Annotated in this window: 99 protein-coding genes, 1 tRNA gene, 3 rRNA genes and 1 pseudogene (2 of these 104 only partly in view); 46 read left to right on the top strand and 58 right to left on the bottom strand. The window is 69.4% G+C overall.

What is annotated here, in order from left to right:
- Positions 1 to 265, bottom strand: the beginning of a protein-coding gene (locus OG707_RS30430) for a diaminobutyrate--2-oxoglutarate transaminase family protein (RefSeq protein WP_329123926.1). Its footprint begins 1094 nt before the window's first position; the window shows 265 of its 1359 coding nt (coding positions 1-265); its start codon is at positions 263 to 265; the stop codon falls past the left edge of the window.
- A 251-nt stretch (positions 266 to 516) separates the two neighbouring features.
- Between OG707_RS30430 and OG707_RS30425 the strand changes: the two genes are divergently transcribed.
- Entirely contained in the window at positions 517 to 1689 is a 1173-nt protein-coding gene (locus tag OG707_RS30425; RefSeq protein WP_329123924.1) for a trypsin-like serine peptidase, read from the top strand.
- A gap of 79 nt (positions 1690 to 1768) precedes the next feature.
- On the opposite strand, the gene hflX is transcribed toward OG707_RS30425, so the two are convergent.
- From hflX to miaA, 6 genes are all read right to left on the bottom strand, one after another.
- Positions 1769 to 3283 carry a GTPase HflX gene (gene hflX / locus OG707_RS30420; protein WP_329123922.1) on the bottom strand — a complete coding sequence of 505 codons (1515 nt, stop codon included), beginning with the start codon at positions 3281 to 3283 and terminating at the stop codon, positions 1769 to 1771.
- Between the two features lie 126 nt (positions 3284 to 3409).
- Positions 3410 to 4876, bottom strand: a complete 1467-nt coding sequence (locus OG707_RS30415) for a M1 family metallopeptidase (RefSeq protein ID WP_443071421.1) — start codon at positions 4874 to 4876, stop codon at positions 3410 to 3412.
- 68 nt (positions 4877 to 4944) lie between these two features.
- On the bottom strand, positions 4945 to 7053 hold the full coding sequence (locus tag OG707_RS30410; protein WP_329123920.1) for a RelA/SpoT family protein: 2109 nt from the start codon (positions 7051 to 7053) through the stop codon (positions 4945 to 4947).
- A gap of 147 nt (positions 7054 to 7200) precedes the next feature.
- Positions 7201 to 8091: a diaminopimelate epimerase gene (gene dapF, locus OG707_RS30405; protein WP_329123918.1), complete on the bottom strand. Its 891-nt coding sequence runs from the start codon at positions 8089 to 8091 to the stop codon at positions 7201 to 7203.
- Between the two features lie 55 nt (positions 8092 to 8146).
- On the bottom strand, positions 8147 to 8614 hold the full coding sequence (locus OG707_RS30400) for a hypothetical protein (protein WP_329128059.1): 468 nt from the start codon (positions 8612 to 8614) through the stop codon (positions 8147 to 8149).
- 106 nt (positions 8615 to 8720) lie between these two features.
- The gene (gene miaA / locus OG707_RS30395; RefSeq protein WP_329123916.1) at positions 8721 to 9659 is read right to left on the bottom strand and encodes a tRNA (adenosine(37)-N6)-dimethylallyltransferase MiaA; all 939 of its coding nucleotides are present in this window, start codon (positions 9657 to 9659) and stop codon (positions 8721 to 8723) included.
- A gap of 182 nt (positions 9660 to 9841) precedes the next feature.
- Between miaA and OG707_RS30390 the strand changes: the two genes are divergently transcribed.
- Entirely contained in the window at positions 9842 to 10072 is a 231-nt protein-coding gene (locus tag OG707_RS30390) for a gliding motility protein (RefSeq protein ID WP_329123913.1), read from the top strand.
- Positions 10073 to 10101: 29 nt separating this feature from the next.
- On the top strand, positions 10102 to 10344 hold the full coding sequence (locus tag OG707_RS30385; protein WP_329123911.1) for an antitoxin: 243 nt from the start codon (positions 10102 to 10104) through the stop codon (positions 10342 to 10344).
- Positions 10345 to 10416: 72 nt separating this feature from the next.
- Here OG707_RS30385 and OG707_RS30380 read toward each other — a convergent pair whose 3' ends face one another.
- Together OG707_RS30380 and miaB are read right to left on the bottom strand one after the other, a co-directional pair.
- Entirely contained in the window at positions 10417 to 11127 is a 711-nt protein-coding gene (locus OG707_RS30380) for a class III extradiol dioxygenase subunit B-like domain-containing protein (RefSeq protein ID WP_329123909.1), read from the bottom strand.
- 31 nt (positions 11128 to 11158) lie between these two features.
- The gene (gene miaB / locus OG707_RS30375) at positions 11159 to 12646 is read right to left on the bottom strand and encodes a tRNA (N6-isopentenyl adenosine(37)-C2)-methylthiotransferase MiaB (protein ID WP_329123906.1); all 1488 of its coding nucleotides are present in this window, start codon (positions 12644 to 12646) and stop codon (positions 11159 to 11161) included.
- A 79-nt stretch (positions 12647 to 12725) separates the two neighbouring features.
- Between miaB and OG707_RS30370 the strand changes: the two genes are divergently transcribed.
- Entirely contained in the window at positions 12726 to 13721 is a 996-nt protein-coding gene (locus OG707_RS30370) for a TAXI family TRAP transporter solute-binding subunit (RefSeq protein ID WP_329123903.1), read from the top strand.
- On the opposite strand, the gene OG707_RS30365 is transcribed toward OG707_RS30370, so the two are convergent.
- Entirely contained in the window at positions 13718 to 15106 is a 1389-nt protein-coding gene (locus OG707_RS30365; protein ID WP_329123901.1) for a sensor histidine kinase, read from the bottom strand. The two genes, OG707_RS30370 and OG707_RS30365, sit on opposite strands and share 4 nt — an antisense overlap.
- Positions 15107 to 15112: 6 nt before the next feature.
- Positions 15113 to 15823, bottom strand: coding sequence for a response regulator transcription factor (locus OG707_RS30360; protein ID WP_329123900.1), 711 nt, complete (start codon positions 15821 to 15823; stop codon positions 15113 to 15115).
- 267 nt (positions 15824 to 16090) lie between these two features.
- Between OG707_RS30360 and OG707_RS30355 the strand changes: the two genes are divergently transcribed.
- From OG707_RS30355 to OG707_RS30320, 8 genes are all read left to right on the top strand, one after another.
- Positions 16091 to 16867, top strand: a complete 777-nt coding sequence (locus OG707_RS30355; RefSeq protein WP_329123897.1) for an amino acid ABC transporter ATP-binding protein — start codon at positions 16091 to 16093, stop codon at positions 16865 to 16867.
- A 40-nt stretch (positions 16868 to 16907) separates the two neighbouring features.
- On the top strand, positions 16908 to 17825 hold the full coding sequence (locus OG707_RS30350) for a glutamate ABC transporter substrate-binding protein (RefSeq protein WP_329123895.1): 918 nt from the start codon (positions 16908 to 16910) through the stop codon (positions 17823 to 17825).
- A 98-nt stretch (positions 17826 to 17923) separates the two neighbouring features.
- Positions 17924 to 18571 (top strand): amino acid ABC transporter permease, encoded by a 648-nt coding sequence (locus OG707_RS30345; protein WP_329123893.1) that lies wholly within the window; start codon positions 17924 to 17926, stop codon positions 18569 to 18571.
- A complete protein-coding gene (locus tag OG707_RS30340) occupies positions 18568 to 19425 on the top strand; it encodes an amino acid ABC transporter permease (RefSeq protein WP_329123891.1) in 858 nt (285 codons plus the stop codon). The genes OG707_RS30345 and OG707_RS30340 overlap by 4 nt, the downstream gene beginning before the upstream one ends.
- 155 nt (positions 19426 to 19580) lie before the next feature.
- Positions 19581 to 21173, top strand: coding sequence for an FAD-dependent monooxygenase (locus OG707_RS30335; protein ID WP_329123889.1), 1593 nt, complete (start codon positions 19581 to 19583; stop codon positions 21171 to 21173).
- Positions 21174 to 21205: 32 nt separating this feature from the next.
- Positions 21206 to 21292 carry a putative leader peptide gene (locus OG707_RS30330; RefSeq protein WP_329128057.1) on the top strand — a complete coding sequence of 29 codons (87 nt, stop codon included), beginning with the start codon at positions 21206 to 21208 and terminating at the stop codon, positions 21290 to 21292.
- Between the two features lie 88 nt (positions 21293 to 21380).
- Entirely contained in the window at positions 21381 to 21920 is a 540-nt protein-coding gene (locus OG707_RS30325) for a cysteine dioxygenase (RefSeq protein WP_329123887.1), read from the top strand.
- Positions 21920 to 22306 (top strand): rhodanese-like domain-containing protein, encoded by a 387-nt coding sequence (locus OG707_RS30320; RefSeq protein ID WP_329123885.1) that lies wholly within the window; start codon positions 21920 to 21922, stop codon positions 22304 to 22306. Before OG707_RS30325 ends, OG707_RS30320 begins: the two co-directional genes overlap by 1 nt.
- Positions 22307 to 22349: 43 nt before the next feature.
- On the opposite strand, the gene OG707_RS30315 is transcribed toward OG707_RS30320, so the two are convergent.
- The 6 genes from OG707_RS30315 to OG707_RS30290 all read right to left on the bottom strand — a co-directional run bounded on the left by OG707_RS30315 (position 22350) and on the right by OG707_RS30290 (position 28969).
- Complete coding sequence (locus OG707_RS30315; protein ID WP_329123883.1) at positions 22350 to 24893, bottom strand: ABC transporter permease; 2544 nt, start codon at positions 24891 to 24893, stop codon at positions 22350 to 22352.
- Positions 24890 to 25450 carry a winged helix-turn-helix domain-containing protein gene (locus OG707_RS30310; RefSeq protein ID WP_329123881.1) on the bottom strand — a complete coding sequence of 187 codons (561 nt, stop codon included), beginning with the start codon at positions 25448 to 25450 and terminating at the stop codon, positions 24890 to 24892. Before OG707_RS30310 ends, OG707_RS30315 begins: the two co-directional genes overlap by 4 nt.
- Positions 25451 to 25548: 98 nt before the next feature.
- Positions 25549 to 26157: a recombination regulator RecX gene (gene recX, locus OG707_RS30305; protein ID WP_329123879.1), complete on the bottom strand. Its 609-nt coding sequence runs from the start codon at positions 26155 to 26157 to the stop codon at positions 25549 to 25551.
- Between the two features lie 3 nt (positions 26158 to 26160).
- Positions 26161 to 27294, bottom strand: a complete 1134-nt coding sequence (gene recA / locus OG707_RS30300) for a recombinase RecA (RefSeq protein WP_329123877.1) — start codon at positions 27292 to 27294, stop codon at positions 26161 to 26163.
- A 187-nt stretch (positions 27295 to 27481) separates the two neighbouring features.
- Positions 27482 to 28705 carry an AI-2E family transporter gene (locus OG707_RS30295; RefSeq protein WP_329123876.1) on the bottom strand — a complete coding sequence of 408 codons (1224 nt, stop codon included), beginning with the start codon at positions 28703 to 28705 and terminating at the stop codon, positions 27482 to 27484.
- A 69-nt stretch (positions 28706 to 28774) separates the two neighbouring features.
- Positions 28775 to 28969 (bottom strand): DUF3046 domain-containing protein, encoded by a 195-nt coding sequence (locus OG707_RS30290; protein ID WP_329123874.1) that lies wholly within the window; start codon positions 28967 to 28969, stop codon positions 28775 to 28777.
- 80 nt (positions 28970 to 29049) lie between these two features.
- On the opposite strand from OG707_RS30290, the gene OG707_RS30285 reads away from it, so the two are divergent.
- Positions 29050 to 29988 (top strand): hypothetical protein, encoded by a 939-nt coding sequence (locus OG707_RS30285; protein WP_329123872.1) that lies wholly within the window; start codon positions 29050 to 29052, stop codon positions 29986 to 29988.
- Between the two features lie 18 nt (positions 29989 to 30006).
- Here the strand turns inward: OG707_RS30285 and OG707_RS30280 are convergent, their stop codons facing one another.
- Positions 30007 to 31194, bottom strand: coding sequence for a PucR family transcriptional regulator (locus OG707_RS30280; protein WP_329123870.1), 1188 nt, complete (start codon positions 31192 to 31194; stop codon positions 30007 to 30009).
- A 162-nt stretch (positions 31195 to 31356) separates the two neighbouring features.
- Here OG707_RS30280 and OG707_RS30275 point away from each other — a divergent pair, with 162 nt between their 5' ends.
- Positions 31357 to 32751, top strand: coding sequence for an alkyl sulfatase dimerization domain-containing protein (locus tag OG707_RS30275; RefSeq protein WP_329123868.1), 1395 nt, complete (start codon positions 31357 to 31359; stop codon positions 32749 to 32751).
- Between the two features lie 453 nt (positions 32752 to 33204).
- A complete protein-coding gene (locus OG707_RS30270; protein ID WP_329123866.1) occupies positions 33205 to 34062 on the top strand; it encodes an MFS transporter in 858 nt (285 codons plus the stop codon).
- A 24-nt stretch (positions 34063 to 34086) separates the two neighbouring features.
- Here the strand turns inward: OG707_RS30270 and OG707_RS30265 are convergent, their stop codons facing one another.
- The 3 genes from OG707_RS30265 to OG707_RS30255 are packed head-to-tail and all read right to left on the bottom strand — an operon-like array spanning position 34087 to position 35997.
- Positions 34087 to 34392: an AzlD domain-containing protein gene (locus OG707_RS30265; protein WP_329123864.1), complete on the bottom strand. Its 306-nt coding sequence runs from the start codon at positions 34390 to 34392 to the stop codon at positions 34087 to 34089.
- On the bottom strand, positions 34389 to 35135 hold the full coding sequence (locus OG707_RS30260; protein ID WP_329123862.1) for an AzlC family ABC transporter permease: 747 nt from the start codon (positions 35133 to 35135) through the stop codon (positions 34389 to 34391). Before OG707_RS30260 ends, OG707_RS30265 begins: the two co-directional genes overlap by 4 nt.
- A 10-nt stretch (positions 35136 to 35145) precedes the next feature.
- Positions 35146 to 35997: a helix-turn-helix domain-containing protein gene (locus tag OG707_RS30255; protein ID WP_329123860.1), complete on the bottom strand. Its 852-nt coding sequence runs from the start codon at positions 35995 to 35997 to the stop codon at positions 35146 to 35148.
- A 55-nt stretch (positions 35998 to 36052) separates the two neighbouring features.
- On the opposite strand from OG707_RS30255, the gene OG707_RS30250 reads away from it, so the two are divergent.
- The 3 genes from OG707_RS30250 to OG707_RS30240 are packed head-to-tail and all read left to right on the top strand — an operon-like array spanning position 36053 to position 42248.
- Positions 36053 to 40672 (top strand): ATP-dependent helicase, encoded by a 4620-nt coding sequence (locus tag OG707_RS30250; protein ID WP_329123858.1) that lies wholly within the window; start codon positions 36053 to 36055, stop codon positions 40670 to 40672.
- Between the two features lie 26 nt (positions 40673 to 40698).
- On the top strand, positions 40699 to 41442 hold the full coding sequence (locus OG707_RS30245; protein ID WP_329123856.1) for an Fpg/Nei family DNA glycosylase: 744 nt from the start codon (positions 40699 to 40701) through the stop codon (positions 41440 to 41442).
- A 32-nt stretch (positions 41443 to 41474) separates the two neighbouring features.
- Positions 41475 to 42248 (top strand): SDR family NAD(P)-dependent oxidoreductase, encoded by a 774-nt coding sequence (locus OG707_RS30240; RefSeq protein ID WP_329123854.1) that lies wholly within the window; start codon positions 41475 to 41477, stop codon positions 42246 to 42248.
- Here OG707_RS30240 and OG707_RS30235 read toward each other — a convergent pair.
- The 10 genes from OG707_RS30235 to OG707_RS30190 all read right to left on the bottom strand — a co-directional run bounded on the left by OG707_RS30235 (position 42196) and on the right by OG707_RS30190 (position 56640).
- The gene (locus OG707_RS30235) at positions 42196 to 42429 is read right to left on the bottom strand and encodes a hypothetical protein (RefSeq protein WP_329123852.1); all 234 of its coding nucleotides are present in this window, start codon (positions 42427 to 42429) and stop codon (positions 42196 to 42198) included. The two genes, OG707_RS30240 and OG707_RS30235, sit on opposite strands and share 53 nt — an antisense overlap.
- 96 nt (positions 42430 to 42525) lie before the next feature.
- Positions 42526 to 42996 (bottom strand): Dps family protein, encoded by a 471-nt coding sequence (locus tag OG707_RS30230; protein WP_329123850.1) that lies wholly within the window; start codon positions 42994 to 42996, stop codon positions 42526 to 42528.
- 124 nt (positions 42997 to 43120) lie between these two features.
- Positions 43121 to 43510: a helix-turn-helix domain-containing protein gene (locus OG707_RS30225; protein WP_329123849.1), complete on the bottom strand. Its 390-nt coding sequence runs from the start codon at positions 43508 to 43510 to the stop codon at positions 43121 to 43123.
- Between the two features lie 109 nt (positions 43511 to 43619).
- A complete protein-coding gene (locus tag OG707_RS30220) occupies positions 43620 to 44135 on the bottom strand; it encodes a CinA family protein (RefSeq protein ID WP_329123846.1) in 516 nt (171 codons plus the stop codon).
- On the bottom strand, positions 44132 to 44812 hold the full coding sequence (gene pgsA, locus OG707_RS30215; RefSeq protein ID WP_329123843.1) for a CDP-diacylglycerol--glycerol-3-phosphate 3-phosphatidyltransferase: 681 nt from the start codon (positions 44810 to 44812) through the stop codon (positions 44132 to 44134). The genes OG707_RS30220 and pgsA overlap by 4 nt, the downstream gene beginning before the upstream one ends.
- Positions 44809 to 46272 (bottom strand): 30S ribosomal protein S12 methylthiotransferase RimO, encoded by a 1464-nt coding sequence (gene rimO / locus OG707_RS30210; RefSeq protein WP_329123842.1) that lies wholly within the window; start codon positions 46270 to 46272, stop codon positions 44809 to 44811. Before rimO ends, pgsA begins: the two co-directional genes overlap by 4 nt.
- Positions 46273 to 46366: 94 nt before the next feature.
- Complete coding sequence (locus OG707_RS30205) at positions 46367 to 47173, bottom strand: helix-turn-helix domain-containing protein (RefSeq protein WP_329123840.1); 807 nt, start codon at positions 47171 to 47173, stop codon at positions 46367 to 46369.
- A gap of 189 nt (positions 47174 to 47362) precedes the next feature.
- On the bottom strand, positions 47363 to 50092 hold the full coding sequence (locus tag OG707_RS30200) for a DNA translocase FtsK (protein ID WP_329123838.1): 2730 nt from the start codon (positions 50090 to 50092) through the stop codon (positions 47363 to 47365).
- 103 nt (positions 50093 to 50195) lie between these two features.
- Positions 50196 to 50879, bottom strand: a complete 684-nt coding sequence (locus tag OG707_RS30195) for a response regulator (protein WP_329123836.1) — start codon at positions 50877 to 50879, stop codon at positions 50196 to 50198.
- Positions 50880 to 51162: 283 nt separating this feature from the next.
- On the bottom strand, positions 51163 to 56640 hold the full coding sequence (locus OG707_RS30190; protein ID WP_329123834.1) for a HAMP domain-containing protein: 5478 nt from the start codon (positions 56638 to 56640) through the stop codon (positions 51163 to 51165).
- Positions 56641 to 56916: 276 nt separating this feature from the next.
- Here OG707_RS30190 and OG707_RS30185 point away from each other — a divergent pair, with 276 nt between their 5' ends.
- On the top strand, positions 56917 to 59577 hold the full coding sequence (locus tag OG707_RS30185) for a SpoIIE family protein phosphatase (protein WP_329123832.1): 2661 nt from the start codon (positions 56917 to 56919) through the stop codon (positions 59575 to 59577).
- 58 nt (positions 59578 to 59635) lie between these two features.
- Here the strand turns inward: OG707_RS30185 and OG707_RS30180 are convergent.
- Positions 59636 to 59708: transfer RNA gene (locus OG707_RS30180), tRNA-Thr, on the bottom strand.
- An 89-nt stretch (positions 59709 to 59797) separates the two neighbouring features.
- On the opposite strand from OG707_RS30180, the gene OG707_RS30175 reads away from it, so the two are divergent.
- Positions 59798 to 60355 carry a DinB family protein gene (locus OG707_RS30175; RefSeq protein ID WP_329123830.1) on the top strand — a complete coding sequence of 186 codons (558 nt, stop codon included), beginning with the start codon at positions 59798 to 59800 and terminating at the stop codon, positions 60353 to 60355.
- Here OG707_RS30175 and OG707_RS30170 read toward each other — a convergent pair.
- From OG707_RS30170 to thyX, 7 genes are all read right to left on the bottom strand, one after another.
- On the bottom strand, positions 60352 to 60993 hold the full coding sequence (locus OG707_RS30170; RefSeq protein WP_443071420.1) for a DegT/DnrJ/EryC1/StrS family aminotransferase: 642 nt from the start codon (positions 60991 to 60993) through the stop codon (positions 60352 to 60354). The genes OG707_RS30175 and OG707_RS30170 overlap by 4 nt on opposite strands.
- Positions 60994 to 61091: 98 nt before the next feature.
- Positions 61092 to 61208: ribosomal RNA gene (gene rrf / locus OG707_RS30165) — 5S ribosomal RNA — on the bottom strand.
- Positions 61209 to 61285: 77 nt separating this feature from the next.
- A 23S ribosomal RNA gene (locus tag OG707_RS30160) occupies positions 61286 to 64411 on the bottom strand.
- Between the two features lie 304 nt (positions 64412 to 64715).
- Positions 64716 to 66241 (bottom strand): 16S ribosomal RNA (locus tag OG707_RS30155).
- The 16S, 23S and 5S rRNA genes sit together here, the layout of an rRNA operon.
- A gap of 515 nt (positions 66242 to 66756) precedes the next feature.
- Positions 66757 to 68442, bottom strand: a complete 1686-nt coding sequence (locus OG707_RS30150; RefSeq protein WP_329123828.1) for a ribonuclease J — start codon at positions 68440 to 68442, stop codon at positions 66757 to 66759.
- A gap of 119 nt (positions 68443 to 68561) precedes the next feature.
- A complete protein-coding gene (gene dapA / locus OG707_RS30145; RefSeq protein ID WP_329123826.1) occupies positions 68562 to 69461 on the bottom strand; it encodes a 4-hydroxy-tetrahydrodipicolinate synthase in 900 nt (299 codons plus the stop codon).
- A gap of 205 nt (positions 69462 to 69666) precedes the next feature.
- On the bottom strand, positions 69667 to 70407 hold the full coding sequence (thyX, locus tag OG707_RS30140) for an FAD-dependent thymidylate synthase (protein ID WP_329123824.1): 741 nt from the start codon (positions 70405 to 70407) through the stop codon (positions 69667 to 69669).
- A gap of 199 nt (positions 70408 to 70606) precedes the next feature.
- Here thyX and OG707_RS30135 point away from each other — a divergent pair, with 199 nt between their 5' ends.
- Together OG707_RS30135 and OG707_RS30130 are read left to right on the top strand one after the other, a co-directional pair.
- Positions 70607 to 70846 (top strand): hypothetical protein, encoded by a 240-nt coding sequence (locus OG707_RS30135; RefSeq protein ID WP_329123823.1) that lies wholly within the window; start codon positions 70607 to 70609, stop codon positions 70844 to 70846.
- 107 nt (positions 70847 to 70953) lie between these two features.
- The gene (locus OG707_RS30130; protein WP_329123821.1) at positions 70954 to 71514 is read left to right on the top strand and encodes a hypothetical protein; all 561 of its coding nucleotides are present in this window, start codon (positions 70954 to 70956) and stop codon (positions 71512 to 71514) included.
- Here OG707_RS30130 and OG707_RS30125 read toward each other — a convergent pair.
- The 6 genes from OG707_RS30125 to eccD all read right to left on the bottom strand — a co-directional run bounded on the left by OG707_RS30125 (position 71504) and on the right by eccD (position 78557).
- A complete protein-coding gene (locus tag OG707_RS30125; protein ID WP_329123819.1) occupies positions 71504 to 71959 on the bottom strand; it encodes a hypothetical protein in 456 nt (151 codons plus the stop codon). The two genes, OG707_RS30130 and OG707_RS30125, sit on opposite strands and share 11 nt — an antisense overlap.
- An 11-nt stretch (positions 71960 to 71970) precedes the next feature.
- Entirely contained in the window at positions 71971 to 72726 is a 756-nt protein-coding gene (gene dapB, locus OG707_RS30120) for a 4-hydroxy-tetrahydrodipicolinate reductase (protein ID WP_329123817.1), read from the bottom strand.
- Between the two features lie 23 nt (positions 72727 to 72749).
- A complete protein-coding gene (locus OG707_RS30115; RefSeq protein WP_329123815.1) occupies positions 72750 to 74129 on the bottom strand; it encodes a M16 family metallopeptidase in 1380 nt (459 codons plus the stop codon).
- Positions 74126 to 76345, bottom strand: coding sequence for a polyribonucleotide nucleotidyltransferase (locus OG707_RS30110; RefSeq protein WP_329128053.1), 2220 nt, complete (start codon positions 76343 to 76345; stop codon positions 74126 to 74128). The genes OG707_RS30115 and OG707_RS30110 overlap by 4 nt, the downstream gene beginning before the upstream one ends.
- A gap of 262 nt (positions 76346 to 76607) precedes the next feature.
- A complete protein-coding gene (gene rpsO / locus OG707_RS30105; RefSeq protein WP_329123813.1) occupies positions 76608 to 76898 on the bottom strand; it encodes a 30S ribosomal protein S15 in 291 nt (96 codons plus the stop codon).
- Between the two features lie 198 nt (positions 76899 to 77096).
- Positions 77097 to 78557 (bottom strand): type VII secretion integral membrane protein EccD, encoded by a 1461-nt coding sequence (eccD, locus tag OG707_RS30100; protein ID WP_329123811.1) that lies wholly within the window; start codon positions 78555 to 78557, stop codon positions 77097 to 77099.
- 281 nt (positions 78558 to 78838) lie between these two features.
- Between eccD and eccCa the strand changes: the two genes are divergently transcribed.
- From eccCa to OG707_RS30085, 3 genes are all read left to right on the top strand, one after another.
- Positions 78839 to 82783 carry a type VII secretion protein EccCa gene (eccCa, locus tag OG707_RS30095; protein WP_329128051.1) on the top strand — a complete coding sequence of 1315 codons (3945 nt, stop codon included), beginning with the start codon at positions 78839 to 78841 and terminating at the stop codon, positions 82781 to 82783.
- A gap of 156 nt (positions 82784 to 82939) precedes the next feature.
- Positions 82940 to 83326, top strand: coding sequence for a hypothetical protein (locus OG707_RS30090; protein WP_329123809.1), 387 nt, complete (start codon positions 82940 to 82942; stop codon positions 83324 to 83326).
- Positions 83327 to 83367: 41 nt separating this feature from the next.
- On the top strand, positions 83368 to 87312 hold the full coding sequence (locus OG707_RS30085) for a toxin glutamine deamidase domain-containing protein (RefSeq protein WP_329123807.1): 3945 nt from the start codon (positions 83368 to 83370) through the stop codon (positions 87310 to 87312).
- A 162-nt stretch (positions 87313 to 87474) separates the two neighbouring features.
- On the opposite strand, the gene OG707_RS30080 is transcribed toward OG707_RS30085, so the two are convergent.
- A complete protein-coding gene (locus OG707_RS30080) occupies positions 87475 to 87957 on the bottom strand; it encodes a hypothetical protein (protein WP_329123805.1) in 483 nt (160 codons plus the stop codon).
- On the opposite strand from OG707_RS30080, the gene OG707_RS30075 reads away from it, so the two are divergent.
- Positions 87937 to 89499, top strand: coding sequence for an SUKH-4 family immunity protein (locus tag OG707_RS30075; RefSeq protein WP_329123803.1), 1563 nt, complete (start codon positions 87937 to 87939; stop codon positions 89497 to 89499). The two genes, OG707_RS30080 and OG707_RS30075, sit on opposite strands and share 21 nt — an antisense overlap.
- A gap of 11 nt (positions 89500 to 89510) precedes the next feature.
- On the opposite strand, the pseudogene OG707_RS30070 reads toward OG707_RS30075, so the two are convergent.
- Positions 89511 to 89870, bottom strand: a pseudogene (locus tag OG707_RS30070) (ABATE domain-containing protein); the annotation flags it as partial.
- Positions 89871 to 89923: 53 nt separating this feature from the next.
- On the opposite strand from OG707_RS30070, the gene OG707_RS30065 reads away from it, so the two are divergent.
- From OG707_RS30065 to OG707_RS30045, 5 genes are all read left to right on the top strand, one after another.
- Positions 89924 to 91096 (top strand): epoxide hydrolase family protein, encoded by a 1173-nt coding sequence (locus OG707_RS30065; protein WP_329123801.1) that lies wholly within the window; start codon positions 89924 to 89926, stop codon positions 91094 to 91096.
- An 82-nt stretch (positions 91097 to 91178) separates the two neighbouring features.
- On the top strand, positions 91179 to 91613 hold the full coding sequence (locus OG707_RS30060; RefSeq protein ID WP_329123799.1) for a GNAT family N-acetyltransferase: 435 nt from the start codon (positions 91179 to 91181) through the stop codon (positions 91611 to 91613).
- 107 nt (positions 91614 to 91720) lie between these two features.
- The gene (locus OG707_RS30055) at positions 91721 to 92314 is read left to right on the top strand and encodes a TetR/AcrR family transcriptional regulator (protein ID WP_329123797.1); all 594 of its coding nucleotides are present in this window, start codon (positions 91721 to 91723) and stop codon (positions 92312 to 92314) included.
- Between the two features lie 9 nt (positions 92315 to 92323).
- Positions 92324 to 92995 carry an enoyl-CoA hydratase-related protein gene (locus OG707_RS30050; RefSeq protein WP_329123795.1) on the top strand — a complete coding sequence of 224 codons (672 nt, stop codon included), beginning with the start codon at positions 92324 to 92326 and terminating at the stop codon, positions 92993 to 92995.
- A 35-nt stretch (positions 92996 to 93030) separates the two neighbouring features.
- Positions 93031 to 93477, top strand: a complete 447-nt coding sequence (locus OG707_RS30045; RefSeq protein ID WP_329123793.1) for a PaaI family thioesterase — start codon at positions 93031 to 93033, stop codon at positions 93475 to 93477.
- A gap of 11 nt (positions 93478 to 93488) precedes the next feature.
- Here OG707_RS30045 and OG707_RS30040 read toward each other — a convergent pair whose 3' ends face one another.
- A complete protein-coding gene (locus OG707_RS30040) occupies positions 93489 to 94055 on the bottom strand; it encodes a GNAT family N-acetyltransferase (RefSeq protein WP_329123791.1) in 567 nt (188 codons plus the stop codon).
- A gap of 99 nt (positions 94056 to 94154) precedes the next feature.
- Here OG707_RS30040 and OG707_RS30035 point away from each other — a divergent pair, with 99 nt between their 5' ends.
- Entirely contained in the window at positions 94155 to 94505 is a 351-nt protein-coding gene (locus OG707_RS30035; RefSeq protein WP_329123789.1) for a VOC family protein, read from the top strand.
- Between the two features lie 12 nt (positions 94506 to 94517).
- On the opposite strand, the gene OG707_RS30030 is transcribed toward OG707_RS30035, so the two are convergent.
- A complete protein-coding gene (locus tag OG707_RS30030) occupies positions 94518 to 95480 on the bottom strand; it encodes an endonuclease/exonuclease/phosphatase family protein (protein WP_443071504.1) in 963 nt (320 codons plus the stop codon).
- A 31-nt stretch (positions 95481 to 95511) separates the two neighbouring features.
- Positions 95512 to 96405, bottom strand: coding sequence for an RNA polymerase sigma-70 factor (locus tag OG707_RS30025; RefSeq protein WP_329123785.1), 894 nt, complete (start codon positions 96403 to 96405; stop codon positions 95512 to 95514).
- A gap of 182 nt (positions 96406 to 96587) precedes the next feature.
- On the opposite strand from OG707_RS30025, the gene OG707_RS30020 reads away from it, so the two are divergent.
- Together OG707_RS30020 and OG707_RS30015 are read left to right on the top strand one after the other, a co-directional pair.
- Positions 96588 to 97070: a carboxymuconolactone decarboxylase family protein gene (locus OG707_RS30020; RefSeq protein WP_329123783.1), complete on the top strand. Its 483-nt coding sequence runs from the start codon at positions 96588 to 96590 to the stop codon at positions 97068 to 97070.
- 39 nt (positions 97071 to 97109) lie between these two features.
- On the top strand, positions 97110 to 99209 hold the full coding sequence (locus OG707_RS30015) for an NUDIX domain-containing protein (protein WP_329123781.1): 2100 nt from the start codon (positions 97110 to 97112) through the stop codon (positions 99207 to 99209).
- Here the strand turns inward: OG707_RS30015 and OG707_RS30010 are convergent.
- On the bottom strand, positions 99107 to 99592 hold the full coding sequence (locus OG707_RS30010) for a hypothetical protein (RefSeq protein ID WP_329123779.1): 486 nt from the start codon (positions 99590 to 99592) through the stop codon (positions 99107 to 99109). The two genes, OG707_RS30015 and OG707_RS30010, sit on opposite strands and share 103 nt — an antisense overlap.
- Positions 99593 to 99687: 95 nt before the next feature.
- On the opposite strand from OG707_RS30010, the gene OG707_RS30005 reads away from it, so the two are divergent.
- A complete protein-coding gene (locus OG707_RS30005; protein WP_329123777.1) occupies positions 99688 to 100044 on the top strand; it encodes a MerR family transcriptional regulator in 357 nt (118 codons plus the stop codon).
- A gap of 188 nt (positions 100045 to 100232) precedes the next feature.
- On the opposite strand, the gene OG707_RS30000 is transcribed toward OG707_RS30005, so the two are convergent.
- The gene (locus OG707_RS30000) at positions 100233 to 101009 is read right to left on the bottom strand and encodes a hypothetical protein (RefSeq protein ID WP_329123775.1); all 777 of its coding nucleotides are present in this window, start codon (positions 101007 to 101009) and stop codon (positions 100233 to 100235) included.
- A 141-nt stretch (positions 101010 to 101150) separates the two neighbouring features.
- Here OG707_RS30000 and OG707_RS29995 point away from each other — a divergent pair, with 141 nt between their 5' ends.
- Positions 101151 to 102209, top strand: coding sequence for a chitinase (locus OG707_RS29995; protein ID WP_329123773.1), 1059 nt, complete (start codon positions 101151 to 101153; stop codon positions 102207 to 102209).
- Here the strand turns inward: OG707_RS29995 and OG707_RS29990 are convergent.
- Positions 102159 to 103265, bottom strand: coding sequence for a protein kinase family protein (locus tag OG707_RS29990; RefSeq protein WP_329123771.1), 1107 nt, complete (start codon positions 103263 to 103265; stop codon positions 102159 to 102161). The genes OG707_RS29995 and OG707_RS29990 overlap by 51 nt on opposite strands.
- Between OG707_RS29990 and OG707_RS29985 the strand changes: the two genes are divergently transcribed.
- The 4 genes from OG707_RS29985 to OG707_RS29970 all read left to right on the top strand — a co-directional run bounded on the left by OG707_RS29985 (position 103264) and on the right by OG707_RS29970 (position 106748).
- The gene (locus tag OG707_RS29985) at positions 103264 to 103896 is read left to right on the top strand and encodes a hypothetical protein (RefSeq protein ID WP_329123769.1); all 633 of its coding nucleotides are present in this window, start codon (positions 103264 to 103266) and stop codon (positions 103894 to 103896) included. The genes OG707_RS29990 and OG707_RS29985 overlap by 2 nt on opposite strands.
- A gap of 66 nt (positions 103897 to 103962) precedes the next feature.
- Positions 103963 to 104571, top strand: coding sequence for an ArsR/SmtB family transcription factor (locus OG707_RS29980; protein WP_329123768.1), 609 nt, complete (start codon positions 103963 to 103965; stop codon positions 104569 to 104571).
- Positions 104568 to 105851, top strand: coding sequence for an MFS transporter (locus OG707_RS29975; RefSeq protein WP_329123767.1), 1284 nt, complete (start codon positions 104568 to 104570; stop codon positions 105849 to 105851). The genes OG707_RS29980 and OG707_RS29975 overlap by 4 nt, the downstream gene beginning before the upstream one ends.
- 66 nt (positions 105852 to 105917) lie before the next feature.
- Positions 105918 to 106748 (top strand): SAM-dependent methyltransferase, encoded by an 831-nt coding sequence (locus OG707_RS29970; RefSeq protein WP_329123766.1) that lies wholly within the window; start codon positions 105918 to 105920, stop codon positions 106746 to 106748.
- Between the two features lie 26 nt (positions 106749 to 106774).
- Here OG707_RS29970 and OG707_RS29965 read toward each other — a convergent pair whose 3' ends face one another.
- Positions 106775 to 107530 (bottom strand): hypothetical protein, encoded by a 756-nt coding sequence (locus tag OG707_RS29965; protein ID WP_329123765.1) that lies wholly within the window; start codon positions 107528 to 107530, stop codon positions 106775 to 106777.
- A 168-nt stretch (positions 107531 to 107698) separates the two neighbouring features.
- On the opposite strand from OG707_RS29965, the gene OG707_RS29960 reads away from it, so the two are divergent.
- Positions 107699 to 109576 (top strand): ATP-binding protein, encoded by a 1878-nt coding sequence (locus OG707_RS29960; RefSeq protein ID WP_329123763.1) that lies wholly within the window; start codon positions 107699 to 107701, stop codon positions 109574 to 109576.
- A gap of 39 nt (positions 109577 to 109615) precedes the next feature.
- A complete protein-coding gene (locus OG707_RS29955; protein ID WP_329123761.1) occupies positions 109616 to 110935 on the top strand; it encodes an SUKH-4 family immunity protein in 1320 nt (439 codons plus the stop codon).
- A gap of 76 nt (positions 110936 to 111011) precedes the next feature.
- Here OG707_RS29955 and OG707_RS29950 read toward each other — a convergent pair whose 3' ends face one another.
- The 3 genes from OG707_RS29950 to OG707_RS29940 are packed head-to-tail and all read right to left on the bottom strand — an operon-like array spanning position 111012 to position 112704.
- Positions 111012 to 111380: a hypothetical protein gene (locus tag OG707_RS29950; protein ID WP_329123759.1), complete on the bottom strand. Its 369-nt coding sequence runs from the start codon at positions 111378 to 111380 to the stop codon at positions 111012 to 111014.
- A 22-nt stretch (positions 111381 to 111402) separates the two neighbouring features.
- Entirely contained in the window at positions 111403 to 112371 is a 969-nt protein-coding gene (locus OG707_RS29945) for a WXG100-like domain-containing protein (RefSeq protein WP_329123757.1), read from the bottom strand.
- A gap of 6 nt (positions 112372 to 112377) precedes the next feature.
- Complete coding sequence (locus tag OG707_RS29940) at positions 112378 to 112704, bottom strand: WXG100 family type VII secretion target (RefSeq protein WP_329123755.1); 327 nt, start codon at positions 112702 to 112704, stop codon at positions 112378 to 112380.
- 143 nt (positions 112705 to 112847) lie between these two features.
- Between OG707_RS29940 and OG707_RS29935 the strand changes: the two genes are divergently transcribed.
- Entirely contained in the window at positions 112848 to 113483 is a 636-nt protein-coding gene (locus OG707_RS29935; protein ID WP_329123753.1) for a hypothetical protein, read from the top strand.
- Between the two features lie 18 nt (positions 113484 to 113501).
- Here OG707_RS29935 and OG707_RS29930 read toward each other — a convergent pair whose 3' ends face one another.
- Positions 113502 to 113888 (bottom strand): hypothetical protein, encoded by a 387-nt coding sequence (locus tag OG707_RS29930; protein WP_329123751.1) that lies wholly within the window; start codon positions 113886 to 113888, stop codon positions 113502 to 113504.
- 48 nt (positions 113889 to 113936) lie between these two features.
- Between OG707_RS29930 and OG707_RS29925 the strand changes: the two genes are divergently transcribed.
- The 3 genes from OG707_RS29925 to OG707_RS29915 form a co-directional block, all read left to right on the top strand.
- The gene (locus OG707_RS29925) at positions 113937 to 114572 is read left to right on the top strand and encodes a hypothetical protein (RefSeq protein ID WP_329123749.1); all 636 of its coding nucleotides are present in this window, start codon (positions 113937 to 113939) and stop codon (positions 114570 to 114572) included.
- Positions 114573 to 114710: 138 nt separating this feature from the next.
- Positions 114711 to 115022, top strand: a complete 312-nt coding sequence (locus OG707_RS29920) for a hypothetical protein (protein ID WP_329123747.1) — start codon at positions 114711 to 114713, stop codon at positions 115020 to 115022.
- Positions 115023 to 115065: 43 nt separating this feature from the next.
- Positions 115066 to 115343 carry the start of a DUF1707 domain-containing protein gene (locus OG707_RS29915; protein WP_329123745.1) on the top strand. The gene runs 376 nt beyond the window's last position, so 278 of the gene's 654 nt are visible here — the first part of the coding sequence; it begins with the start codon at positions 115066 to 115068; its stop codon lies beyond the right edge, outside the window.

Below are 115343 nucleotides of genomic sequence, written 5' to 3'. Positions count from 1 at the left end.
CCAGGTCCAGGACGTGCAACGGGGCGCCCGAGTCGATGACCTTCTTGACCGCTTCGAGGACCGCGGGATGGTTGTGACCCAGCGCGAGGGTCCCGGCCCCGGAGAGGCAGTCGAGATACCGCCGTCCGTCCGCACCTTCGATCGTCAGCCCGCGTGCCCGTACGGGCACGATGGGCAGCGACCTCGCATAGGTGCGAGCCGCCGACTCGCGCAGCGACTGGCGCCGCAGGATTCCCTCGTGCGCGATCCCCTCGGTCACGGCCACGGCTTTCGGTCCTCCCGCTGTAACGGTCCTGTCGTACACCCGTCGCACTCCGGTGCTGAACGCAGCCCGGAACCCCCCGTACGTACCAACGACGCACGTGCCGTGGGATCACGGGTACGTCGGAAGATCCTTGCGGCCACGGAACCACGACCCTGCTGCACGCCGTCCCCAGCAGCACGGCATAGTGGAGCCCGCAATTCGGCACCGTGGTGCCGCAGTTCAGACATTCGAAGTCCCAGGGGGAACACAACATGCGACCGATACGCCCAGCCTTGGCAGCAGTCGGGCTGACTGCCGTACTGGCTCTTGCCGCGACCGCGTGCGGCCCGGGCGACGACAACGCCGGTGACAAGCCCAGCGGTTCGACGGCCTCCTCCTCGTCCGACGGCATCCAGATCCCGGACGACATCAAGGACCGGCTGAAGGAGCACGGCTTCGACCTGGACAAGTGGAAGGACGGCGAGTGGAAGAACTGGGACAAGGACAAGTGGCTCCGCGAGGCCCAGGACTTCATCAACCCGATCATTGACGGTCTGTGGGACCCGGACCGGATGAAGGGCGCCGACAAGCAGCCGCAGCAGCCCGTCCCCAATGACATCTCGGGCGACAAGGGCATCACCGACCCGGTCCCGGCCCCCGTGACCGCGCAGGAGCTCAACTCCCCGTACCACAAGAGCCTTCCGGCGCTCGGCAAGGTCATCTTCGACACCCCCGAGGGCCAGGCGGTCTGCTCGGGCACCGTCGTGAAGGACCCGGCCCATCCCGGCAAGTCCAACCTGGTGTGGACTGCCGGTCACTGCGTCCACGCCGGCGCCAAGGGCGGCTGGTACCGCAACATCATCTTCGTGCCGTCGTACAACGACGGCGGCAAGTCGGCCGCGGAGCTGCCGAAGCCGACCCGGGAGCAGCTCGCTCCCTACGGCGTCTTCTGGGCGGACGGGGCGCAGACCTCCGACCAGTGGATCGCGGGCGGCGGCCCGAGCGGAGGCGCGGGCGCTCCGTACGACTTCGCCGTGCTGCACGTGGCCCCCGAGAAGGGATCCACCAAGTCCCTTGAGGAGACGACCGGTTCGGCTGTCTCTGTGGACTTCAACGCTCCTGCCGTACCCAAGATCGCCAGCATGTCGGCGAACGGCTATCCGGCGGCCAAGCCCTTCGACGGCCAGAAGCTGTTCCGGTGCGCCGACAAGCCGGGCCGTCTCTCCCTCGCGCAGAACGACCCGACGATGTACCGCCTCGGCTGCACGATGACCGGCGGTTCCTCCGGCGGTGGCTGGCTCACCACGGGCCAGGACGGTCAGCCCGCGCTGGTCTCGAACACCTCGATCGGCCCGGTGGAGTCCGGCTGGCTGGCCGGTCCGCGCCTCGGCAAGGAGGCCAAGCAGGTCTACGAGGCGCAGAGCAAGAAGTTCGCCAACAAGTAGAACGCGCTCCATACGGCCGAAGGCCCGCACCCCTCGAGAGGAGTGCGGGCCTTCGGCCTGTGCGCGAGCGGCGGAAGTGTCAGCCCTTCGCCGGCACGTACTGCGCCAGGTCGGACGCCAGTTCCTCGTGCACCCGCGCCTTGAGCAGAGTGCCCTCCGGGGTGTGCTCCTCGGAGATCACCTCACCCTCGGTGTGGGCGCGGGCCACCAGTCCACCGTGCGTGTACGGCACGAGTGCCTCGATCTCCACCTGCGGGCGGGGCAGTTCGGCGTCGATGATCGCGAGCAGTTCCGCGATCCCCGCGCCCGTACGGGCCGAGACCGCGATGGCGTGACGCTCGGTGCGCAGCAGCCGCTGCAGTACGAGCGGATCGGCCGCGTCCGCCTTGTTGATCACCACGACCTCGGGCACGTCGGTCGCGCCGACGTCCCTGATCACCTCGCGCACCGCCGCGAGCTGCTCCTCCGGCACCGGGTGCGAGCCGTCCACCACGTGCAGGATCAGATCGGAGTCACCGACCTCCTCCATGGTGGAGCGGAACGCCTCGACGAGGTGGTGCGGCAGATGCCGTACGAACCCGACGGTGTCGGCCAGGGTGTAGACCCGGCCGGTCGGCGTCTCGGCCCGGCGCACGGTCGGGTCGAGGGTGGCGAACAGTGAGTTCTCCACCAGCACGCCCGCGCCCGTGAGGCGGTTGAGCAGCGAGGACTTTCCGGCGTTGGTGTATCCGGCGATCGCCACCGAAGGCACCTTGTTGCGCTTGCGCTCCTGGCGCTTGATGTCACGGCCGGTCTTCATCTCCGCGATCTCCCGGCGCATCTTCGCCATCTTCTCGCGGATACGGCGCCGGTCCGTCTCGATCTTGGTCTCACCGGGACCACGGGTGGCCATGCCGCCGCCACCGCTGGACCCGCCGCCGCCCATCTGGCGCGACAGCGACTGACCCCAGCCCCGGAGCCTGGGCAGCATGTACTGCATCTGCGCCAGCGAGACCTGTGCCTTGCCCTCTCGGGACTTGGCGTGCTGGGCGAAGATGTCGAGGATCAGCGCGGTCCTGTCGACCACCTTGACCTTGACGACGTCCTCGAGATGGATCAGCTGGCCGGGGCTGAGTTCACCGTCGCACACGACGGTGTCCGCCCCGGATTCGAGCACGATGTCCCGCAGCTCCTGGGCCTTGCCCGAGCCGATGTACGTGGCCGGGTCGGGCTTGTCGCGGCGCTGCACGACACCGTCGAGCACCTGAGCACCCGCCGTCTCGGCGAGCGCGGCGAGCTCCGCGAGGGAGTTCTCCGCGTCCTGCGCGGTTCCGGAGGTCCAGACGCCGACCAGCACGACCCGCTCGAGGCGCAGCTGGCGGTACTCGACCTCGGTGACGTCCTCGAGTTCGGTGGAGAGGCCCGCGACACGGCGCAGTGCGGCACGCTCGGAGCGGTCGTACTGATCGCCGTCACGCTCTCCGTCGATCTCGTGGCTCCAGGCGACGTCCTCTTCCATCAGGGCATCGGCCCGGAGGCTCTCGTTGAAGCTCTGCGCGTGCTCGCCGCTCTCGGCGTCCCGCGCGTCCTGGGAAGGGGAAGAAGAGGAGGTCATTGGATCCTTACGTCGAAAGAAAATACTTGGGTGTCCGTCACAACGCGTGACGGCCTGGGAAGATTCCCGGCCGCGTCGCCGACCTGTCGATAGTGGCATGGCGCGACCGGGACCGTCACCCGGGTTTTACCCCGCCCGGGAGACCTTCACCGGGTCGCTCCGCCAGTCCGGGTGGCCGGGCATCGGCGGCGTCTTCTCCGCGTACAGCCAGGCCCGGAAGAACCCGGAGAGATCGCGCCCGGAGATCCGCGACGCCAGCGCCGCGAAGTCCGCGGTGGTCGCGGACTTGTCCCGGTAGTCGCGCACCCACGCCCGCTCCAGCTGCTCGAAGGCGCCGGTGCCGATCTCCTGGCGCAGCGCGTAGAGCACCAGCGCGCTGCCGTCGTACACGACCGGCCGGAAGATGCCGATCTGCTGCCCCGGCGCCGCACGGCGCGGCTCCGCCGGCGGCCCGCCCGCGGCCCGCCAGCCGTCCGAGTCCGTGTAGGCGTCGTGCATGCGCCGCTCCATCGGCTGCTTGGCCTGCTCCTGCGCATAGAGCGCTTCATACCAGGTCGCATGGCCTTCGTTGAGCCACAGGTCGGACCAGGCGCGCGGCGAGACACTGTCGCCGAACCAGTGGTGGGACAGCTCGTGGACCATGATCGACTCGACGTACCACTCCGGGTACTCGGCCCGGGCGAACATCGAGCGCTCGAAGAGCGACAGCGTCTGCGTCTCCAGCTCGAAGCCGGTGTTCATGTCGGCGATCAGGACCCCGTAGTTCTCGAAGGGGTACGGACCGACCTTCGACTCCATCCACGCGAGCTGGCCGGGGGTCTTCTTCAGCCACCGCTCCATCTTCGTGCGGTCGGCGGCGGGGACCACGTCGCGGACCGGCAGCCCGTGCGGTCCCGTGCGGCGCAGTACGGCGGAGTGCCCGATGGACACCTGGGCCAGCTCGGTCGCCATGGGGTGCACGGTCCGGAACGTGGACGTGACGTTGCCGCCGTGTCGGCTCCGCGCCTCCTCCAGCCCGTTCGCGACCACGGTGAGACCCTTCGGCGCGGTCACGCGGAAGGTGAAGTACGCCTTGTCGGAGGGGTGGTCGTTGCAGGGGAAGACCCGGTGCGCGGCGTCCGCTTGGTTGGCCATGACCAGCCCGTCGCCGGTGCGCACCCAGCCGCCGACCTGTGCGCCGCGCGGGTCGCTGGTGTGGTGGACGGTGATGCGCAGCCTGCCGCCGGCGGGTACGGCCGCTGCCGGGGTGACGACCAGATCCTCACCGGTCGTCTCGTGGGCGGCGCGGGCGCCGTTCACCTCGACGGAGGAGACCGTGCCGTGCGTGAAGTCGAGGTTGACGCGCTCCAGCGCTTCGGTGGCGCGGGCGTCGATGACGGTGACGGCGGACAGCGGCTCGTTGTTGGAGCCGCCGTAGGTGAGTCCGATGTCGTACGAGAGGACGTCGTAGCCGGGGTTGCCGAGGCTGGGGTAGAGCGGATCGCCGATGCCGAGGGGCGTGGGCGCGGGCAGGGCGGCGGCGACGAGCGCGGCCGACGCGGCGGCCAGCAGACCGGCGCGCAGCCGCCGGGAGGGCCGGGAGATGTGCAGCATGCGTTACGGCTATCAGCGCGCGCGGCCCGCGCCGTGGCGGCGCGCGCCGCGCCACTCGAACGAGGTTCTCAGGCGGTGGCCGGATGCTGGGCGCGGCTGACGTCGTACACCCCGGGAACGTCGCGCATGGTGCGCATCAGCGCGGGAAGCCCTGCCGAGTCCGGGAGTTGGAGCGTGTACGTGTGGCGTACCCGCTGCTCGCTCGGCGGTTCCACGGTGGCCGAGACGACCGCGGCGCCCGCGCCGGCGATGGCCTCGGTGAGGTCGGCCAGCAGGTGGGGGCGGCCGAAGGCCTCGGCGACCAGCGTGACCCGCACCTCGCCGGTGGTCCGCCAGCTCACCGCGACGGGCTCCCGGCCCACCGCGCGCATCCGGTCCACGGCCGCACATCGCGCGCGGTGCACCGTGACGGCGCCGCCGCGCACCGCGAAGCCGGTGACCGCGTCGGGCGGCACGGGGGTGCAGCAGCCCGCCAGCCGTACGGTCGCGTTCGGCAGGTCGACGACGGCGTGGGCGCCCGCCGGACGTACCGCGTCACCGGCCGCCGCTTCCGCGACGGGCGGGCGCGGGGCCGCGGCGGGCACCGCGGCCCCTTCCGGGTGTGCGGTCAGCCAGCCGGTGATGGCGATCCGCGCGCCGGGCGTACGGGCATGGTCGAGCCAGTCGGGCGAGGGCCCCGAAGCGGCGTCCTGGGCGAGGAGGAGCTGCACGGTGTCGCCGTCGATGAGCACCGTGCTGAGGGTCGCGAGCCGCCCGTTGACCCGCGCCCCGATACAGGCGTGCGCCGCCTCGCCGTACTGCGCGTACGCCGCGTCCACACAGCTCGACCCGGCCGGCAGCCCCAGCATGGAGCCGTCGGAGCGGAAGACGGTGATCTCCCGGTCCTGTGCCAGGTCGGCGCGGAGCGTGGTCCAGAAGGTGTCGGGGTCCGGTGCCGACTCCTGCCAGTCGAGGAGCCGCGAGAGCCAGCCGGGCCGCGTGGGGTCGGCGCGCTCGCCGTCCTCGGCGGGTTCCGCGGAGGCGGCGGAGGCGGCGGGATCCAGAGGTGCGTACGGATTGCCGAGCGCGACGACTCCCGCCTCGGCGACCTTGTGCATCTGGTGCGTACGGATGAGGACTTCGGCGACCGAGCCGTCGGGGCTGGCGACCGCTGTGTGCAGCGACTGGTACAGGTTGAACTTGGGCGTGGCGATGAAGTCCTTGAACTCCGAGACCACCGGGGTGAAACAGGTGTGGAGTTCGCCGAGCACCGCGTAGCAGTCGGCGTCCTCGCCGACCAGCACCAGGAGCCGTCCGAAGTCGGTGGGGCGCAGCTCGCCGCGTTTGATCCGCACCCGGTGCACGGAGACGAAGTGGCGTGGCCTGATGAGGACTTCGGCGTTGATACCGGCGTCTCTCAGGACCGTTGTGACCTCTTCGGAGATGACGGCGAGGGGGTCGGCGGTCGCGGCGTCCGCGGCGATGAGGGCGCGGGTGTGCTCGTACTCCTCGGGGTGGAGGATCGCGAAGACCAGATCCTCCAGCTCGGTCTTGAGCGCCTGTACGCCGAGCCGTTCGGCGAGCGGGATCAGTACGTCACGGGTGACCTTGGCGATCCGGGCCTGCTTCTCGGGGCGCATGACGCCGAGAGTGCGCATGTTGTGCAGCCGGTCGGCGAGCTTGATCGACATGACGCGGACGTCGTTGCCGGTGGCGACGAGCATCTTGCGGAAGGTCTCCGGCTCGGCGGCGGCGCCGTAGTCGACCTTCTCCAGCTTGGTGACGCCGTCGACGAGGAAGCAGACCTCCTCGCCGAACTGCTCCCGCACCTGATCGAGCGTCACCTCGGTGTCCTCGACAGTGTCGTGGAGGAGGGATGCGGTCAAGGTCGTGGTCTCGGCGCCCAGTTCGGCCAGGATCAGCGTCACGGCCAGCGGATGGGTGATGTAGGGCTCGCCGCTCTTGCGCATCTGTCCGCGGTGCGAGGACTCGGCCAGTACGTACGCCCGGCGCAGGACGGCCAGATCGGCGTCGGGATGATGGGCGCGGTGGGCCTCGGCGACATGGCCGATGGCGTCCGGCAGCCGGTCCCTCGAGACCGGACCGAGCAGCGCGGCCCGGCCGAGCCTGCGGAGGTCGATCCTGGGGCGGCCTCGGCGGCGGCTGGGGGCACCAGGATTGGTGGCCTCTGCACTCATGGGGCACCTCCGGCAGTCTCGGCCATCGACCGGCGACTGTCAGGCTGCGGATACGCCTGAGGGCCGGTGCTTGATGCTACCGAGCCCACCACGGGCTGCAGTCCCACTCTCGCTCACCGTGAAACTGATCACCCATTCGAGCGAAACTCAGTCGAGAGCCGTTTCCCACCAGTCGGCATCGATCGTCCCTTCGGCCACGATCACGGCCGGACCGGTCATCTCGATTTCGCCGTCCGGCCGCTCGGTGATCGTGAGCCGGCCGCCGAGCACATCCACGGCGTACGTCACCGGGGCACCGGTGACCGACGGGTCGGCCCCGTCCCTGCGGGCCGCGGCCACCGCGACCGCGCAGGCGCCCGTGCCGCAGGACCGGGTCTCCCCCGCCCCGCGCTCGTACACCCGCATCGCCACGTGGCGCTCGCCCCGGTCGACGACGAACTCGACATTGGCCCCCGCCGGATAGACGGTGGCCGGGCTGAAGGGGGGCGGGGAGTAAAGGTCTCCGGCGTGCTCGAGGTCCTCGACGAAGGCCACCGCGTGCGGGTTGCCCATGTTCACGTTGCGCGCGGGCCAGCTGCGGCCGCCGACGGTGACGGTCGCCCCGTCCTCGGGGAGCACCGCGCGCCCCATGGAGACGGTGATGTCGCCGTCGGCACCCTTGGCCAGGTGCACCTGCTTCACGCCGCCGCGGGTGGCGACCGCGATGTCGCCGTCCTCCACGAGTCCGGCACGCTGCAGATAGCGGGCGAAGACCCGCACGCCGTTGCCGCACATCTCGACGGTGGAGCCGTCCCCGTTGCGGTAGTCCATGAACCACTCGGCCTCGCCGGCCATCGCGCGCGCCTCGGGGTGCGCGGCCGACCGTACGACATGGAGCAGCCCGTCCCCGCCGATTCCGGCCCGTCGGTCGCAGAGCGCGGCGACGGCGGACGCGGGCAGGTCGACGGTGTTGTCCGGGTCGGGGACGATCACGAAGTCGTTCTCGGTCCCGTGGCCCTTGAGGTAGGCGAGCTGCGCAGTGGTGGTCACGCGCTCCATCGTACGAGAGGCTTCTGACAATGCCGACGGCACCGGCGACGGCACGGGCGGATCCTCAGCGGAGCCGGGCGACCCGCCACACGGCCAGCGCGACCAGGGCGCACGCGGTGACGGCGTACAGGGCGATCACCCGCCAGTCGGGGCGCTCCCCCGATCCCCTGGCGGGCAGCCCCGGCAGGGTGTATCCCACACGCCGGGCGGCCATCAGGCCCCAGCCGGCGGCGCAGCAGCTGATCAGCAGTCCGAGCATGGCCACGACCGGGCCGCCGTCGCCGAATTCGAAGGCGAGCGGGAAGGCGAACATCAGCGAGCCGACGGCGGCGAGCATCACGATCGGCGCCAGCTGCCAGATCCGCAGGCGCCGCTGCGGGCGCAGCTCGACCTCGACCTCGGGGGCCACTCCGGCCATCTCCAGAGGGTCGGGTCCGTCGGGGCTCAGCCGTACCGCGTCCTCCGGTACTCCTGCTGTGCTCCGGTCGCCCTGATCCGTATCGCGCTCTCTGTCGCGAGGGCCGGCCTCCATCGCCACGCGCCCTCCCAACTCGGACTTCACTGTCGATCGCAGCTCGATGATGGCACGCTCCCGGGCCCCGGATTGACGGGCGGAGCGTCCCGATGCCATCACGTGATCAGGCTGTAACCGCTCGTTCGACCAACGCCAGCGCCCGGTGCGGGAGTTCCGCACGGTCCTCGGCCGCACCGCTCAGCCAGTGCACACGGGGGTCGCGGCGGAACCAGGAGTCCTGGCGGCGCGCGAAGCGCTTGGTGGCGCGTACGGTCTCGGCGCGCGCCTCCTCCTCGGTGCACTCCCCCGCGAGGGCGGCGAGCACCTGCTGGTACCCGAGTGCACGTGCTGCCGTACGCCCCTCGCGCAGCCCCACGGCCTCCAGTGCCTTCACCTCGTCGACCAGGCCCTCGTCCCACATCCGGTCGACGCGCAGCGCGATGCGCTCGTCCAGCTCGGGGCGGGCGACGTCGACGCCGATCTGCACGGTGTCGTACACCGAATCGTGACCGGGGAGGTTGGCGGTGAAGGGCTTTCCGGTGATCTCGATGACCTCGAGTGCCCGGACGATACGGCGGCCGTTGCTGGGCAGGATCGCCCGCCCGGCCTCCGGGTCGGCCGCGGCCAGCCGTGCGTGCAGCGCGCCGGGTCCGCGCAGCGTCAGCTCCTCCTCGAGCCGTGCGCGTACGTCCGGGTCGGTGCCCGGGAACTCCAGGGCGTCGATGGCCCCGCGGACGTACAGCCCCGAGCCGCCCACCAGGACCGGCGTACGGCCCTCGGCGAGCAGCCGGTCGATCTCCGCGCGGGCGAGACGCTGGTACTCCGCGACACTGGCCGCCTCGGTCACGTCCCAGATGTCGAGGAGCCGGTGCGGGACGCCGCCACGCTCGGGAAGCGTCAGCTTGGCGGTGCCGATGTCCATCCCCCGGTAGAGCTGCATGGAGTCGGCGTTGACGACCTCGCCCCCGAAATGACGGGCGAGCGCGACGCCCAGATCGGACTTTCCGGCCGCGGTGGGACCGACGACGGCGATGACCCGCGGTGCGGGAGCTGCAGTTCTCACCTCCCCAGTCTCGCAAACCTCCGGACCTGTCCCCGAACGAGTTACGTGACGGCCCGCGCCCGGCTTCGTTTCCCGTTGCGAGGTTCCGCCCGCCGGTTTGCGGACCGGTTCACCCGGGCGACGCAATGAGGCGCTCCGGGCGACGCGGGAATTCGCTCGCACGAGTACGGTATGGAGTAGATATGGGTGTTTTTGCACGGTTCAGCCGGAAGTCCAAGGCCGCAGCCGAGGAGTCAACCGCAGATACGACGGTCGCCACACTGACGGCCGAGCCGGAGGCGGAGGGCGAGGCGGAAGCAGCGGAGGAGGCCGGCGCCACCGAGGCCGCCGCTGTCGAGGGAGTTGAAATTCCCCAGCAGCAGTCCGCCGAGGCGGCCGCCGACAACAAAGCCGGTGAGGGCGCCCGCAAGTAAAGTCCCGTCGAGAGGGAAGAGGTGTCCCTATGGGATTTCTGGACAGCCTGAAGGCCAAGCTCGCACCCGCCAAGGACAAGGTCGGAGACCTCGCCCAGCAGCACGGGGACAAGATCGAACAAGGCCTGGACAAGGCCGCCCAGACGGTCGACTCCAAGACCAAGGGCAAATACAGCGACAAGATCGAGACGGGCACGGACAAGGCGAAGGACGCGCTGGGCCGTCTCTCGAACAAGGACGACGGCTCGGGCACCACGCCCCCTGCCGCCTGAACCACACCGCCGGAAGGCCGCGGAGCGCTGTACTCCGCGGCCTTCCGCCGTGTCCGGGTCCGTCGAGCGGCGCTAGGACCAGGCGGCCACGAAGTACCCGACGCCGTACGGCGCGTCCTCGTACAGCAGCTCCCCGCCCAGCCGTGCGCCCTCGGCGGCCCCCGCGAGGACCTGCCAGGGGGCGCGGCCCGCGACCTTGAGTTCGTACGCCAGTGCCGCGTCCAGCGCCGTGAGCGCCGCGGTGTCGGCCGCGCCCAGCGCCCGGGCCGCTTCCGCGTCGAACGCGGTGGCCCGCTCGTCCAGGTAGCCGGGCGCCTTCAGCGTGCGACAGGCGCTGCCGTCACCCATCACCAGGAGGGCGACGCGCTCCGCGCCGGCGGCCAGACCCCGTCCCGCCTCCAGGCAGCGGTCGGTGGCGAGCGGTTCGCCGACGCCCAGCGCTTCCACGGGGGCGTCGGTCCAGCCGGTGCGCTCCAGGAGCCAGGCCGCCACGGCCAGCGACGGCGGAAGCTCCCGCTCCGGGGCGGCGTCGCCGGCCCCGAGCCGTACGCGAAGATCCACTCCGAACCCGGCGAAGGACCCGACCGCCCCCTGCGGATGCGTCCCGCGCCCCTCGGCCCCGGCGGGCCCGACGACCACCAGCCGGTCGGGCCGGGAGACGGCCAGCACCCCGAGGGCGTCGAGACAGGCGTCCCGCGCCCCGTCGAGTTCGGCCGCGGCACCGGCGGCGACCTCGGGCACGAGCAGCGGCGGACAGGGACAGACGGCGGCGGCTACGAGCATGATCGGCAGCCTACTGCGCGGGGCCCCGGAGTCAGTCGACGGAGCAGCCCCCGGTGGCCGCCGGCAGCGGCTCGGGAACGCCGATCTTCGGCAGACCGAGCATGACGCCGGGAGCCTGCTGGGCCGGGGCGGCGGTGCGCTTCTCCCAGGCGTCACCGGCGCGCGTGCGCCGTACGGCGAGAGGCGCGCCCTCCGCGAGGAGGTGGTGCGGCGCCGCGTAGGTGATCTCCACCGTCACCACGTCGCCGGGACGTACGTCCTGCTCCGGCTTGGTGAAGTGGACGAGACGGTTGTCGGGCGCGCGCCCCGAAAGCCGGTGCGTGGCACCGTCCTTGCGGCCCTCGCCCTCGGCGACCATGACGTCCAGAGTGCGGCCGAACTGCTTCTTGTTCTCGTCCCAGGAGATCTCCTCCTGGAGGGCGGAGAGACGCATGTAGCGCTCCTGCACGACCTCCTTGGGGATCTGCCCGTCCATGGTGGCGGCGGGCGTCCCGGGGCGCTTGGAGTACTGGAAGGTGAAGGCGTTGGCGAAACGCGCCTCGCGGACCGCGTGCATCGTCTGCTCGAAGTCCTCCTCGGTCTCGCCGGGGAAGCCCACGATGATGTCGGTGGAGATGGCGGCGTGCGGGATCGCGGCGCGCACCTTCTCGATGATCCCCAGGAAGCGGTCCTGGCGGTACGAGCGGCGCATCGCCTTCAGGATCGTGTCCGATCCGGACTGCATGGGCATGTGAAGCTGCGGCATCACGTTCGGCGTCTCGGCCATCGCCGCGATCACGTCGTCGGTGAAGTCGCGCGGGTGCGGCGAGGTGAAGCGGACGCGCTCCAGGCCCTCGATCGTCCCGCAGGCGCGCAGCAGCTTGGAGAAGGCCTCGCGGTCGCCGATGTCGGAGCCGTACGCGTTGACGTTCTGGCCGAGCAGCGTGATCTCGCTGACGCCCTCGGCGACCAGCGCCTCGATCTCGGCGAGGATGTCGCCGGGGCGGCGGTCCTTCTCCTTGCCGCGCAGGGCGGGCACGATGCAGAACGTGCAGGTGTTGTTGCAGCCGACGGAGATGGAGACCCAGGCCGCGTACGCGCTCTCGCGCCGCGTGGGCAGCGTCGAGGGGAACGCCTCCAGGGACTCGGCGATCTCGACCTGCGCCTCCTCCTGGATGCGGGCGCGCTCCAGCAGCACCGGCAGCTTGCCGATGTTGTGCGTACCGAAGACGACGTCGACCCAGGGCGCGCGGTCCACGATCGTGTCGCGGTCCTTCTGCGCGAGGCAGCCGCCGACGGCGATCTGCATACCGGGCCGCTTGGTCTTCATCGGCGCGAGCCGGCCGAGATTGCCGTACAGCTTGTTGTCGGCGTTCTCACGCACCGCGCAGGTGTTGAAGACGACGACATCGGCATCCCCGTCGGCGTCCTTGGGCGCGCGGACGTAACCCGCGCCCTCAAGGAGGCCCGAGAGCCGCTCGGAGTCGTGGACGTTCATCTGGCACCCGTAGGTGCGCACCTCGTAGGTCTTCGCACTCATCTCGTACACCAGGGTACGGGGCGCCCGCCGCTCCGTACCCCCTGGTCCTTTCGGCGGGCAACCTGGCAGGATCGCGCGCATGTTCCAGGCACTCACCCGCATCGGCAGGCGCCGCGCCCTGCAGGGCTCCGCGGCCGCCCTGGTGGTCCTCGGGCTGCTGATGTGGTGGCTGCTGCCCTTCGGCACGGACTCGCCGGGCGGGCGGCTCAGCTTCAGCACCGGTGTACCGACCGGGGTCTACCAGACGTACGGCACCATGCTGAAGGAAGTGCTGGCCGAGGATCTGCCGCACGTCTCGGTCAGCCTGCAGACCAGTGAGGGTTCGGGGCAGAACATCTCGCGGGTGGCCACCGGCAAGGCGGACTTCGCTCTCGCGACCGCCGACTCCGTCGACGACTACATCCGCAACGACCGGCCCGGCTCGGACCGGCTGCGCGGCTGCGCGCGGCTGTACGACGACTACATACAGCTCGTCGTCGCGGACACCTCGAAGGTGCACCGCGCGCACGACCTGCGGAAACTGTCGGTGGCCGTGGGGCAGGAGGGCTCGGGCGTGCGGCTCATCGCCGAGCGGATCCTGCGGGCCGCGGGGCTCGATCCGCACAAGGACATCACCCCGGTGGCTGCCGGGATCGACACGGCTCCACGCCTGCTGGAGGAGGGGAAGATCGACGCCTTCTTCTGGTCGGGCGGTCTGCCCACCACCGCGGTGCGGCTGCTCACCGAACGGTTCCCGGTACGGATCGTTCCGCTCGACGACCTGGTGACGGCGCTGCACCGGAGCGGGGAGTCCACCCGCTACTACCGCTCGGCCGTGATGCCCGCCGATGCCTATCCGGCGGCGCGCAACGGCGGCTCCGTGCCGACGCTGGCCGTGGCGAACATCCTGATCACGGCCGACCGCACCGACGTGCGGCTGACCGAGGACTTCACGCGGACGGTGATCCGCAGCCGCGACAGCATCGGCCGGCAGGTGCACGCCGCGCAGCTGGTGGACGTACGGACGGCGATCTACACCGACCCGCTGCCGCTGCACGAGGGCGCGCGGCGCTACTACCGGTCGGTCAAGCCCTAGGGCGCGCTGCGCGGCACCGTCACGGTCACGCGCAGCCCCTGCGGGGTGTTCTTCCCGTACGAGAGGGAGCCGCCGCCCGCGGTGAGCAGGGCCCGCGAGATCGACAGGCCGAGGCCCGAACCCTTGATGTTCTGATGGCGGTTGGAGCGCCAGAAGCGGTCGCCGACCCGGGCCAGTTCGTCCTCGGTCAGTCCGGGCCCCCCGTCGGAGACGGTGATGGTGGAAACGGTGCCGTCGGCCGCGACCGTGACCTTGACCTCCTCGCCGCCGGGGGTGAACTTCAGGGCGTTGTCGATGATGGCGTCCAGGGCGCTGGAGAGCGCCACGGGGTCCGCCCAGGCGGTGACGGCCACCGCACCGTCCTCGGTGAGCCGCACCCCCTTGTCGTCCGCGAGCGGGCGCCAGGCGGCGACGCGTTCGGTCGTCAGCGCACCGATGTCGGTGAGCCGGATCTCCGCACCGGCGTGCTCGGCCAGCGCCAGACCCAGGAGGTCGTCGAGGACCTGGGCGAGGCGCTTGCCCTCGGTGCGCACCGAGGCGATCTCCTCGTTGCCCTCGGGGAGTTCGAGCGCGAGGAGTTCGATCCGGAGCAGCAACGCCGCCAGGGGGTTGCGGAGTTGGTGCGAGGCGTCGGCGACGAAGGCGCGCTGCTGCTCCAGCACGGCTTCGACGTTGTCCGCCATCTCGTTGAACGAACGGGCCAGGCGCCGGAGTTCCGGCGGACCGCCACCGGGTGCGACGCGCGAGTTCATCCTCCCGGTCGCGATGCCGTGGGTGGCCGCGTCCAGGATCCGTACGGGAAGGAGCACCCAGCCCGTCAGCCGGAAAGCGGCGCCGACGGCCACGAGCATCGCGGCCACCAGTCCCCCGCCGATCAGCAGCCAGCCGTGCAGGATCTTCGAACGCATCTCGCCCGTGGGCGAGTCGGTCATCACGACCGCGATCACATCACCGTTCCTGACGACCGGAGAGGCGACCACCAGGCGCCCGCGCTGCCAGGGCCACACCTGGGAGGGGTCGTGGCTGCGGCGGCTTGCCAGGGCCTCCTGGAAGGCCTGACGCCCCTCGCCCTCACCTGGAACTCCCCAGCCCAGCGGTGCGTTGGCCAGGGCAACACCGTCACGGTCGAAGACCCCGGCCCGGATCCCGTACACCTGCTGGTAGCGGACGAGTTCGTCCTGGAGCCTGGCCTGCCGTTCCTTCTCGACGGCCGGTATCTCCGTGACGAACTGCGCCTCTGCGGCGATGCGCGCCGTGTCGTCGATCCGGTCGACGACGACTTTCTGCTGCTGGGCCGCGGCCACACTGACGGCCAGCGGGAAGCCGAGCGCGAGCAGCACGCCCGCCATGAGGACGATGAGCAGCGGGAGGAGACGGGTGCGCACCGGGAGTTACGTACCTTGGGGTGTGCCGGGAGCGGCCGGAGCGACGAGCCGGTAGCCGACGCCGCGCACGGTCTCGATCAGCGTGGGCATCCGCAGCTTGGAGCGGAGGGACGCCACATGCACCTCGAGGGTGCGCCCGGTCCCCTCCCAGCTGGTGCGCCACACCTCGCTGATGATCTGCTCCCTGCGGAAGACGACCCCGGGCCGCTGGGCGAGGAGCGCGAGCAGGTCGAACTCCTTGCGGGTGAGCTGCACTTCACTCCCCTCGACACTGACCCTGCGCGTGGGCAGCTCGATCTGTACGGGCCCGAGCCACAGTTCGCTGCTGCCGGGACCGGGACCGCCGGCCGGCGCCGGACGGCGGATGACCGCGTGGATACGGGCGATCAGCTCGCCGGTGTCGTACGGCTTCACCACGTAGTCGTCGGCGCCCAGATTGAGCCCGTGGATGCGGGAACGGACGTCGGCCCGCGCGGTCACCATGATCACCGGGGTCGAGCTGCGCTTGCGGATCTTGCCGCAGACCTCGTAGCCGTCCTGGTCGGGAAGGCCCAGGTCGAGCAGGATGACGCCGAAGGGCTCGTGCGCGGCCGGCAGCAGGGCCTGCAGCGCCTCCTCGCCGTTGCGCGCGTGCACCACCTTGAAGCCGTGGCGGGCGAGGATCGCGGAGAGGGCCGCGGCGACGTGGTCGTCGTCCTCGACAAGCAGCAGTCTCATGGTCCCCCTTCCGTCGCACTCCGGTCGCACTCCATACGTACGCAATCCGTACTCACGCATCCACGCCGATGGACGCCCGGACAGTCAAGAGGCTTCCCCCTGAGCGGGGTATCCGTTATGCAGCCGGTACTCCCCTGCCTGCGTTCTTCACCCGGAGTGCCCGCAAGTAACCGGATCGTGATGCTCAATTTCCGCTCAGATGTAATGACGCTGGTGGCAGGCTGTCACTAAGGTCCTCGCAACCGACGAGGACGGAGCAACAAGCCGATGAGCGGAGTGTCAGTGGCCAAGGACGCCCAGCCGGTGGCGGACGACCTGGTCGTACTGAGCAACGTCAACAAGCACTTCGGCGCGCTGCATGTGCTCCAGGACATCGACCTGACCATCGCCCGTGGCGAGGTCGTGGTCGTGATCGGGCCCTCCGGGTCCGGCAAGTCCACACTGTGCCGCACCATCAACCGCCTGGAGACGGTCGACTCCGGCGCCATCTCGATCGACGGAAAGCCGCTGCCCCAGGAGGGCAGGGAGCTGGCCCGGCTGCGCGCCGATGTCGGCATGGTCTTCCAGTCGTTCAACCTCTTCGCGCACAAGACGGTCCTGCAGAACGTCATGCTGGGCCAGGTCAAGGTGCGCAAGACCGAGAAGAAGGCTGCCGAGACCAAGGCCCGCGCCCTGCTCGACCGGGTGGGCGTCGGCTCGCAGGCGGACAAGTACCCGGCGCAGCTCTCCGGCGGTCAGCAGCAACGCGTGGCAATCGCGCGGGCGTTGGCGATGGACCCCAAGGTCATGCTCTTCGACGAGCCCACTTCGGCGCTCGACCCCGAGATGATCAACGAGGTCCTGGAGGTCATGCAGCAGCTGGCACGTGACGGTATGACGATGGTCGTCGTCACCCACGAAATGGGTTTCGCGCGATCCGCCGCCAACAGGGTCGTCTTCATGGCCGACGGGAAGATCGTCGAAGAAGCCGTGCCCGACCAGTTCTTCAGCAACCCGCGCAGTGACCGGGCCAAGGACTTCCTGTCGAAGATCCTGCACCACTGACGCCCGACACCAACGCCCGCCAAACAGAGGGATGTTCACCATGAAGTTCCGCAAGTCCGCCGCGTTCGCGGCGATCTCCGTGCTCGCGCTGACCACTGCCGCGTGCGGCGGCAAGTCCGGTTCCGCCGGTGACAAGCAGTCGGCCCAGCCGGGCTCCTCCGGCGCCCCGTCCGCGCCGGCGTACACCGTCGCGAAGGGTGTCACCCTCGACTCCGCGACGCTCAAGGCCGCCCAGAAGCGCGGCAAGATCGTCATCGGTGCCAAGGCCGACCAGCCGTACCTCGGCTTCGAGGACCAGGCGACCAAGGAGCGCAGCGGTTTCGACATCGAGATCGCCACGATGCTCGCCGCCGACCTGGGCTTCTCGAAGGACCAGATCGAATGGAAGACCGTCGACTCCGGTGTGCGTGAGACCGCCATCTCCGGTGGCCAGGTGGACATCTACGCCGGTACGTACACGATCAACGACAAGCGCAAGAAGCTCGTCGGCTTCGCGGGCCCGTACTACAAGGCCGGTGCCGACCTGCTGATCCGCAAGGACGACTCGGGCATCACCAAGGACACCCTCAAGGGCAAGACCGTCTGCTCGATCGTCGGCTCCACGCCGCTCGAGGAGATCAAGAAGGCGAAGTACCAGGCCAAGACCGTCTCGCTCGCCAAGTACTCGGACTGTGTTCAGCAGCTGCTGACCAAGCAGGTCGACGCGGTCACCACCGACGACGCGATCCTCAAGGGTTACGCGGCCAAGAACCCGACCAAGCTGAAGGTCGTCGGCCAGCCGTTCACCGAGGAGCCGTACGGCATCGGCATGAACAAGGACGACAAGGTCCTGCGCGACTTCATCGACGACCAGCTCACCAAGCACGAGCAGGACGGCACGTACAAGAAGATCTACGACGCGACCCTGGGTCTGTCGGGTTCGCCGTACGTCGCGCCGCCCGCCCCCGTGAAGTACTGATCCCGGTCCTTCACCGCACACGCTGAAGCGCCCCGTACACCGCTACGGGGCGCTCGGCCCCCTGTCTTCCAGCAGCTGCCCGCCGACGCGGAGACCTCATGAACGTACTGCTCGACAATTTTTCCGATTTCCGCGCCGGCTTCATAGGAACCCTGTCGATCACCGCCTTCAGCACGGCGATAGCCCTGGTACTCGGCGTGATCATCGCCGGCTTCCGGGTCTCCCCCGTGCCTCCCCTGCGGTTCTTCGGCACGGCCTGGGTGACGCTCCTGCGCAACACCCCGCTCACGCTTCTCTTCCTGGTCGCCACCTTCGTGGTCCCCCTGGTGTTCTTCCCGGGCATGAGCTCCTTCGTGCTCGCCTCGCTCGCGCTCGGCTTCTACACCTCCTCGTTCGTCTGCGAGGCCATCAGGTCCGGCATCAACACGGTGCCCCTCGGCCAGGCGGAGGCCGCCCGTTCGCTCGGGATGTCGTTCTCGCAGACCCTGCGCCTGATCGTGCTGCCGCAGGCCACCCGGACCGTCATCCCGCCGCTGAGCAGCATCATCATCGCGCTCACCAAGAACTCGGCGATCGCGGGCGCGTTCAACGTCGTCGAACTCTTCGGCTGGCAGAAGTCGTTGAGCGATCAGGGCTACGCCATCGTCCCGATCTTCATCTGGGTCGCCCTCGGCTATCTGATCATCACCTTTGCCATCAGCGGACTCTTCCGTCTTCTTGAGCGCCGCATGGAGGTCGCCCGATGAGTGCCAGCGTTCTGTACGACGCTCCCGGCCCCAAGGCCGTCCTGCGCAACCGGATCTACACCGTCGTCGGCACCGTCGCGGTGCTCGCGCTGATCGTCTTCGCCATTCTGCGCCTGAAGGACAAGGGCCAGCTCGAAGGCGCGATGTGGGACATCTTCAACTACTCCGGCATCCGCCAGAACATCGCGGACGCGATCGTCGCCACGCTCAAGGCCTTCGGCCTCGCCGCGATCGGCTCCCTGGTGCTCGGCGTGGTCCTGGTCGTCGGCCGGCTCTCCGACCACCGGCCCGTCCGCTGGGTGGCCACCACCTTCATCGAACTGTTCCGCTCCATCCCGCTGCTGATCACCATCTATGCGATCTGGGTGGGCTTCCTCCCCAACGACTCGATGTGGGCGCTGGCGATCGGACTCTCGGTCTACAACGGCTGCGTGCAGGCCGAGGTGCTGCGCGCCGGCATCAACTCCGTACCGACGGGGCAGCGCGAGGCCGCGTACGCCCTGGGCCTGAACAAGACGCAGGTCATGACGAGCGTCCTGATGCCGCAGGCGGTCCGCGCGATGCTGCCGACGATCATCAGTCAGCTGGTGGTCACGCTCAAGGACACCTCGCTCGGCTACATCATCCTGTACCCGGAACTGCTGCAGACGGCGCGGCTCATCGCGAGCAACACCCAGGTCAACGGCGACTATCCGTACGTCCCGACGATCATCGTGATCGGCACCATCTATGTGGCGATGTGTCTGATGCTCGCCGGGCTCGCCACCTGGATCGAGAAGCGCGGGCGGCGTGCCAAGACCGGTATCGACGTGGCTCCCGCCGCTCCCCTGGCGCCCACGGACGTCAGCGCCTGACCCGCTCCTGACGGTACGTAGGGCAGCGGCGCGCGCGCCGCTGCCCGGTGTCACTTGACGGGGGCACCCGCAGTGGGTTGCATACGTTCTGTGATCGTGCACCGGGCTGTACCCGTCTGTCCCCGCTTCTCCGCACCAGCCGGAGGAGCCGCGCCGTGGACCCGGTGATCGTGGTCGGCGCGGGCCCGGTCGGGCTCTCGCTGGCACTGGCCCTGGCCGCACAGGGCGTCCCCTCCGTCGTACTGGACGAAGGTACGGGCACCGACGAGGCCCGCCCCGCCCGAACAGCCGTACTACGGCCCGACACTGCGGAGTTCGCGGAACGGCTGGGCTGTACGACAGCCCGTGACGAGGGCGCGCACTGGCTCGCCTGGCGGTCCATGCGGCGCGGTCAGCAACTGCGCCACTTCTCCTTCGACGAGGCCCTGCCTTCGCCCCTGCATGTCCCGCAGCATGCGCTGACCCGGGGTCTGCGAGCGGCGGCCGTCGCGCACGACCGGGTCCAACTGGTCACAGAGAGCCACCTGGACACCATCGAGCAGGACGCCGACGGCGTCACCGCGCACACCCGCGGTCCGGGCGCCACCTGGTGGCGCGGGAGCCATCTGGTGGGCTGCGACGGCGCCCGCTCCACCGTCCGCAAGCTGCTCGACATCCGCTTTCCCGGCCGTACGGCAGTGGAGCGGCACGCCGTCGCCGCGCTCCGAGCCGAACTGCCCTGGCCCGGCGAGGCCTTGCTCCACCGGATGCCCCCGTGGCGCAGCGGCGGCGACGAAGTGACGGCCCGTCCGCTGCCCGACGGTGTCTGGCGACTCGACTGGCTGCTGCCCGCCCGTGCCGAACTGGTCACCCCCGAGGCCATGGTGGCGCGGATCCGGGACACCCTGGCCGGCTGGTGCGGCGAGACACCCCCGTACGAACTGATCGACACCGGCGTCCACACCCTCCACCACCGTCTCGCGCGCCGCTGGCGCGTGGGCCGCGCCTTCCTGGCGGGCGATGCCGCACATCTGCTCGGCGCGCTCGGCACACAGGGTCTGGACGAGGGACTGCGGGACGCGGAGAACCTGGCCTGGAAGATCGCGGAGGCCTGGCACCACGGAAGCTCCGAGCTGCTTCTGGACAGCTATCAGGCGGAGCGGCGCACGGCCGTGGCCGCGAAACTGCGCGCCGCCGACCAGTCGCTGCCGATACTGCGCGGCGGCAAGGGACTGCGGAATCTTGTGCCGGGTGCGGCCCGGGGCCATGACGCCCTGCTCGCGGACGGGCACTTGGGGCGCGGAGCACTGGGGGCGCCTCCGGTGTACGCGCACTCCCCCCTCGCACCTCCGTACACCGATACGCAGACGACGGTCGCCACGGCCACCGGCGCGACGGTCGAGGACATCCGGGTCACGACACCGGACGGCTCGACCGCCGGGCTGCGCGACCGGCTCGGCCGGGGGCAGCTGCTGGTGGTGCTGATCGCCCCGGGGACCGGGGTGTGGGACCGGCGCCACTGGCTCACCGCCGGGGTGATGCCGCGGCTGGCCGCAGCGGTGGCGGCGCTCCCGGTAAGGGGCGAGCTCCTGGTCGCCGAGGCTTACCCCGGGGCCTCGGCCCACACGGTGCTGCTGATCCGGCCCGACGGACATCTGGTGGCGGCCTTCGCCGGGGTGCGGCCGGCCGAGCTGTACGAGGCGGCGGACGCGGCACGTGGGGGCGAGCCCGTCTCCGTACGTACCGAAAGCACCGTGGACGTCAATTGACCGACGCAGGTGCGCATGGTGTACTCCGGAATGTGACCGACACCCATGCGCACCTGTGGCGGAGGGTCCATATGGACCTCGTCCGCTATGCGGGCTGCGTGTGTCGCCCGTCCTGCTGATTCGCCTTCTCCCCTGTGCCGAGCCGCGCCGTGCTGTAGTGCACCGCAGTGGCCGCACACCCCCGCGAACCTCATCGGACGGTCACCCGTGTCTGCTCTGCCTGCTTCCGCACCCGTTTCTGCCCCCGCGCACACCGGTGCGCCCACCTCCGCCGAGCTGCTGGACTTCGTACGCCGTACGGCAGCCGACCCCGCGCTCGTCGCCTCACTCCCGCTCGATCCCGAGGGCCGTACCTGGATCCGTCTCGACGGTCCCGGCGGCAGTGAGGCCTGGCTGATCGGCTGGCCGCCGGGGACCGGCACCGGCTGGCACGACCACGGCGGTTCGTACGGCGCATTCGCCACGGCGGCCGGCCGGCTGACGGAGGACTCGCTCGCCGCGCGGCTGCCCACCGAGGGGTGGAAGACGCTGGAGCTGGCCGACGGGGTCGACCGCTCACGGCAGTTGTCCGCCGTACAGGGGCGGGCCTTCGGTCCGCACCATGTGCACGAGGTGCTCAACGAGTCCGCCGACACCCACGCTGTCTCGGTGCACGCGTACTTTCCGCCGCTGCCGCTGATCCGCCGCTACAGCCGCACCGGCCCGGTGCTCCGGCTGGAGCAGGTCGAGCTTCCCGGGGAGTGGTGATGAGCGAGCGTGTCTCGATCGACGAACTGCTGGAGCGGGTACGGGAGGACCTGGACCGGGTCGGACCGCAGGAGGCATTCGCGGCGGCGGCCGACGGGGCGCTGCTGGTGGACATCCGGTACGCCGCGCTCCGTGAGCGGGACGGGCTGATCCCGGGAGCGCTGGTGGTGGAGCGCAATGAGCTGGAGTGGCGGCTCGATCCTCAGGGCAGTCACCGGGCGGCCGAGGCGAAGGACCACGGCCTGCGGGTGGTCGTGATCTGCAACGAGGGGTACGCGTCATCGCTCGCGGCGGTGTCCCTGCGGCAGTTGGGGCTGGACCGGGCGACGGATCTGATCGGCGGGTTCCAGGCCTGGCGCGCGGCAGGGCTCCCGGTCGAGGTGTGACCGGGAGCCCTGGTGGCGCTGGACGGTGGCTGCCGCCTGCTGCCTACTGCTTGGCGGTGGCCACCTCCACGGGGCGGGGTCTGAGCGCGGCCCGGCCGGGGAGCGCGGTGGCGACCAGGGCGAGCAGGGCGGCGGCACCCACGACGCCCACGTAGACGATCGGGAGGACCACGGGGGCCGCGCTGCCCGTCATCCCGACGCTGAAGGCGGTCAGGACGGCGAGCGAGATGCCGGAGCCGAGGACCGCGGCGACGAGGAGGACCGCCAGGGCTTCCAGGCGGAGCATCCTCAGGACCTGGCGGCGGGTGGAGCCGACCAGCCGGAGCAGGGCGAATTCCCGGATGCGCTCGGAGACCGACATGGCGAGGGTGTTGACGACGGCGATGGCGGTGAAGGCGAGGACCAGCCCCATGGCCAGGTAGTTGACCTCGGCGTTGGTGCGCTGCTGGTCGGCGCGGACCTTGTCGGCACTCGATCGGGTGATGACGCTGACGCCGGGGAACTCCTTGACGGCGGCGGCGAGTTCTCGCTGTGTGGCCGCTCCGGAATCGGCGGCGACGAGGACGGCGGCGGAGAGGGGGTTGTCGACGTGGTGGGCGAGAAGGTCGTGGGGCAGGGTCAGGTCGCCGAAGCCCAGGCCCCGTGCATAGACGGCTGAGACGGTGAGCGTGGCGGGGGTGCCGTCGCCGAGCGTGAGCTTCAGCGGGCTGCCGGGCTTCAGATGGAGCTGGTCGGCGGCCAGTTCGCTGACGGCGACGGAGTTCTTGCCGAAGCGGTCCAGGGAGCCGCTGGTGACACCGGGGTTCCAGGTGCGGGTCAGCCCGGCGGGGGTGACGCCCTGCGCGGCGTACTTGGTGAGGCCGACGCGGACGGTGGTTCTGACGATCTCCGTGACCGCGGAGACACCTGGAGTCGCACGGACCTTCGCCGCGGCCTGAGCCGGGACGCCGGGGCCCTGCGACGCCAGCAGCCAGGGGGCGCTGATGCCTTCCCGGGCCTGGGTGCGGGCGGCGTTGCCCAGGGTCGGCTGGACGAAGAGCACGGTGCAGGTCATACCGATGAGGAGGGCCAGGGGGGTCACGGCGGCAGCCATCCGCGCCGAGTTGCCCCGGACGTTGGCGACAGCGAGCCTGCCGCCGGAGCCGGTCAGCCGCAGCGGGCCGGCCAGGAGGGCGGCCGCACCCTTGACGATCAGCGGGCCCAGAAGGGAGACGGAGGAGGCGAGGACCACAACGGAGAGGAAGGTCACGGGGGTTGAGGCGGGTTCGGTGCGCAGCATGCTCAGTACGGCCACGAGGACGATGCCGCCGGCGAGCAGCAGAAGCCCCGCGACGATACGGCCCCAGCCGGGGCGGGCCGGCTCGACGGAGGATTCGGCCATCGCCTCGGCCGGGCGGATCCGGGAGATCCGGCGGCCGGAGATCCGGGCCGCGGCCCAGGCGCCGAACAGGGTCGCGGCGACCGCGGCGAACACCGGGAAGACGCCGACGGTCCGCTCCAGGGTCACGGGGACGGCCCCCATGTCGACGAACCTGCCGTACAGCCAGGCGCCGAGCGGGAGTCCGGCGAGCGAACCGGCGACTCCGGCGAGAGAGCCGACCAGCAGGGCCTCGCGGCCGAGGAGGCTGCGGATCTGCTTCGGGGTGGCGGCAACGGCGCGCAGCAGGGCCAGTTCGCGGTGACGCTGCTGGATGGAGAGGGCGAAGGTGGAGACGACGACAAGGATCGCGACGAGCAGGGAGGTGCCACCGATGGCGCCTCCCATGGAGACAAGCTTGATACGGGCTCCGGCGGCGTCGAGGAATTCGACGGGGCCGCGATCGGAGCCGACGGATACCTGGGCTGTGGTGCCGTCGAGGGCATCGGTGAGGCGCTGCTTCAACTCACCTGCATCGACGCCCTGTTCGGGGACCACACCGATGGCGGTGACCTGCCCCGGCCGGCCGGAGAGCCGCTCGGCCTCGCCGGTGGAGAAGAACAGCGAGGTCTGGTGGCGGAGGTCTCCGCCCTGCGCGGCGGCGATCCCGGTGATCGTGTAGGTCCGGGGCGCCTGGGTGGACTGGACGGTGAGGCGTGAGCCGGGTTTCAGATGGGCCCGGGCGGCGAACCCCCGGTCGACGACGAGGTCGTTGGCGGCCGAGGGCGCCCCACCCTCGGCGAGGGTGAAGGGGGTCAGCGCCGCCGAGGCCCAGGCGTGTCCGTACGAGGGAGCGTCGCCGGCCCCCGTCAACGGAAGGGCGGAGAAGGTGAGTTCGGGGACGACGGTCCGGACGCCCGGTACGCCGCGGACCTGCTCGACCGTCTTCTCGGGCAGCCAGGCCCGTTCGGCCACCGGTTTGGCCTTGTGCTTGATCTTGGTCTTGCCGTTGCCCTTGTGCTTGACGGTGGTCTGGTGCACGTTCTGGTCGGCCGAGACGACGACCGGCGCGGCGGCATAGCGCTCGGTGGCGATCGTCCCGCGCAGTCCGGTCTCCAGGAGGGTTCCGCAGGCGGTGATCAGGGCGGCGGCGCACATCAGCGCGACGAACGCACCGAGGAAGCCGCCTTTGCGGTCGCGGACGGTCTGCAGGGCGTAGCGCAGCATCATGATGCGTCCTCAGGGGCAGGGAAGGCCATCAGTCGGGTGTGCACGGTGCGGGCGCCGGACGGTGTCGCGTCCTCGGGGCGCTTGTAGCGGTTGAGGAGCGCGATGTACTCCTCGAAGAACTCCCGGAGTTCGGTGGGTGTGAGCCGGATCTCCGAGCGCGAGTAGGCGAAGTCGTCGCTGTCGCTGTCGCGCTGCAGTCGTTCGAAGAGTTCGAGGTCGGCCGCGTAGGCGTGGTGGTTCAGCTCGTCCATGACGAGCCGCATCTCGGGTGTCTGCCGGCTGCGCGGCGGGAACCGCCGGTCTCCGGGGACCGTCCGCCACCAGCGTTCGCGGCGCGTGCCCTCGCCCTCGGTCTCCTCGACGAAGCCGTACCGGGCGAGTTCGCGCAGGTGGTAGCTGGTGGCGCCGGTGTTCAGCTCCAGGGCGCGGGCGAGGATGGCGGAGGTCGCCGGACCGCCCAGGGTGAGGTGCTGAAGAATCTGTTGCCTGCGCGGGTGCGCCAGCGCTTTGAGCGCGGCGAGATCCGCAATCTCCGTACCGCCGGATTCCCTTGTCATGCGGTACACAATTCCGTGTGCACACGTGTCTGTGCACTGGAGCGGCCCGGCATCATCGCCCGGGGGTCAGCCCCACCCCCGCCGCTCCCCGCCCACCGTCAGAACGCCTCGTACTCCAGGCCTTCGGTGTCTTCGCCTTCCTCCTCCAGGGCACGCCGGACCACCCGCAGGGCCATGCCCTCGGGGTATCCCTTGCGGGCCAGCATCCCGGCCAGGCGGCGCAGCCGCTTGTCGCGCTCCAGTCCCCGGGTGGAGCGGAGCTTGCGGTCGACGAGCTCGCGGGCGCGCTCCTCCTCCTGCTCGGAGTCGAGCTGCCCGACGGCATCGTCGATCACGGCGGAGTCGACGCCCTTCGTCCGCAGCTCCCGTGCGAGCGCCCGCCGGGCCAGGCCCCTGCCGTGATGGCGGGACTCGACCCAGGCATCCGCGAAAGCCGCGTCATTGATCAGGCCGACTTCTTCGAAGCGGGAGAGGACCTCGTCCGAGATCTCGTCCGGGATCTCCCGCTTCTTCAGAGCGTCAGCCAGTTGCTTGCGCGTGCGCGGGGTCCCGGTGAGCAGGCGCAGGCAGATCGCCCGCGCCCGCTCCGCCGGGTCCTGAGACTTCTCCGGCCGCTCCTGCGACCGGTCGCGTCGCCGCTCCGGTCGCCGGGTCCCCTCGCCGTCCTCGGAGTCCGTGGCCCCCGCCCATTCGGTTCTCCGGGTCATGGACTAGCTCTTGGCCGCGGCAGCCTTGGCCGTCTTGGCCTTGGTTGCCGGAGCGGGCACCGACTTCGCCGCGTCGTCCGCGGGTGCGGCAGCTGCCGCGTCCGCGCCCGGCTCGGCCGCCGGGGCGTCCGCACGGACACCGATACCCAGCTTCTCCAGGATCTTCTTCTCGATCTCGTTGGCGAGGTCGGGGTTGTCCTTGAGGAAGTTGCGGGCGTTCTCCTTGCCCTGGCCGAGCTGGTCGCCCTCGTACGTGTACCAGGCGCCGGCCTTGCGGACGAAGCCGTGATCCACGCCCATGTCGATCAGGCCGCCCTCGCGGCTGATGCCCTGGCCGTAGAGGATGTCGAACTCGGCCTGCTTGAAGGGCGGCGCGACCTTGTTCTTGACGACCTTGACGCGGGTGCGGTTGCCGACCGCGTCGGTGCCGTCCTTCAGCGTCTCGATGCGCCGGATGTCGAGACGCACCGATGCGTAGAACTTCAGCGCCCGGCCACCGGTGGTGGTCTCCGGGGAGCCGAACATCACGCCGATCTTCTCGCGGAGCTGGTTGATGAAGATCGCGGTGGTCTTGGACTGGTTCAGCGCACCGGTGATCTTGCGGAGGGCCTGGCTCATCAGTCGCGCCTGCAGACCGACGTGCGAGTCGCCCATCTCGCCCTCGATCTCCGCACGCGGCACGAGCGCCGCAACGGAGTCGATGACGATCAGGTCGAGGGCACCGGAGCGGACCAGCATGTCCACGATCTCCAGAGCCTGCTCACCGCTGTCGGGCTGCGAGAGGATCAGGTTGTCGATGTCGACGCCGAGCTTCTTCGCGTACTCGGGGTCGAGTGCGTGCTCCGCGTCGATGAAGGCCACCGAGCCGCCGAGCTTCTGCGCGTTGGCGACGGCGTGCAGCGTCAGGGTCGTCTTGCCGGAGGACTCCGGGCCGTACACCTCCACCACGCGGCCGCGCGGAAGGCCGCCGACGCCGAGCGCGACGTCGAGTGCGGTCGACCCGGTCGGGATGACCTCGATGGGCTCGTTGGTCCGCTCGCCCATGCGCATTACTGCGCCCTTGCCGAATTGCCGTTCAATCTGCGCGAGCGCGGCGTCGAGCGCCTTGTCGCGGTCCGTACCTGCCATGGGTTCCACCCGATTTGCTTGAGTCGATCGCTTCACGTCAGAGACGCTAACCCCTGCCACTGACAATGGGCCTCGACGTCCCTCCAGCCTGTGGATAAGTCGGCCGGAACCCCTGCAAACACAGGGCCGCCAATCCATAAGAATGGATGTTCGATTTTGGTGTCAAGCGCACCACGCGCACCGCGGCGCAGTCCGTTCAGTCCCGGTCCTGGCGCAGCGCACGCCGTATCCGGGCCAGGACCGTGGCCCCGCTGCGCGGCCTGCGCCTGCCGTGCACGCGCGGGTCGTCCGTCACCTCGTACCGCTTCACGTACGCCCCGAGGAAGGCCTGCAGCGTCGCGATCGCGGGGATCGCGATCAGCGCGCCGACCGCCCCCAGCAGCGCGGTGCCCGCGATGACCGAGCCGAACGCCACCGCGGGATGGATGTCGACGGTCTTGGAGGTGAGCTTCGGCTGCAGCACGTAATTCTCGAACTGCTGGTAGATCACGACGAACACGAGCACCCACACCGCGTACCAGGGGTCGACGGTGAAGGCGATCAGCATCGGCAGGGCGCCCGCCAGATACGTGCCGATGGTGGGGATGAACTGGGAGACCAGGCCCACCCAGACCGCGAGGGCGGGAGCGTACGGAATGCCCAGCGCGGCCAGCAGGATGTAGTGCGCCACGCCCGAGATGAGCGCCATCAGGCCGCGCGAGTAGAGATAGCCGCCGGTCTTGTCGACCGCGATCTCCCAGGCGCGCAGCACCTCGGTCTGCTTGGCCGGCGGGAGTACGGAGCACAGGGCGCGCCGCAGCCGGGGGCCGTCGGCCGCGAAGTAGAAGGCGAACAGGAAGATCGTCAGGAGCCTGAAGAGGCCGCCGAGCACGGTCGTCGAGACGTCCAGGACGCCGCTCGCGCTGTTCTGCACGTACTTCTGCAGCCAGTCGGAGTGCAGCAGGCTGTCCTGGACCGCGACCCGCGACAGATCGGTGTGGAAGGTCTGGTTGATCCAGTTGATCACCGAGTCGAGGTACTTGGGGAACTCCTCGACCATGTCCACGATCTGGCCCGCGAGCATCGCTCCGAGCAGGAAGACGAAGCCCGCCGCGGCGATCAGCAGCCCGAAGAAGATCAGGAACGTGGCGAGCCCTCTGCGCATCCCGCGCGACGCCATCCGCCCCACGGCCGGCTCCACCGCCAGCGCCACGAAGAACGCGATCAGGATGTTGATCAGCAGCCCGATCAGCTGGTGGAAGGCCCAACTGCCCAGCTGGAAACAGGCGATGAGGGCGAGCGCCAGCACCATCGCCCGCGGCAGCCAGCGCGGCATTCGTGCGGGACCGGCCTCGCCGCGGTCGGCGGCGGGCGGCGGCGGGACCGGCGGCTCGGTGTCCGCGGCGGTCGGGTCCTGGGCTCTCTCGTCTGTCGGTGCCACAGGATCAGTCTCGCCTACGCGCAGGGCCACCCGTTCCACCCGCGTCCGCCCGCTCCCCGCCGATGCCCGTCAGCGCAGTTCGGCGGGGATGCCCACCGCGGTGCAGACACCCCGCCAGACGTCCTTGGTCTCCCAGCCGGCGGCGAGCGCCTCGTGCACCGTACGGCCGCCGAGCTCGGCCATCACATGGTCGCGGGCGAAGGATTCGGCGTACCCCTCACCGAAGTGCTCCGCCATCCGCTCCCAGAAAATCGTCAACCGCATGACTCCAGTATCCCGCCCCTGAGAGTGCAGCCTGAGCCGTCCCCCCTTGCCGAGAGCGCTTTCCGCCCTACGGTCGGAGCATGGCTGGATCCGGAGCATCACCTCTCGCACGTGCCGAGCACTTCATCTGGCTGACGGCCAGGGTGCTCGAGCAGCGTCGGTTCGCGTACCACTTCCTCGCCGGCGGCAAGGGAGACAGCACCAAGAGCGCCGAGGAGGCGGTCGAGGCCGCCCTCACCGCGTACCGCAACGACGACGGCGGTTACGGTCACGCGCTCGAACCCGATCTGCGCGGCCCGGTCAGCCAGCCGCTGCACACCGCGCACGCGCTGCGCGTCCTGGACTCCGTGGGCCGCTGCGGCGGCCGGCGGGTGGAGACGGTGTGCCGCTATCTGACCGAGGTCTCCAACCGGGACGGCGCGCTGCCCGCGCTCCACCCCTCCCTGCGCGGCTACCCGGCGGCCCCCTTCCTGCCGATCGTCGACGATCCGCCGAGCGATCTGCTGGCGACCGGTCCCGTGGTCGGGCTGCTGCACCGCAACGAGGTCTGGCACGCCTGGCTCTTCCGGGCGACCGACTTCTGCTGGGCGGCCGTGGACGCTCTGGAGAAGTCCCATCCGTACGAGATCCAGGCCGCCGTCGCCTTCCTGGACGGCGTCCCCGACCGGGCGAGGGCCCAGGCGGCCGCGGACCGGCTGGGGCGGCTGGTGCGCGAGCAGCGGCTCGCCGTCACGGACCCGCTGCGGCGCGCGGACTTCCCCGTGGCGCCCGGATACGCGCCGGGCGAGCACCACTTCCCGTACGACTTCGCGCGCACACCCCAGTCGCTGGCGCGCGCCTGGTTCACCGACGAGGAGATGGCCCGCTCGCTGGACCACCTCGCGGGCGAGCAGCAGGAGGACGGCGGCTGGCCCATCAACTGGCGTGCCTGGGCGCCGGGTACGGCCCTGGAGTGGCGGCCGATCGTGACGATCCAGGCGCTGCTGACGCTCCGGGCCCACGGACGCGCGCTCGTCTGACGCGGCGGCGCCCGCCCCTCACTCCTCGCGCAGCAGCAGTGCCGCGATCACCAGCGCGGTGCCGCGCGGCGAGGCCAGGTCGATGCCGGTCTGCTCGGCGATCTTCGCGAGCCGGTTGTCGACCGTATTGGGGTGCAGTCCGAGGCGCTGGGCGGTGGCGCGCCGGTCCTGCTGCTCGGCGAGGTGCGTACGGAGGGTGTCGATGAGCTCGGGCCGGTCGGCGACCGGGTCGAGCAGGGCGGCGATGCGGTGGCTGCTCTCGCTGGGGCGCGAGAGGTGGAACTCCAGCAGGACGTCGTCGATGCGGTGCAGCCCCGGCGGCAGCCCGCAGGCGCGCGCGACGCGCAGGATCTCCCCCGCGGTGCGGGCCGCGTCCGGTATCGCCCCGGGGTCGTCGGCAGGCACGGCGGCGATACGGACCTCCAGGCCGCACGCCCGGCTGACCGCCCTGGCCAGGTCCGCCGGAGGCTCGCAGCCCTTGGGTACGACGGCCCTCCCCGACTCCGCGTCCAGGAGGGCGAGCACCTCCGTACCGAAGGCGTGGTCGAGGACCGTCTGGACCCGGCGCAGCCTGCGGCGCACCGCCACGGGCCCCTCGGCCGCGGCGGGGCCGATATCCAGCGAGATCGCCAGCACCAGGGCCGGTCCCTCGAGCCGGAGCTGCTCCAGGAGGGCATGACCGGGCGCCAGCATGCCGTCGAGCAGCCCACGGACCAGGGAGCGGCGCTGGGCGCGCTGTTCGGCCTCGAGCGCCGACCGCTCGTCGAGGTAGGTCTCGGCGACGGCGCCGACGATCGTGTGGTGTGAACGCAGGAGCAGGTCGACGAGTTCCAGCAGTGCCGCTTCGTCGCCCGGTCCCGCGGCTTCGCGCAGGGCCTCCCACAGCACGTACATCCCCAGTGCGTGGGTGCGCAGCAGCAGATGGAGCGGCATGCCCTCCTCGGCGCGCTGGGCGGCGCGTTCGCGGAAGAGGCGGTGGCTGCCGGGGCTGGGGTGCGGTTCGGCGACGCGGCGCAGGAAGAGCCGTACGCCGTGACGCGCGGTGGCGGCGATCTCCAGGTCTTTGACGTCGTCGGGGAGTTCGGCGTACCCGGGGAGCTCCTCGAAGGACTCCCGGGCCATGCGCCGCGCCAGCTCGTTGACCCGGGGCTCGCAGCGCAGGGCGAGGGCACGGGCCGCGGTGGACAGTTCGGGGGGCTGATCCATGGCCTCTCCTTCACCGTCCGCACCCAGGGGTTGTGACGCGTCACATTACGCACGCGGGACGCGTGTGACGAGAGCGGGTGTCCCAGGTCACTCTCCCGTCCGAGACTCGTGGGGGCAGTGACCTGCCGTGACCTGCCGCACAGCACCGAAGGAGCCGCTGGTATGACCGAGCACACCCCGCAGAACTACCTCGGATACATCGACCGCGTGTGGCGCGGCGAGGAGAATCTGCTGGCCCATCACACAGGCGCGTACACGAGTGACGAACTCGTCCCCGTCCGCGACCGGGTCGGCTTCTTCCCCGCCTTCGCCAATGTCGCGGTCTTCGACACCGGGGACGGACTGGTGCTGGTGGACTCGGGCGACTTCCGTACGGCCGGGCAACTGCACACCGCGGTACGGGCCTTCAGCGACCAGCCGGTTCACTCGATCGTTTACACGCACGGCCATGTCGACCACATCTTCGGCGTCTGGCCCTTCGACCGGCAGGCCCAGGAGACGGGCGGCACACGGCCCGAGGTGATCGCGCACCAGGCGGTCACGGCGCGCTTCGACCGCTACATCCAGACCGCGGGCTACAACACGTGGATCAACCGCAGGCAGTTCGGCGTCCCGTCCATCAAGTGGCCGACGGCCTACCGCTACCCCGACACCACCTATTCGGAGCGTCTGACCGTCGAGCGCGGCGACCTCACCTTCGAGTTGGTCCACGCGCGCGGGGAGACGGACGACCACACCTATGTGTGGATCCCCGAGCTCAAGACGCTCTGCACGGGCGACCTCTTCATCTGGAACTCCCCCAACGCCGGCAACCCGCAGAAGGTTCAGCGCTACCCGGAGGACTGGGCCCGCGCGCTGCGTGCGATGCAGGAGCTGGGCGCGGAGCTGCTGCTGCCGGGACACGGGGTGCCGATCGTCGGCGCGAGCCGGGTCCACCAGGCGCTTGACGACACGGCACGCCTCCTGGAGTCGCTCTGCGAGCAGACGCGCGCGCTGATGAACGCGGGCCACCGCCTCGATGCCGTACTGCACGGGGTGAAAGTCCCGCAGGAGCTGCTCGACAAGCCCTATCTGCACCCCGCCTACGACGAGCCGGAGTTCGTCGTACGCAATCTGTGGCGGCTCTGGGGCGGCTGGTACGACCAGAACCCCGCCCACCTGAAGCCGGCCCCCGACGCGGCGCTCGCCGCCGAGTTCGCGACCGCCGCGGGCGGCGCGCTCGTCCTGGCGCGGCGGGCGGCGGCCCTGCTGGCGGAGGGCGAGCTGCGGCTGGCCTCGCACCTGGCCGAGACAGCGGCGCTGGCTTCGCCGGCCGATGTCGAGGTGGCCCGGATACGCGCCGAGGTCTATGCCCGGCGGGCACGGACGGAGACGTCCACGATGGCGCGCGGGATCTTCAACTGGGCCGCCGCCGAATCGGCCGCCGTGGCCGAAGGCACGGACGTCGAGACCGAGTTGACGCGCACCGAGGCGGGCCGCAAGCGGGCCGCCGGAGCGATCAGCGTGGGCGTCGTCGACGACGACACGTGCGACTGCGGCGGCGAGGTGCAGGCGTGATGGCCGCGGTGACGGCGCACGCGCCGGAGCAAGCCCGGTGCGGCAGCTGTACCGCACCGGGCCGGAGGCACCATCTGGCCCCTGCTCGCCTTCATGCTGGTCACCGTCTCGGCCGTGAGCGTACTGAGCAAGTACGCCCAGTCGTGTCCACACCGATTCGCGCTTCCGGCTACCCCCGACGACGGGACGGCCACGGATCGCATCCACCCGAACTACGGGTGCGGGACCGGTGACAAGGCCCCACGCCGGGCGCACCCGGCGACTCCAGACCGCTCGAACGCCAACTACAACCGTGTCCCCGGATCGCTCCGGTTCGTGCCTTCAACGGGCTCGCGACCTTGCTGCCGAGCCTAGTCCGGCACAATCGCGCTCGGCGCGCTTCCGGCAATAAATACAGCCCGTTCCGTCGAACGAGTGACCTATCGGACGGAGATTCAATTCCCTGCCCGTTGGATGCCAGTGGGCCACCGCGCCCCTGCACAACTCGACGACCAACGGCTCTGCTGGCGCTGGGCGTTCGGGATCGTGGGCTTCGTGGGACTGGTCTGGTCGGGTTTCTGGATCGTACGGTCGAAGGAGGGGCCGCTCGCGCCGCCCCTCCTCAAGAAGGCCTCGCCCGCCGCGGATCCGGCTGCCGTCCCGTACCGGAGGATCCTGCTGTCGGGCACGTGGCTGACCGCCGCCTTCGGGGCCTTCGCCGCCTACTGGATGCTGTCGGCGGGCCTGACCTGGGCGCCGGACTATCTGCAGAAGGTGACCGGGCTGACCCTCAAGCAGTCGGGCGCGGTCGTCACGGGCGTGGCCGTCGGCAACGGTGCCGTCCTGCTCACCCACGGTCTGCTCGCCCGGCGTGCCGCTCAGCGCCCCAGCGGGCGGACGAGGTTCGCCGCAGGGGCGGGAGGCGGCCTGGTGATGTGTGTGGCGGCCGTGTCGATCGCCGCGTTCGCGCAGGTCGACGCGGTCGGCGTGAAGATCGCGCTGATGGTCGGCCCGATGGCGCTGACCAATGTGATCCTCACGATCTCGCAGACGGCCTGTGCCCGGATCACCCCGCCCTCGCAGCGGGGCGTGGCACTCGGCGCGCTGGCCTTCGTCTACGCGCTCGCCGGCATCCTCTCGCCGATGGTCACAGGCCGTCTGGTGGACGGGGCGGCGACCACGGCGGCCGGCTACCACACGGCGTATCTGCTGATGGCGGGCCTGGTCGCGGTGGCCGGAGTGCTCGCCGTGTTCCTGCTGCGGCCGGAGCGGGACGCGGGACGCCTCGGTGTGGCGGAGACGGGCGCGCCTGCCCTCTCCCCCGCGCACTGAGGAGCGTGTGTACGGGTGCGGGGTTCAGCCCAGCGCCCGTACACCTGCCGTGACCACCACGGCGGCCGCGACGACCACCAGGAAGGGGGCGCGCAGCACCAGAGCGAGCGCCGCCGCCGCGAGCCCCGCGCCCCGCGCGTCCAGTACAAGGTGCTGGCCGTCGCCGAAGGTCTGCTGAGCGGTGAGTGCGGCCAGCAGAGCGACAGGAAGCAGCGCGGACAACTGCTTGACCAGCGGCTTCTCCAGTACGCCCGCAGGGACGAGCAGCCCGAGCAGCTTGACGAGATAGCAGCCGACGGCGGTCGCGACGATGGCGATCCAGATGTTCAACGGTCCTCCTCCTTGGCAGGGTTGGTCATCGTGCGTCCCTTGAGGAAGAGCACGGCGGGCGCGGCGAGTGCGGCGACCAGGACGGGCACTCCGGCGGGCAGCACCGGCAGGAGGCCGAGGCCCAGGAGGACGGCGAGTGCGGCGGCGGTCCGTTCGGTCGTCGTACGGAGCATGGGGGCGAGCAGCGCCAGGAAGACGGCGGGACCGGCCGCGTCCAGACCCCACGCATTGGTGTCGCCGATGGCCTGCGCGCCGAGTGCACCTATCAGGGTGGTCAGGTTCCACAGCACGTAGAGGGTCAGTCCGGTGGCGGTGAAACCGATCCGGGCGGCGCGCCGGGTCGGCTGGGCGAGCGTGACGGCCGCGGTCTCGTCGATCACCCAGTGCGCGGCGAAGGGGCGCACCACGCGCGGCAGGGCCAGGAGCTGGGAGAGCCGGAGCCCGTAGAAGGTGTTCCGTACGCCCAGGAAGAAGGCGCCCGCGGCCGCGGTGAACGGGCTGCCGCCCGCCGCGAGCGCGCCGACCAGTGCGAACTGGGATGCCCCGGTGAAGACCAGGAGGCTCAGCACGCAGGTCTGCAGGAGGCTGAGCCCGGATCCTGCCGAGGTCACCCCGAAGGCGAATCCGGAGAGCCCCACGGCGACGCCGACGCCGAGGGCGTCCCTGATGACGGCCGAGTCGGGTTTGGCGCCGGCCTCGGCCCCGGTGTCTATGTGTTCGGGTGTTGCTTGTTCTGTTGCCACACCAGGGACGTTACGAGGGGAGGTCCCCGGCCGTCTTGTACGTTCTTGCGCGCTCGCGCTGATAGGCCCCGGGCGGGACCCCGACCATGCGCGTGAAGTGCCGGTTGAGGTGCGGCTGGTCGCTGAAACCGACGGCGGCGGCCGCATCCGCGGGGGGCGTGCCGGCGTCCAGGAGATGACGGGCACGGCGGACGCGCGCATTGGTGAGCCAGGTGTGCGGCGGCATCCCGTACTGCTGCTTGAAGGCGCGCAGCAGCGCGAACGGGCTGGTGGAGAGCGAGGTGGCGAGCTGCTCCAGGGACGGCGGATCGGTCATCCGCTCCTCCAGTACGGCGCGTGCCCGGGCTGCGTCGCGGGCGCCCGCCGAGCGGGGCGCGAGGGTGGGCAGGGTCTGTCCGTGGAGGCGCAGCAGCCTGGCGACCATGATCCGCAGCACACTGTCGGCGGCCAGGGCGTTGCCCTCCTCGGCGGCCCGGTGCACTTCGCGCAGCAGTCTGGCGGCCTGGAAGTCCACCACGTCGGTCTCGGCGAATCCAGGAGTGCCGCGGACGGATGTCGTCTCGGCGGCGATGTCGGCGATCACCTGGGCCGAGGGGTAGAGCGTCGCGTACTTCCAGCCCTCGGGGACTCCGGCGCGGGCGGTGTGCGGAACCTCCGGGTTGATCATGACGACGGTGCCGGGACCTGCGTGCACGGTCCCACCGGGCAGGCCGACGTCCTCGACTCCGTAGCTGATCGTGCCGAAGACATACCCCTCGTGGCTGTGCCGGGGGAAGGTGTGCCCGATGTAGCGGGCACGGAGCAGATCGACTCCCGGCAGCTGCTCGTAACTCCAGTACCGCGCCTGTTCCCCCTCGCCCATGCATCGATTCTCGCAGGTCCGGGCGGTTGTCAGTGGTAGGGTGCACGATGGGGGCATGGCGAGGACAGCGCTCGATTCCTTCTCCCCCGCGACCAGGTCCTGGTTCACGGGGGCCTTCACCGCGCCCACCGCCGCCCAGGACGGAGCCTGGCGGGCGATCGGCGAGGGTTCCGACGTGCTGGTCGTGGCCCCGACCGGCTCCGGCAAGACGCTGGCCGCCTTCCTCGCCGCGCTCGACTCCCTGGCCTCCTCGCCGCCGCCCGCGGACACGAAGAAGCGCTGCCGGGTGCTGTACGTGTCGCCGCTGAAGGCCCTGGCCGTCGACGTCGAGCGGAATCTGCGCAGCCCGCTCACGGGCATCCGCCAGGAGTCCGTACGGCTCGGTCTGCCGGAGCCCGACATCCGCGTCGGCATCCGCTCCGGGGACACCCCTGCCTCCGAGCGGCGTGCGATGGCGACCAGGCCGCCGGACATCCTGATCACGACGCCCGAGTCGCTGTTCCTGATGCTGACCTCGTCGGCGCGCGATGCGCTGACCGGCATCGAGACGGTGATCCTGGACGAGGTGCACGCCGTCGCGGGCACCAAGCGCGGCGCGCACCTCGCCGTGTCGCTGGAGCGTCTGGACGAGCTGCTGCCGCGGCCAGCCCGCCGAATCGGCCTCTCGGCGACGGTCCGTCCCGTGGACGAGATCGCGCGTTATCTCTCGCCGCAGCGCAAAGCCGAGATCGTACAGCCGCCCTCGGGCAAGGAGTTCGACCTCTCGGTGGTCGTCCCGGTCGAGGACATGGGCGAGTTGGGCGGCTCGCCCGCCTCCGAGGCTTCGGGCAGCGGCGACAAGCCCTCGATCTGGCCGCAGGTGGAGGAGCGGATCGCGGACCTCGTCCAGGCTCACCGCTCGACGATCGTCTTCGCCAACTCCCGCCGCCTGGCGGAGCGTCTCTGCAACCGCCTCAACGAGATCGCGTACGAGCGCGCCACCGGCGAGGAGCTGCCCGAAGCGCACTCGCCGGCGGAGGTGATGGCCGAATCGGGCGCCGCCAAGGGAGCCCCACCGCTCCTCGCCCGCGCCCACCACGGCTCGGTCTCCAAGGAACAGCGTGCCCTGGTCGAGGAGGACCTCAAGGCGGGCCGGCTGCCCGCGGTGGTGGCCACCTCCAGCCTGGAACTGGGCATCGACATGGGCGCGGTGGACCTGGTGATCCAGGTGGAGTCACCGCCGTCCGTTGCCTCCGGCCTGCAGCGCGTGGGCCGTGCGGGACACCAGGTGGGCGCGGTCTCCACGGGCGTCGTCTTCCCCAAGTACCGCGGCGATCTCGTCCAGGCAGCCGTGGTCACCGAGCGGATGCGCACGGGCTCCATCGAGTCGCTGCGCGTCCCCGCCAACCCCCTGGACGTCCTGGCCCAGCAGCTCGTCGCCATGGTCGCCCTCGACAGCTGGCAGGCCGACGACCTCCTCGCAGTGGTCCGGCGTGCCGCACCCTTCGCCTCACTGCCGGAATCGGCCTTCACCGCGGTCCTGGACATGCTCGCCGGGCGCTACCCCTCGGACGCCTTCGCGGAGTTGCGGCCGCGCGTCGTCTGGGACCGCATCGCCGGTACGGTCACGGGCCGGCCCGGGGCGCAGCGCCTCGCCGTCACTTCCGGCGGCACCATCCCCGACCGCGGGCTCTTCGGCGTCTTCCTGGCGGGAGCCGACCCGAAGAAGGGCGGCGGCCGGGTCGGTGAGCTCGACGAGGAGATGGTCTACGAATCACGGGTGGGCGACGTCTTCACCCTCGGTACGACCTCCTGGCGCATCCAGGACATCACCCGCGACCGCGTTCTCGTCACCCCCGCCCCCGGAGTGCCGGGCCGGCTCCCCTTCTGGAAGGGCGACCAGCTGGGCCGCCCGCTCGAACTGGGCCGCGCGGTGGGCGCGTTCCTCCGCGAGGTCGGACGCCTGACCCCCGAGGACGCCAGGCTGCGCCTCCTGGCGGCCGGCCTGGACGCCTGGGCCGCCGACAACGTCCTGTCGTACCTCGACGAACAGCGCCGCGCCTGCGGTCACATCCCGGACGACCGCACGATCGTGGTCGAACGCTTCCGCGACGAACTGGGCGACTGGCGGGTCGTCGTCCACTCCCCCTTCGGCGCCCAGGTGCACGCCCCCTGGGCGCTGGCCCTCGGCGCCAAACTGTCCGAGCGGTACGGCATGGACGCCCAGGTGATGCATGCCGACGACGGCATCGTGCTGCGGCTGCCCGACGCCGACCTGATGGACTTCGGCCCGGACAGCGACCCTGCCGCCCAGGGCACCGAGTACGACTCCGAGCAGGCCCCCCTTGGAGCGGCCGACGTCGCCTTCGACAAGGGCGAGGTCAACCAGATCGTCACCGACCAGGTCGGCGGCTCCGCCCTCTTCGCCTCCCGCTTCCGCGAATGCGCGGCCCGCGCCCTGCTGCTGCCGCGCCGCAGCCCCGGCAAGCGCACCCCCCTGTGGCAGCAGCGCCAGCGGGCCTCCCAGCTCCTCCAGGTGGCAAGCGAGTTCGGCTCGTTCCCCATCGTCCTGGAAGCGGTCCGCGAATGTCTCCAGGACGTCTTCGACGTCCCCGGTCTCACCGAGCTGATGGGCGACATCGAGTCCCGCCGGGTCCGGCTGGTCGAGGTCACCACCACCGAGCCGTCCCCGTTCGCCCGCTCGCTCCTCTTCGGTTACGTCGCGCAGTTCCTGTACGAGGGCGACTCGCCCCTCGCCGAGCGCCGCGCCGCCGCACTCTCCCTCGACTCCCGCCTGCTGGCCGAGCTCCTGGGCCAGGCGGAGCTCCGCGAGCTCCTGGACCCGGAGGTCCTCACCGAGCTGGAGCGCGAACTCCAGTGGCTGACCGAGGACCGCCGCATCAAGGACGCCGAGGGCGTCGCCGACCTCCTGCGTCTCCTGGGACCGCTCACCGAGGCCGAGTTGACGGAGCGGGGGGCCGATCCGCAGTGGCCCCGCGACCTGGTGTCCGCCCGCCGCGCCATTGCGGTCCGCATCGCCGGAGCCGACCACTGGGCCTCCGTCGAGGACGCCGGCCGCCTCCGCGACGCACTGGGCACGGCGCTCCCCGTGGGCGTCCCCGAGGCCTTCACCGAACCGGTCAAGGACCCCTTGGGCGACCTTCTCTCCCGGTACGCCCGTACGCACGGACCCTTCACCTCCTCCCAGGCCGCCGCCCGCTTCGGGCTGGGCAGCGCCGTCACGGACGGGGCGCTCCAGCGCCTCGCCGCCGCGGGCCGGGTGGTGCAGGGCGAGTTCCACCCGTCGGGCATCGGCCAGGAGTGGTGCGACGCCACCGTCCTGCGCCGGCTGCGCCGCCGCTCCCTCGCGGCCCTGCGGCACGAGCTCGAACCGGTCCCGCCCGCCGCCCTCGCCACCTTCCTCCCCCAGTGGCAGCACCTGGGCAGCAACAGTCTGCGCGGCATCGACGGCCTGGCCCGCGCCATCGAGCAGTTGCAGGGCGCCCCCGTCCCCGCATCGGCCCTCGAAAAGCTGATCCTCCCGTCCCGCGTCAGCGGCTACACCCCAGCACTCCTCGACGAGCTGACCACCACCGGCGAGGTCGTCTGGGCCGGAGCGGGCGCCCTCGCGGGCAAGGACGGCTGGATCTCCCTCTACCTCGCAGACGCCGCCCCCCTGCTCCTCCCGCCGCCCCACCCCCTGGAGCTGAGCGCGCTCCACGAGTCGGTCCTCAAGACCCTCGCCCCCGGGTACGGACTGTTCTTCCGCCAGATCGCCGACGAGATCCGCGCCACCACCCACCCCGACTGCACCGACCCCCAACTGGCCGACGCCATCTGGGAACTGGCCTGGTCGGGGCGGCTCACCAACGACACCCTGGCCCCGCTCCGCTCCCTCCTGGGCTCCGGCCGCACCGCCGGGTCCACGGCCCACCGCGCCAAGCGCACGATCCCCCGCGGCCGCTACGGAACGCTGACCGCGGCCGCCCGCCCCGCATCCCGTACGGGCCCGCCCACGGTCTCCGGCCGCTGGTCCCTGCTCCCCGTCCATGAACCGGACCCGACCCACCGCGCACACGCCCTGGCCCGCACGCTCCTGGACCGGCACGGGGTCGTCACCCGGGGAGCGGTGGCGGCCGAGGGCGTCGAGGGCGGCTTCTCCGCGGTCTACCGCATCCTCTCCGCCTTCGAGGACAGCGGTCAGGCCCGCCGGGGTTACGTCGTCGAGGGCCTGGGCGCGGCCCAGTTCGCCATGGACGGCGCGGTGGACCGCCTCCGCGCCGCAGCCACGGCCCGCGACCGTACGGAATCGGGATCCGACCCCCGCGCCCTGGTCCTGGCGGCGGCCGACCCCGCCAACGCCTACGGAGCAGCCCTCCCCTGGCCGGAGTCCCCGGCCGACGCCGGCCACAAGCCGGGCCGCAAGGCCGGATCCCTGGTGGTCCTCGTCGACGGCGAGCTCACCCTCTACATGGAGCGCGGCGGCAAATCTCTCCTGGCCTGGCCCACGGACCCCGAGGACCCCGCCCTCCTCGCAGCGGCCCGGGCCCTGGCCGCAGCGGCGACCGCCGGATCCCTCGGCACGATCACGGTGGAGCGCACCAACGGCACCCCCGCCCTCACCTCCCCCCTGGGCCGCACTCTGGAGTCGGCCGGCTTCATCGCCACCCCCCGCGGCCTCCGCCTCCGCGCCTGAAGCCCCGCACCGGCACACTGGATCCCATGCCCGAAGGAGACACCGTCTGGCAGACAGCCCGGCGCCTGCACACGGCCCTCGCCGGCCACACCCTCGTCCGCTCCGACCTGCGCGTCCCCCGGTTCGCCACCGCCGACCTCACCGGGCGCACCGTGCTGGACGTCACCCCGCGCGGCAAGCACCTCCTCACCCGCGTGGAGGGCGGCCTCACCCTCCACAGCCATCTCCGTATGGACGGCTCCTGGAAGGTCTACGCACCCGGCGAGCGCTGGCGAGGCGGCCCCGACCACCAGATCCGCGCCGTCCTCGCCACCACCGAACGCACGGCGGTCGGCTACCGCCTCCCCGTCCTGGAGCTCCTGCGCACCGAGGACGAGGACCAGGCCGTCGGCCACCTCGGCCCCGACCTCCTGGGCCCCGACTGGGACGCGGAGAAGGCCCTCGCCAACCTCCTCGCCGACCCCGCCCGCCCCGTCGGCGAAGCCCTCCTGGACCAGCGCAACCTCGCCGGCGTCGGCAACATCTTCAAGTCCGAGACCTGCTTCCTCGTCCACGCCTCCCCCTGGCTCCCCATCGGTGAACTCCCGTCCCCCGAGCGCCTGGTGGCCGCCGCCAAGAAGCTGCTCGACACCAACCGCGACCGCCCCGTCCGCAAGGTCTACCTCTACGGCCGCGCCGGCCGCCCCTGCCCCCGTTGCCGCACCGCGATCCTCCAGGCACCCCAGAACGACCGCCCCACCTACTGGTGCCCGTCCTGCCAACACAGTTGACGGCCCGTCAGATTCGGTCGTACGGTCCCGCCATGCCCATCAAGGCGTACGACCTCACCGGCCGCACCGCGTTCATCACCGGCGCCGCGAGCGGCATAGGCCGCGCCGGCGCCGTCCTCCTCGCGGAAGCAGGCGCCACCGTCCACTGCGCGGACCGCGACGAGAAGGGCCTGCACGAAACAGCGGACCTGATCGCCGAGGCCGGCGGCACAACGGCCCGCACCCACACCCTCGACGTCACGGACCGCTCCCAGCTCGCCGACGCCATCCGATCCACCGGCACCCGCCTCGACATCCTGGCGGCCGTCGCCGGAATCATGCACAGCAGCACCGTCCTGGAGACCAGGGACGAGGACCTGGACCGCGTCTGGTCGGTCAACTTCAAGGGCGTCCTGTACGCCTGCCAGGAAGCGGCCCGAAAAATGATCGCCGACGCGACGCCCCACGGCTCCATCGTCACCATGGCCTCGGGGGCGATGGACTCCGCCACACCCGGCCTGCTCTGCTACAGCACCGCCAAGGCCGCCGTGGTGCAGCTCACCAAGACACTCGCCGTCGAGCTCGGCCCGCACGCCATCCGCGTCAACGCGGTCGCCCCCGGCTGGATCCGCACCCCCATGACCGACCGCCACGACGAGGCCCACCAGCAGAAGATCGAGTCCGCGATGGTCCGCAGGTCACCGCTCGGACGCGTAGGAGAAGCCGACGACGTGGCCCACGCGGTCCTGCACCTGGCCTCGGACGCCTCCGCCTTCACGACGGGTCAGATCCTCCGCCCGAACGGCGGCGTAGCCATGCCCTGGTAGTGACCCCACCGCTCCCGCCCGGCAGCACCGTCACATGCACGGGCAACAGGCTCAGCCCCCACCCGCCGACCGCCACCGCGCCCTCGACAAGACCGGTGTCACCCGGCACCAGCACCAGACGCAGCACGGCCCACGACCACAGGGCGCCCACCACGAGCGCCGGAACCCACCGCAGTACCATGACTGCCTCCTCCGGCCGACGCTAGACGGACACGATCACCCGGCGGGAGGGCGCACCGGGTGCAAACCCGGCGCGTATGCACACCACCCCGCGCCCCTAGGCGCTCTCGGCCTGGAACATCCAGGCGTGCTTCTCAAGATCCGCGGTCAGCCCGATGATCACGTCCTGGCTGATCGGATCCGCGTCCCCGGTCGCCTCGATCCGCTCCCGCATCCGCTCCACCACGGCAGCCAGCGCGTCCACCAGCACCTTCACCGCGGCGACGTCCTTCACCCACCCCGAAGGCACCTCGCCGATCGCACTCGACCGCGCCACCGTGGCAGCACGCCCGTCCGGCGTCACACCGAGCGCCGACGCCCGCTCCGCCACCGTGTCCGAGTGCAGCCGCGCTGTGTCCACGACCTCGTCGAGCTGCAGGTGTACGGACCTGAACCGCGGCCCGACCACGTTCCAGTGCACCTGCTTGGCCACCAGCGACAGGTCCACCAGGTCCACCAGCGCCCCTTGCAGCGCCTCCCCGACCACCTTCAGGTCGGCCTCGGACAGCGGGCTCTTCACGACAGACATGCTCGACCTCCGATGCGTATGCGTCTCTACGGCTCTGTGCCGGCGCGCCTACCCCGTCCACCTTGTACGCAAAAGCCCCGGCCGGCCACTGGGGCCGACCGGGGCTGACAAGACTGCCGAAAACTCAAGCGGCGACGACGTCCACCGCTTCCGCAGGCGCCTTGATCGTCACCCGCTCCGTCGACACCGGCACACCGGTCATCGACGTCACAGAGATCGAATTGAGCATCGGGCGCACTGGCGCATGCACCGGCGCAGTGGCCGCTGCAGACTCGGCCAGCTCCGCCAGGGAAAGCTCGTCGCTCACTTCACGCATGAGCTCGGACATCCGTACGTCAAGCGCGTCGCAGATCGCGGAGAGCAGCTCGGAAGATGCCTCCTTCTGCCCCCGCTCCACCTCGGAAAGATAGCCGAGAGAGACTCGGGCGGACGAGGAGACTTCGCGCAGAGTACGGCCTTGGCGCTGGCGCTGCCGACGCAGCACGTCACCCAGCAGGCGACGGAGCAGAATCATCGGTGGCTCCCTCCTCGGACCGCGTAGCCGCATCCTTCACGCCCCACCGTACCGCCTCGCGCTGCGGCCGTGCGGGGAGCGATGTCGTGTTCACTCAGGGCTGCAAACATCAATTCCCCCCGTTCTGTTCCGTATCCTGTGCCCGCGCATTCCCGGCGAGTTCGCCGGAGAGCAGCCGGAGCGCGCTTCGCACACTCTCTCTACGGATTTCCGCCCGGTCCCCGTTCAACCGCAATGAGGCCACATTCTCCGCCCCGTCCGGCCCGGAAACGGCGACGAACACCGTTCCGACCGGCTGCCCGTCCTGCGGATCGGGCCCGGCGACACCCGTGGTCGCCACCCCCCAGTCCGCCCCGAGCACCCGGCGCACACCGCCCGCCATCTGCACCGCGACACCGGAGTCCACGGCTCCGCGCGCCGCCAGGAGCTCCCCGTCGACGCCCAGCACATCCCGCTTCAGCTCGGTCGCGTACGCCGTCACGGACCCGCGGAAGACCCGGGAGGCCCCGGGTACGGACGTGAGCTCCGCGGCCACCAGACCGCCGGTCAGCGACTCGGCGACCGCAAGGGTCTCCCCGCGGCCGGCGAGCAGCTCCAGCACCTGTGCCGCGGAACCGGGCGTCACCGCGAGGACTCCACCGGCGTTCCAGCCCCGGCCCGCTCGGCCTCCAGGCCCGCCCGCCGCAGCACCACTGCCTGCCGTACGTAATCCAGCCCGGTCACCACCGTCAGCACCACGGCCACCGCCATCACCCAGAACCGCAGCGTCGCCAGTGGCCCGGTCAGCGCCAGGACGTACATCCCCACCGCGGTCCCCTGCGCGAGGGTCTTCAGCTTGCCGCCCCGGCTGGCCGCGATCACCCCGTGCCTGATCACCCAGAACCGCATGAGCGTGATCCCGAGTTCCCGCGCGAGAATCACCGCGGTCACCCACCACGGCAGATCCCCGAGCAGGGAAAGCCCGATCAGCCCGGCGGCCATGATCGCCTTGTCCGCAATCGGATCGGCGATCTTTCCGAAATCGGTCACAAGGTTGTACGTACGCGCCAGATGCCCGTCAAAAATATCCGTGATCATGGCAACGGCGAAAGCGGCCCAGGCCCAGGCCCGCCAGGCCGGGTCGTATCCGTCCCCGTGGAACAGCAGAACCACGAAGACCGGCACGAGCACCAGCCGCACCATGGTCAGAATGTTGGCGATGTTCCAGAGGCTGGCCTGATTGACGGCCGCAGCGCCCAGCTTGCCCCCGGGCACCGGCTTCGCACCGGTACCGCCCGTGGCGGATGCCGGGACTCCGGTCATCTGCCCGCCTCCTCAACAAGACACTCGGCCACCAGGTCGACGCCTTCGGTACCGACCACCTTTGCCTCGACCATACGACCGGGGACCAGCCCCTCGCTCGTGGTGAACACGACCTGGCCGTCGGTCTCGGGCGCCTGGTGCTCCGCCCGGCCCACCGCACCGTCCTCCTCGTCCACCGACTCGACGAGCACGGAGAGCGTCTCACCGATGCGCTCCTCGGCCCGCTGGGCGGTGAGCTCCTCGGCGAGCCGGGAGATGTGCTCGAGCCGCTCGGCGATGACGTCGGCGTCCAGCTTGTTCTCGTAGCCGACCGCCTCGGTGCCCTCCTCGTCGGAGTACCCGAAGACGCCGATGGCGTCCAGTCGCGCACCGGTCAGGAAGCGCTCCAGCTCCTTCAGGTCGGCCTCGGTCTCACCGGGGAAGCCCACGATGAAGTTCGACCGCACACCGGCGTTCGGAGCCTTCCCGCGGATCGTGTCGAGCAGCTCCAGGAACCGGTCGGTGTCGCCGAAGCGCCGCATCGCACGCAGCACACCGGGCGCCGAGTGCTGGAACGACAGGTCGAAATAGGGCGCGATCTTGGGCGTGGACGTCAGGACGTCGATCAGCCCGGGCCGCATCTCGGCAGGCTGCAGATAGCTGACGCGTACGCGCTCGATCCCCTCGACCTCGGCCAGCTCGGGCAGCAGCGTCTCGAGGAGCCGGATGTCGCCGAGGTCCTTGCCGTACGAGGTGTTGTTCTCGGAGACGAGCATGACCTCCTTCACACCCTGCCCGGCGAGCCAGCGCGTCTCGCCCAGCACGTCGGAGGGGCGCCGCGAGATGAAGGACCCGCGGAAGGAGGGAATGGCGCAGAAGGAGCACCGGCGGTCGCAGCCGGAAGCCAGCTTCACCGAGGCGACGGGGCTGGAGCCGAGTCTGCGGCGCAGCGGCGCCCGCGGCCCGGATTCGGGGGCCACGCCCTCCGGAAGGTCCTCGGGGGGTACGTCCTGGGCGTGGCCGGGCAGCGCCACGTCGGGCGCCTCCTGCCGCTCCGCGGGGCTGATCGGCAGCAGCTTGCGCCGGTCGCGCGGGGTGTGGGAGGCGTGGATGCCGCCGTTGAGAATGGTCTGGAGGCGGTCCGAGATGTCGGTGTAGTCGTCGAATCCCAGGATCGCGTCCGCCTCGGGCAGAGCCTCGGCAAGATCCTTGCCGTATCGCTCGGCCATGCAGCCCACGGCCACGACGGCCTGGGTCCTGCCATGGTCCTTGAGGTCATTGGCTTCGAGGAGCGCGTCGACGGAGTCCTTCTTGGCGGCCTCGACGAATCCGCAGGTGTTGACGACTGCGACATCCGCATCGGCGGCGTCCTCGACGAGGTCCCAGCCGTCCGCTGCCAAGCGGCCTGCCAGCTCCTCCGAGTCCACCTCGTTACGGGCGCAGCCAAGAGTGACAAGGGCGACAGTGCGGCGTTCGGACATGGGCTCAAGACTACTTTGTCCTGGCCCACGCCCCGCCCGCCAGGGTTCTGTGCTTCCCGGGGGCGCGCCCCCGGACCCCCGGCACGCGACCCGGTCAGCCGGTCACCGGGTCACCCTTCGTGTACGAGAGCCGCTCCACCTGGCCCGGCTCGAATTCGTTCTGGACCTCCTTGCCGTTGACGTACAGCTGGATCGCCCCTGCATTTCCCAGGATCAGATCGATCTGCTTGTCGTCGGTGAAGGTCTTGGACTCGCCCTTCTGCAGGTTTCCCGCGAAGAGCGTCTTGCCGTTGTGCGACTTCGCCGAGATCCAGCTCATGTCGTCGACGGCGGACAGCTTCACCGTCACCTTGTCCTTGGGCACCGCCGCGATGGCGCTGTCCGAGGGGTTGGGCTTGGGGTCGGCGGGCTTTCCGGTGGACTTCTTGGGGGCCGGCGCCTTGGTGGTCGTGGGCCCTTCGGCGACCTGGGTCTTGGTCTTGTCGCCGCTGCTGTCGCCGCTGAACATCGTGAAGCCGACAAAGCCGACGACGGCGACGATCGCGGCGACCATGGCGGCGGTCCAGTTGGGCCGCCGCGGTTCCGGACGGATCCGTTCCGCCTCGAAGAGCGGAGCGGCAGGGGTAGGGGCAGGACGGCCGCCGTGCTCGGCGTCGAACTGCTCGACCAGTGGAGCGGGATCGAGACCGACGGCGCGCGCGAGGGTACGGATGTGACCGCGCGCGTAGACGTCGCCGCCGCAGCGGGAGAAATCGTCCTGCTCGATCGCGTGCACGATGGGAATGCGCACCCGCGTGGAGGAACTGACCTCGTCGACGGTCAGACCCGCGGCGATCCGGGCCTGCTGGAGGGAGCGACCGATCGAAGGCCGGTCGTCTTCGGGGGAGTTGCCGATGGACACGGGGGCGCCTTTCGAGCGTGTAGCCACCTGCTGGATGTTCAGTTTAGGGGGGCGTTCGGAGGACGGGGCAACCGGGAGAGCGGAGTTTGTACGCCATCAGGACGCGCATGGTGCCTGATGACGGGACATTTTCCGATCCCCCTCTCCAACTTGACGTTCCGCCAGAGGAAACGGTTGCCTTCCGATCTCCTACGTCTCAGACTCCCCGCGGATGATGGCCAGCACTCCCTCGAGTTCGTCGGGCTTGACCAGAACGTCGCGCGCCTTCGACCCCTCGCTCGGTCCGACGATGGCCCGCGACTCCATCAGGTCCATCAGCCGGCCCGCCTTGGCGAACCCCACCCGCAGCTTGCGCTGCAGCATCGACGTCGACCCGAACTGCGTCGAGACCACCAGCTCGACCGCCTGGCACAGCAGGTCCAGATCGTCGCCGATCTCCTCGTCGACCTCCTTCTTCTGCTTGGTGCCGACGACGACGTCCTCGCGGAAGACCGGCGCCATCTGCTCCTTGCAGTGCTGGACGACCGCGTGGATCTCGTCCTCGGTGACGAAGGCGCCCTGCATACGGGTCGGCTTGTTCGCCCCCATCGGCAGGAAGAGCCCGTCGCCCTTGCCGATCAGTTTCTCGGCGCCCGGCTGGTCGAGGATGACCCGGCTGTCGGCGAGCGAGGAGGTGGCGAACGCGAGCCGCGAGGGCACGTTCGCCTTGATCAGACCGGTGACGACGTCGACCGAAGGACGCTGGGTGGCGAGCACCAGGTGGATGCCGGCGGCCCGCGCGAGCTGGGTGATGCGCACGATGGAGTCCTCGACGTCCCGCGGCGCGACCATCATCAGGTCCGCGAGCTCGTCGACGATCACGAGCAGGTACGGGTAGGTCTTGAGCTCGCGCTCGCTGCCTTCCGGCGTCTTCAGCTTGCCGTCGCGGATGGCCTGGTTGAAGTCGTCGATGTGCCGGTACCCGAACGCCGCGAGGTCGTCGTAGCGCAGGTCCATCTCCCGTACGACCCACTGGAGGGCCTCGGCGGCGCGCTTCGGGTTGGTGATGATCGGCGTGATGAGGTGCGGAATGCCCTCGTACGCGGTCAGCTCGACCCGCTTGGGGTCGACGAGGACCATCCGGACGTCCTCGGGGGTGGCTCTTATCATCACCGACGTGATCAGGCAGTTGATGCACGACGACTTGCCGGAGCCCGTGGCGCCGGCGACCAGGATGTGCGGCATCTTCGCCATGTTCGCCATGACGTAACCGCCCTCGACGTCCTTGCCGAGCGCGACCAGCATCGGATGGTCGTCCTCGGCGGCGTCCGCCAGCCTCAGCACATCGCCGACGTTGACCATCTCGCGGTCCGTGTTCGGGATCTCGATGCCGACCGCGGACTTGCCGGGGATCGGCGAGATGATCCGGACGTCCGGGCTGGCTACGGCGTACGCGATGTTCTTGGTGAGGGCGGTGATGCGCTCGACCTTCACCGCGGGCCCGAGCTCCACCTCGTAGCGCGTGACCGTCGGACCGCGGGTGAATCCCGTGACGGCCGCGTCGACCTTGAACTCCATGAAGACGTTGCTCAGCGAGGCGACGACCGCGTCGTTGGCCGCGCTGCGCGTCTTGCCGGGACCGCCGCGCTCCAGCAGATCGAGCGAGGGCAGCGAGTAGGTGATGTCGCCCCGCAGCTGGAGCTGCTCGGCACGCGGCGGCAGCGGCTCGGAGCGCTCGGGGGCCTTCTTCGTCAGGTCGGGTACGAGCGTGCCGGGCTGACGCCGCCCGGGCTGACGCTCGCGCGCCGGCGGCACCGAGGGCTCGGGGGGTGCGGACGGCGAGGAGACTTCCCGGTCCGTGGAGACGCCCTGCGTCAGGTCGGCGACGATCGGCGAAGGCGGCAGCCCGTTCAGCACGGCGCCGTCGAGCGCGGCGGCGGCCGCCGCGGCCACGTCCACCGCGTCCATGGCACGCCCCTGCACAGGCTGCACGGAGGGCCGCCGCGGCCTGCGCCGCTGGGAGAGCGCCGCCTCCTCGGCCTGGTCCGCGTCGTAGACCTCGGGCGACTCGCTGCGCCGCGCGGAGGACCGCCGGGTCCGGGCGGGCAGCGCCTCGCGCCATTCGTTGTCGTACGCCTCGTCGTCCTGCGTGGGCAGCTGCTCCTCGGCGGGCTCCACGATCCCGAGCTTCGAGCCGAGAAGCCGCAGCCGCTGCGGGATGGCATTGACCGGAGTCGCGGTGACCACCAGCAGACCGAAGACGGTGAGCAGGAGCAGCAGGGGTACGGCGAGTACGTCGCCCATCATGAAGACCAGCGGCTTGGAGGCCGCCCAGCCGATCAGCCCGCCCGCGTCCTGCATCGCGGCGGTGCCGTCGTTGCGGCCGGGCGATCCGCAGGCGATGTGGACCTGGCCGAGCACACCGACGACCAGGGCGGAGAGACCGATGACGATCCGGCCGTTGGCCTCGGGCTTCTCGGGATAGAGGATCAGCCGTACGCCGATGGCGCCCAGCAGTATCGGCACCAGCAGATCGAGCCGACCGAATGCTCCGGTGATCAGCATCTCGACGAGGTCCCCGACGGGGCCGCGGAGATTCGACCAGGTACCGGCCGCCACGACCAGGGCGAGGCCGAGCAGCAGCAGCGCGAGCCCGTCCTTGCGGTGAGCGGGGTCGAGTCCCTTCGCACCACGCCCTATGCCGCGGAACATCGCTCCGACGCTGTGCGCGATACCGAGCCAGACCGCGCGTACGAGCCGGTACACACCACCGGTGGGTGACGGCGCCGCCTTCGGTGCGGGTCTGGCCGCTGCCGCCTTCTTGGCGGGGGGCTTCCTCGCCGGCGCAGCTTTCTTCGCGGGCGCGGTTTTCTTCGCAGCGGCCTTCTTGGCGGGCGCCACCTTCTTCGCGGATCCCTTGCCGGACGTACGTGAGGCCATGGTGGTGAGGTTACCGGTGTCTACGGCAGCGGACACGTGTGCCTACCGCTTCACCCGTCCGTGTCGCCCCTGCGGGGCACGCTTCTTGACGCGGGGTCAGCTGTCAGTTCTGCGAGGGAAGCGTGGGTGCGGAGCCGCCCGTACCGGGCTCCAGGGCGTCGAGCGCCCTCCGCAGACCGGTGAGTTTGCGCTCGAGATGGGCGGCGGTGGCGACAGCGCCGGCATCCGCCGACTCGTCGTCGAGCTGCTTGGACAGCGCCTCCGCCTGCTCCTCAACTGCCGCGAGCCGCGCCGAGAGTTCGGCCAGCAGCCCCGCGGGCTCCTTGACGTCACCGACGCCCGCCTGCGTGCTGCCCTCCAGCTGGAGGCGGAGCAGGGCCGCCTGCTCGCGCAGTTGGCAGTTCTTCATGTAGAGCTCGACGAAGACCGAGACCTTGGCGCGCAGCACCCACGGGTCGAAGGGCTTGGAGATGTAGTCCACCGCCCCCGCCGCGTATCCGCGGAAGGTGTGGTGCGGGCCGTGGTTGATGGCCGTGAGGAAGATGATCGGGATGTCCCGGGTCCGCTCGCGCCGCTTGATGTGCGCGGCGGTCTCGAAACCGTCCATGCCCGGCATCTGGACGTCCAGCAGAATGACTGCGAAATCGTCCGTCAGCAGCGCCTTGAGCGCTTCCTCCCCTGACGATGCCCGCACCAGTGTCTGATCGAGCGCGGAGAGGATGGCCTCCAGCGCCAGCAGATTCTCCGGCCGGTCATCGACCAGGAGGATCTTGGCCTTCTGCACCATGGCCCGTCCTCCTCGCCCCGGATTTGCACCGGGCGCCGCCCCAGGGGACGGCTCCATTGCGCCGCCCGTCCTTGTGCCGGTCATGGTAGCCGCACCCCGCCTGTCGCCACACCCTGTCACCGCGATGTCACTGTGCACGTAGCAGAAACGCAGTGGGAGACCAGAAGGTTCCCCGAATACCGCGGTCTCACACCACGTCGGCCACAGTCAGTCAGCAACTCCCGGCGCCGTACGGTCCCGGGGCGTGCCCCCGGGACCCTCTGCCGTCGCGCCGCTCACCGCATCACTCGCCGTTCATCCACTGCTCCATCACCGCGAGCAGATGATCGGGGTCGACCGGCTTGGTGACATAGTCGGAGGCTCCCGACTCGATCGCCTTCTCCCGGTCGCCCTTCATCGCCTTGGCGGTCAGCGCGATGATCGGCAGCCCCGCGAACTGCGGCATCCTGCGGATCGCCGACGTCGTCGCGTAGCCGTCCATCTCGGGCATCATGATGTCCATCAGAACGACCGTCACATCATCGTGCTGTTCCAGGACTTCGATCCCCTCGCGCCCGTTCTCCGCGTACAGGACGGACAGCCCGTGCTGCTCCAGCACGCTCGTCAGCGCGAAGACATTGCGGATGTCGTCGTCGACGATCAGTACCTTCTCGCTGTCGAACTGGAAGACACGGCGCGGCTGCTCCGCCTCCTGCTGACCGCCCGCCGGCCACTGCTCGCGCTCCAGCGACGAAGAAGCGCCGCCCGGCTGGCCCGGCAGCGCGGGCCGCTGCTCGGCCCCGCCGAGAGACTTGCGACGCCGCCTGAACAGCCCTGCGGGACCGCCCTGGACATCGGTCGGGGACATCCCGGAGTAACCGCCGGAGCGCTCCGGGCTCTGACCGTTGTCGGTGTTCCCCGGCATCCGCTCCAGACCGCCGGGGGCGAGCTGCGGGTAGCCCTGGGGCGGCAGTTCGGCCGGGTGCAGCGGCAGGTAGAGCGTGAAGGTGGAGCCGCGGCCCGGTTCGCTCGCCGCATGGATCTCGCCGCCGAGGAGGCGGGCGATCTCCCGGCTGATCGAGAGACCGAGGCCCGTTCCGCCGTACTTGCGGCTGGTCGTGCCGTCGGCCTGCTTGAACGCCTCGAAGATCACCCGCATCTTGCTGGCGGCGATCCCGATACCGGTGTCGGTGACCGAGAAGGCGATCAGATCGGCGTCCGCGTCGCGCAGCGAACCCGCCTCCAGCAACTGCTCGCGGATCTCGTGCGGCACGTTGGCGTTGGCCGGCCTGATGACCAGCTCGACCGCCCCGGTGTCGGTGAACTTCACCGCGTTGGAGAGGAGGTTGCGCAGCACCTGCAGCAGCCGCTGTTCGTCGGTGTGCAGAGTGGCCGGGAGCTCCGGAGAGACCCGTACGGAGAAATCGAGCCCCTTCTCCGCGGTGAGCGGCCGGAAGGTCGCCTCCACGTAGTCCACCAGCTGTACGAGCGCGATGCGCGTCGGGCTGACGTCCATCTTGCCCGCCTCGACCTTGGAGAGGTCGAGGATGTCGTTGATCAGCTGCAGCAGGTCGGAACCGGCTCCATGGATCGTCTCGGCGAACTCAACCTGCTTCGGGGAGAGGTTCCCCTCGGCGTTGTCGGCGAGCAACTTGGCCAGAATCAGCAGGGAGTTGAGCGGCGTGCGCAGCTCGTGCGACATGTTCGCCAGGAACTCGGACTTGTAGCGCATCGAGACCGCGAGCTGCTCGGCGCGCTCCTCGAGGACCTGCCGGGCCTCTTCGATCTCGGTGTTCTTGACCTCGATGTCGCGGTTCTGCCGCGCCAGCAGCTCGGCCTTCTCCTCCAGTTCGGCGTTGGAGGCCTGCAGCGCCTTCTGCCGGTTCTCCAACTCGGCGGACCGCTCGCGCAGTTGCTCGGTCAGCTCCTGCGACTGCTTCAGCAGCACCTCGGTCTTGGTGTTGACGCTGATCGTGTTGACGCTCGTCGCGATCATCTCGGCGATCTGGTTGAGGAAGTCCTTCTGGATGTGGGTGAAGGGCTGGAACGAAGCCAGCTCGATCACCCCGAGGACCTGTCCCTCGAAGAGCACCGGAAGCACGATCACATGCGCCGGGGGCGCCTCGCCCAGACCCGAGGAGATCTTCAGATAGCCCGGCGGCACGTTCTCCACCAGGATCGTGCGCTTCTCCTCGGCGGCCGTGCCGATCAGCGTCTCACCGGGCCGGAAGGTGGTCGGCATGGAGCCCGCCGAGTACCCGTAACTCCCGCGCATCCGCAGCTCGTACGCGTTCTCGGCCTCGGCGCCCACCTCGGCCGTGGTCCCCGTGGCCATCGCCAGGAAGAACGCGCCGTGCTGCGCGGAGACGACCGGGGTGAGCTCGCTCATGATCAGCGAGGCCACGTCCTCCAGATCGCGGCGGCCCTGCATCAGACCGGAGATCCGGGCCAGGTTGCCCTTGAGCCAGTCCTGCTCCTTGTTCGCGACGGTGGTGTCGCGCAGGTTGGCGATCATCGTGTTGATGTTGTCCTGGAGGGCCTGGATCTCGCCCGCCGCGTCCACGTCGATCTTCAGATTGAGATCACCGCGGGTCACCGCGGTGGCGACCGCGGCGATGGCGCGTACCTGACGGGTCAGGTTCCCGGCCATCTCGTTCACGGACTCGGTGAGGTCGCGCCAGGTGCCGTCCACGTCACGGACGCGCGCCTGACCGCCCAACTGCCCTTCCGTACCCACCTCACGGGCGACCCGGGTCACCTGCTCGGCGAACGACGACAGCTGGTCGACCATCGTGTTGATCGTCGTCTTCAGCTCCAGGATCTCGCCCTGGGCGTCGATGTCGATCTTCTTGGTCAGGTCGCCCTTGGCGATGGCCGTGGTGACCGTGGCGATCTGCCGCACCTGTCCGGTCAGGTTGGACGCCATCGAGTTCACCGACTCGGTGAGGTCCTTCCACGTACCGGCGACTCCGGGGACGCGCGCCTGACCGCCCAGAGAACCGAAGGTGCCCACCTCACGGGCGACCCGGGTCACCTCGTCGGCGAACGAGGACAGCGTCGTCACCATCGTGTTGACGGTGTCGGCGAGCTGAGCGACCTCGCCGCGCGCCTCGACCGTCACCTTCTTGGTCAGATCGCCGTTGGCGACCGCGGTCGCCACCTGCGAGATGTTGCGCACCTGGCTGGTCAGGTTGTTGGCCATCAGGTTGACGTTGTCGGAGAGGTCCTCCCAGATACCGGTGACCCCGCGCACCCGCGCCTGGCCGCCCAGGATGCCTTCGGTACCCACCTCGCGGGCGACCCTCAGCACCTGCTCGGCGAAGCTGGAGAGCTGGTCCACCATCGTGTTGACGGTGGTGACGAGCTCGAGGATCTCGCCCTTGGCATCAACCGTGATCTTCTTCGACAGGTCGCCCTTGGCGACCGCCGTCGTGACCTCGGCGATGTTGCGCACCTGCGACGTCAGGTTGTTGGCCATGAAGTTGACGGACTGGGTGAGGTCCTTCCACGTACCGGACACACCCTGCACCTCGGCCTGGCCGCCCAGGATGCCCTCGGTGCCCACCTCGCGGGCCACCCGCGTCACCTGCTCGGCGAAGCTGGAGAGCTGATCGACCATCGTGTTCAGAGTGTTCTTCAGCTCGAGGATCTCGCCCCGCGCGTCGACGTCGATCTTCTGCGACAGGTCACCGCGCGCCACCGCCGTCGCGACCTGCGCGATGTTGCGCACCTGGGCGGTGAGGTTCCCGGCCATGCCGTTCACCGAGTCGGTCAGGTCGCGCCACACACCGGCCACACCGGGCACCTGCGCCTGGCCGCCCAGGCGTCCGTCCGTACCCACCTCGCGGGCGACCCTGGTCACCTGCTCGGCGAAGGCGGAGAGCTGGTCGACCATCGTGTTGATGGTGTTCTTCAGCTCGAGGATCTCGCCCCGCGCGTCGACGTCGATCTTCTGCGACAGGTCTCCCTGCGCCACCGCCGTCGTCACCTGTGCGATCTGCCGCACCTGTGAAGTCAGGTTCCCCGCCATGAAGTTGACGGAGTCGGTCAGTTCCTTCCACGTACCCGAGACGCCGTCCACGCGCGCCTGGCCGCCGAGGCGCCCCTCCGTACCCACGTCGCGCGCCATCCGCGTCACCTGATCGGCGAACGAGGACAGCTGCGCCACCATCGTGTTGACGGTGTTCTTCAGCTCCAGCATCTCGCCGGCCACATCCACGGTGACCTTCTGCGAGAGGTCTCCGTTGGCGACCGCCGTCGTCACCTGCGCGATGTCCCGCACCTGTCCGGTGAGGTTGCGGAAGGCCGTGTTCACCGAGTCGGTGAGGTCCTTCCACGTCCCGGCGGCCCCCGGCACCTGCGCCTGCCCGCCCAGCCGGCCTTCTACGCCGACCTCCCGGGCCACCCTGGTCACCTCGGAACCGAACGACTGCAGCTGGTCCACCATCGTGTTGACGGTGTTCTTCAGCTCCAGCATCTCGCCGGCCACGTCCACGGTGACCTTCTGCGTCATGTCTCCGTTGGCGACCGCCGTGGTCACCTGCGCGATGTCCCGCACCTGGGTCGTGAGGTTGCGGAAGACGGTGTTGACGGAGTCCGTCAGGTCCTTCCACGTCCCCGCGGCGCCGGGCACCTGCGCCTGGCCGCCGAGCAGACCCTCCGCGCCGACCTCGCTCGCGACGCGGGTGACCTCGTCGGCGAACGTACGCAGCGTCTCGGTCATCTGGTTGATGGTCTCGGCGAGTTGGGCGACCTCGCCGCGCGCGCTCACCGTGACCTTCTGCGAGAGGTCACCGTTGGCGACCGCCGTGGTGACCTCCGCGATGCCCCGCACCTGGGAGGTGAGGTTGCCGGCCATCAGGTTCACCGAATCGGTGAGGTCCTTCCACACACCGGCCACACCGGGCACCGCCGCCTGGCCGCCCAGCTCGCCCTCCGTACCCACCTCGCGCGCGACTCGCGTCACCTCGGAGGAGAAGGACGACAGCTGGTCGACCATCGTGTTGACGGTGTTCTTCAGCTGGAGCATCTCGCCGGCCACGTGCACCGTGACCTTGCGCGACAGATCGCCCTTGGCCACCGCCGTCGTCACGAGAGCAATGTCACGCACCTGGGCGGTGAGCCGGTACGCCATCGTGTTGACCGAATCCGTGAGGTCCTTCCACGAACCGGACATACCGCGCACCTGGGCCTGACCGCCGAGCTTGCCCTCGGTACCGACCTCCAGGGCGACCCGCGTCACCTCGTCGGTGAACGCCGACAGCTGGTCCACCAGGTTGTTGACCGTACGGGCAACCTTCAGGAACTCCCCGCGCAGGGGCCGCTCCGCCCCGTCCTCGTTCTGCGAGCGCAGGTCCATCCGCTGCTCGAGGTCACCTTCCGCGACCGCGGAGAGCACCCTGCCGACTTCGGAGACCGGGCGTGCCAGATCGTCGACGAGGTCGTTGGAGGCATCGATGGCGGCGGCCCAGGAGCCCTCACAGGCCCCTGTCTCCAGCCGTTCGGTCAGTTTTCCCTCGCGCCCGACCATCCTCCGTACACGAGCGAGCTCACCCGTGAGGTGGAGATTGCGGTCCGCGACCTCGTTGAAGACCGCGGCGATCTCCGCCATCGGCCCTTCGCCCGAGACCGTCAGACGCTTGCGGAAGTTGCCGTCCCGCATCGAGGCCAGGGCCGTGAGCAGTCTGCCGAGGGCGGCCGAGTCCACTTCCGTGGTCCCATTGCGCCGATTTTTCGGGGACTGTCCGCTTTTTGCGCGCGTGTTCTCGGCACGCGTCGCCATGCCAGACTCCACCGTGTCCCTCCCGCAGGGGTTGACCGTACTGCCGGGCTGTCTAAGGAAGCTTGCCCAGTGTTTCACCATGGCTGAACCCGGCCATAACAGTTCGGCAGCTTCGCATACCGTCCCCGCCCTCAGTGGGCGGAAACCCAGTGACCGGCATCCGCTCGGACAGCGAAGGTAAGTAACCTGGCATCCGGCTGTCCAACCGCCCCGGTCCGCCCGGCGGGGGCGGAGGCACCAAGTACTACCACCGGGCACCGGAGGGGCGGGCCGACAATGGCAGAGCCGGGCGTCGAGACGCGTACGAGGAGTTCTGTGATCACCGCGCGGGCGGCTGCCAGTTTTGAACCGGTCGGACGGTCCGTGGCGACCGCCCGGGCCTTTGTCCGCGACACCCTCCAGGGGTGGGGATACTCCGACGTCATCGACGACGCCGTCGTCCTGACCAGCGAGCTCGTCACCAACGCGGTGGTGCACGCCGGCACCACGGCCGACGTCCTCTGTCTGCGTACGGAGACCGGAATCCGGGTCGAGGTCGGCGACCGCTACCCCGAACGCGAGGTCCCGCTCCAGGGCACGGCCGAGTCCTTCGGCAGCCCCGACCGCGAAGGCGGCCGCGGTCTGCTGCTCTGCGCGGCCCTCGCCTCGCGCTGGGGCGTCGAGTACACCCCCACGCACAAGCAGGTCTGGTTCCAACTCGACCTGCCGGAGCGCCCGGTGGGCGCCCGGTCCGCGGGCCCGGTCATTCCCGTCGAGCTCCTCCCGGTCGCCGACGCCCAGGTCCGCGTCGCGACGATCCAGATCGACCGCACGGGATCCATCTCGTCCTGGAACGAGGACGCCGAGATCCTCTTCGGTTACGCGGCCGAGCAGGTCACCGGCAAACCCCTCACCGACTTCGCGGCCTGGCCGCACACCCCGGGCACCGGCACCGGCATCGCCGACGCCCTCCAACTCTCCCGCTGGGAAGGCAGTTACGGCATCCGCGGCTCCGACGGCCGCGTCATCCCCGTCTACGCCTCGCATCTGCGCGTACGCGACCCCCAGGGCGAGCCCTCCACGGTCTGCCTCCTGGTCCGCGACGACGAACGCGCCATCCTCCAGACCCCGCTGCGCACCCCGCAGGACAGCACCGACAGCTACTCCGCGGGCAACCGCTCCACCGACCCGTTCGAAGTCTTCATCGGCTCCCCCGCCCCCGACGACCTGGACGGCCTCCTCCAGCGCACCGTCGAGCGGGCCCGCGACATGCTCGACGCGGACGCCGCGTTCCTCCTCCTCGCCACCGACGACGAGACGGAGCTGGAGGTACGGGCCACCACCGGCCTCCCCTCCGCCCGCCAGCGCTTCGCCCGCGTCCCCGTCGAAGCGGGCACGGGACGCTACGGGTCGGCCCGTATGCCGGCCGTCCACGAGGACCTGGCGGCGGTCCCCGGAGCCGTCCCGCTCCTCAGCGGTACGGGAATGCGCTCGGTCGTCACCGTCCCCCTCAAGGTCGAGGGCCGCCTCACCGGCTCCCTCGGAGTCTCCGCCGAAGCACCCGGCAGATACTCCAACGAGGAAGCCCTGCGCCTGCAGTTCGCCGCCGACCGCATCGCACTGGCCGTCGAGTCCGCCCGCCTCGGCGAGCTGGAACGCCTCCGCCGCGGCTCCCTCTCCTTCCTCGTCGAAGCTTCCGACCTCCTGGCCGGCACCCTCGACCGCGACCAGACCCTCGCGCTCATGGCGCAGATGACGGTCCCCACCCTGGCCACCTGGTGCGCGGTCTACACGATCGCCGACCAGGCCTCGGACCCGTACCTCAGCTACGTGCTCCACGAGGACGAGGAACGCATCGACGGCCTCAAGGCGCTCCTCTCCAAGATCGCCCCGCCCGAGCCGGTGCCCACCCCCGGCGCCCGCCTCTGGGCGGCCCCCGGCGAGGCAGCGCACCAAGCAGCCCTGCGCTCGTCGATGCGCAGCCTGGGCCTCGGCTCAACTCCCGCGCTGGGAGGGGGAATCGGCACCACCCTCGCCACAGCCGCAGCGGTCGGCGGCGAGACCGTGGTCCTCCCCCTGGTCGCCCGCAACCGCGTCATCGGCATGCTGACCCTCGGCAAGCCGTCCGACGACCACTTCCGCCAGGAGATCCTCGAACTGGCCGAAGACCTCTCCCGCCGAGCCGCCCTGGCACTCGACAACTCCCGCCTCTACTCGGAGCGCATGGCCATCAGCCGCTCCCTGCAGCGCAGCCTGCTCCCGCCGGGCCTGCCCGTCGTCCCCAACGTAGAAGTGGAAGTCATCTACCGCGCGGCCGGCGAGGGCAACGAGGTGGGCGGCGACTTCTACGACCTCTTCCCGATCCGCGACGGCGCCTACGGCTTCGCCATCGGCGACGTCTGCGGTACGGGCCCCGAGGCGGCGGCGGTGACCGGCCTGGCACGCCACGCCCTGCGCCTGCTCGCCCGCGAGGGCTTTGGCGGCCCCGCGGTCCTGGAGCGCCTCAACGCGGCGATCCTCGACGAGGGAGCCCGCAGCCGCTTCCTGACCCTGCTCTACGGGGAGTTGTGGCCCCAGGAGGACGGCAGCGCGGTCCTCAAGGTGGTCTGCGCGGGCCACCCGCTCCCCCTGCGCCTGCGCCAGGACGGCACGGTGGAACCGGCCGCGGAGCCCCAGCCCCTGCTGGGTGTCATGGAGGACCTCGAGCTGTACGAGCAGACGATCACCCTCGACCCGGGCGACGTCCTCCTCTGCGTGACGGACGGCATCACCGAGCGCCGCGAAGGCACCCGCATGCTGGGCGACGACGGCCTGGCCGAGGTCCTCACCACCTGCACCGGCCTCACCGCCGGTGCGGTCGCCGGCCGAGTCCTGCGAGCGGTGGAGCGCTTCGCGGCCGAACCGGCCTCGGACGACATGGCCATCCTGGTGATGCGCGTCCCCGAGCCCCAGAAGTAGCCGGTACCCGGGTACGCGAAAGGCCCCCGCCAACCGGCGGGGGCCTTCCCGTTTCCAGAGCCCCAATACGGAATCGAACCGTAGACCTTCTCCTTACCATGGAGACGCTCTACCGACTGAGCTATTGGGGCGCAGCAACAAGAGAAATCATACCCGATCTTCTGCCGTACTCCGCACCATCCAGAGCCGGATGTCAGACCGGCTGTCTATGCTGCCGATCATGAGCGAATCAACTCCCCAACCGCCCCCGCCCGGAACCACTTCTGAGGCGGAGTCCCTGAGTTCGGTGCTCGAGCGCAACCGACGGACCTTTGCCTGGAAGACGTCCGGGCTCGATGAGGCCGGGCTGCAGGCGACCACCTCCGCCAGTTCGATGACGCTCGGCGGTCTCGTCAAACACGTGGCCCTGGTCGAGGCGGACTGGCTGGCCGTGAAGCTGGCCGGCCGCGAGTACGGGGCCCCCTGGGATGCCGTGGACTTCGACGCCGACCCCGACTGGGAGTGGCGGACCGGGGCGCTGGACTCCCCGGAGGACATCTACGCGGTGTGGCACGCCGCGGTCGACCGATCGCGGGAGCTCGTGGCCCAGGTCATCAAGGAGCGCGGACTCGACGGACCGGCATCGTTCACCTGGCCGGACGGTCGCACCCCCAGCGTCCGCGCCATGCTCCTGGACATGATCGAGGAGTACGCACGGCACACAGGTCACGCCGACATCCTCCGCGAGGCCGTGGACGGCCGCGTGGGCGAAAACGCACCCAAGGACTTCACGCTCTAGAAGGCGGGCTGCAGGAGTCCACCGAGGGCGTTGCAGACGGCGGCGGTACGTCGCACGTCACCGTGGAGGGGCAGTGCCAGCGTCTCGTCGGAGGCCAACTCGGCCTGGGGCAGCCGCACATCGCGCCGGTACGCCGGCACCCGGTGAAGAGGCACGGGCACAGGCACCCAGCACGCCACCCCCCGAGCCTTCAGGACACGGGCGACAGCGTCCCGGTCGGGCCGCCCGTTGCCCGGCACCCGTACGACATAGCTCTCGCAGGTGTGCCCCTCCACCAGAGAGGGCGTCCGCATCCCCCGGAGCCGCTCACCCAGGTAGACAGCCTGCTCGCGCCCCTGCCCCGCCACGACCTGCTCGACCATCAACAGCCCACGCCTGCGGCCGAGTTCACGCATGCCGGCCGCGTCCGGCGGATGCCCGAAGCGATGCGTCAGCACAACTCCAGCTGTACGCGAGGTGACCGCGGCCTCGACGCTCCCCGCATCGAGGCAGTAGCTGTCGGGATCAATGTCCGCCAACACCACCACGGCCCCAACAGCCCTGACGGCCTCTGCGGCTTCAACATCGCCGTACGCCGACACAATGACTTCATCGCCGGCGCCGACGCCGGCGGCCTTCAGCAACCTCAAGGTGCTCATGACCACGGATACTGGCGACACAACGTGAACGACGAGTAACAGGGCATAAAAAAACGCTGGTCCCAGAACCGAAGTTCTGGGACCAGCGTTGAATAATTGTTCGGCGGCGTCCTACTCTCCCACAGGGTCCCCCCTGCAGTACCATCGGCGCTGAAAGGCTTAGCTTCCGGGTTCGGAATGTAACCGGGCGTTTCCCTAACGCTATGACCACCGAAACACTATGAAATTGAACCACCGGATATGGACACGGTTGTTCGTTATTTCAGAACTAACACAGTGGACGCGAGCAACTGAGGACAAGCCCTCGGCCTATTAGTACCAGTCAGCTCCACCCGTTACCGGGCTTCCACATCTGGCCTATCAACCCAGTCGTCTACTGGGAGCCTTAACCCCTCAAAGGGGGTGGGAATACTCATCTCGAAGCAGGCTTCCCGCTTAGATGCTTTCAGCGGTTATCCTTTCCGAACGTAGCCAACCAGCCATGCCCTTGGCAGGACAACTGGCACACCAGAGGTTCGTCCGTCCCGGTCCTCTCGTACTAGGGACAGCCCTTCTCAATATTCCTACGCGCACAGAGGATAGGGACCGAACTGTCTCACGACGTTCTAAACCCAGCTCGCGTACCGCTTTAATGGGCGAACAGCCCAACCCTTGGGACCGACTCCAGCCCCAGGATGCGACGAGCCGACATCGAGGTGCCAAACCATCCCGTCGATATGGACTCTTGGGGAAGATCAGCCTGTTATCCCCGGGGTACCTTTTATCCGTTGAGCGACAGCGCTTCCACAAGCCACTGCCGGATCACTAGTCCCGACTTTCGTCCCTGCTCGACCCGTCGGTCTCACAGTCAAGCTCCCTTGTGCACTTACACTCAACACCTGATTGCCAACCAGGCTGAGGGAACCTTTGGGCGCCTCCGTTACTCTTTAGGAGGCAACCGCCCCAGTTAAACTACCCATCAGACACTGTCCCTGATCCGGATCACGGACCGAGGTTAGACATCCAGCACGACCAGAGTGGTATTTCAACGGCGACTCCACCATGACTGGCGTCACAGCTTCAAAGTCTCCCACCTATCCTACACAAGCCGAACCGAACACCAATATCAAACTGTAGTAAAGGTCCCGGGGTCTTTCCGTCCTTCTGCGCGAAACGAGCATCTTTACTCGTAGTGCAATTTCACCGGGCCTATGGTTGAGACAGTCGAGAAGTCGTTACGCCATTCGTGCAGGTCGGAACTTACCCGACAAGGAATTTCGCTACCTTAGGATGGTTATAGTTACCACCGCCGTTTACTGGCGCTTAAGTTCTCAGCTTCGCAACCCCGAAAGGTCACTAACCGGTCCCCTTAACGTTCCAGCACCGGGCAGGCGTCAGTCCGTATACATCGCCTTACGGCTTCGCACGGACCTGTGTTTTTAGTAAACAGTCGCTTCTCGCTGGTCTCTGCGGCCACCCCCAGCTCACGGAGTAAATCCGATCACCAGTGATGGCCCCCCTTCTCCCGAAGTTACGGGGGCATTTTGCCGAGTTCCTTAACCATAGTTCACCCGAACGCCTCGGTATTCTCTACCTGACCACCTGAGTCGGTTTAGGGTACGGGCCGCCATGAAACTCGCTAGAGGCTTTTCTCGACAGCATAGGATCATCCACTTCACCACAATCGGCTCGGCATCAGGTCTCAGCCTCAATGTGTGACGGATTTGCCTATCACACGGCCTACACCCTTACCCCGGGACAACCACCGCCCGGGCTGGACTACCTTCCTGCGTCACCCCATCGCTTACCTAGTACAGATCTGGGTCACCGGCTCCACCACTTCCCTCAACTCCGAAGAGATCAGGACGGCTTCACGGGCTTAGCATCGTCTGATTCAGTATTGGGCGTTTCAAAGCGGGTACCGGAATATCAACCGGTTGTCCATCGACTACGCCTGTCGGCCTCGCCTTAGGTCCCGACTTACCCTGGGCAGATCAGCTTGACCCAGGAACCCTTAGTCAATCGGCGCACACGTTTCTCACGTGTGTATCGCTACTCATGCCTGCATTCTCACTCGTGAACCGTCCACCACTGCCTTCCGGCGCGGCTTCACCCGGCACACGACGCTCCCCTACCCATCCCAGCCCCCGTTGGGGGTATGTGCTGGAATGACACGACTTCGGCGGTACGCTTGAGCCCCGCTACATTGTCGGCGCGGAATCACTTGACCAGTGAGCTATTACGCACTCTTTCAAGGGTGGCTGCTTCTAAGCCAACCTCCTGGTTGTCTCTGCGACTCCACATCCTTTCCCACTTAGCGTACGCTTAGGGGCCTTAGTCGATGCTCTGGGCTGTTTCCCTCTCGACCATGGAGCTTATCCCCCACAGTCTCACTGCCGTGCTCTCACTTACCGGCATTCGGAGTTTGGCTAAGGTCAGTAACCCGGTAGGGCCCATCGCCTATCCAGTGCTCTACCTCCGGCAAGAAACACACGACGCTGCACCTAAATGCATTTCGGGGAGAACCAGCTATCACGGAGTTTGATTGGCCTTTCACCCCTAACCACAGGTCATCCCCCAGGTTTTCAACCCTGGTGGGTTCGGTCCTCCACGACCTCTTACAGCCGCTTCAACCTGCCCATGGCTAGATCACTCCGCTTCGGGTCTAGAGCGTGCAACTCAATCGCCCTATTCGGACTCGCTTTCGCTACGGCTTCCCCACACGGGTTAACCTCGCTACACACCGCTAACTCGCAGGCTCATTCTTCAAAAGGCACGCAGTCACGAGAGTGCATGCAAGCATGCACTCCGACGCTCCCACGGCTTGTAGGCACACGGTTTCAGGTACTATTTCACTCCGCTCCCGCGGTACTTTTCACCATTCCCTCACGGTACTATCCGCTATCGGTCACCAGGGAATATTTAGGCTTAGCGGGTGGTCCCGCCAGATTCACACGGGATTTCTCGGGCCCCGTGCTACTTGGGTGTCTCTCAAACGAGCCGCATGAATTTCAGCTACGGGGGTCTTACCCTCTACGCCGGACCTTTCGCATGTCCTTCGCCTATCCATACGGTTTCTGACTCGTCTCACAGCCGGCAGACTGTGAAAGAGAGATCCCACAACCCCGCATGCGCAACCCCTGCCGGGTATCACACGCATACGGTTTGGCCTCATCCGGTTTCGCTCGCCACTACTCCCGGAATCACGGTTGTTTTCTCTTCCTGAGGGTACTGAGATGTTTCACTTCCCCTCGTTCCCTCCACATACCCTATGTGTTCAGGTATGGGTGACAGCCCATGACGACTGCCGGGTTTCCCCATTCGGAAACCCCCGGATCAAAGCCTGGTTGACGGCTCCCCGGGGACTATCGTGGCCTCCCACGTCCTTCATCGGTTCCTGGTGCCAAGGCATCCACCGTGCGCCCTTAAAAACTTGGCCACAGATGCTCGCGTCCACTGTGCAGTTCTCAAACAACGACCAACCACCCGTCACACACCACTCACGCGGTGCTGTACCGGGGCCGGCAACCGAAGACACAAGGCTTTACAGCCCGTACCTTCAGATACCCAACAGCGTGCCCGACCCGATCCCTCTTCGCTCAACGTTCCACGCCGAAGCAGTACTTGTTGTGCTGAAGAGACCGTGCCGAGTAGTCAACGTTCCACCCATGAGCAACCAGCATCAGACGTTCGCTGATGAACTGGCCCCTGACCAACCGGAGTTGGTAAGAAGTGCTCCTTAGAAAGGAGGTGATCCAGCCGCACCTTCCGGTACGGCTACCTTGTTACGACTTCGTCCCAATCGCCAGTCCCACCTTCGACAGCTCCCTCCCACAAGGGGTTGGGCCACCGGCTTCGGGTGTTACCGACTTTCGTGACGTGACGGGCGGTGTGTACAAGGCCCGGGAACGTATTCACCGCAGCAATGCTGATCTGCGATTACTAGCAACTCCGACTTCATGGGGTCGAGTTGCAGACCCCAATCCGAACTGAGACCGGCTTTTTGAGATTCGCTCCGCCTCGCGGCATCGCAGCTCATTGTACCGGCCATTGTAGCACGTGTGCAGCCCAAGACATAAGGGGCATGATGACTTGACGTCGTCCCCACCTTCCTCCGAGTTGACCCCGGCAGTCTCCTGTGAGTCCCCATCACCCCGAAGGGCATGCTGGCAACACAGAACAAGGGTTGCGCTCGTTGCGGGACTTAACCCAACATCTCACGACACGAGCTGACGACAGCCATGCACCACCTGTCACCCGACCACAAGGGGGGCCGTATCTCTACGGCTTTCCGGGCGATGTCAAGCCTTGGTAAGGTTCTTCGCGTTGCGTCGAATTAAGCCACATGCTCCGCTGCTTGTGCGGGCCCCCGTCAATTCCTTTGAGTTTTAGCCTTGCGGCCGTACTCCCCAGGCGGGGAACTTAATGCGTTAGCTGCGGCACCGACGACGTGGAATGTCGCCAACACCTAGTTCCCAACGTTTACGGCGTGGACTACCAGGGTATCTAATCCTGTTCGCTCCCCACGCTTTCGCTCCTCAGCGTCAGTAATGGCCCAGAGATCCGCCTTCGCCACCGGTGTTCCTCCTGATATCTGCGCATTTCACCGCTACACCAGGAATTCCGATCTCCCCTACCACACTCTAGCCTGCCCGTATCGACTGCAGACCCGGGGTTAAGCCCCGGGCTTTCACAACCGACGTGACAAGCCGCCTACGAGCTCTTTACGCCCAATAATTCCGGACAACGCTCGCACCCTACGTATTACCGCGGCTGCTGGCACGTAGTTAGCCGGTGCTTCTTCTGCAGGTACCGTCACTTTCGCTTCTTCCCTGCTGAAAGAGGTTTACAACCCGAAGGCCGTCATCCCTCACGCGGCGTCGCTGCATCAGGCTTTCGCCCATTGTGCAATATTCCCCACTGCTGCCTCCCGTAGGAGTCTGGGCCGTGTCTCAGTCCCAGTGTGGCCGGTCGCCCTCTCAGGCCGGCTACCCGTCGTCGCCTTGGTAGGCCATCACCCCACCAACAAGCTGATAGGCCGCGGGCTCATCCTTCACCGCCGGAGCTTTTAACCAGGTCCCATGCGGAACCCGGTGTTATCCGGTATTAGACCCCGTTTCCAGGGCTTGTCCCAGAGTGAAGGGCAGATTGCCCACGTGTTACTCACCCGTTCGCCACTAATCCACCCCGAAAGGCTTCATCGTTCGACTTGCATGTGTTAAGCACGCCGCCAGCGTTCGTCCTGAGCCAGGATCAAACTCTCCGTGAATGTTTTCCCGTAATCGGGATCACACATCGGAAGAGCGGAACGGTCATGTCGGAATAGGACCGACCGTTCACTGCGTCCTCGCTGTGTTGCCTTGCCCTCAATCAAGGGACAAGGTCTTTTTCAAAGGAACCACCAACCCACCGAAGTGGGCCGGGGTATCAACATATCTGGCGTTGACTTTTGGCACGCTGTTGAGTTCTCAAGGAACGGACGCTTCCTTTGTACTCACCCTTGCGGGCTTTCCTCCGGGCGCTTCCCTTCGGTCTTGCGTTTCCGACTCTATCAGACTGTGTTCCGTCCGATTTCCTCGGTGCCTTTCAGGTTTCCCTTTCGGGTTTCCTTTCCGGCGGATCCGACTTTATCAGAGAATCTGAGTCGGAATTTCCGCTCCGACTCGGGCGATCCAGGCACGCAAGTGCTCCGGGTTCCCGTTCAGGCGGAGACGTAAACGTACTGGAGCGGGGCGCCCCGACGCAAATCGAGGTGCCCCGCTCCGGCTGTACGTGGTACGTGCGTCAGACCTCGACGACGACCGGGAGGATCATCGGGCGGCGGCGGTAGGTGTCGGAGACCCACTTGCCAACCGAGCGGCGGACCAACTGCTGGAGCTGGTGGGGCTCCACTACGCCGTCCTGCGCCGACTTGTTGATGGCCTCTTCGATCTTCGGGACGACGGCGCTGAACGTCGCGTCGTCGATGCCCGAGCCCCTGGCCTGGATGTGCGGGCCGCCGACGATCTTGCCGGTGGAGCTGTCGACCACGATGAAGACCGAGATGATGCCTTCGTCACCGAGGATGCGGCGGTCCTTGAGGGAGGTCTCCGTGACGTCGCCGACCGAGAGGCCGTCGACGTAGACGTAACCCGCCTGGACCTTGCCCACGATCCTGGCCTTGCCGTCGACGAGGTCGACGACCACGCCGTCCTCCGCGATGACGATGTGGTCCTTCGGGACACCCGTCGCCGCACCGAGTTCGGCGTTGGCCCTGAGGTGGCGCCATTCGCCGTGGACCGGCATCAGGTTCTTCGGCCTGCAGATGTTGTAGAAGTACAGCAGCTCGCCGGCCGAGGCGTGACCCGAGACGTGGACCTTGGCGTTGCCCTTGTGGACGACGTTCGCGCCCCAGCGGGTCAGACCGTTGATGACGCGGTAGACCGCGTTCTCGTTGCCCGGGATGAGCGACGAGGCCAGGATCACCGTGTCGCCCTGGACGATGCGGATCTGGTGGTCGCGGTTGGCCATCCGGGAGAGCGCGGCCATCGGCTCGCCCTGGGATCCCGTACAGACGAGGACGACCTCGTGGTCGGGCAGGTCGTCGAGCGTCTTGACGTCGACGACCAGGCCCGCGGGGACCTTGAGGTAGCCCAGGTCACGGGCGATGCCCATGTTGCGGACCATGGAGCGGCCCACGAAGGCGACCCTGCGGCCGTACTCGTGTGCGGCGTCCAGGATCTGCTGGATGCGGTGCACGTGGCTGGCGAAGCTCGCCACGATGATCCGCTTGTTGGCGTTGGCGAAGACCGTGCGCAGGACGTTGGAGATGTCCCGCTCGGGCGGTACGAAGCCGGGGACCTCTGCGTTCGTCGAGTCCGCGAGGAGGAGGTCGATGCCCTCCTCGCTCAGGCGCGCGAAGGCGTGCAGGTCGGTGAGGCGGCCGTCCAGCGGAAGCTGGTCCATCTTGAAGTCGCCGGTGGCCACGGCCATGCCCGCGGGGGTGCGGATGGCGACCGCGAGGGCGTCCGGGATGGAGTGGTTGACCGCGATGAACTCGCAGTCGAAGACGCCGATGCGCTCGCGCTGTCCCTCGGTGACTTCGAGGGTGTACGGGCGGATGCGGTGCTCCTGGAGCTTCGCCTCGATCAGCGCGAGGGTCAGCTTGGAGCCGATCAGCGGGATGTCCGGCTTCAGACGGAGCAGATACGGGACACCGCCGATGTGGTCCTCGTGGCCGTGCGTGAGCACGATCCCCTCGATGTCGTCGAGGCGGTCCCTGATCGTCGTGAAGTCAGGAAGGATCAGGTCGATTCCGGGCTGTTCTTCCTCCGGGAAGAGCACACCGCAGTCGACGATCAGCAGGCGGCCTCCGTACTCGAAGACCGTCATGTTGCGGCCGATCTCGCCGAGCCCGCCGAGCGGGGTCACGCGAAGGCCGTTCTTGGGAAGCTTCGGCGGGGCGCCGAGTTCGGGATGCGGATGACTCAAAAGACTCTCCTCACCACGCACGCCACGTACCCCTTGGCACGTGGCGCGGCGTGACATTCGTGCACTTGCTGTTGGTTGTCTGTGTGGTCCTGCTTATTCAGTTGTGAAGTCTGTGGTTGCTAGAGGTCTACCCCACCGGCGGCCAGATCGATCTTGAGCTGGGCCGTTTCGTCGGCGGTCAGCTCGACGAGGGGGAGACGCAGCGGGCCTGCGGGCAGGCCCTGCAGCGCGAGGGCCGCCTTCGTCGTGATGACGCCCTGGGTGCGGAACATGCCGGTGAAGACCGGAAGCAGGTGCTGGTGGATCTCCGTGGCCTTCTGGAACTCGCCCGCGAGGTGGGCGTCCAGGAGGGCACGGAGGTCCGGGGTGACGACATGGCCGACGACGGAGACGAAGCCGCACGCCCCGACCGAGAGGAGGGGGAGGTTGAGCATGTCGTCGCCCGAGTACCAGGCCAGGCCCGAGCGGGCGATGGCCCAGCTGGCACGGCCGAGGTCGCCCTTGGCGTCCTTGTTGGCGACGATCCTGGGGTGCTCGGCGAGCCGGACGATCGTCTCGGTGTTGATCGGGACGCCGCTGCGGCCGGGGATGTCGTAGAGCATCACCGGGAGTTCGGTCGAATCCGCGATCGCCGTGAAGTGGCGCAGGAGGCCTTCCTGCGGCGGCTTGTTGTAGTACGGGGTGACCGCGAGGAGGCCGTGTGCGCCTGCCTGTTCGGCGGCGCGCGCGAGCTCCAGGCTGTGGCGGGTGTCATTGGTGCCGACGCCTGCGATGACGTGGGCCCGGTCTCCGACTGCTTCCCGTACGGCCCGTACGAGGTCGTTTTTCTCCGCGTCGCTGGTGGTCGGGGACTCGCCGGTGGTGCCGTTGACGACCAGGCCGTCGTTGCCGGCATCCACCAGATGGGTTGCGAGTCGCTGCGCACCGTCGAGGTCGAGCGCGCCGTCCGCCGTGAAGGGCGTGACCATCGCGGTGAGGACCCGCCCGAAGGGGGTCTGCGGAGTGGAGATCGGAGCCATGGGTAACACGCTACTCGCTGCTCACCGCGGGATGCCCCCTCGGGGGCTGGAGAGGAAGGAGCCCGGCACTGCCTGCTCGGGGGTTCAAGCAGTGCCGGGTCCGTTTGATCAGCCTAGATGAACTTCTCGAAACGGTGCAATACGGACACTTCGCGTGATCGATGCGTACATCTGTGCCCTACAGGCCTCTTAAGGCTCTTGAGCTTTACGGAGCGACGCGGCCGTTGGTGTTGAAGGCCGCGTGGGTGAGGGGCATGAGCCTCGCCCAGTGCTCCTCCATCTTCTCGCCGACCATCTCGATCTCCCGCTGGGGGAAGGACGGGGTCTTCGCCAGCTCGTGCTGGGTGCGCAGGCCGAGGAAGTGCATCATCGAGCGCGCGTTGCACGTGGCGTACATCGAGGAGAAGAGACCGACGGGAAGGACCGCGCGGGCCACCTCGCGGGCGACGCCCGCGGCCAGCATGTCCTGGTAGGCGATGTACGCCTGGAGGTAGGAGTCCTCCATCGCGCGGCCGACCAGCTCCTGCTGTGCCTGGGTGCCCTCGACGAACTCGTACTTGCCGGGGCGGCCCTGCTGGACCAGTTTGCGGGACTCCGAGGGGACGTAGAAGACCGGCTCGAGCTCCCGGTAGCGGCCCGATTCCTCGTTGTACGACCAGCCGACGCGGTGCCGCATGAACTCGCGGAAGACGAAGATCGGGGCGCTGATGAAGAAGGTCATCGAGTTGTGCTCGAAGGGGCTGCCGTGGCGGTCCCGCATCAGGTAGTTGATGAGCCCCTTGGACCGCTCCGGGTCCTTCTGCAGCTCCTCCAGGGACTGCTCGCCCGCCGTGGAGACACGGGCCGCCCAGAGCACGTCCTGGTCGCTGGCGGTGTGCTTCACCAGCTCGACGGTGACATCACTGCGGAAGCTGGGCTTGGGGACTGAAGTGGGGGTGTCGCTCACCGGCGGGGTCCTTCCAGTTACGTCGCTCGGGCGGCGCCCACTCTACGGCTCACCACTGACAACCACGGACGGACGGTCCGTCAGGAGAAAAGTTCTACCAATTCGTCGAAATCGGGCACCAAACGGTGGTGTTGAACGTCTGTAACTGTGGAACCAGATGTGGAACCAGTCACCTTCGATCTCCAAGGAGAAGCACCCCATGTTCCGCCGGCGTGAAGCCGTCCCGTTCGCATTCGTCGCCGAGGCCGACCGCTTCCGCAGTAACGTCACCCCTCCCCCACGAGAACGCCCCAGCGTGTCCCAGCTGGCAGGCCGCACGCTCGTCGGACTGACCGTCGTCGCCGGGCTCGTCGGCTCGCTGCTCTTCGGGCTTCCGGCTCTGGCCGCCGATCAGTCACCGGCCCATACCCAGCAGTCCGAGGCATCGGACGGGCGCTGAATACGGGCGCTGACTCTTCCGGACCCCCTGGGGTGGTCGAAGGATCATCCCGTCGGTAGCCTCACCGGGCACAGCCAATCGAGCGTGCTTGTGAGTGAGGATCAGTCGTGCCCCTGCCTTTCCTGACGGCCGACCGTGCGTTTGACGCAGCCGCCGAGGACGTCGCGCTGCCGTTCGACGACCACGACCAGTGGCGGCGCCCCTACCGGCCAGGACCGTGGCGGGTGGCGGCAGCAGCGATGCTGCTGCTGCTCGCCTCGTTCATCCTGCTGGCGGCGACGATCATCGCCGCCGCCGGTGAACTCCCCGGTGCGGCCGTCTGCGCGGGCTTCGGCTTCGTCGTGATCGCCTGCTCGCTGCGGCTGCTGCGCGTGGGCACCTGGGTGAGCAGGCACGGAGTGCGGCGCGTGGGCTTCTTCTCCACGACCACCGTGCCGTGGGGCAAGACCCGGGCCCTGCGCACCGTGCAGCAGCCCGTGAAGTGGCTCGGCATGCCGCGGACCGTGCAGGGGCAGGCGCTTGTGCTCGTACGGCAGGGCGGCGACACCCTGCCGCCGCTGCTCACCGATCACAGCGCGGACTTCCTGGCGCGCGCCGAGGCCTTCGAGCGTGCCACGGACACGGTCGAGGCCTGGAGCGACGAGTACGGGGCGCTCGCTACGCGTTGACGGGCGGCTTCCCCGCGTGCAGCGCTATGGCCCGCTGCATCGCCTTGCGGGCCCGCGGGGTGTCCCTGGCGTCCTGGTACGCGACCGCAAGCCGGAACCAGCAGCGCCAGTCGTCCGGGGCGTCCTCGGTCTCCTCCTTGCGCCGCTGGAAGACGGCGTCGGCGGAGTTGCGGTCGATGCGGCCGCTGGGGGTACGGACCAACTCGTCGGCGGGCAGCCCGCCTTCGGCGTCGAGCTGGGCGGCGAGGCGGTTGGCGCGCTGGACGAACTGGGTGTTCTTCCAGAGGAACCAGATGCCGATCAGCGGCAGGATCAGCACGGCCACGCCGAACGTGACCGTGAGCAGCGTGCCGTGCTCGATCAGCATGATGCCGCGGGTGCCGACCAGGACGAAGTAGAAGACCAGGACGGCGGCCGTGATGAGGTACGTGAGCTTTGCGCGCATGATCGTTCTTTTCAGGCCAGGTCGAGGAAGTTTTCCAGGCCGAAGGTGAGGCCCGGAGTGGTCACCACCCGGCGGGCGCCGAGCAGGATGCCCGGCATGAAACTGGCGTGGTGGAGCGAGTCGTGGCGGATGGTGAGCGTCTCGCCCTCGCCGCCGAGCAGGACTTCCTGGTGGGCCAGGAGTCCGCGCAGCCGGATGGAGTGGACGGGGATCCCGTCGACGTCGGCGCCGCGGGCGCCGTCCAGGGCTGTGGTCGTGGCGTCGGGCTGAGGGTCGCAGCCCGCCTTGTCGCGGGCTTCCGCGATCAGCTGAGCGGTACGGCGGGCGGTGCCCGAGGGGGCGTCCGCCTTGTTCGGGTGGTGCAGTTCGACCACTTCCACGGACTCGAAGAAGCGGGCCGCCTGCTGGGCGAACTGCATGGTGAGCATGGCGCCGATGGAGAAGTTCGGGGCGATGAGCACGCCCGTCTCCGGGGAGGCTTCGAGCCAGGAGTGCAGCTGCGCGAGGCGTTCGTCGGTCCAGCCGGTGGTGCCGACCACGCCGTGGATTCCGTTGCGTACACAGAACTCCAGGTTGCCCATCACCGCGTCGGGGTGCGTCAGGTCGACGGCGACCTGGGCTCCGGCGGCGGTGAGGGTCTCCAGGGTGTCGTCCCGGCCGAGGGCCGCGACCAGTTCCATGTCCGGAGCTTCCTCCACGGCCAGTACCGCCGCTGAGCCGATACGGCCCTTGGCGCCGAGAACGGCCACGCGCAGCTTGCTACTCATTGCTTGATGTTCCTTAAGGGGATCTAGGAGACCGCGTCGTGGAGGCGGTCGGCCTGCTTGTCCTTCAGGGGGCCTATCACCGACAGGGAGGGGCGCCGGCCCAGGACGTCGCGCGCGACGTCGCGCACCTCGTCCGGGGTGACCGCCGCGATGGACGCGAGCATGTCGTCGACCGACATCTGCTCGCCCCAGCACAGTTCGCTCTTGCCGATACGGTTCATCAGCGCGCCCGTGTCCTCCAGGCCCAGGACCGTGGAACCGGAGAGCTGGCCGATCGCGCGGCCGATCTCCTCGTCCGTGAGCCCGTTGGACGCGACCTGGTCCAGCTCGTCGCGGCAGATCTTCAGGACGTCGTGGACCTGGCTGGGGCGGCAGCCCGCGTAGACGCCGAAGAGGCCGCAGTCGGCGAAGCCCGAGGTGTACGAGTACACGCTGTAGGCGAGGCCGCGCTTCTCCCGTACCTCCTGGAAGAGGCGGGACGACATACCGCCGCCGAGTGCCGTGGAGAGCACGCCGAGTGCCCAGCGGCGCTCGTCGGTGCGGGCCAGGCCCGGCATGCCGAGGACGACGTGCGCCTGTTCCGTCTTGCGGTTCAGGAGCTCGACGCGGCCTGCCGTACGGAGCGTGCGGCTGCCGGCGCGCGGGGGCGTCGGGACCGCGTCCGTGCGGGACAGGGCGCCGGCCTTCTCGAAGGCCTTGCGGACCTGGCGTACGACCGTGGCGTGGTCGACGTTGCCCGCGGCGGCGACGACCAGGTGCGTGGGGTCGTAGTGCTTCTTGTAGAAGCGGGAGATCCGGCTCGCGTCGAGGGCGTTGACCGTGTCGACCGTGCCGAGGACCGGACGGCCGAGGGGGGTGTCGCCGAGCATGGTGTGCGCGAACAGGTCGTGCACGCAGTCGCCCGGGTCGTCCTCGGTCATCGCGATCTCTTCGAGGATGACGCCGCGCTCGGCGTCGACGTCCTCGGAGCGGATCAGGGAGCCCGTGAGCATGTCGCAGACGACGTCGATCGCCAGGGGGAGATCGGTGTCGAGCACACGGGCGTAGTAGCAGGTGTACTCCTTCGCCGTGAAGGCGTTCATCTCGCCACCGACCGCGTCGATCGCGGAGGAGATGTCGAGGGCACTGCGCTTCTGCGTGCCCTTGAAGAGGAGGTGTTCGAGGTAGTGGGTGGCGCCGCCGAGGGCCGGGGTCTCGTCGCGGGATCCGACGTTCACCCAGATCCCGAAGGTCGCCGAGCGGACGGAGGGCAGCGTCTCGGTGACGATGCGCAGGCCCCCCGGCAGGGTCGTACGACGGACCGTGCCGATGCCGTTCTCACCCTTGAGAAGTGTTTGGGTACGGGCGACGGCCCGCCCCTCCGAAGAGGTGCGGGCCGTCAACCGTGAGCTACGGGACGTCACTTGTCGGTGTCGTCCTTCGCGTCGTCACCGTTCTCTTCACCCTCGATGACGGGGATGAGGGAGAGCTTGCCGCGCGAGTCGATCTCACCGATCTCGACCTGGACCTTGGCGCCGACCGCGAGCACGTCCTCGACGTTCTCCACGCGCTTGCCACCGGCGAGCTTGCGGATCTGCGAGATGTGCAGCAGGCCGTCCTTGCCCGGCATGAGCGAGACGAACGCACCGAAGGTGGTGGTCTTGACGACCGTACCCAGGTAGCGCTCGCCGACCTCCGGCATGGTCGGGTTGGCGATGCCGTTGATCGTGGCGCGGGCGGCCTCGGCGGCCGGACCGTCGGCGGCACCGATGTAGATGGTGCCGTCGTCCTCGATCGTGATGTCGGCGCCGGTGTCCTCCTGGATCTGGTTGATCATCTTGCCCTTGGGGCCGATGACCTCACCGATCTTGTCCACCGGGATCTTGACCGTGATGATGCGCGGCGCGTTCGGGGACATCTCGTCCGGAACGTCGATCGCCTCGTTCATCACGTCGAGGATGTGGAGGCGGGCGTCGCGGGCCTGCTTCAGCGCGGCGGCCAGGACCGAGGCGGGGATGCCGTCGAGCTTGGTGTCGAGCTGGAGCGCGGTCACGAACTGCTTCGTACCGGCGACCTTGAAGTCCATGTCACCGAACGCGTCCTCGGCACCGAGGATGTCGGTCAGGGCGACGTAGTGCGTCTTGCCGTCGATCTCCTGGGAGATGAGGCCCATGGCGATACCGGCGACGGCGGCCTTGAGGGGCACACCGGCGTTCAGCAGCGACATGGTGGAGGCGCAGACCGAGCCCATGGACGTCGAGCCGTTGGAGCCGAGAGCCTCGGACACCTGGCGGATCGCGTAGGGGAACTCCTCGCGGGTCGGGAGGACCGGCACGATGGCGCGCTCTGCGAGGGCACCGTGACCGATCTCGCGGCGCTTCGGGGAGCCGACGCGGCCCGTCTCGCCGACCGAGTACGGCGGGAAGTTGTAGTTGTGCATGTAGCGCTTGCGGGTCACCGGGGAGAGGGTGTCCAGCTGCTGCTCCATGCGGAGCATGTTGAGGGTGGTGACGCCCAGGATCTGGGTCTCGCCACGCTCGAACAGCGCCGAGCCGTGCACGCGCGGGATGGCCTCGACCTCGGCGGCGAGCGTACGGATGTCCGTGACGCCGCGGCCGTCGATGCGGACCTTGTCCTTGATGACGCGCTCGCGGACCAGCTTCTTGGTCAGCGAACGGTACGCGGCGGAGATCTCCTTCTCGCGGCCCTCGAACTTCGGGAGCAGCTTCTCGGCGGCGATCTCCTTGACGCGGTCCAGCTCGGCCTCGCGGTCCTGCTTGCCGGCGATGGTCAGCGCCTGGGCGAGCTCGGAGGTGACGGCCGACTCGAGGGCGGCGAAGACGTCGTCCTGGTAGTCGAGGAAGACCGGGAACTCGCCGACGGGCTTGGCAGCCTTCGAGGCGAGGTCCGACTGGGCCTTGCAGAGCGCCTTGATGAAGGGCTTCGCGGCTTCCAGACCGGCGGCGACGATCTCCTCGGTGGGAGCCTCGGCGCCGTCCTTGACGAGCTGGATGGTCTTCTCGGTGGCCTCGGCCTCGACCATCATGATCGCGACGTCGCCGTCGTCCAGGACGCGGCCCGCGACGACCATGTCGAAGACGGCGTCCTCGAGCTCGGTGTGCGTCGGGAAGGCGACCCACTGGCCCTTGATCAGGGCGACGCGGGTGGCGCCGATCGGGCCGGAGAAGGGCAGGCCCGCCAGCATCGTGGAGCAGGAGGCGGCGTTGATCGCGACCACGTCGTACAGGTGGTCGGGGTTGAGCGCCATGATCGTCTCGACGATCTGGATCTCGTTGCGCAGGCCCTTCTTGAAGGAGGGGCGCAGCGGCCGGTCGATCAGACGGCAGGTGAGGATCGCGTCCTCGGAGGGGCGGCCCTCGCGGCGGAAGAAGGATCCGGGGATCTTTCCGGCCGCGTACTGGCGCTCCTCGACGTCCACCGTGAGGGGGAAGAAGTCCAGGTTGTCCTTGGGCTTCTTGGAAGCCGTGGTGGCCGACAGCACCATGGTGTCGTCGTCCAGGTACGCAACGGCGGAGCCTGCGGCCTGCTTGGCGAGGCGGCCCGTCTCGAAGCGGATGGTGCGGGTGCCGAAGGTTCCGTTGTCGATAACGGCCTCGGCGTAGTGGGTCTCGTTCTCCACTAGCGTTTTCTCCATACTCGTCGTCTTCGTCCCCCTGCCCGTGTGGCGGGAGACGGTGGCGGAGAAGCGCCCCTGTGGTGCTGGCCGGTCTTCGATCGAAGCACCCGGGTCGTATTTTCCGGGGGCCACTACCGAGGACCGGCGGCTGCGAGGGCGCGCTTCTCCTCTTCGCTGCGTCCAGATTACTAACGTTGGCCGCAGTCGTGCACGTACAGCAAAGGGAGCGGCCCCCTAAGTGTGGGAACCGCTCCCTTCACGCGTCTTACTTGGCGCCGCCGGCCGCACCGCGGCGGATGCCGAGGCGGTCGACCAGCGCACGGAAGCGCTGGATGTCCTTCTTCGCCAGGTACTGGAGAAGGCGGCGACGCTGACCGACCAGGATCAGGAGACCCCGGCGGGAGTGGTGGTCGTGCTTGTGGGTCTTGAGGTGCTCCGTCAGGTCGGAAATCCGACGGGAGAGCATGGCGACCTGAACCTCGGGGGAACCGGTGTCGCCCTCCTTCTGACCGAACTCGGCAAAGATCTGCTTCTTCGTAGCGGCGTCGAGCGGCACGCGTACTCCTCTTTGGGGATCCATGCGCCCACGAGTGCCCCTGGTCTAGATCTCAGGGGAGCTTCCATGACTCGGAGGCGAAGACCGATGGGCGCAGCCTCCAGAGGATGAATCCGGAGGCGCGTACACAAACGGCCGTTACACAGCGTACCAGGGGCGGGAACCCCGGATGACCGGGGTTCCCGACGGTCCCCGGGGTCAGATTCCGCCGCGGACCTTGCTGTACATGTCCAGTACGGCCAGGCAGAGCGGGATCAGGGAGAGCAGGACGATCGAGTCCGCGATGTCGAGCATGCGGCCCCAGAACGGGGAGAGGCCCTTGTTCGGGACGATCAGGCCGATGGCGATCAGGAGCAGCGAGCCCGCGGCCACGGTCGCGCCGAGCCAGAGGGTGCGCACGTCCACGGGGGCGTGGTTGCCCATCAGCAGCTCCTTGATGATGTCCGACGGCGGCGAGATCGCCAGGCCGAGGACGAGGAGGCTGAGAGTGGCGACGCCGGCCACCATCAGGCAGGTGACCTGCGCGGTGTAGCGGAAGAGGCGGGCGCGGAGCATCGCGGCGACGCCGACGGCCAGGGCGAGGAACTGGGCCCAGCTGTTGGAGCTGAAGCCGAGGACGGCGCCGCCGGAGCCGACGATCACCATGGCGCAGCCGCCGACGAGGCCGAGGAGGAGCTCGTGGCCGCGGCTGGTCTGGGCGACGATCCGGTTGATGTCGACCGCTTCGAGGTTGCCCTCGGTGAGGCCGTCGCGGCGGGCGCGGGCCAGGTCCTCCGGCGAGCGGAAGCCGATGGGGAGCTTGGCGAAGCGGGCGGACCAGCCGGGGAGGAAGCCGATCACGGCGAGGGCGACGACGGCCGTGCCCGCGGCGATCTCACGGGGCGCCGCCTCGGTCAGTACGGCCGTGAAGGCGGCCAGTGTGCCGATCACGGAGGCCAGGGCCGCCGCGACGAAGGGGGCGTCGCCCTGCGGGAGCAGCATGATCAGGACGACGGAGACGAGCAGTACGCAGACGCAGCCGACCAGGAACTGCAGGCGTCCGGGGCCGTCCGTGGCGTCCTGGGGCAGGATGCCGGAGCCCGCGATGAGTGCCTGCGGGAGGGCTGCGATACCGAGGGCGACGGCGGCCGCCCGGTCGTCGTAGACCCGTGCCCGTACGCCGGCGAGCGCGGCCAGCGCGACCGCGAAGACGCCGGCCAGGATGCCCTGGAAGCCGTGCATGTCGTGGCGGACGGGGTCGGCGAACCAGAGGACGAAGCCGAGCATCGTCAGGAGCAGGACGCCGGATACCAGGCCCGCCACCCGCATGAGGTTGTCGTTCCAGCCGCGGTTGTCCTGCTTGACGGCCGAGGCGATCGCGTCGACGACGTCGTCGTGGACGGCCGGCGGCAGGGAGTCCGCGAAGGGGCGGAGGAGAAGGACCTCGCCGTCGCGGACCCGGTGCTCGACCAGCGAGCGGCTGGCGTCGAGGACGCCTCCGTCGCGGCGCACCAGGTGGTATCCGGCGAGCGAACCGTCGCTCTGGGCCATGCCCGAGAGGCGGATGATCTCCGGATAGATGTCCTGGATCGGCAGGTCTTCCGGCAGCGCCACATCGATCCGGCTGTCCGGCGCTGCGACGGTGACCCGGCAGAAGCCGGTCGATGTGCCCGTGCTCACCTGGTACATCCCCCATGTCTTTAATGAACTGCTGCGTACGGACTGGTTCGTATGGATTCATACGCGTATCGCGATGTTGCTCACGCGCCTCTTATGCGGCGCGGTGCGCCACCCTATCGTTCGCCTCAGGGATTGCATCCCCCGCCTCCCTTCTCAACTGCCCTCCTGCTTCCCCTTCTTCTCCGGAGTATCAGTAGGATCGGCGGACGCTGACGGGATGCCGTCGCCGCAACGGGGGCGTCGGTGCAGAGACGTAACAATCGCGAAGGATGAGTGCATCGGTGAGCGTCGTCATCATCAAACGACAGCCGCGGGTCCAGCCGCCGGCCGTCCCGGACGGCGAGATCAGACTCGAATCGCCGCCCGAGATTCCGCGGGAGGGTGACGACAGCATCTGGATGAACCTGCTGCCGCTGCTCGGTATGTTCGGTTCTGTCGCCTTCTTCTTCATGCCGGGCGCACCGCCCTACATGAAGGTCGTCGGGTCTGTCATGGCGGCCTCGACGGTCGCCATGGCCGTGGCCCAGCTGGTCAAGTCGAGGGCCGGTGGCGGCGCGACGATGGGCCAGGACCGGCGTGACTACTTCCGCTACCTGGAGCAGGTCCGCAAGGACGTGCACAAGACCGCTGACCTGCAGTACCGCGCGCAGGTCTACCAGCACCCGGACCCGGACCAGCTGTGGGCGCTGGCCGCCGACGGCAGGCGGTTGTGGGAGCGGCGTCCGACGGACGCCGACTTCGCTTCCGTACGCATGGGAATCGGCAGCCAGCAGCTGTCCACCCCGCTGGTCGCGCCCGAGACGGCGCCCAAGGAGGAGCTGGAGCCGCTGACGGCTGCGGCGATGAAGGCCTTCCTCGACGCACACGGGCGGGTTTCCGATCTGCCCGTTTCTGTGTCGCTTCGCGCCTTTTATCATGTGGCGATCTGCGGCGATTCGGACACGGTCTACGGCAACGCCCGTTCCGTGATCGGGCAGTTGGCCACCATGCACTCCCCCGAGGACCTGGTGGTCGCGGTGGTCGCGCACCCGGCCGCCTCGTCGGACTGGGACTGGATCAAGTGGCTGCCGCACAGCCAGCACCCGAAGGCGAAGGACGGCGCGGGCTCGTCCCGGCTGCTCTTCGACGACCTCGGTGAGCTGGAGGACGCGCTCGCCGACCAGCTGGCCGACCGGCCGCGCTGGAACCGCGAGGCGACGCCGGTCTACGACCAGCCGCATCTGCTGGTGATCCTCGACGGCGGCACGGTCCCGCCCGACTCCGAACTGGCCAGCTCCGAGGGGCTGCAGGGCGTCACCTTCCTGGAGGTCGCGCCCGGCGAGCTGGAGGACGAGCTGCGGGGCAACCTGACCGCGTATCTGCAGCCGAACGCGCTGCAGCTGTACGTGGGGCGCCAGTCGGCTTACAGCGGGAAGCCGGACCTGCTGAGCCTGGAGCAGGCCGAGTCGCTGGCCCGCCAGCTCGCGCCGTACCGCGTGGGAAGCGCCGAGGAGGGCGAACCGCTGCTCTCCAACCTGGACTTCACCGACCTCATGGGGATCGGTGACGCAGGTTCTGTGGATGTTTCGCGTACGTGGCGGCCGCGCACCCAGCACGAGCGGCTGCGCGTGCCGATCGGTGTCGGCGAGAGCGGCGAGCCGGTCATGCTGGACCTCAAGGAGGCCTCGCAGGAGGGCATGGGCCCGCACGGGCTGTGTGTCGGGGCGACCGGTTCCGGCAAGTCCGAGGTGCTGCGAACTCTGGTGCTCGGCCTGGCCGTTACTCACTCGTCCGAGACGCTGAACTTCATCCTCGCGGACTTCAAGGGTGGTGCGACCTTCGCCGGTATGGCGGACATGCCGCACACCGCTGCCGTCATCACGAACCTCGCCGACGACCTCACGCTGATCGACCGTATGCGCGACTCGATCACGGGTGAGACGCAGCGCCGGCAGGAGCTGCTGCGGTCCGCGGGCAACTACGCCAACATCCACGACTACGAGAAGGCGCGTGCCGCCGGTGCTCCGCTGGAGCCGCTGCCCTCGCTGGTCATGGTGCTCGACGAGTTCTCCGAGCTGCTGACCGCCAAGCCGGACTTCATCGACATGTTCATCCAGATCGGGCGCATCGGGCGTTCGCTGGGTGTGCATCTGCTGCTCGCCTCGCAGCGTCTGGAGGAGGGCAAGCTGCGCGGGCTCGACACGTACCTCTCGTACCGCATCGGTCTGCGTACCTTCTCCGCCGCAGAGTCGCGGACCGCGATCGGTGTGCCGGACGCCTATCACCTGCCGTCGATCCCGGGTTCCGGGTATCTGCGGTACGACACCGACACCATGGTCCGCTTCAAGGCGGCGTACGTGTCGGGGGCGTACCACGGCGAGGGTCCCGCGAGGGCGCAGCGCTCGACGCGGCTGCGGCCCGCGCTCTTCACCGCCGAGCACGTGGAGCTGCCTCCGCAGCCGGTGATCGAGGAGCCGGAGGCTCCGGCGCGGATCGACGACGCGCTGGCCGAGACCGTGCTCGACGTACTCGTCGGGAAGATGGCCAACCAGGGCCCTCCGGCCCACCAGGTGTGGCTCCCTCCGCTGGACGAGGCGCCGTCGCTGGAGCAGTTGCTGCCGGCGCTCGCGGTGACTCCGGAGCGGGGTCTGACCGCGCCCGAGTACACGGCGCTGGGGCGGCTCAATGTGCCCGTCGGTCTGGTCGACAAGCCCTTCGAGCAGCGGCGTGACGTGCTCTACCGGGACTTCTCGGCCGGTCAGGGCCACGGTCTGTTCGTGGGTGGTCCGCAGTCCGGCAAGTCGACGCTGCTGAGGACGCTCATTTCGTCGTTCGCGCTGACGCACACACCGAGCGAAGTGCAGTTCTACTGCCTGGACTTCGGTGGTGGATCGCTGATTTCCATGGAGGACATCGCCCATGTGGGTGGCGTCGCCAACCGACTGGACGGCGAGAAGGTCCGCCGTACGGTCAGCGAGGTCACGGGGATCCTGAACGCGCGGGAGGAGTACTTCCGCGCCAACAACGTCGACTCGATCACGACCTACCGTCAGCGGCGGGCCTCGGGGCAGCTGCCCGACCAGCCGTGGGGTGACGTCTTCCTCGTCATCGACGGCTGGGGCACCTTCAAGACGGACTACGAGCAGCTCGAGCCGTCGATCACCGACATCGCGATGCGCGGTCTGGGCTTCGGTGTCCACGTGATCATCACCGCGAGCCGGTACACCGAGGTGCGTCCCGCGCTCAAGGACATGCTGCAGAACCGTGTGGAGCTGCGGCTCGGTGACCCGACGGAGTCCGAGGTCGACCGCAAGGTCGCGCAGAACGTTCCTGCCGGTGCGTCGGGCCGTGGTCTGAGCCCCGACAAGCTGCACTTCATGACGGCGCTGCCGCGCATCGACGGCTCCTCGCAGACGGAGGATCTGTCGGACGCGACGGGCGCGCTGATCAGGGCGGTCAACGAGAGCTGGCAGGGGGCTCCGGCTCCGGTCGTACGGCTGCTGCCGACGCTCCTCGAGGCGGACCGGCTGCCCAAGGGGTTCGAACACCCGGAGCTGGGTGTCGCGTTCGGTATCGACGAGCAGGCGCTCGCGCCGGTCTTCATCGACTTCGAGGCGGACCCGCACTTCATCGTCTTCGGCGAGAGCGAGTCGGGGAAGTCGGCGGTCCTGCGGCTGCTGGTCAAGCAGATCACCGAGCGGTACTCGCCCGACCAGGCGAAGATCGTCATGGGTGACTACCGGCGTGCGCACCTGGAGGGCATCCCGGAGTCGCACCTGTCGCGGTACTGCGCCTCGGCGCCCGCCCTGGCGGAGACCATCCAGGGTCTCGCCGGATCGCTGCAGCGGCGTATGCCGGGTCCGGACGTCACTCCGGAGCAGCTGCGGAACCGCAGTTGGTACAACAGCCCGGACGCGTTCGTGATCGTCGACGACTACGACCTGGTGGCGAGCGGTCAGAACCCGCTGTCCCCGCTGCTCGAGTACCTGCCGTTCGCGCGGGACGTGGGCCTGCGTCTGATCATCGCGCGTGCTTCGGGCGGTGCGAGCCGTTCGCTGTACGAGCCGATCATGCAGCGCATGCGTGAGCTGGGCGCCCAGGGCATCGTGCTCTCCGGCGACAAGGCGGAGGGCCAACTGCTCGGCAATGTGGCGCCGCAGCAACTGCCGCCGGGCCGCGGTACGTTCCACACGCGGCGACGGGGCGGGCAGATGGTCCAGACGGGCTGGCTGCCGGCGCGGCACTGACCGCTTCTTTGCGCGGTGCTTGACTCCGCTTGATTGACACGGTCTCGTCACAAAGGTCTGGTGTCCGTCCCCGATTCGGGGCCGGGCACCGGACCTTTCGTCAACTCCGGTTAAAGTGACGGGATCTGAGGGGCAGTCGAGCCGGGAGGGGACGCCGTGTCGGGCAGTGGGCAGATCGAGGTCGAGGCGCCGGTCCTGAAGAGCGAGGGCTACCACTTCTTCGAGGTCGGGCAGAAGTTCAGCGAGGCTGTCACGGCTCTCCAGAACGGACTCACCGCCCTGGAGGGGAACGGAACTCCGCCCTGGGGCGACGACGATCTCGGGGAGAAGTTCGGGGTCGTGTACGAGGGCTTCCGCGACGGGATGTACCAGTCGATGGGGAGCCTGGCGGAGCGCCTGGCAGGGATTGGCATGGCCCTGACGGAGATGGGCGTGAAGCACGAGGCCAACGAGGACGCCACCTTCGAGATGATCAAGCAGAAGGAAGACGGACTCGACGGCGTGGAGCGGAAGTTGACCGCGATCCACCGCCCTGCTTCCTGACGTTGTCCGTACGTGTCTGACGGGGGATTTCTGCTGTGTCGATGATGCTGCCAGGTGAGCTCGAGTGGGTCCTCGAGATGCTCGGCTTCGACTGGCCGACGGCGGACGAGGACAAGATGATGGAGTCCGCCACGGTGTGGCGGAAGTTCGCGCAGGACGTACGCGCGCTCCACGACGCGTCGAACACGGCGGCCTCGACCGTCCTCAAGGCCAACTCGGGCGACTCGATCGACAAGTTCCGTACGACGTACGAGAAGTTCGGCGGGGGTTCGGGCGGGGACGGGCACCTCGCGAACGCGGCGATGGCGGCGGAGATCATCGCGGGGGTGATGGACGCCGCCGCGTATCTGGTCATCGCCTGCAAGGTGGCGGTGATCGTCCAGCTCATCGCGCTGGCCATCGAGATCATCGCCGCGCAGGCGGCCGCGCCGTTCACCTTCGGGCTCTCGGAGGTGGGTGCGCTCGGGGCGACAGCGGCGACCAAGATGATCGTCCGGCGGGTCCTCAAGGAGCTCAAGGACGCCCTGATCGACGCGATCATCGAGGCGGTCAAGGAGCCGGCGACCTCCGCGATCGAGGCGATGATCAGCGACCTGATCGCGCAGACGCTCAATGTCAGCTTCGGTGCGCAGCAGGGCTACAACCTGGGGCGTACGGCGGGGGCGGGCAAGGACGCCGCCTGGGACGCGATCAAGCAGACGCCGCAGACGCTGGCCGAGGGCGTACGGGACAGCCTGGGCGAGAAGGCCGGGCACCGGGCGCGGCACGCGGTGGACAGCCGGCTGGACGGGAGCCACGGGGCGGACGGGGATTCCGGGTCCGGGTCCGGGTCCGGCTCCAACTCCTCCTCCGGGGACGGGGATTCGAGTACGGACTCGGGATCGGACTCCTCCGACTCCGGGTCCGACTCCGGCTCCGATTCGCAGACGAACTCCGGCGACGGCAACACCAACTCCAACTCCAACTCCACGGTCTCGGCCGACGCCAACGTCAACACGGGCAACGGCACGAACATCGGCGGCGGCATATCCGCCGACACCGGCTCGGGCGTCGACGCCTCGGCGGACGTCGGTTCGCGTACGGCACCCGACCCCGGATCCAGCACCCCGGACTCCGCGTCGCCGCAGAGCGGGCCGCTCCCGTCGAACTCCTCCCCGGACTCCACCCTCTCGGACTTCGACGACCAGGGACCGTCACCGGCGAACCCCGGCCCGTCCAACGCGCCCTCGTCCGACGGCGGTACGGATGCGAGTACGGCATCCCCGTCGTCCGGCCCCTCGGGCAACGGCGGCCTCCCGTCCTCCCCCACGCCCCACTCCGCCCCGACACCGTCGGGGTCGACCGACTCCGGCTCCTCGTCGAACAACGGGCGCGGGATCAGCATGTCGGTGGACAACCTGGCCGCCACGGCTCCGGCGCCGCAGCACCACGCGACCCCGACGCCCAGCGCGTCGGACGGCCCGTCCACCTCGCGCCCGGACGGCAACAGCTCGATCCCGACGAGCCCCAACACACAGGGCTCCGGCTCCAGTACGCCCACCTCGCGCCCGAGCGCGGGTCCTTCGCCGTCGGGCCGTACGCCGTCCCCGTCGTCACCCTCCCCTTCTACGTCGTCGCCGTCGACGCCGTCGCACACGACGAGTCCGGGCAGCTCCGGGCCGAGGAGCACGCCGTCCTCACCGTCGTCGCCCAGCGGCCCGGCGGCCTCGACCCCGTCCTCCACGTCTCCTTCGACCCCTCGGGGATCGGCGCCGACCTCGACGAGCACCGCCCCGTCATCGAACTCCCCGACCACGAACCCGTCGTCGACGTCCTCGACCCCGCCGTCGTCCACTCCGTCCACCTCGTCGACGCCGTCCAGGGCGACACCGCCGTCGTCGGGCACACCGGACGCCGGCCCGGGCTCCAACTCCCCGCGCCCCACGCCGAGTACACCGGGCACACCCGGTACGCCGCCCGGCAGCACGCCCACACCGGGCAACAACACCCCCGGCACCCCGAACACGCCCCACACCCCGAACGCATCACCCCAGAACCCGAGCCCGAGCCCCGCCTCGACCCCGGCCACCACACCCTCCGGCCAGCACAACACCACCGTCCCGGCCCCGGTGCACACCGTGGCGCACACCGCCCCTGCCACCCCCACCGCGCACATCCCGCAGCAGCAGTCCGACTCCCCCGCGCACCAGGCCCCGACGTCCTCGACGCGCAACACCACCCCGCCCGGCGGCGTAACCCACCCCACGCACGCCGAACAGAGCGCGCTCGACGACTCCGTCCCGCGGGATGCCGACGGCAACCCGACCCGTCCGCCGGACCCGGCGGACGGCCCGTGGGTCCAGCGCATCAACGGCGAGGGGGCGGACGCTCCCGGCCGTAACAACAACTGCGTGGACGTGGCGCTCTCCACGGCCGACACCTTCTCCGGCAACCCGACGGCGGCAGCGGCCCGCACCCCCGACACCGGCCCCGACGGCCTGCCGTCCGACCGCGGCGAGACGAACGGCCGCAACCGCATCGAGAACGCGCTGGGCGCCCGCTTCAGCGACATGGGCGACGGCCGCAGCGCCTTCAACCGCCTGGAGAACACCCTCCGCGATTCGGGCCACGGCTCCCAGGCCGTGATCATCACTCAGGACGCCAACGGCCGGGCGCACGCATGGAACGCGGTCAACCACAACGGCCGCATCACGTACATCGACGCCCAGACGGGCCGCACGAGCCAAACGCCCCTGCACGACGGCAAGAACGGCGTCTTCGCGGTCCCGTTGGACGCGAACCGGCGACCCGTCACCCCTACGGCCACACCTGCGTCCACGAGCGCAGCCAAGACGCCGACGGCCTCTCAGCCGAACCACGAGCCGGCGACCGCACCGGCGGAGGGCCGCCGCGCCCCCGAAGCCCCTGCAGGGAGCCCCGCCCAGGCGGACGACGGCACGGATCAACCGGCAGGCGACCCACAGCAGGGGGAACATCCACGACTCGTGGATCCCGAAACTGTCGATTCGACACCGCATCACGGCATGTATCCCATGCCCGACCAGCAAAATCTGCGGCAGTCGAACGATGTCCGACAAGTCGACATGGACCATGTCCACCAGCAGCTCAATGCCTGGATGGAACCCCATCCGGTCCACCACGAGGACGGGACGCAGACAACCCGTATTCCGCTGGTCGATGCCATGCAGGCGAGCACGCCTCCCAGTACGGCCGACGGCTCGCCGCCCCCCGTCACACTCCGCCAGAGCGACCTCAACCGGATCCTGCCGGGCTTCTCCGACCTGCACCCGGGCGAACAGGGGGCCGTGGTCGCCTCCCTTGCGCGGCTCAGTCACAAGTTCCACGCGGCACACGCAGTCGGCGCAAGCCCGGAGCACACTCCCGGTCAACGCTCGCACGGCGCCGAAGCGCACGGCAAGGTGAGAAATTGGCCCGCGAAGACTCGCGAGGAGCAAGAACTCAAGGATGCGATTTCTGCGGAGTTCAAGAATTCAGGAATCGCTGGAGCCCTTCGAGACTCCGGTGAACATCGCCCAGATTTCAGCGGTCGAAATTATGCGGTACTCGAACTCCATGATCCGACCACCGGCGAGACAAGTTATCTCGTGGACAGTTCGTACCCGAATGTCGACGGAGAAAACGGCAAGCATTCCGAAAGCAACATTCTGGACTATCTCGACCAAGTGAATTCCGGCCGCGGCGAAGACTCCCAGTACAAGCCGATCGGCCTGTTCACGGACAGGGAACCCTGCGGAAGGGGGCAGGGGTACGCAAATTGCTCCCGCGCCCTGTCCGAGCGCGTACCCGGCGTGGACGTGTACTACGGCACCGGGTACAGAAAGAATGCGAGGGTCGACGAATCCGAAGAATACGCCGGCGTGAATCACAAGGCCGAATACGATCGCGATATCGCGAGGAACCTCGCAGCGCTTGGTAAGGTCTGGGTCCGGGCCATGGCAGAGGGCGGACTGCGGACCCCTGCATAACCAATCTCATGAAGAGGGGCACGTATGTCGGCTGCAGAGGGCAGGCATGGTGGCGACGGAAACGTGGATGCTCTCACGTCGTGGGTCGCAGATGCGCGTGCCGATCGGGGGCGCCTTTTCCTGCAGGGCGAGCCCGGGTCCGGCAAGACCGCCCTGCTCGGATCAGCCTGCGAAACCGTCGAGGGTGCCACTCTGGTCGACGCCGCAGGGCTGACCGGCGAGCAGCTGACAGCGAACTTGGCCCAAGCCCTGAGCCTGCCCGCCCAGCGGTTTCCTGATCTCTACCGAGTCAGGGACGCTCTGGCCGATATCCCCGGCCAGAAGGTCGTCCTGTTGGCCAACTCGCAGTGGGCCGGAACAACACGGACCACTGCTGAGCCTGCGCGGATCGTCGGACAGGTTGTGGGCACGCTGGGGACGGAATTCCGGCGCACGCGCACCCGCTTCGCCGTGGAGGTGGATGAACGGGCAGTCGGGCTGGGGGCCTACAAGAATCCACTCCTCCTGCAGATGCCGGGCCCAGCCCCCCAGGTCGAGGAACCGGTCGATCCCACGCACCGCGCGGCACTCCATGCCCTGGCTCTCACCGAACCACGCCAAGTCCGGTGCACTGAATGGCAATTCATGTGCTCTGTCCTCGGGCACGACATCAGCGTCTCCGAACTCCGCGACATCGCTGTCGAATCGGAGCTGATCGAATTCGAGCCCGAGCACGAGTTGTCGGTGCGGTTCACGTGGGAACACACCGCGAGGGACCTGCGGCTTCAGACCCCCGCCGACGTGTTCGGCGAAGTGCAGCACGAAACGGTTCGCCGCCTCCTCACTGGCTGGGACGACCCGACAACCGCCTCCTACGGAGCCCGGGCGCTCCCGGCCCACGCTGCTGCAGGACACTGCTTCGAAGAGTTCCTCAACGTCCCGTACGCAGTGGCGATGTGCAGGCGCGAGCCTCTGCTGGAGGGCTTGCGCGCGGCCTTCCCCGACACCGTCCAGGGAGGCAGCCGGGCCGCGGACCTGCATTACGTCTCCGCACAGGAGACCGTCTTCTCCTCCCACGCCGACTGGGTGGCATTCCTGCATCACAACGCCATGTGCTGGGGCGACACGGAGCGCGCCGAGGCGCTCGCGGCCGGTGCGGGCCCCCTGCCGTGGACGACCGTATGGGCAATGCAGCGTCCTGGCGGGTCCCCCATGGCTCCACACGTCTGGACGGGCCGGATCGAGGAGCTGAACGCCGATCCGGACGGCATCCATGTGATCAGTACCAATGAGGACGGCTCGGAACTCATCTGGGACGCGGCCGACGGACAGCTCTGCGACGCCGACGCCCAGACCTCTTCCGTACGGACCGAATCGCCTGCTCCTGTCGCGCAGTGGCGGGCCGAGGCGGACTGGAATCAGGTAGTCGTCCATGAGAACGCCGATACGGGTACGGAGCGCGTACTGCCGGCACCCCGGAGCGAGGCCGCCGTGGGCGTCGGTGAAGTCGTGGTGGTCGGCTCCCCCACCGGTCTCTACGCCGTCACCGTCGGCGCACCGGAAACCGCTCCGAAGTCCCCGCTCCAAGCGCTGCCGTACATCGGGCCGACGGCCCGCATCACACCTCGTCCGTTCGACGAACGGTGCCGCCGCCCCTCGCCCTCCCGCCTGGGCGAGCTCTTCGGCGCTGACCACGTCCACACCTTGGGAGCCGACCGGATCCCTTCCGGGATCACTCACCAGGACACCCGCGACCACCTGTCGCACACGGGTTTCCCCGCCGTAGCCGGCTTCTACAGCCTTCAGACGGAAAACCTGACCGAGTCCGGGCTCGTGGAAACTCCTTGGCAAGGCACGCACTCGTCCGAAATCCCGCTCGGCGACGGGCCGTTCTACCGGCTCGGCCACTGGATCGGCGGCATCCTCCTCCTCGATGGATCCACCGGTCGCGTTCTGCGCCGGACCACCCCGAACGCCGTCGACGCCGACCGGCCCGGCGACCCGCTCGCCGCCACCACGCTGTCCCGGTTCACGGCGATGATTGCCTTGCAGTGGCAGTACATGCTCGCCTACACGCAGTCCACCGGCATCGACTCCGAAGACCTTCTGACCGAACTCCGCTCATGGCTGTCCGCCATCGACCCTGTTGCCGTGGCCAATCGGTCCTGGCAGCACGTGCTCGACTCGGAGAACTTCCCCTACCTGTAACAGGGCTCGGAAAAGGCGGCCTGGCAGGTCGGTGATGCGCACAAGGCCAGTTTCCCGTCGCGTTCGCCTGCGATGACGCTGATCGCGTCGGCGGCGATCACGCCCAGGGCGTCTTCCACGCAGGAAGCCGGGCCGAGCCGCCATCGCCGCTTGCCGTCGGGCGTCAGGATGGCCGCTGCCCGCCCCCGAGCGCTGCGGTCATTGATGACGTGGACAGCAGTTGCAGGAAGCTCGTCCTGGATCGCGGCGGCCGTCGCGGCGGCGTGAATCGACTCCCTCAACTCCCGGGCGAGGTCGAGCTGGACGGTGGTGCAGGAGTCCACGGCGAGGCCGCTCACCGCCAGCCAGTCGACAAGTCGCTGCGGTGTGGGAGGAGGCCTGTTAGAACCGTCTTAGCCGGTTCCCTCATGGCCAGGAGGTTTTCATGCCCCGTCCGACCAGTGACGTGCAAGCATTTGAAGCCCACGCAACAGACGCCGACCTCGACGATCTGCGCGCGCGACTGGCAGCGGCGCGGCTGCCGGAGGCCGAGACGGTCCGTGGCGCAGCGCCCGGTCCTCGCCGATGGGAGCAGGGCGTTCCGCTCGCCGATCTCGTCGATGTCGTGAACTACTGGCGCACCGGGTACGACTGGCGGGCGTTCGAAGCGCGCCTCGACCGGATCGGCCAGTTCCGCACGACCATCGATGATCTGGGAATCCACTTCCTGCACCGCCGGTCGGCGCGCACGGATGCCACTCCCCTGATCCTGACGCACGGCTGGCCGGGCAGCATCGCCGAATTCATCGACGTAGTGGACGAGTTGGCGGATCCGGAAGATGCGGACGCTCCGGCGTTCCACGTCGTGGTCCCGTCGCTGCCGGGCTTCGGCTACAGCGACAAGCCGGCCACCACCGGGTGGGGGACCGAAAAGATCGCGGCCGCATGGGTGGAGCTGATGGGAAGGCTCGGCTACAGCAGGTTCGCGGCCCACGGCGGCGACTGGGGAGGCAACATCACCACGGTCCTCGGCGGCAGGTTCCCCGCGCACGTTCTCGGCATCCACACCTTGTTCGCGGAGGCGCCGCCCGGGTTGAGCACGGACGGGCTGACGGCGGACGAGCGCAGATGGACCGAGGAGACCCGCGACTTCTGGCACCACCGCGCGGCGTACGCGAAGCAGCAGGCGACCCGGCCGCAGACCATCGGCTACTCGCTCGTCGACTCACCGGTCGGGCTTCTCGCCTGGATCCTCGACAAGTTCGCCGAGTGGTCGGACACCGAGGACAGCCCGTTCGAGACGATTTCCATGGACCGCGTTCTCGACGACGTCACTCTGTACTGGCTGACGCGCACCGGCGCATCGGCGGCCCGCATCTACTACGAAAGCCACAACTCGCTGGACCCCGGACTCCGGGTCGACGTCCCGTCGGCCATCACCATGTATCCCCGCGACATCGAGAAGTGTCCGCGCCCCTGGGCACAGGAGCGGTACCGGCAGATCGTCCGGTGGAGGTCGCCCGAAGCCGGGGGGCATTTCCCGTCGCTGGAGGTTCCCGGGTATTTCGTCAAGGATCTGCAAGAGGGCCTGAAGGCAGTGCTGGCCGCTCATCGGTGAACGCAGCGCCGAGAGCCGGGGGAAGCATCCGGTTGACGCGCGGGAGTGGGTGGAGTTTTCTGCGTCGGTGACCGATCTCCGCATGGAACAAGTCGACGGCGAGCCCTCCCTCCGGGACTGGCAGCACGTCCACAACCTGATCATCCCCGCCGCCTCTTCCGTCCTCTCCCTGGACGAGGTGCGCGAGCGGGCCGGGCGCAATCGCCTGTACGTCGCGTACCTGGGCGGGGCCCTCGTCGGCTGCTCGACCGTGCGTACGCCCACCGTCGACAACGGGGCCACCGCCACCGTGATCGCCCGCATCCTGCCCGAGCAGCGCGGCAAGGGGCTCGGCGGGCAGCTCTACGCGCACGGGCTCGCGGTGGCGCGGGAGCTCGGGGCCGAGGTCGTCGAGACCGTTGTCCTGGAGTCCAATCCGGAGGGGCTGCGGTTCGCGCTGGCGCAGGGGTTCGTCGAGATCGAGCGGTACGTACTGCCCGGTGACAGCGTCGCCTTCGTCGATCTGCGGCTGGCCTGATCGTCGGCGCCGACCCCTTGCATGTTCTATGGCATACCCCATAAGTTACCGGGAGGTAGATGACACGGGCGAGGTCCGTCCGACCGTGCCTCCGGAAAGGCCGTCCCATGAGCCCCCGCAAGAGCGACAGCCGTGAGCGCATGATCGTCAGTACCGCCGCTCTGTTGCGCGAATACGGGGCAGGCGGCACCAGCATCGACCGCGTACTGGAGCACAGTGGTGCTCCTCGCGGCTCGGTGTACCACCACTTTCCCGGCGGGAGGGCCCAGCTCCTCGACGAGGCGGTGGCTCTCGCCGGGGACTTCATCGCCGGTCTGCTCGACGCCGCGATGCAGGACGGCGACGATCCGGTGCAGGCGATCGACGGGTTTTTCGTGCTCTGGCGCGAACGGCTCGTCAGCAGCGGCTTCCGGGCCGGCTGCCCCGTCGTGGCGGTCGCGGTGGAGACCAACGACGACGCCCCGCAGCTGGCCCGCTCCGCCGCCTCCGTCTTCGCCCGCTGGCAGGAGGCGCTCGCGGCACCGCTCGTCCGGCACGGCCTGACCGAACAACGGGCCGGGCGGCTGGCCGCGTTCATCGTCGCCGCGATCGAAGGCGCGGTGATCATGTGCCGCGTCGAACAGAGCTCCGCGCCGCTGGATGCGGCCGCCGCCGAGATCCATGACCTGCTGATCCACGCACTCCGACCCAGCCCGCATTGAGGAGCCGAGATGCCCACGCTCGACCGCCACGACAACGTATTCGTCCTCGACCTCGGAGACGGCGAGAACCGCTTCCACCCCGACTGGCTCGCCTCCGTGAGCGCCGCGCTGGACGAGGTGGAGAAGGCCGAAGGCCCCAAGGCCCTGGTGACGGCCGCGACGGGGAAGTTCTACTCCAACGGCCTCGACCTGGACTGGCTGTTCGCCCACGCCGACCAGCAGGAGGACTACGTCGTCTCGGTCCACGAGCTCTTCGCGCGGATGCTGTCGCTGCCGATGATCACCGTCGCCGCCCTCCAGGGGCACACCTTCGCCGCCGGCGCGATGTTCTCCCTCGCCCACGACTTCCGCGTGATGCGCGCCGACCGCGGCTACTGGTGCCTGCCCGAGGCGGACATCAACATCCCCTTCTCCCCCGGCATGTCCGCCCTCATCCAGGCCCGGCTGGCCCCGCAGACCGCACACCGGGCCATGCTCACGGCCCACCGCTACGGCGGGGCCGATGCCGCGGCCGCCGGGATCGTCGACCGGGCGGTCGCCGAGGACGCCGTCCGTACGGCCGCGCTCGAACTCGCCCAGGCGCAGGTGAACAAGGCCGGCGACACCCTCCGCACCATCAAGACCCGGATGTACGCCCCGGCGCTGGCCGCCCTGCGCGACACCGCCAACCCCCTCGGCTGACACCGCACCCAGCTGCACGACATCAAGGAATCCCCGTGACCTCCACCGACCTCACCGCTCTGTCCGGCCTCGAACTCATGCGCTGGTTCCAGACCGAGCGCCCCGCCGACGTCCCCTCCATCGGCCGGCTGCTCGGCATGCGCTTCGACGAAGTCGAGCACGGCCGTATCGTCGCCTCGCTCGACACCCGCCCCGACTTCGCCAATCCGCTGGGCACCGTGCACGGCGGCATCGCGGCCACCCTGCTCGACTCGGTCATGGGCTGCGCGGTGCACACCACGCTGCCCGCCGGCGTCGGCTACACGACCCTGGAGCTGAAGGTGAACTACATCCGGGCCGCGCAGACCGACGGGCGCACGCTCACCGCCGAAGGCACCGTCATCCACGCCGGCCGCCGCACCGCAACGGCCGAGGGGAAGGTCCTGGACGAGCAGGGGAAGCTGGTCGCGCACGCCACGACCACGTGCCTGGTGCTCCACTGAGTCCGTGGAGGTCAGCGCTCCGCGACCGGCTCGCGCTTCACCGAGGCGGCGTCCGCCCATGTCATACGGAGCTTCTTCGGAGTGCCGTTGAGGCGGGTGGCGACGCCGCCGGGGGCCCCGACCGTCGCCTCCTCCGAGCACGTACCGCCGAAGGCCTCGTAGAAGCCCTGGGCCGCCGTGTTCTGCTCAAGTACCCACAGGTACAGGGCTTTTGACGTCGCCCCGTCGACGGCCGCCTCCGCCGCCCGGGCCAGGAGTGCGCCGCCCACACCCGTACGCCTGCGGTCGTTGATGACGTGCAGATTGTCGACGAGGCTGCCCCACTGCGGGTCGTCGTCGAAGACGACGTGCACAAATCCCTGCAGGAGGCCGGAGCCGTCCTCCGCGACGATCGTCGCGGACGCACCCGGAGCGGCCAGGCGCGAACTCCACACCGACAGCCGGTTGGTGACCACGTCGCCGTCCAGGAACGCGTCCGAGTAGGCGCCCCGGTAGTGCCGCCGCCAGCTGTCGGCGTGCAGCCGGGCGATGCCCTCGGCGTCGTCGGGACCCGCGGACCGGAACGTCAGCTGTGCCATCTTCCTTCTCCCCCACCCGTGTTGCAGATCTTGCACGGCACCGTACTTCACGGCGCTGACAACGCCGGTCTGCCGGTGCGTGGGCCTACCCTGGCCCGCGTGATCAATGGTGCGCACGTCATCGTCCACAGCCGCGACGCAGAGGCGGACCGGGCCTTCTTCAGGGATGTGCTGGAGTATCCGCACGTCGACGCGGGAGGCGGCTGGCTGATCTTCAAGTTGCCGCCGGCGGAGCTCGCCGTGCATCCGACGGACGGCCCCGAGTCGCAGGAGCTCTATCTGATGTGCGACGACGTCGACGCGGCCGTGTCGGCCCTGACCGCACAGGGCGTGGAGTTCACCCAGCCGCTCACCGACGCGCGCTGGGGACGGGTGACCAGGTTCCGGCTGCCCGGCGGCAGCGAAGTCGGGCTGTACGAAACCCGTCACGAGCGCGCCACCGACCTCTGAGACAGCCCGCCCTCACGAGGCGAAGCGGATGCCGGCCGCGATCGGGAGGTGGTCGCTGCCGGTCGCGCGCAGGGTGCGGATGTCGGTGACCGTTGCCGCGCGGGCCATGACCTGGTCGATACGCGCCACGGGGAAGGTCTTCGGCCAGCTGAACGCGAAGTCCCCCGGCGGCGCCGTCATGTGCGAGGTGACCGGGGCCAGTCCGCGGTCGTCCGCGGTGCCGTTGAAGTCGCCCAGCACGATCACCCGTTCAAGCTTCTCGGCGGCGAGCGCCTCCCCCAGCAGGCCGGCGCTGTCGTCCCTGTTGCCGGAGGCGAAGCCGGTGGGCCGGAAGCGGACCGACGGCAGGTGGACGGCGTAGACCGCGGTCTCGCCCCATGGCGTACGCGCGGTGGCCCGCAGTCCGCGGTTCCAGCCGGTGTCGGTGATCCCCGGGGGCCTGATGTCGAGGTGCGTCACGTCCGACAGCGGGTACGTCGACCAGAGGCCGACCGTCCCTTCGACCGCGTGGTACGGGTAGACGGGCGCCAGCGTCTTCTCGTAGAGCGGCAGCGCGGCGGGTGTCAGCTCCTCCAGGGCGATGAGCTCCGGGCCGGCTTCCATCAGCGCCCTCGCGGTGTCGGCGGGGTCGGTGTTCACGTCGCTGACGTTGTGCTGGACCACCGTGATGTCGTGCGCGCCGCCGTCCCCGGCGAGGAGCGTTCCGCCGAAGAGGTACGTCCACGCCGCCACCGGGAGCAGCAGGGCCACCAGCGCGGTGGCCGAGCGGCGCAGCAGGGCCGCGGCGAGCAGCACCGGGACGGCGAGGCCCGTCCAGGGCAGGAACGCCTCGACCAAACTGCCCAGGTGCGCACCGGTGTTGGGCACGGCGGAGTGGAAGACCATCAGGACGGCGGACGTGGCGGCGAGCGCCGCGAGGACGCGCCCGCGCGCCCAGGTCCACCCCCGCAGCCACCGGTCCGCCGCCTCGCGCATCGCTGCCATTCCCCGCCCGTCCGCCCCGTGCTCAACGGCTCACTGCCGTCTCCCTCTCCACGCGCGACAGCTTCTGAGGGTTCCGCACGGCGTAGAGCCCGGTGATGAGCCCTTCGTCGACACGCACCGCGATCACGGTGTCGATCGCGCCGTCGAGCCGGAGGATCAGCGCCGGACAGCCGTTGACCTGCGCCGGCCGCAGGGCTGCCGCCGCGCTTCCGCCGAGGCGCCCGGCGGCCAGCAGCGCGGCCACCGGTTCGGCCCCCACGACCGGCGCCAGGGTGGCCTGCACGACTCCGCCGCCGTCGCCCAGGAAGACGACGTCCGGAGCGAGGACGTCGAGCAGACCGCGCAAGTCGCCTGTCTCCACGGCCTGTTGGAACGCGGTGAGCGCGTCCTTGGTCTCGGCCGCGGAGACGGCCCCGCGCGGCCGGCGCGCGGCCACATGGGCTCGCGCCCTGTGGGCGATCTGGCGGACCGCGGCCGGGCTCTTGTCGACGGCTTCGGCGATCTCCTCGTACTCGACCGCGAAGACCTCGCGCAGTACGAACACCGCCCGCTCGGTCGGGGAGAGCGTCTCCAGGACCAGCAGCATCGCCATGGACACGCTGTCCGCCAGCTCGACGTCCTCGGCCACGTCGGGCGCGGTCAGGAGCGGTTCGGGCAGCCAGGGGCCGACGTAGGACTCCTTGCGGCGGCCGAGCGTACGGAGGTGGGTCAGCGCCTGGCGCGTCGTGATCCGGACCAGGTACGCGCGCGGTTCCCGTACGGTGCCGGGCTCGACGCCCGCCCACTTCAGCCAGGTCTCCTGGAGGACGTCCTCGGCGTCGGCGGCGGAGCCGAGCATCTCGTAGGCGACGGTGAAGAGCAGATTGCGGTGGGCGACGAACGCCTCGGTGATGCCGTCCCTCGTGTGCTCGCCCATGCCCGGCTCCTGCCCGTTCCGCTCGCGGATGTGTCGCACACGAGACACCGGCCGGCGCCTCCGTGTGACACCTCCGGCCGGTGGCGCACGTCACAACTCCCCACCGTCACAAGAGCGGTGGCATCGGCATCTTGTGTTCGTCCAGTGCGGCAGCACACGACACCACGAGTGAGGACGACGTCATGGAACCCCGTTTCAATCTGCTCGACAGCCCGACCGCGGCGAAGGTCGCCAAGCGGTTCTACAGCGCCTCGGTGGCCATCGAACAGTCCACCCTTCCCAAGTCCCTGCGCGAACTGGTGCAGTTGCGCGCCAGCCAGATCAACGGCTGCGGCTTCTGCGTGGACGTCCACCTCAAGGAGGGCGCAGCCGCGGGCGAGACCGCACTGCGGCTCGGCCTGGTCTCCGCCTGGCGCCACACCACCGTGTTCACCGAGGCCGAGCGCGTGGTGCTGGCCTTCACGGAGGAGGGCACCCGGCTCGCGGACGCCGCCCAGGGCGTCTCCGACGAGACGTGGGCCGCGCTGCGCAAGCACTACGACGACGATCAGGTCGGTGCGCTGGTCTGGCTGGTCTCGATGATCAACGCGGCCAACCGGGTCGGCGTGATCCTGCACAACCAGGGTGGTTCGTACGAGCCGGGGGCGTTCGCAGCGCTCGACTGACCCGCGGAGGCATCCCGGGTGCGTGCGATGCTCTGGGGCATGTCGATACCGAGAGCGGTCGCCGTAGTCGTGCACGGAGCAAGGGTGTTGGTCGTCAAGCGCTTCTTGCAGCGCGAACGGTCGACCGCATGCGCCATATGCCGGGGCACCGGTGTGGCAGGTCCGGCCTGCCCGGGACATCACTACGCGGTACTGGTCGGCGGCCATGTCGAGCCGGACGAGACGGCCGAGGAGGCGGCGCTCCGCGAGCTCACGGAGGAGACGACGCTCTCGGCCCGGATCGAGCGGCTCCTGTGGACCGGTCACCACAACGACCGGCCTGCCTCGTACTTCCTGATGACGGATGTCGTGGGCAGGCCGGTCCTGTCCGGTCCTGAGGCCGAGGAGAACCGTCCGGACAACAGCTTCGAACTCCTGTGGGCCGCACCGGACGAGTTCGCCGGGCTGGGGCTGTACCCCGCGGACGTCCGGGAGCCGCTGACGCGGTTGCTCGACCGTCACCAGGGGGACGCCAGGACTCCGAGCACGCACACCGCCGTCCAGATCACCGGTCCCGACCAGGCACGTCTCGTACGGGACAAGCCTGTCCCCGTACCAGCCGACGGCCAGATCCTCGCCCGGGTGGAGTGTGTCGGGCTGTGCTTCTCGGACGTGAAACTGCGGCACCAGTTCGACCGGCATGTGCGCAAGTCACCTGTGCTGCACGACGATTCGCTGCGGGACAGCCCGTCCTACGTACCCGGTGAGCTGCCGACCGTGCCGGGGCACGAGGTCGTGCTGCGGGTCGTCGCCGTCGGGGGCGGAGTGAGCAGTGCGGTCGTCGGCGGGCGGTACGTCGTGCAGGCCAACTTCAGGGATCTCGCCACGGCCGCCTCCACCGGCGCCTTCGGCTACAACTTCGAGGGCGGCCTTCAGCAGTACGTCCTACTGGACGAGCGGGCCACCGTCGCGGCCGATGGCGAGAGTTATCTGATCCCGGCGCCCGAGGAGCCGTCGGCGAGCCAACTGGCGCTCGTCGAGCCGTGGTCGTGCGTGGAGCATGCGTACGCCGTCCGCGAGCGGCGCCAACTGCGGGCGGGTGGGACGGTGTTGGTCGCCGGTACGGGCGGCCCGGGCGGGCTCGACCTGTCCGGGAGCGGTCGGCGGCTGGGCACTGCGGAGGTCGCGGGGCTGACCGTCGTCGAGCCCGCCGCGCTCGCACCTCGGTCCGTCGACGACCTCCTCTACCGCGGCTCCGACGCCGACGAGCTGGAGCGGCTGCTGCCGCTGGTGGCCAACGACGGCCTGGTGCTGATCGCGACCGGCGGCGGGCGGTTCGGGCGGCCCGTCGACGTCCCCGTGGGGCGGGTGCACTATCAGAACCTGCGGATCGCGGCGACGACCTCGGACGACTTCGCCGACTGCCTGGACGCGATCCCCTCCACCGGGGAACTCCGCGACGGCGATCACGTCAACGTCGTGGGGGCGGGCGGCCCCACGGGCGTCATGGCGATGGTGCGCGCGATCGTCTCCTCGCGGCCCAAGGCGCTGGTCGAAGGCGCCGTACGCAATCCGGCGCGCGCCGCCGCCCTCGACCACCGTGTCGCGCGCACCGCCGCCGAACGGGGCGTCGAGGTGCGTCTGTTCGACCCGGAGACCGAGCACCCGCGCGGCCCCGTCGACTACTGCTTCGTGATGGCGCCGGTCCCCGACCTGATCCGTACGGCGATCGCCGACGCGGCCGGGCACGGGATCGTCAATGTGTTCGCGGGGATCGCCACCGATGCGCCCTGCCCCATTGACCTGGACACGTACACGGTGAAGCGCCTGTACTTCGTCGGTACGTCGGGCAGTGGGGTGGCGGACATGCGCGCGGTGCTGGCCCAGGTGGCCGACGGCCGTCTCGACACCAACCTGTCGGTGGGCGCGGTGAGCGGGATGGCGGGCGCGCTCGACGGCCTGGATGCGGTACGCGACCGCCGCATCCCCGGCAAGGTCGTCGTCTACCCGGCTCTCGACGACCTGCCCCTGCTCGACCTCGGCGAGATGGTCGCCCGCTACCCGTCCGTCGGCCCGCTGCTGAGGGACGGCTGCTGGACGGGGCCGGCCGAACGGGAGCTGTTCCGGGTGGCGTCGTTTCGCCACAGCGGCACGAGCTGAACGATCCCGAAGGCCACTTCGACGCCGAGGAACCCCCACAGCAGGTGCGGTGCGCCGTCGACCAGTGCGTACGCGAGCCACGCGGAGAACAGGATGCGTGCGATGCCGTCGAACAAGCCGTGCACCGGCTGCGGCTTCGTGATGCGCAGGAGCGCCCAGACGACCACGACCGAGCCCATCAGATTCGCGAACAGCGTCTGCATTGTGTCCAGTTGGGGCATCTCGCCCAGGCCCGATGCCCGGCCGAGCGACGACAGCGCGTCATGCACCAGTGCGTACGTCCACGGAGTCGCGAACCCCGCCGTGACGACAAGGTCGTACCAGGCGCTCGCGCGGACGGCGCGGAGGTAGCCGGGGCGTGCGGGGACGGCGAGAGGAATCATTCCGGGGCTCCTGATCGTTTCGGACCGACGGAGCCTCACGCTAAACAGTGGAGCACGGTCCAAGGTCAAGCCCATCACCGACGGGGAGTCAGCGCATGCGCATCGGGGAGCTGTCCGCACTGGCGGGCGTGTCCAGGGACACCATCCGCTTCTACGAGAAGGTCGGTCTCGTCACGGGGCAGCGACTGCCCAACGGGTACCGGGACTTCGCCCCCGAGACGGTGGCCTGGCTGCAGTACGTCAGGACCGCGCAGGCGCTCGGATTCTCGCTGGCGGAGATCGCGAAGAACGGCGAGGAGCTGCGCAAGGTGCCGGACAGCGCGGAGGCCCTGTCCGCGCTGTTCGAGGAGAAGATCCGGGTCATCGACGTACGGATGGCCGAACTCGCCGCACTGCGCGGGGAGTTGACGGAGCGCGTCGGCACGGGATGCCCGTTGCGCGCCCAAGGCTGAGTGCACGGTCTGCCGTACTCCAGCGCCGGTTGAGCGGAGCCCGAGACGGCGCCCGGACACTCTGAGGGATCGCTCCATCGGATCTGTCGGGGCAATGGCGCCCCGAGTGAATCGGCATTGAGGCAGGTCGCCGGGGTCCGCGCACCACAGGATGCGGCAGCGATCGACGGCCGGCGCCCCGCTCCCCCCTAGCGGGGCGCCCGCACGATCCGGTCGATCTCTTCGGCCATGTCGCCGGTGGGGTGGCCCAGCGGATCGGGGCGGCCCGGCTTCGTACTCCGCTCCGCGCGTCTGCGGCGCCACGCGAGCGCGAAGCCGACTCCCGCCACCAGCGCGGGAAGCGCCAGCTCTGTTGTCAGGGACGCCAGCCAGTCCGGGTTCAGTTGGCGCGTGATACCGCTCGTGTACTGGCATGTCGCCTGGGGTGGAAGGAAGCTGTACTCCAGCGTCCTCGGCACATTCGTCCCCCAGTCCGCCCCTGCCGAGCAGGCCGACGACGGGCCCGCGAGGAGCTTCCACCCGGTCAGTGCGTAGAACATGGCGAACACCGAGCCGGTCACGAAGAAAGCCACCGCCGTGCGGCGCAGCTTCTCGGTCCTGGACGTCGGCTTCACGTGGTCGCTCCCGGTCCGCGGCTCGAAGCACTCCGCAATCAGTGCCACGAACATGCTGACGACCAGCACCGCCAGACCGCCCCAGAGCAGGCCGCCCAGCACGCCCCTGCCCCCGAGAGAGACGACCTCTCCCCGCTCGAACTCGCACACAGTCGCCGGGGGAAACGCCTGATTCCGCACCCGCAGCAGTTCACCCGGGCCCTGGATCATCCCCTGCATGCACCGCTCGTCGAACTCCATCATGGCGAAACCGGCCAGCGCCGAGCCCACCACCACTGCGCCGAACGCGATGGCGGCCGCGGCCCAGAGACCGCCCGTCCGATAGCTGCCATGCGTACACGTGTTTGACATCCGCGCACCCTAGCCGACCCCATTGACGAATGGTCTGTACCAACTTACCTTCACGGTGCTCATGTCCCCCCAACTCTCCTGAGCCACGCGGCACTCGGCCTGCCCCACGGGCCGCCGCGACCGGCTGGAAAGGATCACGGCATGTTCCATCGGATACGGATGCTGCGCCTCGCGACGGTCGCGGTGGCGCTCGTCTTCGCCGCCCAGCTGCCCGCCGCCGCGGCGCAGGACACCGCGCAGGCCGACACCTGCGCCCTCAAGTCCAGGCCCACCGGAAAGGTTCTGCAGGGCTACTGGGAGAACTGGGACGGCGCCGCCAACGGCGTGCACCCGCCGTTCGGCTGGACCCCCATCACCGATTCCCGGATCGGCCAGCACGGCTACAACGTCATCAACGCCGCGTTCCCCGTCATCCGCTCCGACGGCACCGTCCTCTGGGAGGACGGCATGGACGCGGGCGTGAAGGTGGCGACCCCGGCCGAGATGTGCCAGGCCAAGGCGGCCGGCTCCACCATCCTGATGTCGATCGGCGGCGCCGCCGCGGGCATCGACCTCAGCTCCAGCGCGGTCGCCGACCGCTTCGTCGCGACGATCGTCCCGATCCTGAAGCAGTACAACTTCGACGGCATCGACATCGACATCGAGACCGGACTCGTCGGCAGCGGCAGCATCGGCCAACTCTCGGCCTCCCAGGCCAACTTGATCCGCATCATCGACGGCGTACTCGCCCAGATGCCCGCCGGCTTCGGCCTGACCATGGCGCCGGAGACCGCCTATGTCACCGGCGGCAGCGTGACGTACGGATCGATCTGGGGCGCGTACCTGCCCATCGTGAAGAAGTACGCGGACAACGGCCGCCTGTGGTGGCTCAACATGCAGTACTACAACGGCTCGATGTACGGCTGCTCCGGCGACTCCTACGAGGCGGGCACCGTGCAGGGCTTCACCGCGCAGACGGACTGCCTGAACAACGGGCTCGTCGTCCAGGGCACCACCATCAAGGTCCCGTACGACAAGCAGGTCCCCGGTCTCCCGGCCCAGTCCGGCGCGGGCGGCGGCTATATGTCACCGTCCCTGGTCTCGCAGGCGTGGCAGCACTACAACGGCGCACTGAAGGGGCTCATGACCTGGTCCCTCAACTGGGACGGCTCAAAGAGCTGGACCTTCGGGGACAACGTCAAGGCCCTGCAGGGCAGGTAGCAGCCCCGCCAGTGCGGCGGCCGGAAAGGGCGTGGTCTTGGTCTCGTTGAGGAGACGCCCGTAGAAGCCGTCCATGACGAGAGCCGTCGGGGCGTACCTGTCGACCAGATCCGCGACCGCGGGCGACAGGTCGCCCCTTCGCTCACCCGCGATCCAGTCGGCCAGGAACGCCGCGAAACCCACCTCCCCGGCTCCGACGCCGCCGCCCGGCAGATGGTTCCGCAGCAGATGACACATGGTCTGCCCGTGGTCGTACGCGCGATGGCGGGCCAGGAACCCGGCCTCGTCCGGGCCGAGTTCGAACCGGTCGCTGAGCGCGAGCCCGAAGTCCGTGAAGTACACCCGGTGTCCGTCGGTCAGGATGTTGTGGAAGTGCGCGTCGAAGTGGACGAGCCCCTGGGAGGCCATGAAGTCCACCCCGCGCGCGACGCCGTCGGCCGCCCGCAGGAAGGGCGCCTCACCGCCGTGGTCGGCCAGCCAGTCGCCCAGCGTGTGCGGCACGTATTCGAGGAAGAGCACCAGGCTGTACGTGGACCGGCCGATCGCCTCCAGCCGCTCGCGCACCGCGCCCGAGCCCTCCCAGTGCGCGACCGCCCCTTCGATGCCGCCGGCGAAGTCGGTGAACTCCTCGGGAGGCGAGTCGGGCAGAACACGCCAGTGGTACATGAGCGGGAAGGCCTCGCAGGCGTCCGCCAGGACCCAGTTCGTCGTCATGGTGTGCACGGCCAGCTCCCGCCAGGCCCCGAATCCGGCGGAGCCCACGCCGTACTGGTAGTACGTCGGCAGGCCGAAGAGGTTGGCCGTCGAGCGGAGATGCTCCGGTCGCAGTTCGAGGCCGGTGAGCGGGACCCGCTTGACGAAGACCCGGCTGCCCGCCACCTCCAGAACCGCCGATCTGCCGCCGATCCCGGTCCCGAGCTGCTCGGCCGCCGCCACGTCCTTGGCGAGCCGGTCGTCGCTCAACAGGGAGAGAGACGTGGAGACGTCCGCGTGGACGGACCGGCGGGCGGGGGCGCTGACTGCCTGCGGAGGCTGCTGCATAAGGTCCATTGTCATGGTGACAACACTCATGACGTACGCGGGGGCGGGCGAGGCCGACGGGCTCGTCACGCGGACCGGGGGCATACCGCTGGCGCCGGCGGGGACCGGCTGGCCCACCTGCTCGACCTGCGAAGGGCCGATGCAGTTTCTCGCCCAGGTCGTCCTGGAGCAGCAGGGCCGCACCATGGCGATCTTCATGTGCCAGAACGATCCGGGCATGTGCGACGAGTGGAGCCCGACCGGGGGCGGCAACCGGGCGCTGCTCTTCCCCGCCACGGGGCTGGAGCCGATCCCCCTGCCCGCACTGGGCGAGGACGACGAGGAGGACGTTCTCCAGCTCGGCGCGGTACACATCGCCGCCTTCGAGGCCTCCCCCGCCGCCGACTACGCGAGCGCGTACACGGAATGGGGCGGCCGCGAGGGAAACGATCCGGCGCACGTCCTGGGCCAGTTCGGCGGGCAGCCCGCCTGGCTGCAGGGCGACGAGACGCCCGCCTGCCCCGGATGCGGCCAACTCATGGGCCTGGTCGCCCAGTTGGAGGAGGGTCCCGACTACGCCACAGCCATGAATTTCGGCGGCTGCGGCTCGGCGTACGCCTTCGCCTGCACGCCCTGCGACCAGGCGGTTTTCCTCTGGCAGTGCTGAGGCCCCTCGGTTTCCCGGAGTTCTGAGACTTGACTCTCACAATACGTGAGAGGAGTCTCTCACGTCATGGACTCCCGTAACCGCCTGGGCGACATCGAGATCACCGACCCGAAGGCGATGCGCGCACTGGCCCACCCCGTACGCCTCGCGATCCTCGAACGCCTCCAGCGGAACGGCCCCGCGACGGCGACGCAGCTCGCACCCGACGTGGGCGCGACCCCGTCCGTGACCAGTTGGCATCTGCGGCATCTCGCGGGATTCGGTCTCGTACGCGATGCCGAGCCCGGACCGGACCGTCGGCAGCGGCGGTGGGAGGCCGTGGCCCGCGGGTTCCGGTACGAGCCGCCCGCAGATCCGGACGACGAGGAGGGCTGGTCCGCCGCGTGGGCCCTCACGCGGGAGATGTTCCTGCGCGGCGAGAGCAGGGCCAACCGGTGGCTGGACGAGACCGCGCCCCGGCTCGACCCGGACTGGCTGCGCCTCGCGGGCCTCGCCGAGACCGGCATCTCCGTCTCCGCCGGTGAACTGGCCGCCATCGAGGACGAGATGGAGCGCATCCTCGCGCCGTACGTGATGCGCGACGCCTCCGAGCGGCCCGCCGACACCCGTGGCGTACGGCTGCTCCGGTACTTCCTGCCGGAGCACATCGAGAAGCAGAGCGGGGACGCGTCATGAGCGCCTCACCCGCGGCCATACCCCCGTCCCTCTGGCGCGACCGCCGCTTCCGCCGCTTCTGGGCCGGCCAGTCGATATCGCAGTTCGGCGACCGCATCAGCGAACTCGCCCTGCCGCTCGTCGCGGTGGGCACCCTCCACGCCTCCGCCGGACAGGTCGCCTGGCTGACCGCACTCGTCTGGACCCCGAACCTCCTCGCCATCGTCCTGGGCGCCTGGGTCGACGGCCGCGCCCGCAAACGGCGCCTGATGGTCCGCGCCGACCTCGTCCAGGCGGCCGCGCTGCTCTCGCTCCCCGCCGCCTGGCTCTGGGGAGCCGTGACGCTCGCGCAGTTGTACGCGGTCGCCCTGCTGACCGGCGCCGCCGCAGTCATCTCCAACACGGCCGGTCAGCCGTTCTTCGCCCATCTGGTGCCGCGGACGTCGTACGTCGACGCCAACAGCAAGCTCGGCGCCAGCCGGTCCGCGTCGTTCATCGGCGGGCCCGCGATCGGCGGCGTGCTGGTCCAGGTGCTGACTGCGCCCGTCGCGGTCGTCGCCGACGCGCTGACCTTCCTGGCGTCCGCGTTCCTCATCGGCCGGATCCCGATCGACGAACCACCGCCCGTACAGGACGAGTTGGCGCCGTCCCTGCTCCGGCGCGCCAAGGACGGCATGACGTACGTGATCCGTCACCCGATACTGCGCGCGACCCTCGGCTGTGCGGCGACCGTCAACTTCTTCACCTTCATCGCGGGAACCGGGCTGATCGTGCTGTTCGCCACTCGCAACCTAGGCCTCACCGCAGGCGTGATCGGCACGGCTTTCGGCATCGGCGCGAGCGGCGCCCTCCTCGGTGCGGTGATCGCCCCCAGGCTTGCGCGAAGGATCGGCGTCGGGCGGAGCATCGCCGTGGGCGCGGTGCTGTTCCCGGTGCCGATTGCCCTCGTCGCGGCCGCGGGCGGCCCGATGTGGACGCGTACCGGAGCACTGGGTGCTGCGGAGTTCCTCTCCGGGTTCGGCGTGATGCTCTTCGACGTCAACCTCAACGCCCTGCAGACATCGGTGATCCCCGACGGGATGCGCAGCCGCGTCGCCGGCGCGTACAGCACGCTCAACTACGGCATCCGGCCGCTGGGCGCCCTCGTCGGCGGCTTCCTCGCCACGACGCTCGGACTCCGCGAGACGCTTGTCATCGGCGCCGCGGGCGGAGCGCTCTCGCTGCTCTGGCTGCTGCCGTCGCCGGTCCTGGGCATCCACTCACTGGCTCCGGATCGCGCCGAGCAGCCGGCGCTTTCGTGACAGGCCTCAACTCGGCGATCTAGATTGGCGGTTGACTGTTCACCTGTTCGTGCCGGAGGAATGCCGATGTCCGAGAACGCCGCCTCGCCCGCGGAAAGTGCCGAATCCCTGCGCGCCCGGATCAAGACCGATCAGCCGCACACCGCGCGGATCTGGAACTACTGGCTCGACGGGAAGGACAATTACCCCGTCGACCGCGCGGCCGGCGACCAGATCCGGCAGCTGCACCCGGGGATCGGCGACTACGCCCTCGCCGACCGGCTGTTCCTCGGCCGGGCCGTGCAGCATCTGGTCGCCGACTGCGGCATACGCCAGTTCCTCGACGTCGGCACCGGCCTGCCCACGGCCGACAACACCCATGAGGTCGCCCAGCGCATCGCCCCGGAGTCGCGCATCGTCTACGTCGACAACGACCCGCTGGTCCTGACCCACGCCCAGGCGCTGCTGACCAGTTCGCCCGAAGGCAGCACCGACTACCTCGACGCGGATCTGCGCGACCCCGACACCATCCTCGCCCACGCGGCCAAGTCACTGGATCTGACGAAGCCCGTCGCCCTCATGCTGCTCGGCGTCGTCATCTTCATCGAGGACGACGCCGAGGCGCTCGGTCTCGTACGCCGCCTCCTGGACGCTCTGCCGTCGGGGAGTTATCTGGTGCTGTCCCACACCATCACCAGCCCGGCCATGCCGGACGTCGACGCGGCGGTGGCGTTCTGGAACGAGCACGGGACGCCGAAGCTGACCCAGCGCACCCCCGAGAAGGTCACCGAGTTCTTCGCCGGCACCGAGCTTCTGACGCCCGGTGTGGTCTCGTGCTCGCGCTGGCGCCCGGCGGACGCGACCGGTGAGGAGCCGGCCGAGGTCGCCATGTTCGGCGGGGTCGGCCGCAAGCTCTGAGGCCGGGCCGCCGGTGAGGCGCGGCTTCAGTCCTTCGGGGCCTCGACGATCTTCCCAGTCGGCTTCTTCGCGCCGACCGGCTTCCCGAAGTCCGAGTAGGTCAGGTCGGGGGAGGTACGGCTGCCCGTGACGTCCTGCATGATCAGGTTCGGGGTGCCGGTCGACGCGATGTAGTACGTCACCGACTTGCCCCCGGCCCCCTTCCGCGCGAGTGACGTCACCTGCAGCCCGTCCAGCTGCGAGACCCTGCCCTTGGTCAGGCCTCCTGCGCTCGCGTCGGGGGCGGCGAACTGCTCGGAGTGGCAGTAGCTGCTGAGCGCGCTCGTCACCGGGTTGCCCGCCGTGCCGTGCAGCCAGGCGCTGTCCGAGAAGGCCGTGCCCGTGCTCCTGGTCATCCACGCCGCGAACCTGGCGCTCGGCTTCACCCAGGTGTCGGTGCCCTTGCGGACGATCTCGTAACTGCCCTCCGCCGACCTGGTGACCGTGCCCGCGCACTCCGTCGGGGACAGGCGCAGATCCGAGGTGATGCCGGGACGGGCCATGCGTTCGCGCAGGGAGCCCGCCTCGGCGTTCGCGTGCGTCGCCGTGTTGTAGATGGCGTCGGCGGCCAGCTTCTCGATGCCGTTGGGCCTGGCGCCGGGGCGGGATTCGGACAGCGACCTGGACTTGGGCTTGTGGTCGGCGGCCGGCTTCTTGCTGCCGCCGCAGGCGCTGAGTGTGACGAGCGTGGCCGCGCAGGCGAGGGCCGCGACGGTACGGATGTGCAGGTGCGTGAGGTTCATGCGATTACCGAAGCAGCGGGACGGGCACCGTCCGACCCGGCGCGGACCACCGCCCGGCCTCGTACCCGCGCACAGGCCCATGGGCTCCGGCCCCGGCACACAGGTGCCGAACATAGGATCAGTGGCTTACGCGCACCTGCCCGTACGGACGACGGAGGACCGGGACTCATGACCGCGCCGCCCGAAGGCTACGCACCGCACCCCCACATCGGCGGCCGCACCGCCGCCCTGCGCGCGCTCGCCGCGTGGCGCATGGAGTGGCCGGGTGCGCCGAGGGTCCTGCTGCTCACCGGCGGCGCCGGCAGCGGGAGTTCACGGCTGATCACCGGGTTCCTGATGCTCTGCGACCCGGAGTTCCGCGGGCGGCTGCCGCTCGACGACATGGATCCGTCCACCGTGCCGCCGGACCTGCCCGCACCCGCCGTGCCGGGCCCGGAAGGGCGCACGGCGGCCCAGGTGCTGTGGCTGCTCGCCGAGCACTTCGGGCTGAGCGCCGCGCGCACCGACGAGGTGTACGAGCAACTGGCGGGGCTGGAGCAGCCGGTGACCGTCGTGGTGCCCGATGTGGATCTGGCCGGTCCGGTACGGGGCGCGGGCGAGCCCGCCCGGCTCGTACGGGAGGTGCTGAAGCCTCTGGCCGCCACCGCGACCGTACGGCTGCTCGTCGACATCCCCCGTGAGTACGCGGCCGAGTTGGCCGGCGCCCTGCCGCCCGGCGAGGTCCAGGTCCTCGACCTGGACGACCCGCAGTGGGCCGACCAGGAGGGCCTCGCCCTGCATGCCGAGGCTGCCCTCGATCCCCAACTGGGCGCACCCGAGCTGCCGTTCACGGCCGACCCCGCCGTGCGGCGTGCGCTCGCGGAGGCCGTCGCGCGGCGGGCCGGGAACAGTCCGCTGGTGGTGCAGCTGGCCGTCCAGTGTCTACTGATGGCGCCCGAGGGGTTCGATCCGGACGACGCCTCGGTGCTTCCGTCGAGCGTGGACGAGGCCCTCGATCTTCATGCGCAACGCCTGGGCGCCGATCCGCAGACGCTGCGGCTGATGCTCGCGCCGCTGGCCCTCGCCGGGAGCGACGGGCTGCCCGTCGCGCTGTGGGGCGAGCTCGCCGCCGCGGTCGCGGGCCGGGACATGAGCGAGGACATCGCGGGCGGGATGCTGCTCGCCGGTCCTTTCGTACAGCCGGAGGAAGACAGGCTGCGCCTGCTGCACCCCGCGGTCGGCGCGGCGGTCAGGGCCGGCCTGCCCGATCTGCGGGCCGCGCAGTCGCGGGTCGCCGTCGCGCTGCTGTCCACCGTGCCGGGACAGGACTGGGGAAAGGCCGATCCCTACGTACGGGATCACATCGCCGGGCACGCACTGGAGTCCGGCCAGCTGCCCCAACTCCTCACCGATCCGGGGCTGTTCGCGCACGCGGACCCCGTGGTGCTGCGCGCCGCCGTCGAAGCCTGCGAGCCCGGGGAGCTGGGGGCGCCCGCGCTGACGTATCTGCGCACCGCCCCTCTCCTCACCCGCACCCAGGCGCCCGCCGAGCTGCGCGCCGCTCTCCTGGAGACAGCGTTCGCCGAGGACGGTCTGTACGAGTACGCGGCCGCCGTGCACCGGCTCGGCTTCGAACTGCCGTGGCAGACCCTGTGGAGTGTGCGGGTGCCGGACGTCAGCGCCGTCACGGTCGGGCGGCTGCCGGAGAGCGGACAGCAGGTCGCCGCACTCGTCGTGCCCGCCGGTACTCCCGGCTCCCTCCCCCTCGGCGAGTCCGGGGCCGTCAGCATCTACGGACTGACTCAGCCGGTGGAGCTCCCCGCCGACACCGACCCCGCGCGGATCGAGCGCCCCACCGAGGACGAGCGCGCCGAGGCCCCGCTGTTCCTGAGCCGCGGCGCCGACTATCTGCGCGTCTGGGACCGGGCGAGCGAGGAGATCGTCGCCGCCCTCGTCTCCGACGTCCCCTTCACCGCCGCCGACCTCTCGCCCGACGGGGTCCTGGTGGTCGCCACGGAGCGCGGGGCCAAGGCCCTCCGTGTCCGGGCCCCGCACCTGACCCACTAGCCTCGCAATCGCCCGTACGTCACTCGAAGGAGTCCCCTCGTGATCAGCCAGGATCAGGCGCTCGCCACCGCCGACCAATGGCTCAACCCTTATGGACTGCAGGGGCCCGTCGCCCCGCGCCGTGAGGTGAAGATGCATGAGTTCGACCTCGGCTGGGTCGTGTGGGCCGCGCCCGCACCCATGGAGCGGGACCCGGAGACCGGCGAGCGGCGGCCCCCTGCGGAGATCGGGAACGCGTGCGGGGTGGTGGACCGGCGGTCCGGCGAGCTGACGGTGTGGCCCTCGGTGCCGGTCGAGGAGGTCGTACGGATGTACCAGCAGAAGCACGGTGGCGGCACGGCCGCGGTGCGCCCGGTCACCGGTCCCGGGAACACGGCCGTCTTCACGTACGTCGACCCGGCGAACGGCGAGGAGACCAGCCTCTTCAAGAACGCGGCCCCGGGTCTGCCGCCCGTGGAGTACCAGGCCTGGTCCGAGCTGCGCAGGATGAACGTCCCCGAGGGCAATGTCGTCGGGATCCACACCGATCTGCGGCCCGCGCTGCTGCCCGGCGGATACACGGCGCAGGTCCTCAACTCCTTCCCGAACGCGCAGTTCTCGTGCACGCACGAGTACGGCGCGACCCCCGAGGAGCGCGCCCAGGGCATCGCCGGTCTGGTCCAGCACGCGGAGCTGATGGCGCAGATGGCCGGCCAGCAGGCGCCGCCCCGGCCGCGGACCGTGCAGGTGCCGGCGCAGGTCGCGCCCGCGGAGCCGCTGCGCGACGTGGCGGTGGGCCGGCATCTGACGGAGGTCTTCGGCGCGGAGGGCGTACGCCGCTACGACGCCGACGACATCGCCGCCAGCCGCCTGCCGGACGACGCGAAGAAGACGTTGACGTGGGCCGGGCTCCCGGCGGACGTGCCGTTCTTCTTCACCGCGGACCGCGACGACGCGCCGCCCGCGGGGGGCCTGTTCGCGGACGGGTCGGCGGCGGCGCTCGCGGCGGGGACGCGGGCCGAGGAGTCCGACGTACGCAAGCTGGCGCACTTCGCCCGCATCGGGACGGACGGCCTCTACACGGTGATGGTGCAGGTCGACCCGTCGCGCCGTACGCCCGACGGGCTCGGCTCGGTCTGGGCGATCGACCTGGCCACAGCAAATACCCGCTGGATCAACACCTCGGTCGCGGCCTTCGCCCGCTCGCTGGCGCTGCTGGCTTCGACCCGGGTGCGGATGCGGGGACTCGACCCGGTGACGGCGGGTGCGGCGGTGGCGGCGTTCCAGGAACAGCTGGCGGCGATCGACGCGGTCGCGCTGGGTCACCCGGAGAACTGGTGGTCCGTAGTGGTGGAGCAGATGTGGCACGGGCTGTTCTGACGGGCTGACGGCAACGAGACGCGCCCCCCGCAGTGCTGTGGCTGCCGGGGGCGCGTCTCGTTGCCGTTCTCGGCTCCTAATAGAGCGAGAAGCCTCCGCTGTGGCGGCCGGGCGGCTTCTTCGGGCCGTCCGACGGGCGCGTCGGGCTGTCGTCGGGGGCGGGCTCACCCTCGCGTACGGCCTCGCGCTCCTCCTCCGAGGCCGCCTCCCACTTCTCCCGCAGGGACGCCGTGCCGGACAGCAGTCCGCGCGAGACCGACGGGTCGTCGAGCGCGTCGCGCAGCGTGACGCGGCCGGACATCAACTTCTTTGCCGCTTCCCGCAATTCGGGGCTTCCGCCGTCGCTGTCGGCGAGCTTGCGCAGCGCGGAGTTGAGCGAGCGGAGCTGCGACGGCTCCAGCGCCTCGTCCCAGACGCCGCCCTGGTCGGGGGTCTGTGCAGCCATGGGGCTTGTCCTCTTCTCTCGTTCAGCCGAAGTCGGAACGGACACGGTCCGCGTGCGGGGTCCTGCGGTGCGAGCCGGAACCGGAACTCGGGCTCTGGCTCGCGGGCGGCGTCTCCGCAGCGCCGGCCCCCTGCTCGCCGGCGCCACCACCCGAACCCCCGTTGCCCGCGAGGTGGTTCACCCCGTTCGTCGCGTGCTCGCCCGCCCGGTCCGTCGCCGCCTGCAAGTATGTACGAGGGTCGGCAAGACCCTCGATGTTCTCCTTGACCCCGGTCAGACCGTCCTTGATCCCGCTCGTCGCCGACTCCTTGAAGGTGTCCAGGCCCTCACTGGCCGCGCCCTTGAGGTCGAAGCCGCTCTGCGCCCCGAAGTTGACCTTGACGCCCTGCTCGACGAGGTTCTGCGCGACCCCCGTCGCCGCCTCCTTCGCCGCGTCCGTGATGGCCTGCCTGGCCATGTCCTTCAGCGCCTGCAGGGAGGCTTCCTTGATGGTCTTGGTGATCGTCTCGACGATCACCTTCTCCAGCTCGTCCAGCACCCTCCGTACGACCACCCGCGTGATCTGCGTGGCCCCGACGGCTCCCGCCTCGGAGAGCCCGAAGGTGAAGGGCGCGGCCGCCTGCGCGGCGGCGATTTCGAATGCGAGTGCAACGAGCTGGGCAATGACCGAGACTTTGCTGATCACGACGTTCACGGCGACGACATCAAGTGCGATGGCAATGGTCTCCGCCATGAACTTGGCATCGCCGAGATAGCCGTCGCCCGCGTACTTCTGCCATTCCTTGTCGAACGCCTCGGTGGCATCTCCGGAGTTCGCGGCACGGACCGCACCGGCGGCCGTCATTCCGGCTTCCTCGAGCCGCGCGACTTCCGCGCCGAACGCCCGCCAGGCGTCGGCGGTCTGGACGATCTTGTCCTCGTCGGCCTCGGGCCATTCGTATCCGAGCAGTCCGAGGACCCACGCGACCTCGCCGGGGAGTGTGAGTGACATGGCCGATCAGCTCCCCGGCGTGTAGGTCATGGTGACGATGTCCTCGGTCTTCTCGTAATTCGCGCCGGTCGCCGTGAGTTTGGCGCCGATCCCCTTGAGCCGCTCGGCGAGCGACGCCATGGAGTCGTTCATCCCGTCCTTGACCGGCTGGTAGACGACGTCGAACGGTCCGCCGATGGTGTCCGCGCCCCACGGCGGCTCGTCGCCTTCGAGCGCGGCGAGCGCATCCTTGAGCGTGGCTGCGGCCACCGCGAAATCGCCGCCGATCCGCTCGAATTCGCCGCCCTGGCTCTTCAGTACGGACGGATCGACGTCGAACCCACTGCCTGGCATGGTTGTTCCCCCGTTGTGCTTTCACTTTGCAATTGAATGGCGATCAGGCCGGTACCCTAGCGCACCGATGTGACATTCGGCCCGGTATGCCGCGGCCGTCACACAGGCCCCCCACACCCTGCACAGCAAAGGACGAACTCCCCGTGGCCCAGGCTCCGTTCGCACCGCCCACCGCCTCCCCCGCACCCGAAGGACCGAGAGTCCTGGGGCGCGCGGCCGGTGCCGGATTCCTGCTCCTCGCACTGCTGGCGGCGGCCTTCACGGCGTACCAGGGCGCGAACACGGTGGGCTGGATCGGCACCCACGGCGAACTGACCGTGCAGTCCTGCGACACCAGCCACACCACCACGTCGCGGGCCCGCCGCCACAACAGCCGGCATGTCACCTGTTACGGGACCTTCGTCTCGGACGACGGCAAGACCCGTGACATCAACGCCCAGATCGAGGACGGCAAGCGGCGCTATCCGGGCGGCACCGAGCTGTCGGTCCAGCGCACGGGTGCGCCGACGCTCTCCACGGACACCGATACGAGTTACGTCATCACCGCGCCGTATCGCGCGGGCGGGTGGTTCGCCGGCTTCTTCGGTTCGTGGCTCGTCTTCGCGCTCGGGCTGCTGTACGTGACGACCGGACATCTCCCGGCGGGACGCAACAAGGTCCCGTTCTCGACGACTTGGGACGCGGCGGGCCGCGGCCGGGCGCGTACGGCGGCGATCGTCGTCTCCGTCGCGGGGCTGGCCGGGGCCGCGGTGTCGTTCCTGCTGGGCCTGGTGCTCTGAGGTAGAAGGCCGCGGATGCTACGACTGGGCGACGAGGCTGTCGCCCAGTCCCCCGACCGCCGCCGTCACGAAGAACACCGCGAGAGCCAGGCGCGTACGCCCCCGCAGGGACAGCCGCATCGCGAGCGCGCAGCCGGCCGCTCCGACCGCGTACGCGCCGAGCCAGAGTCCCGGGTCGGTGCCCTTGGCCAGCCGGATCCCGATCGCGAACAGGAAGACCAGACCGAACAGCGCCTGCAGCGACGCGTACAGCCGTCGCGTCCGCCGGGCCTCCGCGGCCCGGTCCCGTACGAGACCGGGCCGCCCCTCCGCCCGGAAGCGCGCCCGCAGCTCGGCCGGCGCGGCCGTGCCGCCGCCTGTACGGCCCTCGGTCCCGTACGCCCCCTGCTCACCGTCTGTCGTCATGGCGCCGACCCTATCGCCGCGCTTTACCGATTCCTTAGACTCGCCACCATGTCTTCGCCCCGCACGCTGTCCCCCTCCCCGGCCGCCACGGTCGTCCGTACGACGGGCCGCGCCTCCAAGCTGATCGCGATCGGGACCGTCCTCGCGGCGATCGGGCTGCTCTGCCTGATCGGCGGCATCGCGATGCTCGCCGGAGGCAGCGCCCGGGGCGCGGGGGCCGTGGTGATGGGCCTGCTCTTCCTCTTCTTCGCCGCGATCCCGCTGGTCTCCGTACGGAACGGGCGCGGGCTGCGCGTCAGCCTCGACGAGACCGGCTTCTGGCTGGAGCGCGGCGCGGCCCAGGGCCTGATCCGCTGGGACTCGCTCGCCGGAGCGGGCGTCCACTGGAGCACGTTCGGCCGCCGTACGAAGGTCTACTCCCTGGAGCTGTACCCCACGGGCCCCATCGACCGTGACGATCCGGTCCTGTGGACCCTGGTCCGCGACGAGGACCCACTGGCCCCTCAACTCCCGCGCCTGCGCTACCGGTTCCCCTTCGACGCGGCGGCCCGCGACCAGCTGACGGCGGCGGTCCAGCGCCACGCCCCGCAGCTCTGGCTCGGCGAGACCGAGCGCGCGACGGGCCACATCGGCACCCCGGACCGCAAGGGCCACGTACAGCGCACGGCCGCCCGCAAAGCCTGACCGCCCCCGCGCCCTCACCTCAACGTTGCCCCTGCGCCGGGGAAAATCTGCGTCACTGCTTTCCCTTCAGTACGCCAAGGCCTCTCTGGATACTCCCAACCCCCTTCCCCCGGGCCTGCCGCCCGGGGGAGGTTTGGTGTGACAGCCCTCATCGCTCCGCTCCGACCAGAAGAGGACCAGCAGTACGTGAACGGCAATCCAGCCACGGCGGCTCTCGCCGCGGTCGGGCACCACTACTCCGCCCACTCCCCCGGCTGGGACGACTTCTTCGTGGCGATCGCCCTGGTCGTCGGCGGCGGACTCGCGATCCTGGGCGTGCACGGGGGCTTCACCGCCTGGCGCAGCTCGGGCCCGCCACGCGGCCGCGCCCTGCGGGGCGCGCTCCTCGGATCGGGCCTGCTCCTTCTCCCGGGCCTCGCCATCGCCGCACTGGGCTTCTGGCTGTACTGAGAGCGGCCTGCTGGAGTCTCCCCTCCCCCAGTACATTGAAGGCATGTCCGGTGAACTGGTTCCCGATCGCAGCAGACTCCGCGCCTCCCACGAGGACCGCGACCTGGTCGTCGAGCGGCTGCAGATCGCCGCGGGCGACGGCAGGCTGACCGCGGAGGAGCTCGACGAGCGGCTCGAGGTGGCGCTGACGGCCCGTACGTACGGGGAGCTCGAGTCCGTGCTCGCGGATCTGCCGGCGACCGCCGCGGGACCCGCCCTCCCCGTCGGTGTCGCCGCCGCGGCTCCGAAGGAGGTGTCGCGGATCGTGGTGAGCAGCGCCAG

This window comes from Streptomyces sp. NBC_01465, assembly GCF_036227325.1.
In the GTDB taxonomy this organism is placed as follows: Bacteria; Actinomycetota; Actinomycetes; order Streptomycetales; family Streptomycetaceae; genus Streptomyces.
This window is presented reverse-complemented; position numbering and strand designations above follow the sequence as displayed.

Coding starts and splice junctions, on each gene's coding strand:
- OG707_RS30285 (WP_329123872.1), top strand. CDS start 29,050: ATGGCTGGATCCGGAGCATCACCTCTCGCACGTGCCGAGCACTTCATC.
- OG707_RS30240 (WP_329123854.1), top strand. CDS start 41,475: ATGCCCATCAAGGCGTACGACCTCACCGGCCGCACCGCGTTCATCACC.
- OG707_RS29980 (WP_329123768.1), top strand. CDS start 103,963: ATGGACTCCCGTAACCGCCTGGGCGACATCGAGATCACCGACCCGAAG.
- OG707_RS29975 (WP_329123767.1), top strand. CDS start 104,568: ATGAGCGCCTCACCCGCGGCCATACCCCCGTCCCTCTGGCGCGACCGC.
- OG707_RS30030 (WP_443071504.1), bottom strand. CDS start 95,480: ATGCGCGAGGCGGCGGACCGGTGGCTGCGGGGGTGGACCTGGGCGCGC.
- OG707_RS29970 (WP_329123766.1), top strand. CDS start 105,918: ATGTCCGAGAACGCCGCCTCGCCCGCGGAAAGTGCCGAATCCCTGCGC.
- OG707_RS30190 (WP_329123834.1), bottom strand. CDS start 56,640: ATGGCGACGCGTGCCGAGAACACGCGCGCAAAAAGCGGACAGTCCCCG.
- OG707_RS30005 (WP_329123777.1), top strand. CDS start 99,688: ATGCGCATCGGGGAGCTGTCCGCACTGGCGGGCGTGTCCAGGGACACC.
- OG707_RS30200 (WP_329123838.1), bottom strand. CDS start 50,092: ATGGCCTCACGTACGTCCGGCAAGGGATCCGCGAAGAAGGTGGCGCCC.
- OG707_RS30175 (WP_329123830.1), top strand. CDS start 59,798: ATGAGCGAATCAACTCCCCAACCGCCCCCGCCCGGAACCACTTCTGAG.
- dapB (WP_329123817.1), bottom strand. CDS start 72,726: ATGAGTAGCAAGCTGCGCGTGGCCGTTCTCGGCGCCAAGGGCCGTATC.
- OG707_RS29925 (WP_329123749.1), top strand. CDS start 113,937: ATGTCTTCGCCCCGCACGCTGTCCCCCTCCCCGGCCGCCACGGTCGTC.
- OG707_RS30010 (WP_329123779.1), bottom strand. CDS start 99,592: ATGATTCCTCTCGCCGTCCCCGCACGCCCCGGCTACCTCCGCGCCGTC.
- OG707_RS30275 (WP_329123868.1), top strand. CDS start 31,357: ATGACCGAGCACACCCCGCAGAACTACCTCGGATACATCGACCGCGTG.
- recX (WP_329123879.1), bottom strand. CDS start 26,157: ATGACCCGGAGAACCGAATGGGCGGGGGCCACGGACTCCGAGGACGGC.
- OG707_RS30425 (WP_329123924.1), top strand. CDS start 517: ATGCGACCGATACGCCCAGCCTTGGCAGCAGTCGGGCTGACTGCCGTA.
- OG707_RS29965 (WP_329123765.1), bottom strand. CDS start 107,530: ATGAACCTCACGCACCTGCACATCCGTACCGTCGCGGCCCTCGCCTGC.
- OG707_RS30290 (WP_329123874.1), bottom strand. CDS start 28,969: ATGCGGTTGACGATTTTCTGGGAGCGGATGGCGGAGCACTTCGGTGAG.
- OG707_RS30060 (WP_329123799.1), top strand. CDS start 91,179: ATGGAACAAGTCGACGGCGAGCCCTCCCTCCGGGACTGGCAGCACGTC.
- OG707_RS30225 (WP_329123849.1), bottom strand. CDS start 43,510: ATGATTCTGCTCCGTCGCCTGCTGGGTGACGTGCTGCGTCGGCAGCGC.
- OG707_RS30385 (WP_329123911.1), top strand. CDS start 10,102: ATGGGATTTCTGGACAGCCTGAAGGCCAAGCTCGCACCCGCCAAGGAC.
- OG707_RS30235 (WP_329123852.1), bottom strand. CDS start 42,429: ATGGTACTGCGGTGGGTTCCGGCGCTCGTGGTGGGCGCCCTGTGGTCG.
- OG707_RS30020 (WP_329123783.1), top strand. CDS start 96,588: ATGGAACCCCGTTTCAATCTGCTCGACAGCCCGACCGCGGCGAAGGTC.
- OG707_RS30025 (WP_329123785.1), bottom strand. CDS start 96,405: ATGGGCGAGCACACGAGGGACGGCATCACCGAGGCGTTCGTCGCCCAC.
- OG707_RS30185 (WP_329123832.1), top strand. CDS start 56,917: ATGGCAGAGCCGGGCGTCGAGACGCGTACGAGGAGTTCTGTGATCACC.
- OG707_RS30255 (WP_329123860.1), bottom strand. CDS start 35,997: ATGGGCGAGGGGGAACAGGCGCGGTACTGGAGTTACGAGCAGCTGCCG.
- OG707_RS29960 (WP_329123763.1), top strand. CDS start 107,699: ATGACCGCGCCGCCCGAAGGCTACGCACCGCACCCCCACATCGGCGGC.
- pgsA (WP_329123843.1), bottom strand. CDS start 44,812: ATGACCGGAGTCCCGGCATCCGCCACGGGCGGTACCGGTGCGAAGCCG.
- OG707_RS30310 (WP_329123881.1), bottom strand. CDS start 25,450: ATGACAAGGGAATCCGGCGGTACGGAGATTGCGGATCTCGCCGCGCTC.
- OG707_RS30315 (WP_329123883.1), bottom strand. CDS start 24,893: ATGATGCTGCGCTACGCCCTGCAGACCGTCCGCGACCGCAAAGGCGGC.
- OG707_RS30390 (WP_329123913.1), top strand. CDS start 9,842: ATGGGTGTTTTTGCACGGTTCAGCCGGAAGTCCAAGGCCGCAGCCGAG.
- OG707_RS30415 (WP_443071421.1), bottom strand. CDS start 4,876: ATGCTGCACATCTCCCGGCCCTCCCGGCGGCTGCGCGCCGGTCTGCTG.
- OG707_RS30050 (WP_329123795.1), top strand. CDS start 92,324: ATGCCCACGCTCGACCGCCACGACAACGTATTCGTCCTCGACCTCGGA.
- OG707_RS29945 (WP_329123757.1), bottom strand. CDS start 112,371: ATGTCACTCACACTCCCCGGCGAGGTCGCGTGGGTCCTCGGACTGCTC.
- OG707_RS30000 (WP_329123775.1), bottom strand. CDS start 101,009: ATGTCAAACACGTGTACGCATGGCAGCTATCGGACGGGCGGTCTCTGG.
- OG707_RS30380 (WP_329123909.1), bottom strand. CDS start 11,127: ATGCTCGTAGCCGCCGCCGTCTGTCCCTGTCCGCCGCTGCTCGTGCCC.
- OG707_RS30125 (WP_329123819.1), bottom strand. CDS start 71,959: ATGCGCGCAAAGCTCACGTACCTCATCACGGCCGCCGTCCTGGTCTTC.
- OG707_RS30345 (WP_329123893.1), top strand. CDS start 17,924: ATGAACGTACTGCTCGACAATTTTTCCGATTTCCGCGCCGGCTTCATA.
- rimO (WP_329123842.1), bottom strand. CDS start 46,272: ATGTCCGAACGCCGCACTGTCGCCCTTGTCACTCTTGGCTGCGCCCGT.
- OG707_RS30170 (WP_443071420.1), bottom strand. CDS start 60,993: ATGAGCACCTTGAGGTTGCTGAAGGCCGCCGGCGTCGGCGCCGGCGAT.
- miaB (WP_329123906.1), bottom strand. CDS start 12,646: ATGAGTGCGAAGACCTACGAGGTGCGCACCTACGGGTGCCAGATGAAC.
- OG707_RS29990 (WP_329123771.1), bottom strand. CDS start 103,265: ATGACAATGGACCTTATGCAGCAGCCTCCGCAGGCAGTCAGCGCCCCC.
- OG707_RS29930 (WP_329123751.1), bottom strand. CDS start 113,888: ATGACGACAGACGGTGAGCAGGGGGCGTACGGGACCGAGGGCCGTACA.
- OG707_RS30360 (WP_329123900.1), bottom strand. CDS start 15,823: ATGAGACTGCTGCTTGTCGAGGACGACGACCACGTCGCCGCGGCCCTC.
- OG707_RS30410 (WP_329123920.1), bottom strand. CDS start 7,053: ATGAGTGCAGAGGCCACCAATCCTGGTGCCCCCAGCCGCCGCCGAGGC.
- OG707_RS30075 (WP_329123803.1), top strand. CDS start 87,937: ATGTGCTCTGTCCTCGGGCACGACATCAGCGTCTCCGAACTCCGCGAC.
- OG707_RS30135 (WP_329123823.1), top strand. CDS start 70,607: ATGTTCCGCCGGCGTGAAGCCGTCCCGTTCGCATTCGTCGCCGAGGCC.
- OG707_RS30245 (WP_329123856.1), top strand. CDS start 40,699: ATGCCCGAAGGAGACACCGTCTGGCAGACAGCCCGGCGCCTGCACACG.
- OG707_RS30400 (WP_329128059.1), bottom strand. CDS start 8,614: ATGGAGGCCGGCCCTCGCGACAGAGAGCGCGATACGGATCAGGGCGAC.
- OG707_RS30280 (WP_329123870.1), bottom strand. CDS start 31,194: ATGGATCAGCCCCCCGAACTGTCCACCGCGGCCCGTGCCCTCGCCCTG.
- OG707_RS30350 (WP_329123895.1), top strand. CDS start 16,908: ATGAAGTTCCGCAAGTCCGCCGCGTTCGCGGCGATCTCCGTGCTCGCG.
- OG707_RS30040 (WP_329123791.1), bottom strand. CDS start 94,055: ATGGCACAGCTGACGTTCCGGTCCGCGGGTCCCGACGACGCCGAGGGC.
- OG707_RS30250 (WP_329123858.1), top strand. CDS start 36,053: ATGGCGAGGACAGCGCTCGATTCCTTCTCCCCCGCGACCAGGTCCTGG.
- dapA (WP_329123826.1), bottom strand. CDS start 69,461: ATGGCTCCGATCTCCACTCCGCAGACCCCCTTCGGGCGGGTCCTCACC.
- OG707_RS30085 (WP_329123807.1), top strand. CDS start 83,368: ATGATGCTGCCAGGTGAGCTCGAGTGGGTCCTCGAGATGCTCGGCTTC.
- OG707_RS30270 (WP_329123866.1), top strand. CDS start 33,205: ATGCCAGTGGGCCACCGCGCCCCTGCACAACTCGACGACCAACGGCTC.
- hflX (WP_329123922.1), bottom strand. CDS start 3,283: ATGACCTCCTCTTCTTCCCCTTCCCAGGACGCGCGGGACGCCGAGAGC.
- OG707_RS29950 (WP_329123759.1), bottom strand. CDS start 111,380: ATGGCTGCACAGACCCCCGACCAGGGCGGCGTCTGGGACGAGGCGCTG.
- OG707_RS30230 (WP_329123850.1), bottom strand. CDS start 42,996: ATGTCTGTCGTGAAGAGCCCGCTGTCCGAGGCCGACCTGAAGGTGGTC.
- OG707_RS29995 (WP_329123773.1), top strand. CDS start 101,151: ATGTTCCATCGGATACGGATGCTGCGCCTCGCGACGGTCGCGGTGGCG.
- OG707_RS30320 (WP_329123885.1), top strand. CDS start 21,920: ATGAGCGAGCGTGTCTCGATCGACGAACTGCTGGAGCGGGTACGGGAG.
- OG707_RS30370 (WP_329123903.1), top strand. CDS start 12,726: ATGTTCCAGGCACTCACCCGCATCGGCAGGCGCCGCGCCCTGCAGGGC.
- OG707_RS30355 (WP_329123897.1), top strand. CDS start 16,091: ATGAGCGGAGTGTCAGTGGCCAAGGACGCCCAGCCGGTGGCGGACGAC.
- OG707_RS29985 (WP_329123769.1), top strand. CDS start 103,264: ATGGTGACAACACTCATGACGTACGCGGGGGCGGGCGAGGCCGACGGG.
- OG707_RS29940 (WP_329123755.1), bottom strand. CDS start 112,704: ATGCCAGGCAGTGGGTTCGACGTCGATCCGTCCGTACTGAAGAGCCAG.
- dapF (WP_329123918.1), bottom strand. CDS start 8,091: ATGGAGCGCGTGACCACCACTGCGCAGCTCGCCTACCTCAAGGGCCAC.
- OG707_RS30340 (WP_329123891.1), top strand. CDS start 18,568: ATGAGTGCCAGCGTTCTGTACGACGCTCCCGGCCCCAAGGCCGTCCTG.
- OG707_RS30195 (WP_329123836.1), bottom strand. CDS start 50,879: ATGGTGCAGAAGGCCAAGATCCTCCTGGTCGATGACCGGCCGGAGAAT.
- OG707_RS30015 (WP_329123781.1), top strand. CDS start 97,110: ATGTCGATACCGAGAGCGGTCGCCGTAGTCGTGCACGGAGCAAGGGTG.
- OG707_RS30055 (WP_329123797.1), top strand. CDS start 91,721: ATGAGCCCCCGCAAGAGCGACAGCCGTGAGCGCATGATCGTCAGTACC.
- OG707_RS30065 (WP_329123801.1), top strand. CDS start 89,924: ATGCCCCGTCCGACCAGTGACGTGCAAGCATTTGAAGCCCACGCAACA.